Genomic DNA, 115,343 nt, shown 5'->3' with positions numbered 1-115,343 from the left:
GCTACCAGTACGACCACGGCACCGCCTACCACGCCAAGAACGGCACGTGCGTCTACGGTTCGAGCGCGAGCAGCGACTGGGACCAACTCGACTGCCAGACCGGCGCGTTCACCGTCATCGCCCGCTACACCGGCACGCTCAGCTCCGACCGCTGCAAGAGCCTGCGCAATGACGACTGGTCCGAGCACTTCGGCGTCACCGGCCGCACCGACCTCGACGTCACGCTGTGCCTGTCCATGGTCTACCCGGACGACGCGGGGCACGCGGTGCAGAACCAGTGCATGAAGTTCACCGGCACCTACGCCAAGCCCGTGATGCACGCGGTCTCGTGCGCGAAGGCGAACGTCATCGTGACGGGGCGGACGTCGAAGTACAACGACAAGAAGTTCTGCGGCAACGACGCCTGGACGACCTGGAAGCCGAACGACTACCCGGGGCTGGCGTACACAATGTGCTACCGGCAGCGGTGAGTTGCCCTCCCGCCGAGCCGGCCCCGCGTCCCGCCGGTCCTGCCTTACGTGCCGGCGGTCGCGCCTTACGTCCCGCCGGTCGCGCCTTACGCGCGGGCGCCGGGCCGGCTGGGGCGGGCGCGGACGTGCATGCGCTCGCCCTGTCGGCCGAACAGGCTCAGCACCTCCACCGGCCGGCCGTCCGCGGCGCCGAACCAGTGCGGGACACGCGTGTCGAACTCGGCCGCCTCACCGGGCCCGAGGACGAGGTCGTGCTCACCGAGCACCAGCCGCAGCCGGCCGTGCAGCACGTACAGCCACTCGTAGCCCTCGTGCGTCCGCGGGTCGGGCTCGCTGCCGCGGTCCGGCACGATCACCTTGTACGCCTGGAGGGGGCCCGGCGTGCTGGAGAGCGGCACGACGGTGCCGCCGTCCGGCGTCTTCTGCGGGGTGAGCCGCACCCGCGGGTCGCCGACCTCGGGCGCGCCGACCAGGTCGTCGAGCGGGACGCGGTAGGCCGCGGCGAGCGGCAGCAGCAGCTCAAGGCTGGGCCGCCGCTGGCCTGACTCCAGCCGGGACAGGGTGCTCTTGGAGATCCCGGTGGACTCCGACAGCGCGGCGAGGGTCAGATTGCGCCGGGCCCGCAGCCGCCTCAGCCGCGGGCCGACCTCGTCGAGGACGGCACGGTGGGCCGCGGGGGCGCGCTCCCGGTCGGAGCCGGAGCCGGGCTCGGGCTCGGGGCCGGGGCCGGGGGCAGGGGTGGGGATCGGGGCCATGGGGCCATTCCACTGCGGCGTCCCGGAAACGGCAACGTTTGTTGCCGGTGCGCTACGTCACGGGGCACGCTGCCTGGCATGAACCCTGAGCGCGCCCACGAGCCGCAGCACTCCCACCACCAGGCGGGCACGCCCGCCCCCGCCCCCGCCCACACCCCGTCGCACGCCCACACCCACGCCCACTCCCATGACACGGAGATCGACTGGGAGGCGATGGCGGAGCACCTGACCACCGCGGGCGAGGTCGAGATGCCCGCGCTGCGGGCGACGGCCGGCCGGCTGCGCGGGCTGCTCGGCGGGCGGGAGGTGCGCCGGGTGCTGGACGTCGGGAGCGGGCCCGGCGTGATGACCTGCGTCTTCGCCGAGGAGTTCGCGGGCGCCGAGGCGGTCGCCGTCGACGGCTCGCAGCCGCTGCTCGACCGGGCGCTGGCCCGCGCGCAGGCGCTGGGCCTGACGGGGCGGGTCGCGGTGCGCGCGGCGGAGCTGCCCGCGGGCCTGGACGACACGCTCGGCACCGCCGACCTGGTGTGGAGCAGCAAGGCGGTCCACCACCTGGGCGACCAGCAGCAGGCGCTGGACCTGCTCGCGGCCCGGCTGAACCCCGGCGGCGTCCTCGCGGTCGCCGAGGGCGGCCTGCCCGCGCGCTACCTCCCGCGCGACTTCGGCCTGGGCACCCCGGGCCTGCAGTCCCGGCTCGACGCGGTCCAGGAGGAGTGGTTCGCGGCGATGCGCGCCGACCTGCCCGGCAGCGTCCCGGTCGCCGAGGACTGGCCCGCGATGCTGCGCGCTGCGGGGCTCACGTCGGTGACGAGCTTCACCTCGCTGCTGGACCTCCCGGCGCCGCTCGGCGCCGCGCCCCGGGCGTATCTGCAGGCGCAGCTCGGCCGGCTGCGGGAGCGGGCCGCCGAGGCCATGTCCGCCGAGGACGTCGCGACGTTGACGACCCTGACGGACCCGGACTCGCCGCAGGGCATCCTGCACCGCCCGGACGCGTACCTGCTGGCGGCGATCACCGTCCACGTGGGCGTACGCCCGTAGGGCCGGCTACTCCGCGGAGGCGGACACCGGGCGTTTGCGTTCGAGGACGACGAGCGGGCAGTTGAGGGCGGCGGCGATCTTGAGGAGGTTGGCGGGGGTGGCGCTGCGCCAGCCGGACTCGATCTCGCCCATCAACTGCTCGGAGATGCCGATCTGGTCGGCGAGGGCGCGCTTGGTGAGGCCGGCTTTCTCCCGTGCCCAAGTGACCGCCTCGGGCTCCTGGTGGAGCCGGCTGGGGCGGGTGCGTGAGCGGTGGGTCATGACGAAAACGTAGCGCGTAGTCGCGCAGGTAGCAAGTGCTACGCGCGAAGTACGCGAGAGGGAGGCGCGTAGTCACGCGCATATGCGCAGGTGAATGCGTGTGCGAGCGGTCGAATTTCGGGAGGGGACTGGACGGATAATGCGTAGTTGTGCGAAGCTCATCGCATGACTGAGCCTCCGGCACCGCCCGAGGGATTGCTGATCAAGCGGGCCCAAACGGCCCTCCAGATCTCGCAGCGCGAAGCAGCGCGGCGAGCCAGACTGAGCGAGGCCCGCTGGCGCCAACTGGTGTCCGGCTTCCAGCTGGTCCAACGCGCGAAGGTCCCCGTCCGCAGCCCCGACAAGACGCTGGCCCGGATGGCGCGAGCCGTCGGCGTCACCGCCGAGCAGCTGGTGGACGCCGGCCGGGAGGACGCCGCCGCGGCGCTGCTGGAGGTCGAGGCCGAGGAGGCCGAGGTCGAGCGGGCCGCCGCCGCAATGCAGGACGGCGCCGGGCAGAGCCGGGTCGACGAGCGCTGGCAGCTCGTCGAGGCCGTACTCCGGCAGGCCCGCGTCGGCCTGAGCCCCGGCGAGAACGCCCTGCTCGCCGACCGCGTCACGGCGTACGTCTCCCAGCGCGACTGAGGCGGGGCGTAAGGCGTCACGTGAGACGGGACGTGAGTCGAGCCTGACCCGGGGCCGGCCCCGCGGCTGACGCGGGACCACCCCGGGGCCGCCCGGGACCGGCCCGGGCCTGACGCGGGGTCGCCGGCGGGCGGCGGGCTGGTCGACGGCGGCGCCACCGGCTGGCGGCCACGCGCCCTCGCCGCACTGGCCGTTGGCGCGGTGACGCTGGCCCGCCTCGTACGGCAGCAGTCCCGTAGCGCCCAACCGCTGCTGGAGCGCTCGCTGTTCGCCAACCGCGGCTTCGTCGCGGGCCTGGCCTTCGGGGCGTCGTTCTTCGCGACGGTCACCGGCACGATGTACGTCACCGCGCTGTACCGCCAGGAGCAGCTGCAACTGAGCCCGCTGCACGCCGCGTTGACCGCCGCCCCGATGTCGGTCGGCATCATCGCGGCCTCGTTCACCGTACGGCGGCACGTGACCACGCGCGGCCGGACCGTGGTCTCGGCGGGTGTCGCCCTCTTCGGCGCCGGCGTCGCCGCCATGGCGGTGCTGATCGCGGCGTGGCCCGACCCGGTGCCGTGGATCGGCGCGCCGCTCTTCGTCGCCGGCCTCGGTATGGGCTGCTGCTTCGGCGCGGTCTTCGCGGTCGCCCTCGGGGACGTGGCCGAGGCGCAGGCCGGCAGTGCGAGCGGGGTGCTCCCCGCGGGTCCGCAGCGGCGGTTGGGGCAATTTCGTATCGGAGTGAACAACCGCGGCCCGCGTTCCGTACCCCCACACGACATCGGCAGACGTCCGCGCCCCCACCCGCCGCCCGCCGTCGTGCGGCGCACCGCGGGGCGCGGGGCGCGGGCTGCCGAAGCCGCTGCTCCCCCCACATCTAAGGAGCTCTGCCATGGACATCGACAAGCGGATCGATGCCGCACGCCCCTACCTCTTATCGCTCTTCCGGATGGTCGTCGGGCTGCTGTTCGCCTGCCACGGGGCCTCCACCGTGCTCGGGTTGTTCGGCGGGCCCGACGGTGGCCGGCCCGACACCGGCGCCTGGCCCGGATGGTGGGCCGGACTCATCCAACTGGTCTGCGGAATCCTGGTGTTCGTCGGAATCGGCGAGTCCGGCACCCGGGTCGCGGCCGTCCTGGGCTCCGGCTCGATGGCCTACGCCTACTTCACCGTGCACCAGAAGCACGCGCTGTGGCCGATCGAGAACGGCGGTGAGCCGTCGGTGATGTTCTGCTGGAGCCTGCTGCTCATCGCCGCGCTCGGGCCCGGCGCGTGGTCGCTCGGCCGGGTCACCGCCCGCTCCCTGCAAGGCGGTTCGCCCCGGTCCCTGGCCGCGGAGGAGCACGACCGCGGCAAGGACCGGGACCGGGCCCCCGAGCTGACGTAGCGCCGGGAAGTCCCGTGCGGGGACGCCCGGTTCACCCGCCGTGCGTCCCCGCACTCCGGTAGTCGGTGTACGTGTAGGGGTTGTCGAGGATCTTCGTTGCCGGCACGTCCGGGTTCATCCCGCGCTGCCACGCCTCCTCGCCCAGCTCGCCCCGCAGATGCTCCACCGTCGCCTCGACCGTGCGCCGCAGCGCCGCGAGGTCGGTGCCGACCAGCCGGCCGTCGCGCTTGACGATCCGGCCGTCCACCAGCACGGTGTGCACGTCCGCGCGCTGCGCCTGGAAGGCGACATGGCCGTGCGGGTTGAGCAGCGGGAACGACACGGGGGAGTGGTCGTTCTTGAGGAGCACCAGGTCGGCCTTCTTGCCGACCTCCACGCTGCCGAGGTCGGCCTCCCGGCCGAGCGCCCGCGCGCCGCCGCGGGTGGCCCACTCCACGACCTGCTCGGCGCGCAGCGCCGCGTGCGTGACGGTCTCGCCGACCGCGTGCGCCTCCAGGTGCTCGCGCGAGCGGTCGGCGCCGAGCGTGGCGCGCATCGCCGAGAAGAGGTCGCCGCTCCACCACACGGAGGTGTCCATCGACAGCGAGACGGGTATCCCGTACGACCGCAGCGTCCAGCTCGGCGGGTAGCCCTGGCCCGCGCTCTGCTCGCTCTCGGTCGAGACGGAGACGGAGCCGCCGGTCGCGGCGATGCGGTGGTAGGAGTCCGCGGACAGCGACGCGCCGTGCACGTACACCGTCTGCGGGGTCATGAAGCCGTGCTCGTGCATCAGGCGGATGCCGTCGTCGCCGGTGGCGCCCCACACGCCGGCGTGCGTCGTGACGGGCAGGCCGAGCGCGCGGGCCGCCTCGAAGGCGGGCTTCTCCGGGAAGGACGGGTCGCCGGTGACGTCGAAGGCGAGTTGCAGGCCGAGCCGGTCGCCGGCGCTGTCGCGGCGCCGGGCGACGAAGGCGCGGAAGTCGGCGGAGGCGGTCCAGTCGGCGGGCGCGGCCTGGATGTTGCCGTAGGCCAGGACGAAGCGGCCGGGCACCGACAGCAGGGCGTCGGCGGCGGCCTCGGCGTGGTCGGTGGTGCGCAGGCCGTGCGACCAGTCGACGGTGGTCGTCACGCCGGCGTCCAGCGCCTCGACCGCGCCGAGGAGGTTGCCGGCGAAGATGTCCTCGGGGCGGAAGATCCTTCCCCATTCGAGGTAGTACCAGACGAAATACTGGGTGAGCGTCCAGTCGGCGCCGTAGCCGCGCATGGCGGTCTGCCACAGGTGGCGGTGGGTGTCGATCATGCCGGGCATGACGATGCCGCCGGCGGCGTCGATCTCCAGGGTGCCGTCGGGGACGGCGAGGCCGGTTCCGACGGCGGCGATCCGGTCGCCCACGACCAGGACGTCATGGCCGTGCAGGACGCTGCGCGCGGCGTCCACGGTGAGGACGGTTGCGTTGCGGAAGACGGTGGGCCGGCCGCGGTCGCCGGCCGGGGCCGCGGTGACCGCGGCTGCCTGCGGGCCGGGCGCGGTGCCGGGCGGCGTGTCCGTGCCGGTCGCGGCCGGTGCGCCGCCCTGTGTGGTGGGCCCGCTCATCGCCTCACGCTCCTTCGCGTCGCGTTCGCGTACACTCGTCCGCTGTGCGGACACAGCTCCGGTGCGGCTACGATCGCCCCTCCGCGCGCCGCTGTCAACGGTCCGGCGGGCCCGGGGCGCGCGGCCCGGCATCCGGTTCGCCGGCCGTACCGTCCGCCCCGCGGACAGCGGGCGTTACGCTTCGGGTGGGCCGGCCGTGGCAGCGCGCGGCGGCCGACGGGGAGCGCAAGGAGGCCGACTCATGCCGCGTACGGGAACCGGTCCCGACTTCATCGAGGCGCTGGCGCGCGGCCTGGAGGTCATCACCGCCTTCCGCCCCGGCAGCCCGGCGATGTCCCTCACCGAGGTCGCCGCGGCGACGGGCCTGGCCCGCCCCACCGCCCGCCGCATCCTGCTCACCCTGGAGGAGCTGGGTTACGTGCGCGCCGCCGAGCGCGGCTACCGCCTGACCCCGCGGGTGCTCGACCTCGGCGTGGCGTACGTCCAGTCCATGGGCCTGTGGGACGTGGCCCGGCCCCACCTGGAGCGGCTCGTCGAACGCACCGGGGAGTCCTGCTCCATCGCGCAGCTCGACGGCTCCGACATCGTGTACGTGGCGCGGGTGTCCGTACCGAAGATCGTCTCCCTGGCCGTGCACGTCGGTACGCGCTTCCCGGCGCTCGCGACGTCGCTGGGCAAGGTGCAGCTCGCGGCGCTGCCGCCGGACGAGGTCGACGCGGTGCTGGCGGAGCGCACGCGCTCCGGGCTCACCGCCCGCTGGCAGCCGACGCGGGCCGAGCGCGAGGCGGAGCTGCGCGATGTGCGGGCCCGGGGGTGGGCGCTGACCGATGAGCAGTTGACTCTGGGCATCAGGTCGGTGGCTGCGCCGCTGCGGGACGGTACGGGGCGGGTGATCGCCGGCGTGAACGTCAACTGCCACGCGGCGGAGACATCGCTTGAGCTCTTGCTCGACCACCACTTGCCCCTGCTCCTCCAGGCCGCCGGCGACATCAGCGCGGATTTCGCCCGCCTCCACGCAGTCCCCCACGCCCGCGCATAGCTTTTCCGGGGGTTCCCCCCGCCCTGCCCCGTTCCGCCGCCGCCGGACCTTCCCCATCGTCGTGGCTGGTCGCGCAGTTCCCCGCGCCCCTGGTTTGTTGCCCTGTGTCGCAGACGCGGCCTCTTCCCGCCTCGCGGCGGGTGGGTGCGGTTGCGACGGAGGTTGCTTTTCAGGGGCGCGGGGAACTGCGCGACAAGCCACGACGGCGGGAAGGTCCCGGGATCACAGGACGGGGCAGCCCGGAGGGTTGACCTCGGAGGGGCGGGGGCGCAGACTCGGGGCGGACGGGGGTCCGGTAGGCGGACAGGGGAGGGCGAGGGGCGCATGGTGGAGGGGAGCGGCGGGGGCGGAGGCCCGCTGGAAGGGCTTCTGGTCGCGGACTTTTCGCGGGTCCTCGCCGGGCCCTACGCGACAATGCTCCTCGCGGACATGGGCGCCGACGTCATCAAGGTCGAAAGCCCGCAGGGCGACGAGACCCGCGGCTGGAAGCCCCCCGTCCGGGAGGACGTCTCCACCTACTACCTCGGCGTCAACCGCGGCAAGAAATCCCTCGCCCTCGACCTGCGCACCCCCGCGGACGCGGCAACCGCCCGCGAGCTCGCCCACCGCGCCGACGTCCTCATCGAGAACTTCAGGCCCGGCGGCCTGACCAAGTACGGCCTGGACTACGACAGCGTCGCCGCCGCCAACCCCCGCTCCGTCTACGCCTCCATCAGCGGCTTCGGCACCGGCCCCGGCCGCAACGTCCCCGGCTACGACCTCATGGTGCAGGCCATCTCGGGCCTGATGAGCATGACCGGCGACCCGGACGGGCCCCCGTACCGCGCGGGCATCTCGGTCTTCGACGTCATGGCCGGCAACCACGCCGTCATCGGCATCCTCGCCGCCCTGCGGCACCGCGACGCCACCGGCCGCGGCCAGCACGTCGAGGTCAACCTGCTCTCCTCCGCGCTGACCGGCCTGGTCAACCACAGCTCGGCGTACGCGGCCGGCGGCGTCGTCCCGTACCGCATGGGCAACGCGCACCCGAGCGTCTTCCCGTACGAGCCGCTGCCGACCGCCGACCACGACCTCATCGTGGCCGCCGCCAACGACGGCCAGTTCGGGAAGCTGTGCGAGGTGCTGGGCCTGCCCGACGTCCCCGCGGACCCGCGCTTCGCGCACAACGCCGACCGCACCGCGCACCGCGATCAGTTGCGCCCGCTGCTGGTCGAACGGCTCGCCGCCCGCGGGGCGGTGGAGTGGTTCGAGGCGCTGACCGCGGTCGGCGTGCCGTGCGGGCCGATCAACACCGTCGACGGCGGCTTCGCGATGGCCGAACGCTTCGGCCTGGAGCCGATCGTGGAGGTCGGCGAGGGCGCCCGCGCGGTGCCGACGACCCGCAACCCCATCCGCTTCTCGGCCAGTCCGGTCGGCTACCGGCTGCCGCCGCCCGAACTCGACGAGCACGGCGCCGAGTTGCGCGCCTGGCTGAGCAATCCGCCGAGCACGGAGCCGGGCACACCGCCGAGCACACCGCAGGAGACGCCCGATGAGTGAGCAGCCGCCCCGCTACCCCACCGCCCTCGGCGCCTCCTCCCCGCACCGCATCACCCTGCTCGGCCAGGACCTCGCCGACGACGTCATGGGCGAGGTCGGCTTCGGCGAGCTCGCCTTCTGGCTCGCCACCCAGCGCCGCCCGGGCCCGGGCGAGACCCGGGTCTTCGAGGCGGTGCTCGCGGCGCTCGCCGACCACGGCTTCACCCCCACCGCCATCACCGCCCGCCTGACGCTGCTGTCCGCCCCCGACTCCGTCCAGGGAGCCCTCGCCGCGGGGCTGCTCGGCGGCGGCTCCCGCTTCCTCGGCGTCACCGAGGACTGCGGGCGCTTCCTGCACGACGTCCTGGCCGCGCAGGAGGGCCCGCTCCCGGCGGACGACGCCGGCTGGGACGCCCTCGCGCTGCGTATGGTCGAGCGGCAGCGCGCGGCGGGCGCGTACGTCCCCGGGCTCGGCCACCACGTGCACAAGGACGGCGACCCGCGCACCCCGCGCCTGATGGCGATCGCCGCCGAGGAGGGCGTGGCGGGCCCGCACCTGGCGCTGTTCGCCGCGATCGGCCGGGTCCACCCGCGGGTGCTGGGCCGTACGCTGCCGCTCAACGGCGCCGGCGTGTGCGGCGCGGCCCTCGCGGACCTGGGCCTGCCGCTGGAACTGCTGCGCGGCTTCGCCCTCTTGGCCCGCACCGCGGGCCTGATCGGGCAGCTCGCCGAGGAGCTGCGGCACCCGGTCGCCAACGACATCTTCCTGTCGGTGGACCTCAACAACCGCCCCGTGCCGCCCGATCCGTACAACCCGCCGCCCCGCACGGCGCAGCCGGGCACCCCGACCGACCACGAGGAGCGCTGAGATGGCCGAGCTGGTGGCGGTGATCGCGTCCACCCACCATCCGTTCTACTACCGTGCCAGCACCGCCACCGGCGCCGACCGGCCGCCCTTCGCCGACGAGTGGGTGCGCAAGATCGGGGCGTTCCGCGAGACGCTGACCAAGGCCCGCCCCGATGTGCTGGTGATGGTCGGCTCCGACCACTTCCACCAGCTGTGGCTGGACAACATGCCGCAGTTCCTGGTCGGCAAGGCGCCCTTCTACGACGCCAACTGGTACAACGAGGAGCGCGAGTTCGGGCTGCCGCGGATGCTGCTCAAGGGCCACGAGGAGCTCTCCGCGCACATCCTGCGGGCGGGCCTGGACGCCGGGTTCGACCTCGCCTTCTCCAACGAGCTGCGGATCGACCACTCCATCACGTGCCCGATCATCACGCTGCGCCCGCAGGCCGACCTGCCGATCGTCCCCGTCTACACCAACATCTTCGCGCCGCCGCTGCCGCAGCCCCGCCGCTTCGTCCAACTGGGCGCCGCGCTGCGGGAGATCATCGAGTCCTGGCCGTCCGACCAGCGCGTCGCGGTCATCGGCACCGGCCATCTGTCCCTGGAGCTGGGCGGCCCGCGGCAGTTCGGCCCGCACGGGCCCGACCCTGACTTCGACGCCAGGGCCGTGCGCTGGATAGCCGAGGGCGACCTGGCGGGGTGCCTGGCCGAAGTGAGCCTGGAGAGCCTGCACCTGCCGGGCAACGCCACGCACGGCTTCATGGACTTCATGCTGATGATGGGCGTCGCGGGCGAGGGCCGCCGGGCCGACTACGTCGACACGCTGGACCTCTTCCACACCATGGAGGCGTACTTCACCTGGTACCCGAACGGAGAGCCGGTGTGAGCAAGTACCTGCTGAACAAGTTCCTCTACACCGTCGACCGCGACCCCGCCCTCGTCGAGCGCTACCGCGAGGAGCCGGCCGCGACCGTCGCCGCCTGGGAGGCCGAGCACGCCCCGCGGCTGCTCAACTGCGTCACCGCCGAGGCCACCACCTGGCTCGCCTTCGACGACGCCGAGCGCAGCGCGCTCGCGACCCACGACTACCCGGCCCTCTTCGCGCTCGGCGCGCACCCCTTCCTCACCCTCACCCTCTTCATCGCGATGTTCGAGCGCGACCACCCCGAACCGCTCGCGTTCCAGCGCGAGTACGCCGTACGGCTGGCCCACCACACGCTGCCGTACCCCGACATCGCGACCTGACCCGTACGGAACGGGCAACGCCGCGAGGCCCCGCCCGGAAGGAGGGCGGGGCCTCGCGGCGGTGCTGCGGTGGGTCAGTGCAGGATCACCGGGACGGCGTCCTCGGCCTGCTCGGTGTGCCCGGCCTGCCCGGCCTGCGCGGAGTCCGCGGACCGGCCGTCCGAGCTGGACGCGACGCGGACCGTGGTCGGCCGGCCGGCGTTGACGAAGGTCAGCGCGATCAGCGAGGCGACCGCCTCGATGCCGACCGCCCACCAGATGGCGTGGGTGTAGCCGTGGACCAGGCCCTGCGCCTGGGCGAGCTTCGCGGCTGCCGGGGCCGCCGCGTGGTGCGCGGCCAGGTAGGTCGCGGTCGCGGAGGCCGCGATCGTGTTCAGCAGCGCGGTGCCGATCGCCCCGCCCACCTGCTGCGAGGTGTTGACCATCGCCGAGGCGACACCCGCGTCACGCGGCTGCACGCCCGAGGTGGCCAGCGACATCGCCGGCATGAAGGCCGTGCCCATGCCCAGGCCCAGCAGGACCAGGCCCGGCAGGACGACCCCCGGGTAGGACGCGCCGACCGACAGCCGGGTCAGCAGCAGCATCGCGACGGCCGCCAGCGCGAAGCCGGGCGCCATCAGGGCGCGGGCCGGCAGCCGGTTGACCAGCCGGGCGCCGATCTGCGTGGAGCCGACGACGAACGCGGTGACCATCGGCAGGAAGGCGAAGCCGGTCCTGATCGCCGAGTAGCCCTGCACGACCTGCAGGTAGTAGGTCATGAAGAGGAACACGCCGAACATGCCGATGATGGCCAGGCCCAGCGAGGCGTAGACACCGCCGCGGTTGCGGTCGGCGACGACCCGCAGCGGCAGCAGCGGGTGCTTGACGCGGGACTCGACGAACGCGAAGGACGCGAGCAGCACCACCGCGGCGACCAGCAGGCCGATCGTGGAGGCCGCCGCCCAGCCGGCCGTCTCGGCGCGCGTGAAGCCGTAGACCAGCGAGACCAGGCCGAGCGTCGACAGCAGCACGCCGGGGATGTCCAGCGGCGAGCGGTTGCGCCCGCCGGCGGGCTCGCGGATCACGAAGTAGGCGCCGAGCGCGGCGATCACCGCGAAGGGGATGTTGACGAAGAACGTCCAGCGCCAGTCGAGGAACTCGGTCAGGACACCGCCGAGCAGCAGCCCGACCGCACCGCCGCCGCCGGCGATCGCGCCGAAGATGCCGAAGGCCTTGGCGCGCTCCTTGGCGTCGGTGAAGGTCGTCGCGAGCAGCGACAGGGCCGCGGGCGCCAGCAGCGCGCCGAAGACGCCCTGCGCGGCACGCGAGCTGAGCAGCATGGCCTCGTTGCCGGCGGCGCCGCCGATGGCGGAGGCGAGCGCGAAGCCGGTCAGGCCGGTCACGAAGGCCCGCTTGCGTCCCCACAGGTCGGCGATCCGGCCGCCGAAGAGCAGCAGCCCGCCGAAGGCGAGGGCGTACGCGGTGATGACCCACTGCTTGTTCGCGTCGGATATGCCGAGGTCGTGCTGGGCGCTCGGCAGCGCGATGTTCACGATCGTCGCGTCGAGCACGACCATCAGCTGGGCCAGGGAGATGAAGACGAGCGCTTTCCAGCGCCGGGGATCGGGCTGGGCGGCCCTGTCGGGCGTCGTCTTGGACAGCGTTTGAGACATGGGGGTATCCACTTCGGTACGCGGAGGGCGTGAAGATCAGGGGTGACGGGCGCCGGGGCGTCGCGCCCGCGGTGCTGTGCGGCTGATGGTCAGTACGAGGTAGGTAGGGGTGGGGCTTACGGGGTGCGCGTCGTCGCGTCGCCCGCCTTCGGTTCGGTGCCGGCCTGTGCCTTGAGGCCGTCGAGGAAGAGCTGGAGGTGGCGGTGGATGTCGCTGTCGGCGCAGTCCACGCCGGGCAGCGGCCGGGTGAGCCGGGAGATGGCGACCATGAGGTCGGTGCGGGTCACGTCGCCGCGCAGCCGCCCGTCGCGCCGGGCCCGGTCCATCAGCGCGTCGAGCGCGCCCTCCAGCCGTGCCTTCTGCTCGGTCAGCTCCGGCGAGCGCCGCTTGTCACCGCCCACGAGCAGTCCGCACAGGGCGCCGACGTTCTCCTCGACGGCGGTGTGCGCGAAGCGGCTGAGCGCCGCGCACGGGTCCCCGCCGGCCTCGACGACGGCCGCCTCGGCCGCCGCCCGGTCCGCGGTGCGGGTCAGCACGTACAGCAGCACCGCCTGCCCGAGCGCCTGCCGGTCGGCGAAGTGCCGGTAGAGCGTCGCGTTGCCGATGCCGGCCCGGCGGGCGATCTCGTCGAGCGGGGCGTCGTAGCCGTACTCGACGAAGACGTCCCGCGCGGCGGCGACGATACGCTCACGGTTGCGTACCGCGTCCGCCCGCGTACGGTGTGACCGCACGGCCGCCGCCTCGGCAGTTCCCGGCTCGGCTGCCCGTACGGCGGACTCGTTCACTTCTGCCACGGTGGTCACGGCGGTAACTCCTCTCGGCGGCTCGTCCCGGGGCTCGTCGGCGTTGTCGGCGTCTGTCGGCCCTTGGCTTCCGGCAACCGGGGAGGTGCTCCCCGGTTATGCATTCACGTGCATGTAACGGGGAGGGAGTCCCCGGATATTTCAGCCGGTGGTTGTGACCTGCGCCACGCCGTGCGGAACGCCTCCTGCGACGCCTGGTGCCGCGCTCGGCCCGGGCCGTGGAGCGCCGCCGGCGGGCTACGCCCGGGCGTGCAGGGACTCGGCCGCGACCGGGCGGAAGCCTGCCGCGTGGAAGGCGCGGACGGAGCGGGCGTTGCCCGCGGCCTGCTGGGCCCACACCGGGCCCGGCGCGAGGTGCCGGGCGGCGGTGGCCAGCGCCCGGCCGAGACCGCGCCCGCGCGCGTCCTCCTCGACCTCGATCGCCGCCTCCCAGCGGCCCGCGACACCGCGGCCGAGGACGAGGACGCCGCCGTCGGCGGACCAGACGCGTACGTCGTCGCGGTGGGCGAGCGCGCGGGCGACCCGCGGATGGGCCGGGTCGTCGATCTCCCGCAGCGCGAGCGGGGGCGCGCCGGGGAGCGGGGGAGCCACCGACAGCAGGTCGACGGTGTCGGTGCGGCGGCCGGCCCGGTCCAGCAGGGCGGCCAGGAAGCGCGGGTTCATCGCGGCGGCCAGCGGGTCGCTGTCCACCGCGGTGAGCCGGCCGCGCACCCAGTCGTGGTCGAGGTCGGTGAAGATCACCGCGTGCGCGGTGAACGCGATGACCCCGGCGTCGCGGTCGTCCGCCTGCGGCACGAGCGTCGTCCCGCCGTCCGCCGCCGGATACGTGCCGTCCGCCGCGGCTTCCAGAATCCCGCCCAGTGCGCTGCCCATGGCCAGGGAGCGTAGCCCCCTGCCCGCACCAACTCCCCCACGGGTCACGGCGATCCGTCCGGCCGCGGTCCGTCACACCTCAAGGCCCAGTTCCTCCTCGGTCCTGAAGTGCCGCGGCAGCGCCGGGACCGCCGCGACCGCCAGCGCCACGAGCGCCAGCACCGCGCCCGCCGCCCAGCCGAAAGCGGCCACGGAGCCGTGGCCGGCCGCGCGGTGCAGGAAGAGCGTGCCGACCGACACCACCCCGAGCACACCGCCCAGTTGCTCGACGGACTCCAGTACGCCCGAGGCCGCCCCCGCGTCCGCCGGGGCCACATGCTGGAGGGTGACGGCGAACAACGGGCCCATCAGCATGCCCAGTCCGGCGCCGACGACCGCCAACTCCGGGAGCAGCGCCCAGACATGCGTACGGTCCCCGCCGTGGTGCAGCACCCACGCCATCGCGGCGGTGCCCGCGGCGAGCAGGGCGCATCCGGCGGTCACGACATGGCGGCCCAGCCGCGGCGTCAGCGGCTCGGCGAGCACGACCACGCCCACCACCATCCCGGCCACCATCGGCAGTGTGGTCAGCGCCGCGGCGAGCGGGCGCAGCCCCAGGCCGTCCTGCAGGGTGAGCGTCGCGGCGAGCATGAGTCCGCCCATGACCGCCTCCACCAGCAGGCTGAGCAGCAGCCCCGAGCCGAAGGAGCGGTGCCGGAAGAGCCCGGGGTCGACGAGCGTCGTGCCCGGCCGCCGGCCGCGGACGCGCTGGTCGGCGACCAGCAGCCCGAGCACCGGCACCGCCGCCGCGAGCGACAGCGCGCACCACGGCGGCCAGTGCAGCGCCGGGCCCTGCACCAGCGGCAGCACCAGCAGGCCCAGGCCCGCCACGGCCAGCGCGGTGCCGCGCGGGTCCAGCCGCACCGCGCGGGGCGAGCCGCCCGGCGGCAGCAGCGCCGCGCCCGCGGCGAGGGCGGCGAGCGCGACCGGCACATTGAGCAGGAAGACCGGCCGCCAGTCCGCGCCGGGCAGGTCCAGCCGCAGCAGCGCCCCGCCGGTGAGCGGGCCGAGGGCCGCCGCGAGCCCGGCCAGCGCGCCGAACAGGCCCATGACCCGGGCCCGCTCGCCGGGCGCGTACATCAGCTGGAGCAGCGAGGTCGCCTGCGGCACCATCAGCGCCGCCGCCGCGCCCTGCGCGGTCCGCGCGCCGATGAGGACCCCGGGGCCGGGGGCGAGCGCGCAGCCGAGCGAGGCGGCGAGGAAGCCGGCGGTCCCGGCGAGGAAGGCCCTGCGGTAGCCGAGGACGTCACCGAGCCGGCCGCCGGCGAGCAGCAGCACCGCGAAGGGCAGGGAGTAGCCGGCGACGACCCACTGCACGCCGGCGGCGCCGAGGGAGAAGCCGCCCTGGAGGGAGGGCAGCGCGACGTTCACGGCCGAGGTGTCGATCAGGTCCATGGCGACGGCGAGCATCACGACGGCGACGGCGAGCACCCGCCGCCGGGGCGGTACGCGGGCGGGCGGTGGCGCCTGGGCTGTGTGTGCCGCCGGGCTCGGCGGTGCCGGTGGGGTCGGTGGTGTCGGCTTCGCCGGCGGGGGTGCGGGTGCGGCGTCGGGCGGCATGGCCCCTCCTGGGCTGCGGGCGCGTACGGGGACACGTAACGCGAGACTGAACCGTCTAGTCTCGTTCGCTCCAAACTAGACGGAACAGTTCCGTCTCGCAAGCGGGGTACGATGCGGCCATGCCCTCCTCACCGCCCGCCGCCCCCGACCCCGAGCCAGCGCCCGAGCCCGCAGCGGGGCGGCGGCGCAGGTCGGAGGCCAAGCGGGACGCCATCCTGCGGGCCGCGCTCGCCGTCTTCCTGCGGGAGGGCTTCGCCGGGGCCAGCGTCGATGTCGTCGCGGCGACCGCCGGGGTCGGCAAGCAGACCGTCTACGCGCACTTCGGCGACAAGGAGAAGCTCTTCCTCGCCGCGGCCGAGGCGGCCGGCGGGCTGCTGGGCGACACCCCGGACGCCTGGCGCAGCCCGCTGCCCGCGACCGGTGACGCCCGCGCCGACCTCACCGCGGCCGGCGTGCGCATCCTGCGGGCCGTGCTCGCGCCGGACGCGGCGGCGCTGCACCGGATGACGATCGCCGAGCTGCCCCGGCACCCCGAACTCCAGCGCCTGTGGCGGCAGAACGCCCCGCGCCGCACCCTCGACGACCTCGCCGCCTACCTCGCCGGCCGCGACCGTGCCGGTGACCTCGACGTGCCCGAACCGGCCCTGGCCGCCCGGCAGTTCGTGCTGCTGCTCGCCACCGAGGGCCGGGTCAGGACGCTGCACGGCACGCAGGCCCTCCCCGAGGAGGACTACACGCGTATCGCGGCGCAGACAGCCGACCTCATCCTGCGCGCGCACCGCCGCGCGTAGCTCCGCCGCGGGCGGGAAACGCGCAGTGCCGCCGGGTGCGTGCGGGGCACCCGGCGGCACTGGGCCTGTCGGCAGGGGGAACGCGTCAGGCGGTCAGGCGTTCCAGACCTGCAGTTCGGACAACTGGCCGGCCGGCCAGCCGTCGTTGGAGGTGATGGTGACGCGGACGTAGCGGGCCGTGGCGGCCGGGAAGGTGATCGTCACGGTGTTGTTCGCGCCGGGGGTGAAGGCGTAGGAGGCCGACGCCTTCAGGGTGCTGAAGGAGGAGCCGTTCGTGCTGCCGTCGACGGTGAGGGTCTCGTTGCGCGAGCCCCAGTTCGCCGGGAGCTGGAGGACGACCTTGCTGATGCTCGCCGCCGAGCCGAGGTCGACCTGGGCCCACTGCGGGAAGGCGTTGTTGGCGCTCTCCCAGTAGCTGGCCTGGTTGCCGTCGGTCAGGTTGGACGAGGGGTAGACGTCGGTGTGGCTGGACTCGCTGGTCGGCCGGCCGGCCGCCAGGTTGGTGGTGGCGCTGCCCGTGCCGGTGCCGGAAAGGGCCACCGTGGTGGGGCTGTTGGTCGCGTTGCCGGCGATGGTGAGGGTGCCGGAGCGGGCGCCGGCCGCGGTCGGGGCGAACTTCACCGCGACGGTGCAGCTGGCGTTCGCCGCGAGCGAGGAGCCGCAGGTGTTGGTCTGCGAGAAGTCGCCCGAGGTCGTGACCGAGGTGATCGAGGCCGCGGCCGTACCGGTGTTGGTCACCGTCACGTTCTGCGCGCCGCTGGTGGTGCCGGGCGCCTGCGAGGCGAAGGTGAGCGAGGACGGGTCGGTCGCCAGCGTCGCCGAGGACGGGCTGGTGCCGCCGCCGGCCGGGAAGACCTGGAGCGCCGACAACTGCCCGGCCGACCAGCCGGAGTTGGCCGTGATGTTGATCCGGACGTAGCGGGCGGTGGCCGCGTTGAAGGTGATGGTCACCGTGTTGTTGTTGGCGCTCGGGTCGAAGGTGCGCGCCGCGGACGGCGACAGCGTCGCGAAGGAGTTGCCGTCCGTCGAGCCGAGCACGGACAGCGTCTCGCTGCGGGTCGCCCACGCCGTGGACGGCGGCAGCTTCAACGTCACCTTGCCGACGCTTGTGTTCTGGCCGAGGTCGACCTGCACCCACTGCGGGAAGGAGCCGTTGGCGCTCTCCCAGTACGTGCTCGGGTCCGCGTCGGTGACGTTGCCGGGCGCGAAGGTGCCGTTGGTGGAGCTCGCGGTGGCCGGGTGGCCGGCCGCGACGTCGGTGCTGCTGTCGATGCCGGCGCCGCTCAGGCCCACCGTGGTGGGGCTGTTGTTGGCGTTGCTGGTGATCGTCAGGGTGCCGTTGCGGGTGCCGCCGGTGGTCGGCTTGAAGGTCACCGTGACCGTGCAGGACGCGCCGACGGCGAGCGAGGAGCAGGTGTTGGTCTGGGTGAAGTCACCCGTCGCCGCGACCGACGAGACGCTCGCCGCGGTGGTCCCGGAGTTGGTGACGGTCACCGTCTGCGAGGCCGCGCTCGCGCCGACGACCGTGCTCGGGAAGGACAGGCTCGCCGGGTTGGTGTTGAGCACCGGCCCGGGTGCGGTGCCGGTGCCGCTCAGCGAGACGGTGCTGGTGTTGCCGCCCGCGGTGACGGTGAGCGTCCCGGTGCGCTGCCCGGCCGCGGTCGGCTTGAAGGTCACGCTCACGGTGCAGGAGCCGTTCGCCGGCACCGAGTTGCCGCAGGTGTTGGTCTGCGCGAAGTCACCGGTGGTGGACAGCGCGGAGACCGCGGCGGCCGAGCCGGTCGGGTTGGAGACGGTCACGGTCTGCGCGGCGCTGGTCGAACCGGTCGCCACCGAGCCGAAGTTGAGCGCGCCCGGGGTCGTGGTGACGCCGCTGGCCGGGTACGGCGGGAAGTTCGGCGTGGGCCAGCCGCCGCAGAACGGGGTGCCGGTGATGCCGGAGTTGCCGCCGCCGTCGGTGACGGCGAAGTTGCCGCCCTCGCACGAGTAGACGGGCGTGGACGCGCCGACGCCGGTCGCGGTGACGTTGGTGAACTTCGCGGCGCCGCCGGTCTGTTCCTGGAGCGCGAAGGTGCCGGTGCCGGCGATCGTCACGTTGTTGAGGTTGACCCCGCTGACGGTGCCCTCGACCCACTGCACGGCCTCGTAAGGGCTCTGCTGGATCAGCGCGTTGCTGACGTTGATCGGGCCGGTGATGGCGCCCTGGCTGCCGTCGAACCACAGTGCGCCGACGCCGAACTGCCAGTTCGGGTCGAGGCTGCCGGCCCGCACGATGGTGTTGTCGGTGATGTTCGTCGTGCCGACCGGCGTGGAGGTGAAGCGCTGGCCGACGTGGATGCCGCCGCCCTGCGCGAGACCGGTGTCCTGCACCAGGTTGCCGCTGACGGTGTTGTCGTGGCCGCCGTAGATCGCGATGCCGTTGGCGAGGATCTGCGTCTCGACGGTGTTGTGGGAGATCGTGTCGTTGGCGTCGGCGCCGAGCGCGGAGTCCGCCCAGGTGGCGATGCCGTCGTCACCGGTGTTGCGGATCTCGCTGTTGGTGATCGTGGAGTTGGTCACCCCGCCGTGGAAGTTGATGCCGTCGGCGGTGGTGTCGCGGATACGCAGGCCGCTGAGCGTCAGCTTGTCCATCGGGCCGTCCAGCCAGGCGCCGACCTTCATATGGTCGATCCACACGCTGGAGACCGAGGAGTTGCTGAGCGCGCCGCCGATGCCGTTGACCTGGTCGCAGTCGTTGCGGGTGCCGACCTGGCCGAAGATGGCGAAGTTGGACAGGTGGACGTTGCTGCTGACGCCCCTGTTGCCGCCGACCCCGCAGCTGTCGGGCTCGCCGAGGCCGAAGAAGCCGGGGGCGGCGCCGGTCACCGTCGAGTACCACATGCCGGCGCCGGCGACGGTGACGTTGTTGACCGTGATGTGCCCGGGGATCTTGAAGGTGCCCGGCGGGATCCACACCGTGCCGCCGGAACCGGCCGCCGCGATGGCCGCGTTGAAGGCCGCTGTGGAGTCGGCGGCGCCGGTGGCGTCGGCGCCCTTGCTGGTGACCGACACCGAGCCGGACGGCTGCGGGAGGGCGGCGCCGACGTTCTCGAAGTCGGCGAAGTCGATCGTCGTGGTCGTCCCGCCGGAGGGCACCTGGAGGGTGAAGGTGGTGCCCGCGGGATACGTCTGCGGCAGCAGCCGGTGCAGCTCGTCGTAGAAGTGGTGCGGGTTGCTGCCGGGCGAGTTGGTGAACGGGTAGCTGCCGTAGTACCAGCTGTAGGCGTTGGTCAGCGTGAAATCCGGCTGCGCGGCGCCGCCGATCGAGAACGACAGCGGCGCGGTGTAGACCGAGCCGCCCGAGGTGTCCGGGATGCTGTAGCGGAAGTCGATGGAGTTGGTCGCCACCGGCGTGGTGAAGGTGACGTACTTGCCGCTGCCCGACAGCGTGACCGCCTTGCGGTACGACGCCTCGTCGGCGAGCTGGCCCGCGGCCCAACTGGGGCCGATCACCGTGCCGTTGGTGCTGGAGTTCTCCGCCTGGACCTCGACGTACGGCAGGCTCGCGCCGCTGCCGCCGGTCGCGGCGGCGTACGCGGGAGTGGCGCTCAGCGCGAGCATGCCGCCACCGGTGAGCAGGGCGGTGCTGCCGACGACGGCGACCGCGCGCTTCAGGCTCGTGCGGCCGGGGCGGTCCGAGCCGCCCGGCGGGCGCTGCCGCCTTCTGCGACCTGGGGGGATGGGGGGCATGCGGAACATCACGTGCTCCTTTCGACCCGGAGCGGGCTCCGTGTCAGGTGGGGGATGGAGCGTCGACGCAAGGGGCACCGTAATGTCGCGGACACCGGTCCGCAATATCCGCGCTCATCATTGCGAGAAAGTAACTTTCTTGCGCAAGATTCTGCGTTGTATCGGTGATGCGGCCCGGCCCCGCTAACGGGCCGTCTTCTGCTGGCCCTTCATCACATTGCGCATCGCGCCCACCATGGCCGGCTCGAAGCGGGCGACGTCGGAGGCGGCGGTGCGCGGGCCGCCGTGCAGGGCGCCGAGGGTGTCCTCGGAGACGGCGCCTGCCGCGTATCCGGTGAGCGTCAGGCTGAACACCGCGCCGCCGTGCAGGACATGCAGCTCCTCGCGCTGCCGGCTGACGGTCTGCGCGACCGCCTCGTCCCCGAGCCCGGCGACCTCGCGCACCGCGACCGCGGGCGTCAGGGTCTGCGGGTCCAGGCCCGCCTGGTCCTCGAACTCCCGCCGCGGGTCGGTGCGTTTGTGCAGGTCGATCGCGACGGAGACCTGGAAGCGGTCGAGGCTGCCGGTCTGCGGGTCCGGCGCGTAGATCTCCAGCGTGCAGCGCGCCTGGTCCAGCGCCTTGCCGAGCCGGGCCGCGGTGGGCGCGATCACGGCGGTGTCCGTCGCGTGCAGCGCGCTCGTCAGCGGGCCCAGCGTGCCGCCCGCGCACGGGCTGTCACCGAGGACGTAACCGTGCAGGTCGGGGCCGCCGCCGTGCTGCGCGTCCCACAGCCGCAGCCCCGCGCCCCACAGGGCGGACGCCACGACCGCGCCGCCCACCGCCCACACCCACGGCCGCCGGCCCGGTCCGCCGGAGAGGGCGCCGGCGGCGGGATCGGCGATCACCTCGGCGGGCTCCTCGCCCGGCCCGCCCGTCAGTTCCGGTTCCGATATCACGGCCCGCTCCTCGCACCGGCGTCCGCACCGCCCCGACGCGGATCCGGCGGCGCTACGAACGACCGTACGCCGTGGGTCCGTTCGGCGCTGCGGGGCTGCGCGGGCGGTGCGGGGCGGTGCGGGGCTGTGCGGGCTGTGCGGGCTGTGCGGGCTGCGCGGCGGTGCGGGGCTGCGGGCGGTGCGCCGTCACATCTCCTCGTCCTCGCGCCCGGTCAACTTCCGCAGCAGCCGGACCAGTTCGCCGCGCTCGTGCTCGTCCAGCGGGGCGAGCAACTGCTTCTGCAGGTCGGCGAGCAGCGCGTCCAGGTGCGCCAGCCGGCGCCTTCCGCTCTCGGTGATCGTGATGACGTTGCGCCGCCGGTCGGCGGGGTCGGGTGTCCGCTCGACGTGGCCCTCGTCCGCGAGCAGGTTGAGCACCGCGACCATGTCGCTGCGGTAGATCCCGGACCGTCGGCTCAGCTCGGACTGGCTGGCGGGGCCGTACTCCTGGAGCGTGGCGAGCACCGCGTAATGCCACTTGCGCGCCCCGACCGCCGCGAGCCCGTCCCCGATCAGCCGGTCGGCCCGCATGGAGGCCAGGCCCAGCAGGCGGCTGGGCAGGGCGCGCAGCCGGTCGGGGCGGGGGTGGGGGGAGTCGGCGGCCATGGGGGGAGTGTAGCCATTGCGTTAGGGGGACGAACGATATAGCTTCGTTAGTGCGACGAACGTTAGTCGGTCTCATGCTCGTCGGGTGAGCAGCTTTGCCGGGCTCACCCGCGCCTGTACCCCCTTCCCCGGAACGCGAGGTCCCGCCTCCATGCCCACCATCGACGTCCTCGACTCGACGCTCTTCTACGAGGAGCACGGCTCCGCTTCGGCGCCCGGCCCCACGTACGTCCTGCTGCACGGCAACCCCGGCTCCTCCCACACCTGGCGGGAGGTCGCCCCGGCGCTGGACCCGGGCGGGGAGCGGCGGATCGTCGTCCCCGACCTGATCGGCATGGGCCGCTCCGGCAAGCCCGACCTCGCCTACTCCTTCGCCGACCACGCCCGCTACCTGGACGCCTTCTTCGACGCGCTCGGCCTGCGGGACGTCGTCCTGGTGGGCCACGACTGGGGCGGGGTCCTGGCCCTCGACCGGGCCGCCCGGCATCCGGACGGCGTCGCCGGTACCGCCTTCTTCGAGACCTTCGTCAAGCCGCTGAGCAGCGACGAACTGAGCCCGCAGGCCCGTGAGCGCACCCGTATGCTGCGCACCCCCGGGGCCGGCGAGCAGATGATCGCCGGCGACGTCCCGCTGATCCGCACCGCCTACTCCGGCGCGGTCCTGACCCCGCTCACCGGGCCCGCACTCGACGCGTACCTCGCCCCGTACCCGACCGTCGAGAGCCGCCGCCCGCTGCTGGCCTGGGCCCGGCAGTTCCCGCTCGACGGCGAACCGGCCGAGACCGTCGCGCGTATCGAGGCGTTCGGGCCGTGGCTCGCCGCCAGCCCCGACGTGCCCAAGCTCCTGCTGACCTTCACCGGCTCGCCCACCCTGGCCGTGACCCCGCCCGTGGTCGAGTGGTGCGCCGCGCACATCGCCGCCCTGACCGTCACCCCGTGCGGCGCGGCCGGGCACCACGCGACGGAGGACCGGCCGGAGGAGATCGCGGCGGCGGTCCGGGAGTGGGCGGGGGCGAACGGGCTGGGGTGACGGGTCCCGGGACGCGGGGGCTACGGGGGCTACGGGGGCGCATGCCGCCGCTTATGGCGGCCATCGGGGAGCGCAATGGCCGGACCGGAATCGTCGCAGGTGGCGGGCGCTTGGCACATGCGTCGCCCCGGCAGGAGGGGCGGCGCGGCGAACGAGCCCCCAGCACGAGCGAAGGACGGACCTCATGGCTTCCTACGAACTGACCGGCCAGGTGGCACTGGTGACCGGCGCGACCAGCGGCATCGGCGCCGCGACCGCCGCACTGCTCGCCGGCCGCGGCGCGCACGTCCTGGTCGCCGGCCGCGACCCGGCCCGCGGCGAGGCCGTCGTCGCCGGCATCCGGGCGCGCGGCGGCAAGGCCGACTTCCTCCCGGCGGACCTGGGCGAGACCGCGTCGGTACGGCGGTTGGCGCGCGAGGCCGCCGAGGCGGGCGGCGGCCGGGTGGACATCCTGGTCAACAGCGCCGGCGTCTTCCCCTTCGGCCCGACCGCGCAGGCCACCGAGGAGGACGTCGACGCCGTCTACGACCTGAACGTGAAGGCGCCCTTCCACCTGGTGGCCGCCCTCGCCCCGGCGATGGCCGCGCGCGGCACCGGCGCGATCGTCAACGTCAGCACGATGGTCGCCGAATACGGCGTCGCGGGCATGGCGCTCTACGGCTCCAGCAAGGCGGCCCTCAACCTGCTGACGAAGTCCTGGGCGGCGGAGTTCGGCCCGCGCGGCGTCCGCGTCAACGCGATCGAGCCCGGCCCGACCCGGACGGAGGGCACCGCGGCGATGGGCGACGCCCTCGACGCCCTCGCCGCCCAGGCCCCCGCGGGCCGGCCCGCGGCGCCGGAGGAGATCGCGGCGGCGATCGGGTACCTGGTCAGCGAGGCGGCGAGCTTTGTGCAGGGGGCGGTGCTGCCGGTGGACGGGGGGCGGACGGCGGTGTGAGGGGGCGGGTGCCTGGCGCCTGGCGCGGGGCGGGGTGGCGGCCGGGTGGACGCCTGGTGGGGCGCCGCGGTGACGGCGGCTCCGGGGGCCGGGCGGGGGCCTCGGGCAGGGCCGCGGGGGGCCCGGGCGAGGCGCCTCCGGGGCTCGGGCGGGGGCCCGGGCCCCGTGCGGTCGGCGGCCGGCGATGGGTGGCGGGCGGTGAGCGGTGAGGATGAGCGCCGAGGATGAGCGCTGAGGGCTCAGGCGTGCGCTCAGCCGTTCGCCGACCGGTCCAGCGCGGCCACGAAGACGCCGAGGTCGCGGCGGTGCGAGTCGGCCGGCCATACGGCCCAGGTGCGGCGGACCAGGGGGTGGCCGACGAGCGGGGACCAGGTCACGTGCTCGGGGAGCGGCTGCTGCCAGCCGGGCGGTGCGAGGGCGAAGGCGCGGCCGGAGGCGACCGCGGCGAGCTTGACGTCGGCGATGAGGGTCTGGCCCTGTGGGGGTTCGGGCCCGAGGTCCAGGCCGTGGCCGCGCAGCACCGCGGTCAGCTCGTCGTACCAGGCGGGGCTGCCGGAACGGGGGAAGCCCACCCACTCCAGGCCGGCGAGCGCGTCCAGCCGGATGCCGTCGGGGCCGGCGAGTTCCGCCGCGCGCTCCACCGCGACCAGTACGCCCAGCCGCTCCCGTACGACCGGCAGCGCGTCGAACTCCCGCCCCGGGGGCCGCTCCCGCAGGAAGCCGACGTCCAACTCGCCGGCCTGCAAGGCCGCCAGCTGCTCCGCGGTCGACAAGTGCCGGGCCTGTACGCGGGTGTCCGGGTGCGCCGCCGCGAGCTCGGCGACGGCGGGGTCCAGCAGCCCGGCGGGCAGCTCCAGCGGGACGCCCACCCGCAGCGCCCCGCCGCCCGGCCCGGTGTAGCGGCCCATCGACCGCACCGCCTGCTCATACCGAGCCAGCACCGCCCGCGCCTCCCCCAGCAGCGCCGTCCCCGCCTCGGTCGCCCGCACCCCGGTGCTGCCCCGCACCAGCAGCTTCACCCCGAGCTGCCGCTCCAGCCCGCCCACCGTCTGCGACAGCGCGGGCTGGCTCACATGCAGCCGCCGCGCCGCCGCGGACAGCCCGCCCTCCTCCACGACGGCGACGAACGCCCGCAGCTCCCGCAATTCCATCCGCCCATGCCACCACGCCCCCGCGCCACTGTCACGCCGGACCCGCACGTGTTCCGCGCCGTGCGGCACCGATCGCCGGGCGCCCCACACACACGTCGCCGGGCGGTGGGCGTTAGGCGCCGGGCGCCGGCAGCCCCGTACGCGCGTCGCCGGCTTCGAGCCCGAGCGGCGCCGCGCCCCGCCGGACCTCGCCGGATCCGCGGACCCCGGCAGCCTGCGGCCCGGCGTGCGCTGCCCTACGCTCACCTCGCGGCGGAGCCCGCCCTTCGCCGCCCCGCCCCCATGACCCAGCCCGTCACCGCCGAGCACGACGCCCTGCGCGACGAGGGCGAGGCGTACGCGGCTCGGCTCGCGGTGGCCGGCGTCCCCGTACGGCAGCGGCGCGAACCGGGCCTGCCGCACGGCTTCGTCCAGGGCATGGACCTCACCGACCCGGCGGCGGCAGCCGCCCACGAGCGCCTGTTCGCCGATCTGCGCGACCTCGTCCCGCGCGCCCCTGTCCTACCCGCTGGGTAACCTGCACCCCATGCCCGACGCCGACGACGTACGCCGTATCGCGCTCTCCTTCCCCCTCACGACCGAGAAGGAGCTGTGGAACATCCCGACCTTCCACGTCGCGGGCCGGATGTTCGTCACCGTCCCCGACGACGCCACCTCCTTCGCCGTCCGCTGCCCCCGCCACGAGCGCGCCGAACTCATCGCGTCCGAACCGGAGAAGTTCTGGGTCCCCCCGCACGAGGCCCACTCCTCCTGGGTCCGCGCCCGCCTCGCCGCCCTCGACGACCTCACCGAACTCCGCGACATCCTCCTCGACTCCTGGACCCAGACCGCCCCACCGGACACGGTCCGGCCGGCACGGTCCGAGGAGGACTCAGGCGCGTAGGCACGCAGGGACGGCGACGCCCAGGTGGGCGAGGCCATCCTGCGGAGCACTGCGGGCCCACCGGCCGACGGCCAGGGCTCCGGTGGTGCAGGGCGACTTGGTAGGTCACCCCGTCAACCGGAGCCTCATTACTCTACGGGCTTGCTGTACTTTGCAAGTGTGGCCTTGTTGGTCGATGCGTCTTGGAAGACCAGCTCCCACGGTCCCGTATTGACGTCCATCTCTTTACCGAAGCCCACCCACTTTCCGACGATACGGCGCCCGGTGGGCTCGGCAAGCATCTGGATGGCTCCGTGGTATCGGGCGCCCCGGTAGTAGCCGGCCTGGCCAGTTTGCTCTACCCAAGTACCCGTGACGACGTTTCCGTCTACGGTCAAGTCCATGGTCAGCTCTGAATCGGCCGAAGCGGGAATGCTGCGGACCGTAAGTCGATTTCCATGCTGGAGAACAACGACGTAGTGAACTCCGGTAAATTCTCCCTCACGCCCGCTTGAGTAGTACTCGTAGCGGCTTCTCCATACCCCGCTGTAGGTTCCCATTCTGGTCGCGGGCGCCGCACGATCGCCGAGGGGGACCGGCACCCCGCGTGGACCATGAGCAAGATCATGGCCTCCGTGTCCGTCGTCCGAAACGCGCGCCTCGGGAACCGGTACGGCAAACCCCAGTGACTCTATGGGGAGCCCTGTCACTGCTTCCAGCGCGCGGGCGTACAGAGGGCGGGGCCCGGCCGTGCTGCCGCTCTCCCATCGCTGGACCAGCCGCTTGTTCGCGTCGTTGGGCACCCCCGCTCGCTGTCCTGCCTCGCGCAGCGCCCGGGCGAACTCGTCCTGCGACATGAGCAGCCCCATGCGGACCGCTCGCAGCGTGCTGTTCGGCGTTGGTTCGCTCATGCGTCCACCGTAGCTCTCCGGGTGCCGGGAATGACACCGGAATGACGCCCTGTCTGTCGTCGCAGTGTCGCCAGAAGTGTCGTCGCGCAGGGCGTCATTGCGGCGACATAGTTCTCTCGCACTCAGTGTCCACACCGGGCGCATGCGTGACAAGCAGGAGACCCCCGCGACCGTCTGCCCGGTCCGGGGGCGTGGCCAACGCTATGAGGAGCGCTGACAGTGATTCGGACTATCGTCCGGTTGATTCATGCGACGGGGTTACGGCGTCGGCCGCTGGATGTCGGCAGGTACCGTGCCAGGCACGGTGAACTGCCGGCCGGCGAGCGTACGGTGTGCGCGCCTGCGCTCGTTCCTGAGTACGACGTGTCTGCGGGGCGGGCGCGCCGTTCTCCTGTGGTGCGGCCCTTTGTGGCGGGCCTGGGGGTTCAGGGGGAGTCGCGGTGATGCTGCCCGTGCCGAACGCCCCTGCGGGTCCTGATGTGGTCGCCCGTCGGTGGACGCACGACCCGAGGAATGCCCGGCGGGCCCGCGATGACCTGTGGTTCCACTTGCTGAAGTGGGGCATGCCGGACGACGTGACGGACTCCGCGGTTCTGGTCCTTTCCGAGCTATTCGGCAATGCGGTTCGGCATGCGGGAGAGCCGCGGGGGCGTCACATCGAGACGCGGTTCGAGCGCCGCAGGGGCGGTGTGCGGATCGAGGTGCACGATGCCAGCGAGGCCGAGCCCCAACTGCGGCAGGTGTCCGGGTGTGAGGAGTCCGGTCGTGGCCTTGCCCTGGTGGACGTCCTGACGGGTGGCCGTTGGGGAGTCGCCGGTCGTGAGGGCGTGGGCAAGTTGGTGTGGGCGGAGTGCGGTGATGTCGGCGACGGGGCCGAGTTGGTGCACGGTGGGCGGGACGGGCTGGTTCCGTCATGACGACGCACGGCCGTAGGCGGACGCGTCCGCTCACGCTGAACCATGAGCCGGAGGCTGTCACGTGGGCCCGGGAGAAGGCGGGCCTGACCAAGCGGGCACTTGCCGAGTGCGTGGGGATCTCTGAGCAGTTGATGAGCGAGATCGAGTCGGGGTGGCGGAGCGCGACTCCGGCGAACCTTCTCAGGATCGCTGCCGTGCTGAACTGCCCGATCGTCGTTCTGGAACGCAAGCGTTCCAGCGCCCCATAGGCGCCCCCGCCCGCACGACACGAGAGGCACGCAGGAAGGGGCCCTGTGCCGCCGAGGACTAACCCGACTGCACGCCAGCGGCGCCTGGGCGCGGAGTTGCATGCGTTGTGCCAGGAGGCGGGGCTTTCCACACAGGCGGCGGCGGTGCTGCTGGACACCACGCGGACGGTGATCTCCAGCACCGAGGCGGGCCGCCACGGCGTCAGCCCGCAGCGCCTACGACGTATCGCCTGCGCGTACGGGTGCACGGACCCGCCGCTGATCGACGCGCTCCTGGCCATGTGCGGCGACCGCACGCGCGGCTGGTGGGAGGACTTCCGCGGCGACGTGCCCCAGGCATCCCTCGACATCGCCGAGCTGGAATGGCACGCCCGCGGCCTGCGGGTCAGCACGACGACGCACATGCCCGACCAGCTCCAGACTAGGCGGCCCCACCGTGCTCCACGCCCAACTGCGCCACCTGACGACCGCCGCCGAACGCGACAACGTCACGCTCTAGGCCATCCCCTTCACCGCCGGCGCCCACCCCACCCCAGGGCAGACCGTGCTCTACGCCCACGCCTCAGTCGCCCGCCTCGACACCGTCCTGGCAGACCGCACCCCGGCGCCCGACGACGTCCACCACACCCGAGCCCACCTGACCACCTTCCGCCTCCACCTCGACCGCATCCGACACATCGCCCTACCACCCGCAAAAACCCTCGACCTGATACACACCATCGCCTCTCAACTTCCGGCTCGCGATGGGCGGTTCGGCTGAGATCTCAGATTCTGAATGAGACACGGTTCCCCCATCGATCGTCGTATGAGGGGACGCGACGCTCCGGGTGGACACCGCCCACGGCACGAAGTCCGCCGGGCCGACCGTGCCGCCCCACCCCCGCGCAAAAAACCGCAGGCCCCGGCCCGCACGAAGCGGTCCGGGGCCTGCGGTGCGCGGCAGCAGACGGGGAGGTCGTCAGCCGTGGGCGGGAGCGCCTGGCAGGGGGCTCAGTGCTCGACCCACTGCGACCACGGCATGTTCCAGCCGTTGAGCCCGTTGTCGGGCTGGATCGTCTTGTCCGGCGAGTTCACGACGGTGACCACGTCGCCGATGAGCGAGTTGTTGTAGAACCACGCGGCCGGCGTGCTCGGGTCCTTGCCGCCCTTGACGTCGTGCAGGCCGACGCAGCCGTGGCTGGTGTTGATGTGGCCGAAGGTCGAGGCGGGGCGCCAGTAGTTGCCGTGCGCGAAGGTGCCGGAGTCGGACAGCCGCATGCCGTGCGGGACGTCCGGGATGTGGTAGGCGTTGCCCAGGCCCACGGTCTGGGAGTCCATGTCCACGACCGGGTCCTTCTCCTCGATCACCATCTTGCCGTTGTACGTGGTGTGGTCCGCGTCGCCCAGGCTCGCCGGCAGCGTCCGGTAGACCTTGCCGCCGCGGTAGATCGTCAGCATCTTCGTCTTGTTGTCGGCGACGGAGGTCTGCGAGCGGCCGATGGTGAAGGTGACGTCCTTGTACTGCTTGCCGTAGGTCGTCTTGGACATCTTCAGGCCGTCGAGCTGCAGGTGCAGCGTGACCTTCGTGCCCGGCGCCCAGTACGCCTCGGGCCGGAAGTCCAGCCGCTGCGAGCTGAACCAGTGGCCCTCGACGGGCACGTCGGGCTCGGCGGTGACGGTGACCGCGTGCCGTACGTCGGCCTGGTTGGTGACCGGCTTCTTGAAGCGGATCGACACCTCCATGCCGACGCCGTACGTGGCGTTCGCCTCGACGTTGAAGATGCCGTAATTGGCCTGCGCGTCACCGGGGTTGAGCGTGGTGAAGGCCGACTGCGTCGTGGTGGCCTTGCCGTCGGAGTCGGTGGCCGTGGCGGCGACGGTGTACTTGGTGTCGGTGCGCAGGTGGGACTTGGGGGTCCAGCTCGCGCCGTCGGCGGATATGGTGCCGTCGACCGCCGTGCCGTCCTTCGACTTCACCGTGACCGTGGTCAGCTTGCCCTTGGCGGCGGAGACCTTGAGCGCGCCGTCGGTGTCCACATCGGTCGCCCCGTCGGCCGGCGCGACCGTCACCGTCGCCTGCGAGCCGCTCGCCGCGGACGAGCCGCCGCCGGACGAGCCGCCCTTGCCGTCCGACTTGTCGGAGTGCGCGTCGGCGTTACCGCCGCAGGCCGCGGCGCCGAGCAGCACCGCGCCGACCGCGAGCGCCGCCATGCCCCGCCTGACCCGCTTGGCCCGGCGCCCGCGCGCCCCGAACACCCCCTGGACGCCCCGTATGCCCCGGTTCGTCCGGCCGTTGTCGGCGCCGGTTCCCTCCGCCCTGCTGGCGGCGTCGGCCGCCGTCTGCTCCGTGATCACTCGTGTCTCCCCATTTCCGCAAAGGTCGCACTCTAGGAGACCGCATACCCGGTCCGCGGTTGCGGCTGTTGCATGACTGATACGTCACGTTCCTGTGCGCGACCGCACCGGGGTCCGGCCGGGGGCGCTTTTCGCCGTCCCGGCGCCGCCCGGCACCGCCCGGCGCCCGTTCCTTGTCACCAACCAGGCACGTACCCGTGATCCCCGGGACGTATCCGGATGGCCCCCGCAAGGAGCCCCCAGGGGGTCCCCCTCGTCAGGACGTTCGGCGCCGCCCCTTCGTTCCGTAAACGTTGCCGGTTCTCTTGACAGCGCGGAAGGGGGACGGGACTCTCCCTGAGAGCGCTCTCACCTCCACCCAACCCGGCACGCGCCGAGGCCACTTGCGGCCCCGCGCGGCACCGCCCCCCACGCAGGAGAAGGAGTTACGTCCACCATGTCGACAACGGACATGAGAGACATACGTAGTGATCGGGGCAGTACGCGGCAACCCTCGCAGCGGCTGTTCCGGCGGTTCGGCGTCGGGCTGCTGGCCGCCGCCGCGATGGCCGCCGTGACGTTCGCGGGCTCGGGCCCGGCGTCCGCCGCGCCCACCGCCGCCAAGCCGGCCGCCGCCAAGCCCGCAGCCGCGCAGGCCGCCGCCGCGCCGGCCGCTGTCCCCGCCGCACCGGCCGGTTTCACGACCACCTGGAGCGACGACTTCAGCGGCCCCGCCAACACCGGGCTGAACACCGACACCTGGCGCTACGACGCCGGCGCCGGCTGGACGTTCGGCACCGGCGAGATCGAGACCATGACCAACAGCACCGCCAACGTCTTCACCGACGGCAACGGCCACCTGGTGCTGCGGGCCCTGCACACCGGCAGCGACCCGGCCGCGAACTGGACCTCCGGCCGGGTCGAGACGCAGGCCGACGGCTTCGGCGCGCCTCCCGGCGGCGTCGTGCGCATGCAGGCGTCCATCCAGCAGCCGAACGTCAACACCACCAACGGCGCGGGCTACTGGCCGGCGTTCTGGATGCTCGGCGCCCCGCTGCGGGTCGGCGTCACCTGGCCGGGCTCCGGCGAGGTGGACATCCTGGAGGACATCAACGGCCGCAGCTCGCTGTTCGGCACCCTGCACTGCGGTGTCGGCTCCGGCGGCCCCTGCAACGAGACGACCGGCATCGGCAGCGGCGAGCGCGCCTGCTCCGGCTGCCAGACCGGCTACCACACCTACGCGGTGGAGATCGACCGGTCGACGTCGCCCGAGCAGATCCGCTACTACCTCGACGGCGCGAACTACTTCACGATCAACTCCAACCAGGTGGACGCGGCGACCTGGGCGAACGCGGTCGACCACAGCTTCTACATCATCTTCGACCTGGCGATCGGCGGCGGCTTCCCCGCGGCCTTCGGTGGCGGCCCCAACGCCAACACCGTCTCCGGCGGCCAGATGAACATCGACTACGTCGCCGTCTACAACAAGACGCCCGACCACGGCGCGAACATCGCCAAGGGCAAGCCGACCACGTCCTCGTCCAACGAGAGCGCGCAGTTCCCGGCGTCCAACGCCACCGACGGCGACGTGACCACCCGCTGGTCCAGCGGCTTCTCCGACCCGCAATGGCTGCAGGTCGACCTCGGCCAGAACTACAACCTCAACCACGCGACCCTGACCTGGGAGGCGGCGGCGTCGTCCGCCTACCAGCTACAGACGTCCACCAACGGCAGTACCTGGACGACGGTCTACAGCAACAACAACAGCCCGGCCGACATCCAGGACACCAACCTCAACGCGACCGCCAGATACGTCCGGGTCTACTCCACCGCCAGAGCGTCGAGTTACGGCAACTCGCTGTACGAACTCGCGCTGTACGGCAGCCCGACGTCCGGCGGCGGCGACCCGGGCAACCCGCCCGGCCAGGCCACCCTGCTGTCGCAGGGCAGGACGGCGACCGCCTCGTCCAGCGAGAACGACAGCTTCACCGCGCCCATGGCCGTCGACGGCAACACCGGCACCCGCTGGTCCAGCGCCTTCAGCGACCCGCAGTGGCTCCAGGTCGACCTCGGCGCCAGCCACACCATCAGCCAGGTGGTGCTGAACTGGGAGACCGCGGCGGGCAAGTCGTTCCAGATCCAGACCTCGAACGACGGCACCAACTGGACGAACGTCTACTCCACCACGACCGGCACCGGCGGCACCCAGACCCTGAACGTCAGCGGCTCCGGCCGCTACGTCCGGCTCTACGGCACCGCCCGCACCACGCAGTACGGCTACTCGCTGTGGGAGTTCCAGGTCTACGGCACCTGACCCCCGCCCGGCTCCGCGCCGCACGCCGCCACCCTCACCCGAACGGCCGGGCGGGGGTGGCGGCCCGCCGTTCCCTGGGCGAGGGTGGGGCGGGGAGGCCGCCGGGCCTCGCCGGGAAGCCGACGAGCCGAGCCGGAGGGTGATGTGGAGCTCTTTCCCGCGCTGGCGCTGGAGGACTGGCGCGAGACCAAGGAGACGCTGCACCGCTTCGTGCAGGTCGTCGGCAAGATCCGGCTCGCCGCGAGCCCGCGCCGCAACCACTGGTGGAACGTCCCCTTCCACCTGACCGGCCAGGGCATCACGACCCGCCCCATGGGCCCGGTCAACGGCGGCGACGCCTTCTGCGTCGACTTCGACTTCGTCGCCCACCAGCTCGTCGTGCGCACCCTCGCCGGCCGCGCGGTGTCCTTCCCGCTCACCGGCCGCTCCGTCGCCGACTTCTACCGCGACACCCTCACCGCGCTCGCCGCCCTCGGCATCGACGCCGCGCCGCAGCACCCGTACCCGTACGACCTGCCCGACGCGCGCCGGCCCTTCGCCGAGGACCACGAGCACCGGACGTACGACCCGGCGGCGGTCGGGTGCTACTGGCGGGTGCTGAGCCAGGTCAACCTCCTCCTGGAGGCGTACGCCGCCGGTTACGCCGGGAAGACCAGCCCGGTCCACCACTTCTGGCACACCTTCGACATCGCCGTCACCCGCTTCTCCGAGCGCGAGGTCCCGCAGCCCCCCACGGCCGACCCCGTCACCCGGGAGGCGTACTCCCGCGAGGTGATCAGCGCCGGCTTCTGGTTCGGCGACGACACCGTCCCCGCCCCCGCCTTCTACGCCTACGCCGCCCCCGAGCCGCCGGGCCTGGCCGCCCGCCCGCTGCGCCCGCAGACCGCCACCTGGTCGCAGGCCCGCGGCAGCCACATCGCCCTGCTGATGTACGACGACGCCCGCGCCACCGCCGACCCCTGGGCGACCGTCCTGGACTTCTACGACAGCGCCTACCACGCCGGCGCCGAACTCACCGGCTGGGACCACCGCGGCGAATGCCGCGAATGCCCCGGCGGCGTCACCGACCCGGAACTGGCCGCCGCGGCCGGCGGCTGACGGGAGGGCCGACACGAAAAAGGCCCCGCCCGCGCCCATGACGGGCGCAGGCGGGGCCGGGCGGCGCTCAGGCCGCCGGAGCCGGCCGGCTCAGTTGGTGAAGTAGCCGAACACGTCGGCGATCACCGCGGTGGAACCGTAGTTGACGTGGAAGTCGACCTTGCCGTCGATCACCGGCACGGTGACCAGGTTGGCGACGGTCGCGTTCTTCGTCCAGTTGAGGCTGGACGCGCTCGGCCGGGCGCGCCCGTCGGGCCACACCGTCAGCACACTGGTGTTGGTGCCGTTGGTGACGGTCACGTTGAGCACGACCGCCGTGGCGTTCGCGAGCACGTTGCCGTCGTTGAGGTTGAGCGCCAGGTCGGCGGCCGAGGTCAGCGGTGCGGCCTTCGGCGCGCCGATCCCGTACCGGGTGTCGAGCAGCCGGCTGGGACCTGCCGAGTGGAACGACGCACCGGTCGCGTCGGCCGAGTAGTAGCCGGAGACGTCCGCCACGAAGTGCGACGTGCTGCCGAAGTTGTACAGGTCGATCTTGCCGTCGGCGCCGATCGGCACCACGACCTGGTTCGGCCGGGTCTCGCCCTTGACCCAGTTGAGGTTGGACGAGGTCGGCTGGGGCGTGCCGTCCGGGTAGGCGGTCAGGTGGCCGGACGCGGTGGGCGCGGTGACCGTGACGTTCAGCACGACCGCGCTGGCACCGGTGGCCGGCACCCCGCCGGCGCCGGCGATCTGCACCGGCAGCGTCCCGTACGCCTGGACCGGCGTCGTGGTGGGCACCCCGATGTGCGCGCGGGTGTCCAGGATGCGGTTCGGGCCCACCGGGTGGTAGGTGTCACCGGCCGTCGACGTCGAGTAGTAGCCGAAGACGTCGGCGACGAAGTGCACCGTGCCGCCGCTGGCGTTGTACAGCTTGACCTTGCCGTCCGCGCCGACCGGCAGCGTAACCAGGTTCGGGACGGTCTGCCCGGCCACCCAGTTGAGGTTGGAGGAGACCGGCATCGTCGAGCCGTCGGGGTACGCGATCAGGTGGCCCGCGGTGGTCGGGGCGACCGCCGTGGTGTTGAGCACGACCGAGGTGACGGTGGTGCCGGCCGGCGGGTTGACGCCGCCGACGCCGGTGACCTGGACGGTGACCGCGCTGTTGGCCTTGACCGGCGTCGTGGTGGACACCCCGATGTGCGCGCGGGTGTCCAGGATGCGGGCCGGGTTCACCGAGGTGAAGGTGCCCGCCGCGGACGACGGCACCGCCTTGCACAGCGCCGGGATGATGCTGCGGGCCTTCGGGGTGCCGAGGCCTGTGGTGAGGTCGTAGCCGGTGCCGGCGTTGTAACCGGGCGTCGGGCCGTTGGAGTTGGGCACCTCGTTGTCGCCGGTGGTGATGTCGCGGAAGGCCGTCGAGGGCAGCTGGTAGAGCGCCGGGTGCGTCCAGCCCACCGAGCCGTCGGCCGCGCAGGTCAGGTCCTGGTCGGCCTGCGCGATCAGCGCCGCCCACGTCGGGGAGGCGCCGGAGGTGCCGCCGAAGATGGTCCAGTCCTGGGCGCCGTCCGACTCCTGGCCGTACGCGAGCAGATAGCCGGTCTCCGGGTCGGCGAGCGCCGCCACGTCCGGCACCTGCCGGCACTTCTCGCCGGCGGGCGCGGCGCACAGGTTCTGGTAGCCGGGGCCGTTGGCGGCGGCCTGGAAGCCGCTCGCCGCGTCCGTCGTGACGTAGGTGGACACGCCGCCGCCGGTGGCGCGCACGGAGGGGTAGTTGTTCCAGGTGCTCTGGTACGAGCCGCCCGAGCCGGTCATCGTGGTGCCGCCGACGCCCAGCACGTACGGCTGGCTCGCCGGGTCGTCCACGGCCTGCGAGCCGCTGCTGGTCGTGCCGTCGGCGATGCAGTCGGACGAGCCGAAGTCGCCGGAGGCGGCCGTGACGGTCTGGCCCTGCGCCGCGGCCTGCTGGAAGATCACGTTCTCCGCGGCCATGAACGACGGCGGGGTGTCCTGCTCGCAGCCGCCCCAGCTGGTGGACAGCACGCGGGCCCGGTTGTCCGTCACCATCTTCTGGTAGACGTCCAGGATGTTCTGGTACGTGACGTTGCCGGGGTTGCCGTGCGCGTCCGTGATGTCGGGGCCCTGGTAGACGACGAGCGACGCCTGCGGGACGAGCCCGATGAGGTCCTCGATGTCCAGCGCCGACTCGGCGCCGATGCCCAGGTCCGCGTTCGCCGGGACCTTCGCGCCGCCGTCCACCTTCACCGTGCTGACGGCCACATGCGTGCCGTAGCAGGACTGGTAGGCGGCGATGTCCTTGGCGCTGAAGCTCTCCAGCTCGAAGATGCCCACGGTCACGCCGCTGCCGACGTTCGGCTGGTCGGCCATGCCGTACGCGCCGGCGAGCGAGCGGGGGCTCCAGTACTGCTGGGTGTCGTTCCAGCCGATGGAGGCGACGCCGTTCTTGATCCCGCTGCACAGCGCGGGCGTGGTGCCGTTGATATGCGGCGCGACGGCCGTACCGGCGGCCTGCGGGGCGGCGGCGAACGACTTCTTCGTGACCGCCGAGAGGTGCGAGTGCACCGCGGCGGTGGTGGTCAGGCCGGTCACCGCGGTGATGGCGCCGGCCACGTCGCCGCGGACCTCGGGCGCCTCGGTGTTGCTGATGCCCGCGCGGCCCTGCGGGTCGCGGAAGCCCGTGAAGCCGGTGTCGAACGCCTTGCCCGCGGCCCCGACCGTGGTGTGCACCGGCAGCGTCAGCCCGTCGGAGCCGAGCGCGCCCGCGGTCAGGCCCTTGGCCTTGAGCGCGGCGCGCACCTTGGCGACGGTGGCGTCGGTGGCACCGAAGGCCGAGCGGAACTGCCCGGTCTTCAGGTACTGGTGGTAGAGCGGCGAGCCGGGCGTCGAGACGTCGGCGATGAACTTCGTGAGCGCCGCCGGGTCGCGCGGCGAGAGCACCACGCTCAGGTCGAGCGCGGTGCCGGCGGCGGGCGCCGCGGTGCGCACGGCACCGTGCGGCAGCACCGGCGCGCCGCCGATGCGCTGCGGCGCCGGCGTCGTGGCGGTGTCGGCCATGGCCTGCGGGGCGATCGCGGCGACCATCGCCAGCGCGGTGGCGGCGACCACGCCGCCGGGCAGCGCGCGGCGCCGCCGGGACGGCGCGGATGCCGCCGGCCCCTCGGCACGCGACGCTGTGTCGCGGGCGGATATGCCCATGCACGTCTCCTTCATGAACGGACAGCCCGGCCCCGCGCACGGAAAGCCGTCCGCGAGGACTCGGGTACGAAAGGGCTGGCCGTGTGCACACGGCGGCACGGCACAGGCAACCGGCTCCCCGCTCGTCCCTGGACGGCGGCGGCGTGCGTGAATCCCCCCTGGATTCCCCCCTGCGGCGCCGCCCGGGGACCGGAGCACTCATGCTCCGCTCACCGTTCGACTACCGACGGTGTTCTGTGTATCAGCCAGGTCTGACAACGGCCCGGGGAGGGGGGCCGGATATTACCTTTTCTTTAGACGGGGGCCGCCCGGTCGCGGCTGCCGGGTCGCCCGCCGTTCATCCGCCCGACACGGCGCGCGGCGTGATCTACAGTGCTGGAGGCGTCACACACACCGCACACCTACCGAACGGAGAAGGATCCGCCGCCATGTCTGCCGAGACGTTCGAGTTCCAGGTGGAAGCGCGCCAGCTTCTGCAGATGATGATCCACTCGATCTACTCCAACAAGGACGTCTTCCTACGGGAGTTGCTCTCCAACGCCTCCGACGCGCTGGACAAACTGCGCCTTGAGGCGCTGCGCGACGACTCCCTCGGCGCCGACACCTCCGACCTGCACATCGCCATCGAGGCCGACCGCGAGGCCCGTACGCTCACCGTGCGCGACAACGGCATCGGCATGTCGCGCGACGAGGTCGTCCACCTCATCGGCACCATCGCCAAGTCGGGCACCGCCGCCTTCCTGGAGGAGATGCAGCGGGCCGGCGACACCGCGGCCGGCGAGAAGCTCATCGGGCAGTTCGGCGTCGGCTTCTACTCCAGCTTCATGGTCGCCGACGAGGTCACGCTGCTGACCCGGCGGGCCGGTGAGCCGCACGGGACGCGCTGGTCGTCCAGCGGCGAGGGCACGTACACCGTCGAGACGGTCGACGACGCGCCGCAGGGCACCTCGATCGAGCTCAAGCTCAAGCCGGCCGACGCCGAGGACCAGCTGCACGACTACACGCAGAGCTGGAAGATCCGCGAAATCGTCAAGCGCTACTCGGACTTCATCACCTGGCCGATCCGCATGGCCGAGCCGAAGCCGGCGGGGGGCGCGGACGGCGCGGACGGCGGGGACGGCGAGGAGGGCGCGGGCAGTGGCGAGCCGCAGACGCTCAACTCGATGAAGGCGCTGTGGGCCCGGCCGCGCGACGAGGTCGGCGACGCCGAATACCACGAGCTGTACAAGCACATCAGCCACGACTGGGTCGACCCGCTGGAGACCATCCGGCTCCAGGCGGAGGGCACCTTCGAATACCAGGCGCTGCTGTTCATCCCCTCGCACGCCCCGCAGGACCTGTTCATGCAGGGCTACAAGCGCGGCGTCCAGCTGTACGTCAAGCGCGTGTTCATCATGGACGACTGCGAGGAGCTGATGCCGTCCTATCTGCGCTTCGTCAAGGGCGTCGTCGACGCGCAGGACCTCTCGCTCAACGTCTCGCGGGAAATCCTCCAGCAGGACCGGCAGATCCAGCTCATGCACCGCCGGCTCGCCAAGAAGGTGCTCTCCACGGTCAAGGAGATGATGACCGCCGCACCCGACCGGTACGCCACCTTCTGGCGGGAGTTCGGCCGGGTGCTCAAGGAGGGCCTGCTCGGCGACCCGGAGAACCGCGACGCCATCCTCGCCGCGTCCACCTTCGCCACCACCCACGACAAGGACCGGCCGACGACGCTGGCCGACTACGTCGCGCGGATGAAGGAGGGCCAGGAGCACATCTACTACCTGACCGGCGAGTCCCGGCAGGCGGTGGAGAACTCCCCGCACATGGAGGCCTTCCGCGCCAAGGGCATCGAGGTGCTGCTGCTGACCGACCCGGTCGACGAGGTGTGGGTCGACGTCGTCCCCGGCTTCGACGGCAAGCAGCTGCGGTCGGTCGCCAAGGGCGAGGTGGACCTGGCCGGCAGCGGCGAGGACGCCGAACAGGCGGCGGGGGAGCGGGAGAAGCAGCAGGAGGAGTACGCGGGCCTGCTCGGCTGGATGACCGAGCACCTGGGCGACACCGTCAAGGAGGTACGGCTCTCCTCCCGGCTGACGGTGTCGGCCGCGTGCATCGTCTCGGACGCCGACGCGATCACGCCCGCGCTGGAGAACATCTACCGCGCCATGGGCCAGGAGGTCCCGCAGGTCAAGCGGATCCTGGAGGTCAACCCCAAGCACCCGCTGATCGCCGGCCTCAACTCCGCGCACGCCGCCCGGCCCGACGACCCGGCGCTCGGCGAGACCGCCGAACTGGTCCACGCGATGGCCCTGTTGGCGGAGGGCGGCGAACTGCCGGACCCGGCGCGGTTCGTGTCCCTGGTCGCCGACCGCGTGGAGCGCACGCTGCACGCGTGAGCCGTGACGCCGCCGGGGCCGCCGGCGCGGGATGATGCTCGGTATGAGCGCGCCCGACGACACCAGCGGCTCCGGCGGCGGCCTCGCCCACCGCCGGGTCCCGATGACCGGCCGGGACCCGGCGGAGCACGGCCGGGTCTCGTCCCCCCTCGAACTGCTCTTCGACCTCACCTTCGTCGTCGCCGTCGGCACCGCCGCCTCGCAGTTCGCCGAGCTGATCGCCCACGGCTCGTACGGCAGGGCGGTCGTGGCGTTCCTGCTGGCGATGTTCGCGATCGTCGTGGCGTGGATCAGCTTCAGCTGGTTCGCCTCCGCCTTCGGCACCGACGACTGGCTCTACCGCGTCCTGACGATGCTCCAGATGATCGGCGTCGTCGTCCTCGCCCTCGGCCTGCCCGCGATGTTCCACTCCGTGGCCGAGGGCCACCACCTCGAACTGCGGGCGATGGTCATCGGCTACGTCGTGATGCGGGTGGCGATGGTGGCCCAGTGGTGGCGCGCGGCCCGCGAGTCGCCGCCCTTCCACGACGTCGGCATGGCCAGCATCCGCTGGACGGTGACCGCGCAGGTCGGCTGGGTCGTGATCGCCTTCGTACGGCTCCCGGACGCGGCCGTCTTCACCGCCTTCTGCGTGCTCGGCGCCTTCGAGTTGCTGCTGCCCGTGCTGGGCCAGGGCGGCGCGGGCGGCACGCCGTGGCATCCGCACCATGTGGCCGAGCGCTACAGCCTCTTCGCGATCATCACGCTGGGGGAGGGCGTCGTCGGGACCGTCGCGTCGTCCGGCGAACTGCTCGGCGGCGCGGACGGCACGCACTGGACGTGGGACGCGGTGGCCGTCGTCATCGCCGGCGTCGGCCTGACCTTCGGCATGTGGTGGGTGTACTTCGCGGTGCCCTTCGGCGACATCCTCGTCCACCGCCGCGCCCGCGGCTACCTCTTCGGCTACGGCCACATCCCCGTCTACCTCGGCATCGCCGGCGCCGGCGCGGGCCTGCACGTCGCGGGCCTCAGCCTGGAGGAAGAGGCCCATATCGGTACGACCGCGGTCGTCCTCGCCCTGGTCCTCCCGGTGGGCCTGTTCCTCCTGACGGTGTACCTCCTGCACACCCTGCTGCTCTCCGCCCGCGACCCCTTCCACCTGCTGCTGATCCTCCTCACCCTCCTCGTCCTCGTCCTCGCCGCGGGCCTCGCGGCAGCCGGCGCGTCCATCCCCACCTGCCTCCTCGTCCTGACCCTCGCGCCTTTCGTGACGGTGATCGGCTTCGAGACGGTGGGCCACCGGCACCAGCGGCGCATGCTGGCGGAGCTGAAGTCCCACTGAGGGTTGCCGGGGGCTACGGGGGGGGGCGGCTGAAGGCCCGGCGTCGCCGCCGGACCCGGCGAGTCCCGCCGGCCCCCGGTCCCGCGGCCTACGGGTTCCGCCGGCCGCCGGTGGCGCGGGCGTGCTGTTCGCGGGCGACAGCGAGCAGCACCGCGCGCAGCTGCTCCCGGGTCCGGCCGCGAGTCTTCACGGCATGGCAGTTGGGGCACAGCGCGACCATCTGGCTCGGGTGGTCCCGCCCGCCGAGGGCCAGGTCCTCGACGTGGTCGACGTCGAGTATCGGCCGGCCGGCGGCCGTGACGTCGGCGGGCTGCCCCGTGCAGCCGGGGTTCTCGCACCTGCCGTCGCTGCGCAACAGGACGGCCCTGCGGGCGCTGCCCAGGCGCAGGGGGTCGTGCGAGACGGAGGTGCCGCGCCGCCCCCGGCCCTCCGCCTCGCGCCGCTCGACGAGCCGGCAGAGCCGGTCGTACTGCGCCGCCCGCGCCACCTCGGCCAGCGCCGCCGCGTCGCCGTCCGCTTCCGGCTCCGCCTGCCGGGCGTCGTCCGGGGCTGCGTCGTCCGCGACCCCCTCGTCGTACAAACCGACCTCGCGCAGCAGCGGTGCCTCGTCCAGGCTCTCGAAATACCCGGCCAGCAGCGCGTCGACCACCGCGAGGCGCGTCCCGCCCGAGCGGCGCAGCAGGTCGTACGCCGGAGCGACGAGCCCGCCGTCCGGCGCGGAGTCGGCGAACCACTGCCGGAGCGCGGAGTCGCCGTGCGCGCTCGGGACCGTGCCCGCGTGACCGCGCAGCTCCCACAGCCCCGCGCGGTGCAGCGCGGCGACCGGGTAGTCGGGCCGGGCCCGCTCACCGTGCGCGCCGTGCCGCGACAGCAGGCCGCCGAGTACGTCCACCGTCTCCGCCCACGGCACCAGCCGCGGCTCGCCGCGCCGGGCCCGTCCGATCGCCCACAGCAGCGTGATCGGCTGGTGGAGCAGCGGCCGTCCCGAGGCCCGGTTGACCCGCAACCGCCTGATCCGGCCCAGCAGTTCGCCCTGGCCGACGTCCAACCCCTGCTCGTCGACGACCTCGAAGCCGAGCGCCCGGAGCACGGCGACGGCGTGGTCCGCGCCTCCGGAGAAGGCGTTCGGCGTCAACGGCTCCCGCCCGGGGAGGAACCCGTGGGCCACCCCCACGATCGCCTTCGAGTCGTAGAGCCGGCCGCCGTACCGGAGCACGTACCGCCGCGCGGGCCCGAATCCGTACTGCCGCAGGAACGCCTCGCGCCCGAGCGCGTCGCATTCGCCGATCGCCTTGAGGATTTCGGCTGCGCTGATGTCGGCCATCGCCATACCCGAACCCTAGGCGAGGCCACTGACACCGCTGCCTCTCGCGGGCGCGGGCTCAGGGGGCGGTGGTGGCGGTGGCGCCGTCGGTCGGGGTGAGGGACGGGGTCGGGGTCGGCGTCGGCGTCGGCGGGGGGGGGGTCGGGGGGGGGGGGGGGGGGTCGGGGGGGGGGGGGGGGGGGGGGGGGGGGGGCCGGGGGGTGGGGGGGGGGGGGGGGGGGGGGGTGGGGGGGGGCGGGGGGGGGGGGGGCTGGGGGGGGGGGGGGTGGGGGTGGGGGGGGGGGGGGGGGTGGAGGGGGCGGGGGGGGGGGGGGGGGGGGTGGGGGGAGGGGGGGGGGGGGGGTGGGGGGGGGGGGGGGGGGGGGGGGGGGGGGGGTGGTGCGCCGAGGTGTGGGGGTGTCGTGGCGCGGCGTGGTGGAGGGCGACGGCGTGGTGGGGCGCTGGGGGGTGTCGTGGTGGGAGGAGCCGGTCTTGCCGGTCAGGGCGTTGCCGATGGTCGTGCCGTGGCCGTGGCCGCTGATGTTCTCGCCGGCGAGGGCCTCGTACGCGGTGATCCCGCCCATCGTGAGGCCGAAGGCCAGCGCGACGGCGACCACCGGGCGCTTCCAGCCGCGCCGGCGGGCGCGGTACGCGGTGGGCTCGCCGTAGCCGGCGTGGGGCGCGCTCTCGCCGGCGGTCTCGCCGCCGGCCGTCTCGCCGGCGTCCTCGCGGAAGAGCGCCGCCCCGCCCGCGCCCCGCAGCGCAGCCGTACGGTTCACGTCCCGGAACGGCCCCGCAGGGTCCGCGGCCGGCGGCAGCACATCCGTACCGGCCGGGTCCGGGCCGGGCTCCGGTACGGCGGCCTCGTCCAGCCGCGTCCGGCCGGCGTGGTTCACGACCCGCAGCACGCCGGGGCGGGCCTGGACCGCGACCTCCTGGACGCGGCGCCCGGTGCGCCGGAAGACGTGCTGGAGGATCGTGCCCCCGCACGTACCGAGCACGCTCACGACACCCGCGCCGGCGATCGTCCCGTACACCCCGAGGTTCGAGGCGAGCTTCGCGGCGACGACCGCGGCGACCGCGCTCCCGGCGACCTGCGGCACGCTCAGCTCCAGCCTGCCCTCGCGCCTGGAGCTGCCGCCCTTCCCGCCCGGCTGCGTATCAGCGCCGCCGTGACCGTCACCGTGCACCTGGTACGGCGCCCGCGCGTCCGCCGAGCGCCGGTCACCGCCCCATGCCTCGCCCATGCCGGACCCTGCCACCTTTCGTTCCGCCTCCTGTGGGGAGACGGCCGGCCGGAGCCACAAGTTCCGTTTGTCTGCTTTTCGTGAGGTACGCCACGGCGCCGCCGCTCCCGGACTCCGCGTGCCCGCCCGATCGCCCGCGGTGACCGGCCCCGCATCCGCGCACGTCCGCACCTGCGCCGCGTACATGCGGCCCACGCACCCAAGGCGTGGTGGTGCGCGGGCGCGGTCGCGCCGACCATCGGTGGTGAGCACCGCAGAAACATCTGTGAGGAGCACGGCAATCGCCGCGTCGCGCCGGCGCGACACCGGCGCGCGCGAGGTCGCGTGATCCGCCGCCTTTCCGAGGGGCGCTCGCGCGACGTACTTCGGAACTCAGGCGATGGAGGATCGTATGCCGTCAAGAGATCGCATGGATGTGCCGGAACTCATCGGCCGGGCGAAGGAGAGGAAGGAACTCGACGAGGCGTTGCGGAGGGCCCGGCGGGGCGAGGGCCGGGCGGTCTTCGTCGTCGGGGAGGTCGGGATCGGCAAGTCGCGGCTCGTCCGGGAGGCCGCCGCGGCGGCCCGGGACGCCGGTATGCGGGTCCTGCTCGGCCGCGCCAGCCGCACGGGCCCGTCCAGCGCGATGCGCCCGCTCGCCGAGGCCCTGGCCAGCCTCTTCCGCGACGGCAACGGCCCCTCCCCGTCGCAACTGGGCCCGTACCGGGCGGCGTTGGGCGGGCTCGTGCTGGACTTCGGCCACGGCGGGGCGGGACCGGTCCCGGGCCCGGAGGCGTACCCCGGCCCGGAGGGCGCCATGGACGCCGGGCTCCGTACGAGCGCCGGGCTCCGTGCCGGCGCCGGATCAGGTACGGACGCCGGGCTCCGTACCGGCGCCGCAGCAGGTTCCGGCGCCCCGGACACGCCCCCGCGCACGAACGGCACCGAGCCGCCGCACGGCGCGGACACCGCCGGCCGGCCGGACGGGCGCGCCGCCCGCACCACCCCCGCCCCCGGCACGGCTCCCGGCGCCGGCACCGCCCTCAGCGCCGGCACCACCCTCGGCGCCGGCCCCGGCATGAGCACCGGCCTGCCCCTCGCCCCCTCGCCCCTGCTCCTCGCGGAGGCGGTCCTCCGGCTGACCGCAGCCGCCGGCGCCCGGCAGGGCTGCCTGCTCGTCCTGGAGGACCTGCACGACGCCGACGAGCAGACCCTCGCCGTCGTCGAGTACCTCGCCGACAACATCGCCGGCCAGGGCAGCCTGCTGCTCGCCACCATGCGCCACTACCCGGGCCCCGCCTGGGAGTTGGCGCACGCCCTGGCCCGCCGCGACAGCGCCGCCCTGCTGCGGCCCCAGCGCTTCACCCGCGCCGAGACCGCCCTGTTCGCCGGTTCGAGCCTGGGCGTGGGCCCGGCCGGCGTACCCGCGGAGGTGGTGGGCCGATTATGGCGCGACAGCGCCGGAAACCCGCTCGTCGCCGACGAGTTGCTGCACGCCATGACCGGCGCCGGCGTCCTCGTCGTCGAGCCCGGCGGCTGCCGCTTTGACCCCGGCCCGAGCCTGGAGATCCCCTTCGCCGTGGGGCACCGGATCACCCGGCACGTACGCCAACTCGGGCCCGAGATCGACCAGATGCTGCGCACCGCCGCGGTGATCGGCGAGCGCTTCCCGCTGTCGGTGCTGCAACGCGTGCTCGGCGTCAACCAGCGCAAGCTGCTCGACCGGTTGCGCGCGGCCCTGGCGGCCGAACTGCTGGAGGGACGCGGCCCGACCGCCGACTGGTACGGCTTCCGCGACCCCATCACCCGCACCGCGCAGCTCAGCCAGCTCGCCCCCGCGCACCGCACGGCCCTTGCCCGGCGGGCCGCCGACGCGGTGGCGCAGCTGCACCCCGGACTGCCCGACGCCTGGTGCGAGTTCGCCGCCGGACTACGGGCCGCCGCCGAGGAGCCGCTGAGCGCCGCCGCCCTGTACGGCAGGGCCGGCCGCCGGGCCCTGGGCGCCGGGCACGCCGGCGCCGCGGTGGACCTGCTGGAACGCGCCTGGACCCTGCTGGAGCGGGCCGGTACGCCCACCGGCACCGCCGCCGACCCCACGCTGCGCGCGGACCTGCTGGACGCGCTGCTCACCGCGCTCGCCGAGGCCGGCCGGGCCGGCCGCGGCCTGGAGTTCACCGACGTCCCGCAGACCTTCCACGGCGCGGAGGCCGGCCCCGGCCGGGTCGCCGGTCTGCACGTACGGCTCGCCCGGCTCGCGGCAGCCGCGGGGCGCCGCGCCGAGGGGCGCCGCCAGGTGCGGCTGGCGCAGATGGCGCTCGGACCCGGCGTCGCCGACCAGGACGCGGCGGCCGTGGACGCCGTCGCCGCCTGGGTGCTCGCGGACTCCGCCCGCGCGGCGGAGTCGCACGCCACCCGCGCCGTCGCCCGCGCGGGGCGTACGGCCCCGCCCGACATACGCTGCCGTGCGCTGACGGTACGCGGCGCGGTCGCGCTGCGCCGCGGCTCGGCCGAGGCGTCCTACTGGCTGGTCCGCGCCCGGACCGCGGCGCTCGCCCACCGCCTTCCCCAACGCCTGCTGGAGGCAACGTACTTGCTGGCCGAGGACGAGTGGCTGGCCGGCGGTGAGCGCAGCGCGCTGCTCGACGTCGGCCGCCAGGCCGACGGGCTCGGCGCGGCCTTCGTCGGCCATCTGGTGCGCAGCCGGCTCGCCTTGGACCACGCCCTGCGCGGCGAATACCCGGCCGCCGACCGCCTCGCCCGGGACGGGGCGGCGGAGGCGGAGCGGCTGGGGCTGGGAGAGAGCGGGTGCTATCTGCTCGCGGTACGGGCGGTGTGCGCGGGCCACCAGGGGCGGCGGGCCGAACTCGACCGGCTGAAAAAGGAGTTGCTTCGATGTCCGGGTGAATCCGCGCTCACCCGCTCCTTCGTGCTGGGCCTGGCGGAGGTGGTGTGCGCCCTGCTGGAGGAGGACCGCGACCGCGCCGCCGCCCTGATGACCGAGGCGGTCCGCCTCGACGCCGGCACGTCCGCGCCGCACGCGCTGGTGGGGCAGTACGGCCTGTTCCGGCTGCTCACCGCGCTCGACGACACCCCCGCCCACGATCCGCACCGCCACCCGGACGGCCACCCCGCCCGGGACTCCGCCCGGGACCTGGACCGCCACCCTGAGCGTGACCCTGACCGCGACCCTGACCGCGACCCTGACCGCGACCTGGACCGGGGCTCCGGCCGCGACTTCGCCCGCGACTCCGGCCGCCACCTCGACCGCGGCTCCGACCGCGACTCCGCCCCCGGCGCCTCGGCCGGCGCCCCCACCGCGCCCCCGGCCGGCGCGCGGACCGACCCCGCGGGCCGGCCGCTCCCGGCGACCGCCGGCGGGCGGGTACCGCCGCACCTGCGCACCGGGGCGTTCCGGCTGCGGTGGAACGCCTCCTTCGACACGCTCGCCCGCGCGGTCGCGTGGGGACGCCAGGGCCGCGGGGAACAGGCCGCGAGCGCCGTCGCCGAGGCCGGCCGGCTCGCGGAGCCGTATCCGCTCGCCCTCCACCTGGGACTCCGCCTGGTGGCCGAGGCGGCCCGCGCCGACCACTGGGGCGATCCGGTCAACTGGCTCCGCAGGGCCGAGGAGTTCTTCCGCCTCGGCGGGGTGCCGGCGCCGGCCGGTGCCTGCCGGACGATGCTGCGCGGCAGCGGCGTCGTCGTGCCGCACCGCCGCAACGTCGCCCACATCCCGCGCGCCCTGCGCGTACTCGGCGTCACGGAGCGGGAGTTCGAGGTGCTGCAACTGCTCACCGACCGCCCCGACAACCGCAGCATCGCGGCGCAGTTGTTCATCTCCCCCCGCACGGTGGAGAAGCACGTGGCCAGCCTCATCGCCAAGACCGGCCAGCCGGACCGCACGGCGCTGCGCGCGTACGTCGTCGAGGGCGGCGCGGCGGACTGACGGCCCGCCCGTACCGCCGGCGCCCCCCGGCGCGGATCCACGGCGCGGGTCCACGGGGCGTACGGCACCGGCGTGAGGCACCCCGCGGTCGTGTGCCCGGCGGGGTCCGTGCCCCTCACGCGCGGCCGGGACCCGCCGTCCCGTACTCCCCGTCCAGCAGGACCACCGGCGCCGCGTCCTCGGCCCGGCGCGACCAGTGCGGCGAGCCGAGGACGAGGACGTGGTCGGCGACGGTGACGGTCCGCACCACGCGGCACACCGCGGCGGCGACCGTACCGGTGAGCACGGGCACGCCGTGCACGAGCCGGTAGTCGACGCCGGCGAAGCGGTCGCCGACGGCGGCGAAGCGGCTCGCGAGCCACCGCTGCCGCCACGCCAGGACGTTGACGGCGAAGCTGCCGTGACGCAGCACGCCGGCAAGGGTGTTGCTGCTCGACGCGAGCGAGATCAGCAGCAGCGGCGGGTCGAGGGAGACGGAGGTGAGGGCGTTGACCGTGCAGCCGACCGGCTCGGCCGGGCTGCCGCCGGTCACGACCGCCGCCCCCGTGGCCCACCGCCGCATGAGCTGCCGCAACTCCTGCCCGCCCACCGCCCCGGGGACCTCCGCGGCCCCCGGGGCGAGTGCGGTCACTGCGCACCCGCCGTACCCATCAGGGCCGAGCGCGCCACCGCCCGCCGGTTCAGGAGCTCGTCCCGGTCGTCGTCGCCGGCGAGTTCGAGGGCCCGCGTGTAGTCCTCCACGGCCTCGGCCCAGCGCCCGGCGGCCTCGTGGACGTAGCCGCGGTTGTAGAGCAGGTCGCCGTTGTCCGGGTCGGCCTCCAGCGCGGCGGTCAGATCGGCGAGCGCGGCGCCGTGGTCGCCCGCCTCGTGCGCGAGGGCGGCCCGGCTGGCGAGCGCGGGCACGAGCCCGGGGTCGGCGCGCAGCGCCGCGTCGAAGTCCTGCCGGGCGGCGCCCATATCCCCGCGCTCCAGGGCGAGTTCGCCCCGCAGGTGCAGCAGCCGCGGGTCGCCCGGGTGCAGGACCAGGCCCTCCTCGACGTGCGGCTCGGCCGCCGCCGGGTCACCGCCCTCCATGAGCAGGCCCACCAGGTTGACGCGGGCGTCGAGTTGGTCGGGCTCCAGCTCCACCACGTAGCCGAAGTCCGCGAGCGCTCCCTCGACGTCGCCGGCCTCGGCCTTGATGTCCCCCCGGTTGTAGTGGAGTTCGTAGAACGGCGGCGACAGGCTGATCGCGGTGTCGCAGTCGGCCACCGCACCGGCCAGATCGCCCAGCCGCCGCCGGACGTCGGCGCGGTCGAAGTAGTAGTCGGCGTAGTTCGGGTCGAGCTCGATCACCTTGCTGAGATCGGCGAGCGCTTCCTCCAGCCGGCCCATCGCCAGGTAGACCTTGCCGCGGTTGTGCACGAGCACCGACCGGTGCAACCGGTGCTTCTCGCCCGGCAGTTCGCGGTCCAGGTAGGCGATGCCGTCGCTGACCAGGCGGAGCGCCCGCTCGATCCGCCCGGTGCGCATCTCGATGAGCGCGAGCCCGTTCTTCTGGAAGACCGAGTGGAAGGCCCGCTGTTCGGGGTCGGTCAGCAGCGAGGCGATGGCGATGGAGTTGTTGATGTACGCGCGCGCCAGGTGGTGGTCGCGCAACTCCGCCGGGTGGAAACGGGTGTAGAGCATGGCGAGCGCGTACCCGGTGGACAGCTGGAGCTCCGGGAGGTCGTAGCGGGCCCGCAGGTCGATGTAGGTGGGCTCGGCCTCCACGGTCTGCCCGAGCACCACCATCGCCGAACTCGCCCTGGTGCTCAGGTGCCAGAAGCGCTCCATCTGCGTCTCGGGGTCGGTCAGGTCCCGGCCGCGGGTGCCGAAGTCGATGACCGAGTGGTAGAAGCCCATGGCGCCGCAGTGCCGCGCCGCCTCGTAGAGCGCGTCCGCGCCCGCACCGGCCGGGTCGCTGCCCCGCTCCAGGTGGTAGGGGATCGCGCCCAGGCCCAGCGTCAGTTCGTCCCGGGCGAGCAGTTCGGCTGCGCGCCGGTCGTGCAGGGTGGCGCGCAGCGCCGGGTCGGCCTGCTCGTACGCGGCGGTCTCCGCCGGGTCCTGGGACGTACCGTCGGCGGCGACGAAGGCGTGCAGCAGCTCCTCCTGGGTGCGCCCGCCGGCGTCCGTACCCGCGGCGTCCGTACCGCCGGCGTCCGTACCCGCGGCGGGCGGCGTACGGCGGGCGTACCGGCCCAGCGCGGCGGCGAGTTCGTCGACGAGGCCCCCGCCACCACCGGTCGCGACCGTGACGCGTATCCGGTCGGGACGGGCCCGGCGCAGCAGGATGGCCAGGAACTCCTGGTCGGTGTAGTCGGCGTGCTCCACGCGCTCGAAGACCAGCCGCAGCGGCCCACCACCGGCCACCGCGGCGTATTCCGCGAGGAGTTCGACGGCTCCGTGCGCCAACCTGCGGGTGCGGTTGGCCGGATAGATCCGGGTCCGCTCCTCCGGGGCCGCCAGCGACGTCAGCGTCTCCGGCCCGACCCCGATGGCCGGCCGCAACTCCGGTGCGACGGACAGGATTTCGGTGACGTGCCGGTCGGTGATGCCGGGCTGCGCCTTGATGGCGAGCGGAACCACCTCGCGCAGCAGGCTGCCCAGCCCGGTGTAGGGGCCGCGCAGCCCGCGGTGGCAGTCCACGACGAAGGCGGCGCGGTCCGCGGACCCGGTCGCTCCGTTCGCCCCGGCTGCCCCGGCTGCCCCGGCCGACTCGGCGGGCTCGCGCTGCTGTTCGGCGGCCGGAGTCGTACCGGTCCGCCACTCGTGTGCGGTCATTGGGACTCCTCCACGGGTGATGCGGTGGTGGTGGTCAGGGGCGCGGTGCCGGCGGCGGCGCGCTTGCGCTTACGGCCCGCGTAGAGCGGCAGTACGACGATCTCCAGGCTCAGCAGCAGCAGCGAGCCGACCGAGTCCCAGAAGTGCGCGTCCCCCGTCCCCCCGCCGGCCAGCCCCGAGCCCACATGCCGGGCGAACTGCCAGATCAGCGGCGCGGTCCACAGCGAGACGGTCACCAGCATCGCGGTCACCCCGCCGACCGTGACCAGCGCGAACCACGGCGCCACCGCCCGGTCCCTGGGCGCCCAGTCCCCGGTGCGCCAGTCCGACGGCCCCACCCACGGCAGCCGCCGGAACCGCTCGCGCAGGTAGGCGCGGGTCGCGGCGTGCGGATCGGTGCAGCCGAGCGCGTTCGTGATCACGTAATACAGGTCGGTGCGCAGGAACACGTAGAACTGCCAGGCGAGCCGCAGCAGCACGGTGTACGCCACGGCCAGCGCGAGGCGCCCCGGCAGCGCGAGACCGCCGGGCAGGCCGGCGGCGGCGACGAGCACGAGGGCGGAGAAGAGCAGCAGATCGGCGAGCATGCCGGAGAGCATCGGCAGGTAGCGGCGCCGCGGCGGCACCCCGCGCAGCCCGTCCAGCTGGGTCTCCACCACGACGTAGTAGAAGCGCCGCCCGAGGCTCATCCGGGACGCGAGCCCCAGCCGGCGGGCGGCCAGCAGATGGAACCACTCGTGCCACAGCACGGCCGGCGACTGGAACAGCGCCACCCCGACCTGGACGGCGATCAGCGAGGAGGTGAAGAAGACGTTGTGGGCGTGCGGGCGCAGCTCGGCGTGCCGGACCATCTCCACGCCCGCGGCGGCGATCAGCGCCGCGTACAGCAGCCACAGGACGGGCGAGAACGCGATCCGCCCGAGCCGCTGCAGGCGGACCTTCGGCGGCTCGGCCGCCGCCTCCCCGGCCTCCCGCACGAACCCCAGCTCGCGCAGCGTGTCGAGGAAGTCCGCGACGTCCACCGGCTCCCCGAAGGTGCGCGCGTACCAGGCCGCCGCCTCGTCCGCCGTCGCCCCGTCCGCGAGCCGGCGCAGCAGGGCCACACCGTCCTCGGGCAGCAGCGCGTACGACTCGATGTCGGCGCGGCCGACGGTGATGCCGTCGCGCTCCTCGACGAAGGTCAGGGGGTGGAAGCGGACGCGGGCACTGGAGGCGGGGGGAACGGGGGAGGCGGGAGAGGCAGGGGAGGTGGGGGACGCGGGGGACATGGGCCTCCGTCCGTACGGGCTCGGGTCGGGGGGCGGGCGCCCCGGGGGCGGGCCGCCCCTGCGCCGGGTGCGCAGGGGCGGCCCCTGCGACTCAGCAGCAGTCGGTGCAGTACAGCGGGGCGGACGAGGTGAGCTTGATGGAGCCCGACTTGCGCACGGTGATCTTCTTCATGACCTTCACCTCCTCGCGCCGGCGGGTCGGCAGATGCCGGCTGACCGCAAAAGTGGCAGCCGGCGGGGGCGGGAGTCATGGGTGTTCCGCCCCCATACTCGGCCGCGCCCGCCGCGCCCCAACTGGGGCCGCGCCCCCATGTCGCCGGGCGCCGCCGGCTTGGCATCCTGCCCGCCATGAGAGATGACGCGCTTTCCGTCATCGTCAGCGGATCGAGCGCGGCGATGGCCACCACCGGATACCTCTCGTGGCTCCGCCAGGAGATCGACCTGCCGCTACGGGTGCTGCTCACGCACAGCGCCGAGCGGTTCGTACGGCGCGAGGCCGTCGCCTGGTACGCCGACGAGGTCTACGCGAGCGACGCGGCGGACCTCAACCCGACCGAATTCGCCCGCCGTTCCCTCGGCGTCGTCGTCCTGCCCGCCACCGCCCACACCCTCGCCGCGGCGGCCCTGGGCCTGGCCTCCACCCCCGCCCAGACCGCGATCCTGGCCTGCCCGCGGCCGGTCCTCTTCTTCCCGAGCATGAACCAGGTGATGTGGCGCAAGCCGCCCATCCGCCGCCACGTCGCCACCCTGCGCGAGGACGGCCACACCGTGGTCGAGCCCAGGGAGGGCCCGGTCTTCGAGCTGTGGCGGCGGGAGAACGCGATGGGCCTGAAACTGGCGCCACCGGACGAGGCGGCGGAGGTGATCGTGGGGTGGCTCGAAGCGATTCTGGGCGAGGAGGAGGCGCCCGGCGCGGGTGCGCCGGCGCCGGAGGACGCGCTGCTCGGCGGCGAGCTGGCGGAGGCCGGGGCACCCGGCACGGGGTCGCCGGGGGGACAGGGGCTTGCGTGACGGGGCGCCGGGCGCCGGGGGACGGGCCCGTGGACGGGCTGTCCGGCGTGGGCTCGCCGGAGGACGGGCCGTCCGTGCGGCCCGCCGCACCCGCACCTGACTCCGGACCCGGACCCGCGCCCGGACCCGGACCCGCGCCCGGACCCGGACCCGCGCCCGGACCCGGACCCGCGCCCGGACCCGGACCCGCGCCCGGACCCGGACCCGCGCCCGGACCCGGGCCCGGGCCCGGCGTGGAGTCCGCCCCCGGACCGGAGCGGTGCGCCTGCCGAACACGAACCCGTGGGCAGCCCTCAGCCGTGGTCGTAGACGGTCACGGCCACCCCCGCCGCGACGAGCCGCCCGGCGATCAGGGGCTCGACCCGCCCCCACTTCCCGCCGGCCAGCCCGCAGCCGATGCGCGGCATGTGGACGGACGCCCCCAGCTCCGCCGCCCGCGCGGCGACCGTGCCCAGGGCGGTGTCGATCGCGTCATAGCGCACGGGCACGCCCTTGCTGCCGGTACGTATGCCGCGCTGGCCGACCATGTTGGCGACCCACAACCGCTCACCCACCCGGACGACCTGCACGGCCCCCAGCCCGAAGTCGTTCCCCGCCCGCCCCCGATACCACCGGCGAAACGCCGCCTCCGGCTCGGGCCACCGCCGCGAGAGCGCAAGCACAAAGCCCTTGCCCCACCCGCCCCGGTCATTGCAGACGTGCGCGATCACCTTCGGGCCTTTGCCCAGCGGCGTCGTCGCGTCCCCACGTACGTACTCGATCTCCCCCATACCGCCACGTTAGCCCCACCCACTGACAACGACCTCCGAGTTTCCACGCACCCCGGGGCGCACGGGCCCGGCCCCGTACGTACGAGACCCGGGGCGTACGAGCGCCGGGGGCGAACGGCACCTGTGGGGCCGGGGCCGGCCTGGTTGTAGGGCGCGACGCATAGGGCGGCGGCCCAGCACGAGACCCGGGGCGTACGAGCGCCGGGAGCGTACGAGACCGGCGGCCCCGGACCCGGCCCGGTCGTACGGCGCCCGCGGGAGTGCGCAGCCCAGCCCGCGAGCACGGGCCCCCGGGACGTACGAGGCCCGCCACCTCGCCGACCGCGCCGCCCACCCAGCCGCCACGAGGCCAGGCGCGTACAAGGCCCGCTCGCCGTAACCCGCGCCGTGCGAAAACCCGTACGGCCCGCCCGCGCCCCGGCGACACAATGGCCCGCATGTCCACCGCACCCGGCACGGCACCCGGCGACTCCACGGCACCTGGCGCGCCATCCGGCGGCTCCTCCGCACCCGGCGACCCCACCGCACCCCGCACCGGCGCGGACCGTGCCGCCATCGTCGACGGCCTGCTCGCCGCGCTCGACCCGCTCGCGTACCCCGAGCGCATGCGCGCGCTCGCCGCGTGGACCCGGGCCCGGGCCGGTGCGCAACCGGCCGGGCAGGGCAGCGAAGCCCCCGAACTCGACGCGCTCCTCCCCGAGTTGGCATCGCGCGGCCTCCACGGCCGCCGCCTCGCCGCCGTCGCGGCGTCCGTGGCGCGCGACGCCCGCTACCTCGAAGCCCGCCTCGCCGACCCCGACCCCACCGTCCGCGCCCACGCGCTCAAGGCCGCGCTCCACCTCCCCATCAGCGACGCCGCCCTCGAACGGGCCATGGCCGACGACGCCCCCGAGGCCGTACGCCGCCAGGTCGCCGCGACGGTCGTGGCCGGCGGCCGTACCGCACTCGCCGAGCGGCTGATCGCGGTCGTGCGTGCGCAATGGGGCGACACGGAGGCCGCCCGCCTGCTCCCGGGGTGCGGCCCCGCCGTGGTGGAGCGGCTGCTGCCCGCGCTCTTCCCGGCCGTCGTACGCTGGCGGGCGCTCGCCCGCCGCCACCCCGACCTCGTCCTCGACGAGGTAGCGCGCCAACTCGCCGCCCTGCCCGAGCAGTCCAGGACCGCGTGGTGGCAGCGCAACGCCGACATCCTCGAAGCCACCGCCGAGTTGCGCCCCCCTCGCGTCCTCGACCTGCTGGAGCGGCACTGCCCGCCGCATCTTCCGGGCCCGGTGATCGACTGCCTCGGCCCCCTCCTGAGAGCGGCCCCTGGCCGGACGATCGCCCTGGTCACCGCCCCGGAACGGCTCTTCTACCGGCCCGCGTCCACCGTCTCCCGTACCGCGCTGGGCCGCCTCGCGCGCCTCGCCCCGCCCGAACTCCTCGACCTCGGCCGGGCCTGGAGCCGCCACCCGCACGCGCTCGCCCTGCTGCTGCGCGCGCTGCCGCCGTCCCGGCGCGAGGACTTCTACGACGCCGTGACCGCCGGCCTGGACCTCGCGCACACCGCGCTGGCCCCGGCGATCCTGGACGCCCTGCCGCGCCGCCGCGCGCAGGCGGAGGCCCGGCGGATGGCCGCGCAGGCGGCGGAGGCCGGAAAACCGTGGCATATGGTGCTGTCGAGCGTCGCCCACCTGCCGGTGGCCGAGGCGCGCGAGCGCCTCCTCGCGGCCGTCCGCCGCCCGGCCGCGGACGACAGGGCGCTCGCCTACCCGCTGCTGGTGCGCAACGCGGCCCGGTCCGGCGACCCGGCGGCGGTCGCCGTCCTGCTCGCCGACCTGCAACGGCTGCGCAATGAGCAGGACCCGGTACGTTCCGCGGCGCTCGCCGCCCTGGCAGAGGTCCCGCCCCGTCTCCTCGCCCCGCGGCCGGCCCCCGACGCGCCCACCACCCCGCAGACGTCCACGGCCCCCACCGCGCCCACCGACACAAGCCCCGCCCCCGCCCCCGCCCCCGTCCCCGCCCCCGCCCCCGCCCTGCTCCACCACCTCACCACCGACGCGATCGAGGCCCGCGACAGCTCCCCCCGCACCCGCGGCGCGTTGTCCACCCTCGCCCTGGCCACCCTGCGCGAGCACGCCGGCACCGGCGAACACGCCCTCCTCGACTGGGCGTTGACGACCCTCACCCGGCTGTCCGGCCACACCGGCGGCGCCGACCTCGGCTCCCTCGGCACCACCCTGCGCAAGGGGCAGGAGTTCCAGGTCTTCGAGGCGCTGCGCCCGTGGCTGGAGGCGGGCGCGGACAAGGTCGACCACTCCCTGACCTTCGCGCTGGCCCGCGCCCTGGGCCGGCGGGCCCGCCACATGCCCGAGCTCCAGGAACTCCTCTGGCAGGCCGTGCAGTTCGGCAACGACACCACGGTGCGGCAAGCCGTCGACCTCTGGCTCGACGCGCCCGCGACCCGCGACGAACGCGTCGCCCGCCTCCTGGAGTCGGAACCCTCCGCGGCCGTCCTCCATCCCGTCCTCCGCGTCCTGGCCCACCGCCGCACGGACCTCCTCGACCCGGTGCTCGCCGACCCGCCCCCGTACGGCCGCTTCCTCTCCCGGGGCACTCAAGGCACCCGCTGGATGCCGCCCCTGGACGGCGTACGCAACTGGCTCCCCCGCCAACAGCAGGCGGCAGCCCGCCTGTTGTCCCGAGCGGCAGCCGACCCCGCACGCCCCACCCACCAACGCGCCCAGCACATAAGGGCCATGGCCGCCATCCCGGAACTCGGCTTCGACGCGGTCCGCCGCCACCTCGACTCCCCGCACACCGTCCTGGCCGAGGCGGCACTCGGCGCCCTCGCGTGGACGGACCGCCCCGCCGACGCCCTCCCCCTCCTGCTCGCCCACGCGGCGGACGACCGCGCCCGGGTCGCCCTCTACGCGGCGGGCCGGGTGACCGCCCGCCTCGCGCCCTCCCACCTGGAGACGACCCTGCGCGCGGCACTGCTGCCCGCGGCGGACGGCGGACCCGCCCCGGCCGCCAAGGTCACCAGCCGCAAGGAACTGGTACGGCTGACCGCCGCCCGGCTCCCGGTAACGACCGCCGCCCAGATCCTCGCCGAGGCGTACGCCGTCCCCGGCCAGCACCGCGACGTGCAGGCGGCCTGCGTCCCCGTCGCCGCCGGCCTGCTGCCGGCCCCGGCGGCATGGAGCCTGCTCGAAAGCGCCGCGGACGGCCCGCCCGTGGTCCAGGCCGCACTCCTGCGCGTCACGCCGTACGACCTCCCGTCCGCCCAACGCCCGCGCTACGCCCGCCTGGTGGGCGCGGTGACGCAAAGCGCAGACAAGGAGACCGCCGACGCGGCGACATCCCTGCTCGCCCGCTGGTACCCCTGGTATCGGGAATCCGCCCCCCTGCTCCTGACCGCCACGACCGACCTCGCCAACCGCACGTCCTGGCGGGCAGCCGCCGACGGCCTCGTCGCCCTCGCGGCGACCACCGACGGCCCCCTCCTCCAAGCACTGGCCCAACTCACCGCCGCCGAAGCGGAATCCACCGCCCGCCACCTCGACGCCGAGGCCGACCGCGACCGCCCCGCCCGCCGCCGCGTCGACCACCTGGTGTCCCGGCTCTCCACCGCCGTCACGATGCGGCAGGGCGAGGCGTACCCGCACGCGGCCCGCGCCGCCGCCCAACTCCTCCGCGACGCCGAGGACTTCCTCCCCTCGGCGATCCACCTCACCACCACCGCCCTCGACCTGGACGCCCCCGCCTCCCGACTCCTCCCCGCCCTCGACGCCTTGGCGGCCGACCTCACCGATCTCCCCGCCCTGGCCGCCACCACCGCGGCCCGCCTGCGCAGCCGCCTGTCCACCGCCGCCCGACCAGGCGACCCCCACACCCTCCTCCTGGCCACCGACCGCCTCACCGCCACCCCCACCTACCCCGCCGCCCTCCTCGCCCTCGCCCTCACCGAAGCCCTCGGCACCCGCACCACCTGGCCCCCCGAATGGCGCACCCCCCTGCGCACCCTCCGCCGCCACCCCCACCCCGACATCCGCGCAGCCGCCCTCACCCTCGCAACAGCCCCCGAATAACCGGCCCTTGACCCGTCCCATCGGATCCCGAAGGCAGAAGACGCCGCGGCCGTGGCCGGATTTCGGCGACCTCGCCGCGGCCGGCACATAGAGTCGTCGGCCACAGAAGGCACGCCCGGGGGGAGCACGCGCATGGCGGAGGCCGGACGGCCCTATCCGGTGGCGGAGTTGCTGGCCGCGGTGCGGTCCGAGATCGCCGCCGAGCGACGCGGCGACGGCAAGGACGCGGAGAAGGTCGCCCTCGGCGGCGGGCGTCGGGTGTCCTCCGGCGGCGGGCGCACGGAGTACGTGTTCACGTGCCGTACGTGGAATCCGGCGCTGGACGGTGCGCCCGTCCTGGCCCGCCCGTCGAGGTCGCGCGGCCCCTGGTCACCGGCCGAGGCGTCCCGCATGCCCGACGGCACCGTCCGGCTGCTGGTCGAGGGGCCCGGGTGGGAGGGCGCGGTGACCAACGCCCAACTGCGCAGGGACGACGCCGAGAGTTGGGCGGTCATGGCCCAGCGGCTCGAAGCCGTCGGCACCGGGAGCAGCACCGTACGGCCGGCCAGTGCCGGCTGGGTCCTCGGGAAGGACGTGCCCCGCACCGCCCGCGACCCCGACCCCGGCCGCTGGGTGGCCGGTTGGTCCGGCCTGCGGCTCAACCCGCGCCAGAGGCAGGCGATCGAGCAGGCCCTCGCGAGCCAGGTGCTCTTCCTGTGGGGACCGCCGGGCACGGGCAAGACGGACGTCGTCGGCCACATCGTCGAGGGCAGCGTGCGGCAGGGCCTCACCGTCCTCTTCCTCGCCCCGACGAAGGTCGCCGTCGACCAGGCGCTGGAGCGCGTCTGCGACCTCCTGCACGCCGAACCCGGCTTCGCCGACGGCCTCGTCCAGCGCGCCGGCGACATCGAACTGCCCTCCCTCGCCGAGCGCTACGGCGACCGCGTCGACACCGCCCGTATCACCGCCAGGATCTCGGCCCGGCTGGACGCCGACCTCACCGACGCGACAACCGCCCTGTCCCGCACCCGCACCCTCGTCGCCCACCACGACGAAGCCGCCGCCCTCGACCGTCAACTCACCGACGCCCGCGCGGTCCGCGCCGCGCACGTCCAGGCGGCCAAGGACGCCGAGAGCGAGCAGGTGCGCGCCGAAGCCGAAGCCGCCGCCCTCCGCTTGAAGATCCACGAACTCGGCGCCCCCAAGGGCATGTTCGCCAAACGCAAGGCCGAACGGCTCGCCCAGCTCCACGAAGACCTCGCCCGCTCCGACACCGCCGCAGCCACCGCCCGCCGAGCCGCCGCTGACAGCACGCAGAGCGCCCGCCGGTCCGCCGACACCCTCGACGACCTCAAACGCCGGCTCACCGCCGCCCGGAGCCGGCTCGCCGGCGTCCCGCCCCGCCCCGAACTCGCCGCGCGCGCGACCCGCCTCCAGGGACGTGTCGACGCCCTCGACAAGCAGCGCCGCCAGATCCAGGACACCGTACGGGCCAAGTGCCGCGTCATGGGCGCCACCGTCACCAAGGCCGTCCAGTCCCGCAAACTCCTCGACCGCGTCGACGTGGTGGTCGTCGACGAGGCCGGCATGGTCAGCCTCCCCGCCGCCTGGCTGGTCGCCGGACTCGCCGCCAAACGCCTGGTCGTCGCCGGCGACTTCCGCCAACTCCCCGCCGTCGTCAAGGGTGACACCGACCCCGCGGCCACCGACGCCGAACGCGCCCACGCACGGCGCTGGACCGCGCAGGACCCCTTCCACGCCGCCGGCCTCGTCGACCCGGCCGGTCAAGTGCGCCCCGCCGCCCACCTCGTGGCCCTCGACACGCAGTACCGCATGCGCGCCCCGATCTGCGACCTGGTCAACACCGTCGCCTACCCCGACGCCCGCCTCACCACCGGCCGGCCCGACCGCAGCAGCATCCCCTTCAACGGCCTGATCGACGCGCCCGTCCTGCTCGTCGACACCTCCGCGCAGCGCATCCCCGGCCGCGACCACCGCACCAACACCGTCAACGAGGCCGTCATCCACGAGATCGTGCGCGGACTGCAGTTCGAAGGCGTGCTGCCCGGCCGCAAATGGGCGCCCGACGACATCGCGCCCGGCGAGCGCGCCACCGACCGCCTCGGCGTGATCGCCCCCTACCGCGACCAGGTCCGCGCGCTCAAGGGCAGCCTCAGCTACCGCTTCGGCCAGGACTACGACCTCCTGGTCGACACCATCCACCGCTTCCAGGGCAGCCAGCGCCCGGTCGTCGTCCTGGACACCGTCGCGGGCGCCGGCCGGAGCCCCGGCTACTTCTACCAGGGCACCGGCCTGGACTCGCAGACCTGCCGGCTGCTCAACGTCGCGCTGAGCCGCGCCCAGGACCACCTCGTCGTCGTCGCCGACGTCGACCACCTCGGACGCCACCTGGCCCCGCACAGCGAGGCCCGGCGCATGCTCGACCACCTGCGGGCACACGCCCAGACCCTCTCCGCGGACCAGCTGGTCCCCACCCGCGACGCCGCCCAACTCCGCGACCTGAGCGACGAGGAGCTGGCCCGCCCCGCCTTCTTCCCGGCCGACGAGGTCCACCGCGCCGTCGAGTGGGACATCGCCCACGCCCGCACCAGCGTCGAGATCTACTGCGCCTTCCTCGACCCCCGGCCGGTACGTACGTGGTCCGCGCGGCTCGCGGCCCGTACCGCCGCGGGCGTGCGGGTGGTCGTCCACACCCGACCGCCCGAGGAGCAGCGCGACACCGCCGCGGCGGCGGCGCACCAGCAGCGCATCGACGAACTCCGGTCAGCCGGCTGCGAGGTGGACTTCCGCGAGCGCATGCACGAGAAGGTGCTCATCCTCGACGCTGCGGTCCTGTGGCACGGCTCGCTGAACCTCCTGGCCAACTCCGGCCCGACCGACCTGATGATGCGCTTCACCGACCCCGCGTCCTGCGCGCGCGTCGGCCGCGTCATGGACCGTGCCCGCAAGGACCGCGCCGCCTGGAACCCGCGCAACACCGCCGCCGCGCCGCAGCCGCCGGCCGGCGAGGGCGTCCGCCCCGGCGCGGTCGTCGGCGGACGCCTCTACCTCGATGTGCCCTTCGCGGAGAAGGACGAGGCCAAGCGCACCCTCAAGGCCCGCTGGGACAGCCGGAACTCCCTCTGGCATGTGGACGCCGCACTCGTCACGCGCGAGCAGGCCGCCCGCTGGCTGCCCTGACGGCCACCGGCACCGGGCCGGAGGTCACTCCCCGGCGGCGATGCAGAACGGGTGCCCCTCGGGATCGGTGAGCACCACCCACTTGCCCTCCCCGGGCTGGAACTCCGGCTTGGCCGCGCCCAGTTCGAGCAGCTCCTTCGTGGCGCCCTCGATGTCCGCGACGGTGAGGTCGAGATGCGTGTGCGCGGGGCCGCCGGGCCAGGCCGGCGGGTGGTAGCCGGTGACGCGCTGGAAGGAGATCTGCGCCGGGCCGCCGTCGCCGATGGTGGCGAAGTCCGGGTCGCTGTACGTGATTTCCCAGCCGGTGACCTTTCGGTAGAAGTCGGCGAGCGCCGTCGGCTCGGCGCAGTCGATGACGACGGTGCTGAATTTCGCAGGGGCGGACATGGCGAAGTCCTCTTCATATAGGAGTAGATGGCGGCGCGCGCCGGCTCGGCGCACACGACGTGCCCGCGCCCGTACCGGCGGCAACACCCGCCGTACGGGTCCGGCGCAACGGGGAACAGCCTGCGCCCCGACCCACCGCACCGTCTTGAACATCCTTGCGGGCAGCGGCGGGGCAGCGGTAGGGCAGGGCAGTGGAGGACAGGGCGGGGCAGCGGCATTGTCAGACCCACGGCGTACCGTTCGGGGCGTGCTCTCGGCCACCGTCCTCGCCGCCCGCCCCGACTTCACCGTCACCGCCGTGACGTGCCGGGACGAGCATCCGCGCTGGTCGCCGGCCGAGGCGCGCGCGGACCACCGGATGGTGCTCGTACGGCGGGGCCGCTTCCGCAGGCGCGCGGCCGGCGCGGACGCGGACGTCGACCGGACGCTGGCGTATGTCGGAGTGCCCGGCGAGGAGGAGCAGTTCGCCCACCCCGCCGGCGGCGACACATGCACGTCCCTCAGCCTCACGCCCGCACTCTGGCGCACCCTGGCCGGCGACCCGACCCGCGCACCCGCCGCCCCGAGCGTGTACGTCGACGCCCGCCTCGACCTCGCCCACCGCCGGCTCCTGGCCACCGCCACCGGCGGCGACATCGACTACGCCCTGACCGAGGAACTGCTCGCCCTGCTCGCCACCGCCATACGCCGAGCCGTCCCCGGCCCCCTCCCGCCGTCCACCCGAACCCCCGCCCGGGACAGGGCACTTGTCGACCGAGCCCGCCAGGCCATCGCCGCAGGCCACCCGGCCGCCGACGGGCTGCTCCCGCTCGCGGCGGCGCTCGGCGTCTCCCCCTACCGCCTGAGCCGGTGCTTCAGCCGCGAGTTGGGCCTGCCGCTGACCCGCTACCGCAACCGCGTCCGCATCGGCCGCGCCCTCGACCGCCTGGAGCAGGGCGAGTCGAGCCTCGGCGCCCTCGCCGCGGACCTCGGCTTCGCCGACCAGGCCCACCTCACCCGGACCATGCGCGCGTACCTGGGCCGTACGCCCACAGCCCTGCGCCGCCTGCTCGCCCCGCACCCGGCAGACGGGTCGCGCCCCGAAGGCGAGTTCACGGCGCCGCCCCCACCCCCGCCATGACCGCCCGCGCCAGCGACACCCGGGAGCGCACGGCGAGCTTGCGGTAGGCGCGGGTGAGTGCCGCCTCCACCGTCTTGACGCTGACCGCGAGCCGCGCGGCGATCTCCCGGTTGCTTGCGCCCTGCGCGACGAGCAGTGCCACCCGCCGCTCCGTGACCGACAGCGCGTCGAGCCCGGCCGGTGCGGCAGGCGCGGGGAGGTCGAGGCGGGCCAGCGCGGCGGCGGTGGCGGCACTCCAGGGCCGGGCCCCGGCCCGCGCGAAGAGCCGAGCCGCCTCCGCCAGGGCGCCCCGGGCCTGCGCCGCGTCGCCCCGCCGTAAGTGCAGCCGCCCCAGGGCGAGATACGTCCGGGCCTCCTCCAGCCGGTAGGGCAGCCCCGCCAACCGCCCAGCGGCCTCCACCAGTTGAGCCGCCGCCCGGGCCGGCTCACCGCGCGCCTCGGTGACGAGCGCGGCCGGCCGCTCCAGTACGGCCAGCAGGCCGCGCCGCCCCAGCCGGGCCGCCATCGCCCGCGTCCGCGCGAGGAGTTCGGCCGCCTCGTCCACGCAGCCGGCCTCGACCAGGGCCTCCGCGAGATCCGGCTGCCAGCGGCGTACCGCGGGATCGCCCTGGCCCTGCCCGGTCTCCAGCAGCCGCACCCGCTGCAAGGCGTGCACGGCCGCCGCCGACTCCCCCCGCAGCAGCCGCACATGGCCCTCCGCGTGCAGCGCCCGCGGCAGGAACAGCTGGTCGTCGTCGTCCTCGCTGTGCCGCCGCGCCCGTTCCGCCGCCGCCAGCGCCCGGTCGGCGCCGCCCCCGGCCGCCTCGGCGAGCGCGACGGCGTACCAAGCGGGCCCCTGGCTGAGCCCCGCCTGCTCGGTGACCCGCAGCGCCTGGTGGGCGAGGTCGAGGGCCGCCTCGCACCGGCCGCGCAGGATCTCGACCTGCGCGAGCCCCGACAGGCACTGGCACAGGCTCTCGGCCGACCCGCGGTAGCGCACCGTGTAGGCCAGCGCCCGCAGTTCGGTCCTGGCGTCGTCGAGCCGGTCGTGCAGCAGGTGGCGGCGGTGCTTGAGGAAGACCGGCCCGTTGTGGTCGAACAGGACGCGCGGGTCCTGCGGCGCGGCCAGCGCCCGGGCCAGGGTGCGCTCGGCGCCGGGCCGGCCGAGGTAGAACTCCAGGGCCGACTGCTGGGTGAGCGCGAGGAGTTCGGTCCGCCGGTCGCCGGCCCGCCGCGCCAGGACGGCCGAGCGTGCCGCATGGGTCAGCGCCGCGACCGCCGAACCCTCCACGACCCAGGCCCGCCAGCTCAGCCGGTAGTGCAGCCGGGCCAGCAACTCCGGTTCGCCGCGGGCGTCGTGCAGCGCCTGCGGGAAGACGTCCGCGACCTCGGCCATGGCCTGCCCGCAGGAGTCGAGCAGCACGATCCACGCGCGCACCCGGTCCGCCGGCCGGACCGATTCGCCCAGCACCTCGTGCGCGAGGCCGCGCGCCAGCGGGTAGTCGCCGGCGGCGACGGCGTCCTCGGCGGCGGTCAGCCGCCGGTCGGCGTCGGCCGCATGGTGCTCCAACGGGGTGCGTTCGGCTGCCAGTCGGCCGAGCCGGGCGGCGAGCGCGGGCGCGCCGCGCCGCCGGGCCGTCGCGGCGGCGGAGGTCAGCACGGCGGCGGTCTCCGCGTCCCGGCCCGGCGCCAACGAGGCCAGGTGATGGGCCCGTTCGACGGGATCGCCGGCGGCTTCCGCGAGCGCGGCATGCGCATCGCGCCGCGCCTGGTCGTCGGCGTCCTCGTAGACGACCCGCGGCATGAGCGGCTGCGTGAAACGTACGGCCCCGGTCGGCGAGGGGGCGACGAGCCCCCACCGGACGGCCGCACCGACATCATCCGCCGCGCTGTCGCACCCGGCCCGCCGCAGCAGCGCGACGGTGGGCCGTACCGCGGCACTCGCGACCAGCAGCGTACGGCGGGCCCGCGGCCCCAACGGGTCGAGCCGGGCGAGCAGTTGGCGTCGCAGCGCGGCCGGTACCGGCAGCGGCCCCGACGGATCGCGCCCGCAGGCCCGGTGCTGCTCGGCGAGCGCCTGGGCCAACTCCACGGCCACATAAGGGTTTCCGCCGCAGGCCGCGTGCAACCGCGCCAGCACCGGTCGCGGCCACGCGTACCCGTCCAGCATCGCGCCGAGCTCCCGCCCGGTCATCGCCGGTACGGCCAACTCACGTACCGGCGTGGGCCACACCGCCTCGCCGCCGCCATCCGCCGGGTCGTACGGAGTGCGCAAGGTCGCGATCACGCACAGCCGCAGCCGCGTCGCGCGCCGGGCCACGAACGCCAGCGCCTGCGCGCTCGGGCGGTCCAGCCACTGGACGTCGTCGAGGACGAGCAGCACGGGGGAGCGGTCGCACAGCGCGGTGAGCGTCTTGAGCACGGCCATCCGCAGCGCGAGGACGTCGCCGTACGCGGTCCGGCTCTCGCCCGGGGAGCGGTGCAACGCCGCACGCAGCAGGGACCGTTCGCGTACGGACAGCGCGGCGAAGTCGTCGTCGCCCACTGCGGAGAGCAGGTCGATCAGCCCGAGGAACGGCAGGTGCCGCTCGCCCTCGGCGGGCGCGCACCGCAGCACCAGGCTGCCCGGCCGTCCGGCGGCCAACGCGGCGGCGAGGGTGGAGCGGCCGATGCCGGGCTCGCCGGTGAGCAGCACGCTCTCGCCGGCGTCCAGCGCGGCCGTGGCGGTCGCGAGCAGCAAGCCCCGGCCGCTGAGCGGGGCGTCCGTACCGGCCGGTTCCGTCCGTCTGGCCATGCACCTGCCAAACCTAGAGGTGCCTCCAGTGTCGGAACCCCCGCCCCCCGGGTCAATCCCGCCTCACCCGCACACGGATGAGCGGCGGGCGAGCGAGGGGCAGGCGGCGTACGAGCACCGGGCGAGCACCGGGCGAGCACCGGGCGAGCCCCTGCCAGAGGAGCCCGCCCGCCGCCGTCACCGCCCAACTGCCCCCAGCCCACTACCCGTCGATACGGTGCGTGCTCCAGAACGACGTGAGGTCCACCGATGTCGCCGCCTGCGCCGCGGCCTTGAACTCCGCGGTCGTGGACACCCCGTACCAGTGCGACTGCGCGTACGTCCGCAGCAAATTCGTCATCGCGCTGTCCCCGATGAGCCGCCGCAGGTCGTGCAGCGCGCACTTCCCGTACCCGTACACCACCGTGGAGTAGCGCGACGAGTGCGCGTCCCAGTACGCCATCGAGTTGGTGATCTTCTCGCTCGACGACGCCCACGACACGCTGTTCCAGCAGTTCGTCCCCGAGCTGCCGAGCGCGAGATCCGTCGAGTAGTCCGCGAACGCCTCGTCCAGCCAGGGGTTGTTGTACTCGTCGTCGCCGACGATCCCGTACCACCACTGGTGCGCCAGCTCGTGCGTCAGCGCGGTGGTGCTCACCAAGTCCAGGACGAAGCCCGGGTATTCCATCCCGCCGAACCAGAAGTTGTTGTCCAGCACGGCGTCCACCTCGCCGTACGGGTAGGCCGCGAACCGCCCGGCGTGCGCGTCGATCGCCGAGATGGAGGTGTTGAGCATGGACTGCGCGCTGCTCGCGCTGATCCCGCTGACCGCGTAGACGTTGACCTTCACCCCGGCCGGCGAGGTGCCCGAGACCTTGCTGAAGGCGCCCGCCGCCCACGCGAAGTCCCGCACCTTGGTGGCGGTTGCCGTGGTGACGGTACGGCCCGAGGCACCGGGGGTGTCCACCGACGTGCCGGTGGCGGGCACTTGGAGGCCCGAGGGATGGTCCAGTACGACATGGAAGTCGGCGGCCAGCGAGTAGAAGGACTCGCCGTTGTTGGTGTACGGGTCCAGGTGCCAGCCGGCCACGTCCCGGATCGCCAGCAGCGGCAGCGCGTTGCCGATGAAGCTGAACGCCCCGTCCCGCCCGAACCGGTCGGCTCCGCTCGGCACCACGATCTTCAGGTCGAACCCGACGGTGCCGGACTGCCCTTGGGCCAGCGGCGCGGGCAGCGCGATGTCCAGCGCCGTGCAGCCGACCGTCAGCGCGCCCGCGGTGCCGCCGGTCACGTTGGTCACGGTGATCGGCGTACTCGGGCAGGAGCCGTGGTAGTTGTCCCACAGCCGCAGGTAGACATCGTTGAGCGGCGAGGCCGAGGCGTTGGTGAAGGTCACGCTCTCGTGCCCGGTCCAGGTGGCACCGCTCGCGTCACTGCTGAGGCTCACGGTGTACGCGGGCGAGGCCGGCGTCCGCGTGGAGTCCGCGGGCGGCGGCGTGGTGGGCGGCGGAGTCGTCGGTGGCGGAGTGGTGCCGCCCCCCGACGTGTTGAGGGCGACGTCGTCGATGACGAAGCTGGTCTGCAGCCCGGAGTCCTCACTCCCGCTGAACGCCAGGCTCACGCTCTGCCCGATGAACGCCGACACGTCGAACGTCCGCTGCACATACCCCGCACCGGCGTTGAGGTTCGAGTACGTCGCCAGCGTGCTGCCACCGAGCTTCGCGGTGAGCTTGTCGTACGCGGTGGAGGTCGTCGTCTCGGCGGTGTCGATGTGCAGCCACAACGTCAACGACGCGGCGGAGCACCCCGCGGGTATCGCCACCGTCTGGCTGAGCGTGTCGGTGTGCGTCGTCCCGTACCCGTCCAGCCACGCGAACCCGCCCCCGGAGTGCGCACTCTGCCCACCCCCGCTCGTGATCACCCCACTTGACGCGACCCACGGCGAAGTCCCGTCCTCGAACCCCCCGTTCCCCACCACCTGCCCCGGCACACACGCCGCCCCCGCCACCCCACCCACGGCCCCCGCCGCCCCGGCCACCCCAACCCCCACCGCACCCACCAACCCGGCCACACCCACACCGGCCACCAACGAGAGCAGTCGCTTCCTCATCAACCCATCGCCCCTCTCACCCCTAGACACACCCCGACCCCAAACCCCGGCCGCCCGCCGAGCCTGAACGCCCGAACTCCCCACCGGTAAGTCCCGACGGGAGCTCTAGGGTTTTCCCTATGCCTCTGCTGTGCGCTGCCTGAGGGCCGTACGCGGTCCCGGTCCCGGAAGCCGTCCGAAACGGTCCGGGACGATTCGGAACGGTCAGCCGAGCCTGAAGAAGATCGTGTCCTGCGTGTACCAGTCGACGTTCTTCGTGGCGTCCACCCACTCCTCGTGCTCGAAGTCGAGCTTCTCGATCAACTCGCCGATGTCGTACCGGAAGTCGGGAGCCATGTCGTCCAGGACGGCGCGATAGGCGTCGGCGGCCGGCTTCGCCTTCGCGAGCGGCAGATGGCCGATGGCGGGGTAGCCGTCCACGGAGTAGGGGACGAACGGGAAGTCGTCGGGCAGGCCGCCGAAGAGGTAGCCGTGCGGCAGCAGTTCGGACGGCACGCCGAGCCGGCGCATCTCGTCGTCGACCAGCCCGAAGAACGTCGACGGCTTCGAGTAGGTGCCCAGGTGCGACGGGTCGGACGCGTTGTGGTTGATGATGTGCTGCAAGGCGGTGTGGTAGGCGTTGCCGGCGTACATCGCGTCCGAGTCGGGCCGCCCGGCGATGAGTTGGTCGAGCGCGTCGGGAATGGACAGCCCCCAGTCGACGCCCTCCCGGTCGAGCTCCTCCTGATCGGCCTCGGCGTCCGCCCGTATCCCCCGAAGCCGCCGCTCCTGGTCCGCCGTGAGATTCCCGGCACCGCCGAGATAAGCCAGGACGTGGGCCTTGTCCGCGGTGGAGTACGCGATGTTGTGACTCATGATCACGATTCTGCCAGCGGCGACTCGATCCGCTGGCCCCGCGACTCCTGCGCGGCATGCGATGTGTACGCTGCGCAATGGATCATGTGCAAGGAGTGTGCAGTCCTGGTCGGTTGCCGTGCCCGCCCGGCACGCCCCGACCCCGTCTGCGGTGAAGGAGCCGGAGCAGCAGTGAACCCGTACAGCACCCCTGTCCCGTCGCGGCCTTGGTGGAAAACCACGCCCGCCGCGCTCGGCATGTTGGCCCTGGTGGCGCTGCTCAGCGCATTCAGCCTGGCCCTCGGCTTCCTCGTGATGGTCGCGGCCATGGTGCTGGTCTGGGTACTGCCGCCGTGGCGCTGGTTCGCCAGGCTGGGATCGATGTTCGGGGCCCTCGTACTCCTGACGATCGGGGCGGGGCTCGGCGGCCGGCTCGACGACGGCGGCGCGAGCAAGGCCGACGCCAAGCCGCACACCGCGACCGGCCCGCGCGCCGACGTCGCGGCGTCGCCGGCGGCTGCCGAGCCTGTCGTGGCCGCCGACTTCACGGGCGGGCAGTTGGACAAGGCCGAGACGCAGGCCCGTTCCACCGGGTACGCCACCAAGCACCATGACGCGAGCGACGAAGCGCGCTCCATCTTCACCCGCGCCGGGTGGACGGTGTGCTTCCAGAAGAGCGACGAGGCTGCGAAGACCATCGACTTCGCGGCCGTCAAGACCGACGAGCCGTGTCCCGACAGGGACGGCGGACCGCTGCCGTGGCCGACCATGCCCGACGTCGTGAGCGACACCTACAACGTGGCGGTCAAGGACCTCAAGCAGAGCGGTATCGACCTCGGCCGCGTCACACTCGACGACGTCTACCTCGACATCGACACCCCGAGCGCGGAAAGCGCCGCCGAGGACGGTGACGAGTGGCGGGTATGCTTCCAGTCCCCCGACCGGGGGAGCAGGATCACCTCCACCACCCCGGTCATCCTCGACCTCGGAAAGTGGACCAAGTCGGACACCGTTCACCACTGCCCGACGACAAAGGACGCAACTTACAAGTCGCCGGCCGGCGATCCGGACCACGGCCGCGGCCACGCCGCCTCCGGCGACAACTCCCCACCGCCGGGCCGTTCGACAAGCGACTCCGGTGAGTCCTCCTCTTCCTCCGGCGGGGGCAACCACACCACCGTGCACCCGGGCGCGTACTGCTCCCCTCACGGAGCGACGGGCTTCACGGACAGGGGCACCCGCATGGTGTGCGGCCCCGGCTCCGACGGCCGAAACCGCTGGCACTCCTGATCCGGCCCCACCCGCGACGCCGCCGCACCCGGGCGATCCGCCTCGCGCGCTCTCACGCCGCGAACGATTCCGTTTTGGTGTACGCATGCCAAAGCGCTCCATGAGCGCTACCAGGGGCTGCCGAGCTGAATCCGGCTACGCGGTCTTCACGTCGTGCCGCCGCGACCTTACATTCGGTAATGGTTGAGTGTCGTGGATGAGCCGCGGCACCCTCGGAGGCAAGGTGCGGCCGACAGGACCGTACGAACGCCTCCGGCCGTCCTTGCCCGTCAGGGGGCGGGATGGCGTCACGGGCAGGACAGCGCAGAACGTATGAAGAGGCCGTTCGCACGGCCGTCTCAGCCTTCGGCGCCCTGGCGACACCGAAGCTGAAGGGCCATGGGTGGAAGGAGGACCAGCTTCGGGGCCCCTTGGAGACCCTGATCCGAACTGCCGGCGAAAGCCTGGGACTCAGCATCACCCTGGTCGGCGAGGTGCCCCTCGTGGATCTGCGGGCCCGTCTCGACTACGCGGTGTCGGTGGACGGCGCGCTTGTCGGGTACATCGAGCTCAAGCGACCCGGCTGCGGCGCGGATCCGGCACTCTTCACGGGAGAGAACGCCGCGCAGTGGCAGAAACTGCAACTGCTCCCCAACGTCATGTACTGCGACGGCGACGAATTCGCGCTGTATCGCAGCGGCCGGGCAGTCGGCGAAACAGCGAGGATGAAGGGCTCGGTTCTTTCGGCCGGGGCGCGCCTGGCGCCGGCTGACGGGGCCCTGGCTCGCCTTCTGCACGACTTCCTCTGCTGGCAACCGCAGCCCCCACGCAGCACTGCTCAATTGGTCCGCTCGGTGGCCAAGCTCTGCCGTCTGCTGTGCGACGAGGTGGCGGAAGCCATAGCCCTGGAGAAGGCGGGCCGTCGGCGTCGCATCTTCCTTGAGATCGCCGAAGAGTGGCGCCGTCTTTTGTTCCCCGAGACGACCGAGGAGGAGTTTGTCGAGCAGTTCGGGCAGACCGTGGTGTTCGCATTGCTGCTGGCCAGGGTCGAGGGCATCGTCTTCGAAGGCGAGTCGGTGCACGGCATCGCTCTGAAGCTCGGCAAAAGGCACTCACTTATGGGCAAGGCCCTCGACGTCCTCACGGAGGAGTCCGTGGCGGCCGGGCTGTCCACCACGCTCGACACCCTTTTGCGGGTCGTCGGAGCCGTCGACTGGAGTCGGCTCGACGACGGATCAGGGGATTCCTACCTGCTCCTTTACGAGGATTTTCTGCAGATCTACGATCGTGATCTTCGTATGCGGACCGGCTCGTACTACACACCGCACGGCATCGTCGATGCGATGGTCCGGCTGACCGAGGTCATCCTGGGCCGGTGTTTCGGCATCCACTCCGGGTTCGCGTCGCCCGAGGTGGTCGTCGTCGATCCGGCCATGGGGACAGGCACTTTCCTGCTGTCCGTGCTGAAACGGGCCGCCACGACGATTTCCGAGGAAGAAGGTCCTGGGGCTGTCGGGCCTCAGCTGCGGCAGATGGTCGGACAGCGCCTCATCGGCTTCGAGCGGCAGATCGGCCCGTACGCGGTGGCCGACCTGCGCATGCACGCTCTTTTGAAGGAATACCGGTCGGCTGCACCGAAGGAGGGACTGCGCCTCCTCGTCGCGGACACCCTCGACGACCCGAGGGCTGAATTCAACTGGATCCCTCACACCTATCGGCCGTTGGCGGAGTCCCGGCGGCAGGCCAACAAGATCAAGAGGGACGAGCGCGTCATGGTGGTGATCGGCAATCCACCGCACGACGCGGTCTCCCGCGGCGCCGGCAAGTGGATCGAGACAGGCGATCCCAATGTCGGAGAGCCTGCTCCTCTTGATGCGTTCCGTCTGGCGGGCAACGGGACCTACGAGTCGAAGATGACCAATCTCTACGTCTACTTCTGGCGTTGGGGAACGTGGAAGGTCTTCGACGCACACGAGGACGCTCCGTTCGGTGTGGTGGCGTACATCACGCCCAAGGCATGGCTCAAGGGGCAGGCATTTGCCGGAATGCGCCGCTATCTGCGTCAGTCGGCAGACGAGGGTTGGATCATCGACCTGTCCCCGGAAGGCCAGAGGCCGGACGTTGCGACCCGTCTGTTCCCGGACGTCGCCCAGGAACTGTGTATCGCTGTCTTCGTACGTCGCCGTGACGGCCACAGCGAGGATTCGGCGACCGTCCACTATGTGCAAGTCCACGGTCACCGTGACGAGAAGACCCGGCGACTTCTGACCGTGACCCTCCAGGATCCGCAGTGGCAGAACTGCGCGACCGGGCCGACGGATCCCTTCCTGCCTGCGGGCAGCGACCTCTGGGAGAGCACCCCGCAACTCAAGGATCTGATGCCGTGGTCCTCCCGCGGTGTCACACCCGGTCGTGTCTGGGTGTATGCGCCGGACAAGGCAACGCTCCGGGAAAGGTGGCGCCTCTTCCTCGCAGCCAACGGCGACGAACGCAAGGCGCTGTTGGGCGAGGCACGGGACCGCACGGTGGACAGCGTCGTGGCGCCTCTCCCCGGGACGACCGGCTACGACGCGACTCCGCTGCGGAGAGAGCAGCGGGAACAGCCGGAGCCCGTCGAGGTGGGGTACCGATCGTTCGACCGGCAGTGGATCATCCCCGACCACAGGCTCATGGTGGTCGGCCGCCCGGACCTGTGGGCCGTACGGGGTCCGGACCAGATCTTCACTGTGGAGCAGAATGCCCACGCGGTGGAGAACGGCCCCGCGCTTGTGTTCAGTGCCTTCATCCCGGACATGCACTACTTCAACGGGCGCAGCGGGTGTGTCCGGCCGCTGTATCGCGACAGCCGGGGAGAGACACCGAATCTCGCCCCGGGCCTGCTCGACCTGCTTTCGCAGCGCCTGGCCATGGTGATCACGGCCGAGGACTTTCTGGCCTACGTGGCGGCTGTGGTCTCTCACCCTGCCTACACGCTCCGTTTCCTCGACGATCTCAGGGACCCCGGAGTCCGAGTGCCTCTCACCGGGGACGCCGATCTGTGGAGGGAGGCGGTCCGGATCGGTCGCCGTGTCCTGTGGCTCCACAGCTACGGCACCAGGTACGCGGATCCTGCTGAAGGCCGAGCCGATGGACCCCCTCGCCTCCGGTCGAACCGCCCTCAGTGCATCGAGGAGATCCCCGACTCCGTCGAGGACATGCCGGACGTGCTGCGCTACGAACAGCACACAGAACGCCTGTGGGTCGGGTCGGGATGCATCGCTCCCGTGCCGCAGTCGACTCGGAGCTACCAAGTCTCCGGCATGAACGTATTGGACAAGTGGTTCAGCTACCGCCGGCGGAAACCCGGTGGCAAGCGCCGCTTGGACTTGGACGGTGTCGTGGCCCGGAGTTGGTCTCCCGGCTGGACCACTCGACTTCTCGACCTGTTGAACGTTCTGGGTCTCCTTGTGCAGGAGGAGCCTCGGCAGAAAGAGCTTCTCGACGCCATCGGCGACAGCCCGCTCGTATCCGTGCGGGAACTGGAGGAGACCGGAATCCTCCCCGTGCCGAACCATGCACGACGACCCGTCGGACGCCGGTCTCCCGCCGAGGGAGATCTCCCCCAGGACGTGGCCCGGAGGCCCGCGCGACGGCAGAGGGGTTAGGTCGTCCCTGGACTGCGTGCAGCCTTGGAACCACTGAGAGACGATGATCCGACGGGATCGGTGGTGATGCGCTGGTGTGCCGGATCGGGGACGGCGGCATGGGCCAGGTGTTCCTCGGTGAATCCCCGGCGGGCCACCAGGCCGCGGTGAAGGTCATCAAACCGTCGATCCTCGACGAGGACACCTGTGTGCGCTTCCGGAGTGAAGTGGAGAGCCTGCGCACCGTTTACGGGCGGTTCGTGGCGGCCTTCGTTGGGGCCGATGCGGACGCGGACCCGCCCTGGCTCGCCGTGGAGTACGTCAACGGGCCGGACCTGCGCAGCTTCGTCGCCGACCACGGCCCGCTGCCGCTCGTCGAGACCGCGAGCCTCGGGGCGCTGTCGGCGGAAGGACTCGGCACCGTCCACGACGCAGGGCAGTGCGGGCGGTTGGCGTCCACATTCCTCGTGGGGGAGGGGCGAGTCGCAGAAGATGCAGACGAAGTCGCCCTCGCGCACGATGTTGACCTCCATGCAGCCCAGGCAGCGGCGGAACACCACCTCGTGGGTGAAGCCTTCGGGGTGCGTGATTCCTGCTCGGTCGAGGGCCGCGGCGACGGCCGGCCATGAGCGGGCGTCCGGGCAGTAGCCGGTCGACTGGTTGCTGACGTCGGCGATCGCCCACCGGCCGGCAGGCTGGAAGAAGCTCATCTCGCCCGCGCCGAGAACCGGGGCTCCGCCGGCGCACGCCACGTGCTCGCTCCTGCGTACGGATCACCTCCTCGCCGGCTCGCGGAGCGGCGAGCCGGCCGCCGCGGTTGTCCACAGCCCTGTGGAGAAGGCGTGCACCCGGCGCCGCGTCCGGCAACGCACGGGTCCCGTGCGGCGCGAGTTCACCCGATCAGCCACCACCGCGGACTCTACGCGCGTATAGTCATGAACCTGCCACCGGCGCCAAGTCCGGTGCCGGTGTGCGTCAGCGCGCGCTGTTGTCCGACCAACCGCCCCGCCCCCGCCACCCCGGAGGTTCTCGTGGTCCAGTCGCCCGTCCCCCCGCGGCCGTTAACGCGCCGCACGCTCGCCGTCGCCGGCGGCCTGCTCACCACCGCGGCCCTGCTCACCGCCGCGCCGACCGCGCACGCCGCCGCCCCCGGCGCGGGCAGCGGCATCACCCATCCCGACCAGGACTGGATGGGCTCCACCGTCGCCGCCCACGAGGGCCGTTCCGCGGCCGGCGACCCCATCACCCTCACGCCCAACGTGACGCAGACCAAGGGCTTCGACGTGAGCCACTGGCAGGGCGGCATCAACTGGGCCACCCAGTACGGCAAGGGCGCCCGCTTCGTCTACATCAAGGCGACCGAGAGCACCGACTACCGAGACCCGAACTTCAACGCCAACTACACCGGCTCCTACAACGCCGGCTTCATCCGCGGCGCTTACCACTTCGCCACCCCCAACACCTCGACCGCCAAAGCCCAGGCCGACTACTTCGTCGCCCACGGCGGCGGCTGGTCCAAGGACGGCAAGACGCTGCCGCCCATGCTGGACATCGAGTACAACCCGTACGGCGCCACGTGCTACGGCAAGAGCCAGGCGGACATGCGTACTTGGATCACCAACTTCCTCAACGAGGTGCACACCAAGACCAGTCGGTGGGCCACGATCTACACGACCACCGACTGGTGGACCACCTGCACCGGCAACTCCGCCGCCTACTCCAGCAAGGACCCGCTGTTCATCGCCCGCTACAACTCCACGGTGGGAACCCTCCCGGCTGGCTGGGGCTTCTATACCTTCTGGCAGTTCGCCGACTCCGGCACCTTCCCCGGCGACCAGGACAGGTTCAACGGCCCCCTCAGCGGCCTGAAGAACCTCGCCAACAACACCTGAGCCTCCGCCTGACGCCCGGCGTACCGCCCGCGGGCCCGCGGCCGTGCGGGTACGGCCATGCGGCAAGTCACGTGAGGCACATGGAAGAGGGACCTGGAGCGTTCGCGGGTCCCTCTTCTGTTGCCTACCGAAGTCGGACGCCGGGAGAGACGGTCGACGGCTTCCGGGCCGGCGGGAAGCGGGTCTCCCCGCGCTCCCTGAAGGTGGCGGCGGACCGGCGTGCACCTCACCCGCGCCGTTCCCGCCGCCCGCCCGGCCGCAGCCTACAGGTGCCCCAGCGGCGGTGGCGGGTGCGGGAGAGGATGGGCGCCCTCGGGGCGCAGTCCGTCGAAGACGACCATCAGGTAGCGGCGCCAGAGTTCCGGGTACGCCTGGCGGAGGGGGCCGGCCGCGTACGCGGGCGCGCACATCAGCAGGACGACGTCGGCGCCGGTGATGTCAGGCCGTACGGCGCCCTGTTCGCGCGCTCGGGTGACCAGGGCGTCGACGGCGCGGACCATCCGCTCACGTGCCTGATCGACCCCCGCCGGGTCCTGGATGTCCGCCGTGCCGCCGGCGAACATGGCCGAGAGGTCGAGCTGTTGCTGCTGTTCGGCACCCAGGGTCAGGAAGTCCAGCAGTGCCGTGCCGGGATCGGACCCGGCGAGGAGGGACTCGGCGGACTCGGTGAGCTGGTCGAGGCGGGCCACCGCGATCGCGGTGAGCAGATGGTCCTTGCTGGGGAAGTGGTTGAAGACCGTCCCCTTCCCCACCTTCGCGCGCCGGGCGATGTCCGCGATGGAGGCGTCGACGCCGCGTTCGGCGAACTCCGCGGCGGCGGCGGCGAGCAGCAGTTCGCGGTTGCGTGCCGCGTCGGCCCGCAGGGGACGCCGCGGGCCTGAACTTTCTGGCGGGGTCATGCGGTTCGCTCGCTCCTCGGTATCGGCTCTTCAGTCCTGGCTCTTCAATCCCGGCTCTTCGGCGTCGGTTTCTCGGCCCGGCGCCGGCGCCTCCTCGCGGCCCGAGCCTCACCACTCGGTATCCGGCAGCAGTAAGTTGACCGCGCGGTCGAGTTCTCGTACCGTCCACCCCCAGAATAACCTGACCGCTCGGTCGGGTTAATCCGGGTGCTTCGGGAGGACACGACATGACGCGTACGATGCGGGCCCTGGTGGCCCCGGGCTACGGACCGCCCGAAACCTACGTGGTGACCGAGGTGCCGGTTCCGCGGCCCGGCCCCGGGCAGCTGCGGATCAAGGTGGCGGCGGCTGCGCTGAACGCCGCTGACCTGGTGCTTCCCGGCGGCGACTACCGCGCGATGGTCGAGGTGGACTTCCCGCACGTCCCCGGGAACGACTTCGCCGGCACGGTGACCGACGTCGGCCCGGACGTGTCCGGCTACACCGCCGGGGACGAGGTCTTCGGGTTCGCGCTGCCGCGGGTGCTGCGCCCCATGGCGGGTGCGGCGCGACCGTCACTGGGGACGGGGGCACTCGCGGAGTACGTGGTCGTCGAGGCCGACACGCCGCTCGTCGCCCACCGACCGGCCGCGCTGCCGGTCGACCAGGCGGCGGCGCTGCCCGTCGTCGGGACGACGGCCCGTGCGCTGATGGCGACCGGGGCGTTCGGCGCGGACGAGACGGTGCTGGTGGTCGGGGCGACGGGCGGGGTGGGCACCACCGTGCTGCCGCTGCTGGCCGCCGCGGGCACGCGGGTGACCGCCACGGCGACGGCGGCCGACGCCACCCTCGTACGGCAACTGGGCGCGGCCGAGGTGGTCGACTACCGCACCCAGGACGTCACCGCACAGACGCTTCGGCGGCACCCCGGAGGCGTCGACGCGGTCCTGAACCTGTCCCTGCCCGGCACCGAACTCCCCGCCCTCGCCGCCGCGTTGCGCCCCGGCGGCCGGCTGCTGACCATCACACCCCCGCCACCGGACGCCGAGTCCCTGGGACGCTCGGACGTGACGGGCAGCATGGTGCTGGACGTGGAGGGCCGCTACGGCGGCATGCCGGAGCTGGCAGCCGACGCGGTCGCCGGCACCCTGAGGGCCACGATCAGCCGCCGCTTCCGCCTGACCGACGCGGCCCTCGCCTGCGTGGCCTTCGCGCGCGAGCACACAACGGGGAAGATCCTTGTGACGATGGACACTTGAGCCGCACGACGGGCCCGACGCGTCTGCGCCACCTGCGCCTGGGACCTGCGGTACTTCGGCGAGTGCGGATGCCAGGACGGCTTCTGCCAGAGCATCCGCACAGCTGATTCCCCGAAGGGGCAGCCGTACGGTGAGGGTCACCGTACTGTGGCGCTCCAGCCGGACCGCGGCATGCTGAATCTGGACGGTCGTGCGCGGGCGGATCATGTACGTCGAGGTACTCGACCGGCCGCCGATGGTTCGCCGGGAGGCGGAAGGGTGACCGCGGACGGGCGATGCCTCAGCGCGAGTCGTCCGAGGGCTCCTGTTGTCGGGCGAGCAAGAGCCAGCGGCGGGTCCGGTTGATCTCGGTGACCACGACCGTGATGTCGGCGCCGGTCCGCACGACGTCCGACACCGCTTTCGGAGGAGGCGATGCGAGGTCTTGCCGGTGGACCAGGCCCTCGATCCCGGCCGAGAGGCGGACGAAGGCGCCGAACGGGACCAGCTTGGTCACCTTGCCGCGCAGTACCTGCCCCACCGTGACGCTGTCGGCGAACTCCTGGAAGGGGTCGGGCTGCATCGCCCGCAGGGAGAGTCTGGCCTCCAGGTTCCACGTGTCGGGCTGGAGGAACTCGCACCTCACCCGCTGCCCGACCTGGACGACGTCGGATGCCTTGTCGAAGCGCTGCCAGGAGAGTTCGGGGTAGGTGAGGAAGCCGACGCCGGGGAAGAGCGGGTGTGCCGGGCCCTCGTCCAGGGCCACGAAGACTCCGAACGGCTCGATCGCCGCAACGGTGCCGGACAGCGTCTCGCCGGGGGTCAGCGATGCGAGGAAGGCCCGCAGTTCCGGGTGCTCAGGTATTCCGTCCATGCGGCTCGTCCTTCAGCTTCACGCCGACCTCTCCCGTACGGAAGGCTGCTGTCCTGGCCCGCAGTTTACGGGGGGGCGACGGGCCCGGGCTGTTTCGAGCGGGCGAGCGGGTGTGCATACGCTCCTGGGCGCCGGGGAGGCGCGGGGCATGGGGCTGTTCGGCGGGACCGGGGCCGGCCGGCGGGGGTTTCCGCCGGAGTTGGTCGACGAAGCCAGGGCCCAATCCGGGGGCCGGGTCTACGAGATCGGCGCAGCAGCCCGGTGCGAGGAGGGCGGCTGCCTCGTTCAGACGGCTCGGGCGACGGGGTTGCCCTGGATGTTGTGGTCGGCGCAGGGCCATGTGCCGGCGGCGAGTGGGGCGAGCGGCGTCCGGACGAGGTGGAGTTCCTTGTCGAGGGTGAGGGCGACCATGCCGTGGGCGAGGATAAGGACGCGGCTGGTGATGCCGGTGCCGGGGAGTTTTGCGAGTCGGTGGACGTTCAGGTCGGCGTCGACGGCTGTCAGTTGGTCGTTGCGCCAGTAGACGGTGGTGCCTTCCCGGTCCACTGCGGCGGGTGCGGTGTAGTAGCCGGGCAGGTCCGGGCCGCTGGTCAGGGTGCCGTCCGGTTCCAGTCGCCGGAATTTCGAGCGAGAGGGCAGCCGGTTCTCCATCTCGACGATGGAGGTCGCACCGTCGGTGCCGACCGTGAGTGCTCCGTGGCTCGGCCAGTCGGCGACACGGCGGCCCTCGGGGGTCAGCCGGGCTGTCTCGAAGGCTCCGTAGCCCTGGACACCGATGAGGAAGCAGCGGTCCCGGTCGATCGCCTTGTGCCCGTCGGGCGCCCATGGCGTCGCGGCCGATATCTTTCCCGTACGTAGATCGAGAAGGAACGTCCGGGCGAGCCCACTTCCGCGGTCCATGAACGAAGCGGCCACAGAGCTACCGCTGATCATCAGCGGCTCGTTGTATGCGACCGTGACCTCCCCCGGCGTCCACGCCGGTTTCTGCCGTACCTGCCGGCCAGAGCCCTCCGTGACCTCTCCTATCCCGGGATAGGAGAGGTCACCGAGGTGGATCGGTGTCGACCACACAGGGGTGCCGTCTTCACGGTGGCGGGAGACTCGTGGTTCACGCCTCGGCCCGTTCCCACACAGAAGCCGGCTTGCGGCGGTCCACAGGATGCAGAAGCCGTCGGGCACGAGGGCGAAGGTGCCGATGTCCTCCCCGGGCCGGCTGGGCGGGACCACGGAGTTGACGGTGCGGCCGTTCGCGTCGACTTCTTCCAGAACGCTCCAGCCGGCCTCAGGGCGGGACACCCAGACGGTTCCGCGGCCGGTCGCCCGCGCCCAGGGGTGACCGGTTCCAGCGAACGAGCGCTGCCACTCCACACGTCCGGTCCGGTCGACGGCGGTGAGGACGGTCTCCAGAGGGTTCGATCCGTAACTGACGGCGAAGAGCAGGCCGGCCGGGTCATCAGCCATGACATTCCACCCCTGGCCAGGCAGGGCGACGTGCAGGGGGGCACTCATGGCGTGCATCCTGCCTGGCGGCCCCCGGCATTGCCACCATGGCTGCCGGGCACGAGGGTGTGCTTCTGACGCTCCCGCACTCCCGTGACGTCGCTCTCGTCCCCCTCGCGAGCGGAACAGGAGCGGAGCCGCCCGACGCCGGCACCTTGCCCTCAGCGCGGGCAGCGCACCGACTGGCCCGCTGCGCCCCTCGCGGGCATGCACGGCCAGTACCGCACCCTCGCTGGCGGCAACGGCGAGGTGCTGCGCTTTCGGACGAGTTCCCTCGCTGCCCGCCCGAGAGGATTCGTATCGGGCGATGGACACGTCGGACGTCCTGCCCGGGCAGCTCTCACGGCACGGCTCCACCAACCGGCCCGAGACCGTCCCACGGGAGGACGCGCTCGAAGCCCGCTGCCGGATGAGCCCGGGCTCGCTTGTCGCCGCGCTGCTCAGAGCAGAGAAAGACCAGTGCGAAGCTGGAGGAGGAAGGCCCCGCCCAAGATTCTCCCGAGGTCTCCGCAAACGCCACGAGGGGCGGGCTTCCGAATCGGAAGGCCGTCCCTCACCTGCGTGTTCACCAGTCGGGGTGGCGGGATTTGAACCCACGGCCTCTTCGTCCCGAACGCCGACGAACCCGGGTCGCTGCCTGGGCGTTTGGCATTACCGCAGGTCAGAGGGTTGGGCCGGGTGGGCCTGGGGTGGTATCGCGGGGGCTCGGGGAGCCGTTCGGCTCCCATATGGCTCCCAGAGATCCGGGTTCTGATCTGGGTGGTTGGGGGACCGTTGGCTTCGGTTGCTCAGCTCATCGGAGTCTCGCGGCCGTCCACGCGTGCGAGGACGGCCTCGGCCAGGAAGCGGAACTCCCGGAAGCAGGTCTGGACGTATTTCTGCGTACTTCCCAAGGCTCCGTCTGCCGGCCTGAGGTCGAACATGGGCTTGCGGGCGTCGTGGGCCAGTGGCATGAGGCTCCGGTAGTTCCGCAACGTCGCGATCTCGTACGTGCGGTCGCTGGACGAGGCCGTCTCCTGGCCCAGTACAGCCGTGCCGAAGACCCAGGGGATGCGTTCCAGCCAGCGTGCATAGGCCTTGACGGGGCGGTCGAGGCGCATCTCGGGCTGCATGATCACGTAGCCGAGGGGCCGCATCACGGCGTTGGGCGCGGAGATGTTGTCCGGGACGCGAGGCAGGATGAGTTGCTGCCAGTCCCGCCGCCAGTTCCGCAGGGTCGGGCCGAGGTTGCGCAGACCCTTGAGCGAGAAGAGGTCGGCGGCCAGCGGCATGAGCACTGCGTCCGCGGCGAGCAGTGACGCGCGGTTGATCGCCCCGAGGTTGGGCCCGATGTCGATGAGGACGATGTCGGCGTCCACCTCTCCGGCAGCGCTCTGGATGATGCGGTGGAAGGCGGTCGTCGTCCGGATGGCTGCGAGGTCGCCGGCGTAGGTCTTGAACCACTCGTTGGAGAGTTTGTCCTCGAAGCGGCTGAGTTCGAGGCTGCCCGGGAGCAGCCAGAGCCCCGGTGCCACGGCGGCGGGGTGGACGGGCCGGATGTCTCCGGTGCCCTCCAGGATCGGGCGGACGGCGTCGGCGATGGTCTGGCCCGGTCCTACTCGTCCGGTGGCTGGCAGCGCGCGGTGTTTGACCCCCTGCTCGATGAGTTCGGAGGAGTCCTCCCACAGTTCCTCGAGTTCGGTTTCGTCGAGGCACATGGCCGTGAGATTCGACTGGGGGTCGAGGTCCACTGCGAGCACGCGAAGGCCGAGCCGCTGGAACATGTGAGCAAGGTGGTATGCCAGGGTGGTCTTGCCGACGCCGCCCTTGTTGTTGAAGAGCGCGATGGATGTCATGTCGCCACCCGCAGGGTGACGGACCACGAGGATTCGTCGACCTGGAATTCAGGTGGGGGGTTTCCGTTGCGTTCCAGCGCGGCCCGGACCCGACCGATGCCCCGGCCGAACCGGTTGACGTAGCCGAGTGACTTCATGGCGGCGGCCAGGGACGGGTTCCGGTAGTCGTTGACCCGGTCGAAATTGTCGCTTCGCACCTGCCCGTAGGGCCCGCCCGGGTTGGTGACCTCGATCCTGTCGTCGAACCATGCGATGCGGGCCGGCGCGTAGGAGGTTTCGTAGTTGCGGTGCATGAGCGCGTTCATGCAGACCTCCCGTAGTGCCTCGAACGGATACTCGGGATGTTGCTCCTCGCGGAACCCCTTCTCCACCAGTCGGGTCCGGAGATGCCCGCGCAGGACGGGCTCCAGCCGTGCGGCGGTATCGATGATGTTCTGCCGCAGTTCCTGGTCGTCGGCGATAGGTGCGTCCAGGTCGATGCCCTGGTAGCGAACGAATTGCACGTACGCTCCTGGGATGAAGGCGCTGGGGTCGAAACCCGCGACCAGGAGCCCGAGAACGGTCGGAACCGGGCGATCCACCGAACGGGTCAGGTGGAGCGAGGCCAATTGCTGGGGCAGCGGCCGCCCGTTCTCCTCGATGACGTCCGGGTCGACCACGGATGGGAGGTAGGTGCTGCGGAAGACCTCCAGGTCGAGGTCGTCGAGGGTGCTCGCAGGCACCAGCCGGGTGTCGTAGGGGCCGTCCGCCGCTCGTCTGCGTTCGGTCAGCACCCGTTCGTCGTCTCGCGTCGCCCGTCGTGTCGTGGGGCCTGGACGCACCCAGACCACGCCCTCGAAGCGAACAGGCGGCGTTCCCGACGCCTCCACCCGGATGTGCACCACGGGCTTGCCCCGGTAGACGGCCGCCTGAACGGTGAACGAGGGACGGTCGAGGATCCGGCCGTCGTCCCGGAGGTCGGTCAGTGCGAGGAGCGCCTGGTCACTGATGTCGACACCTTCGACAGGCTCGCCCTTGTCGTCGACACCGACGAGGATGTCGCCGCCCCCATGTCCCGCGAGGTCGTTGGCCATGGCGCACACCGCGTTGCCGATCGCGTCACCGCGTTTGCCGGCGCGCTTCGCCGTGCTTTTGAACTCGAGCCACGGTGTCTCGCGGGTACCCAGGGATTGGGCCAGATCTTGGGTGCTCACGGTGTTCATTCTTCATCATGGCTCGTCGTCGGTATCGGATCCGTTGCCGCAGCACCCAAGAAGTTGTGCGTGCGCGCCTCCTCGTCGGTATCGGGCGTCCGGCATCAAAGCTTCGTGCGGATCGGGTCCAGCTCCTCAGCGCAGGTCTTCCACCAGTAGGTCGAGGGTGGCCTCTTCGTGGAGGGCGATGCCCAGCGCCTCCATGGTGGGTCCGAGGGAGGAATCCCAGTGCGCGTCGACGGGCAGGTCCGAGAGCGGGAGCTGCGGGATGCCCATCGCTTGGGCGCGCGCGGCGAGCCGCTCGTAGTCCTCGGCCTGGAAGCGCCACGGGGCCGCGTCGTAACGGTGGATGACGCGGTTGGCGAGGGCGATGCCGGGCCAGTCGAAGTCGCCGTGGTAGGCGAAGCGGCAACCTGTGGCGGTGAGGGCGTCGAGCAGCGTGGTGACGGCCGTGGAGGCGCTTCCCGAGGTGCAGACGAGAGGCTGCGTGCACGCCGCGTCCGCGGCTGCTTCCAGCACTCTGGGGTTCTCGCAGATACGGATGAGTGTGCCGGGCGGCATGGCCAACTCCATGGAGTGCAGGTCGCGGAGTGTCAGGTGCGTCTCGGTGTGGTGGTCCGCCCGGTCCCGTAGGGCGTGCTCGCGCCAGCCGGTGCCTTTGGGGCGCAGTCCGTAGACGATGACGGTGCTGGAGATCTCGTCCGGTGTGACGCCGGCCAACCGCCAGAGGGCTCGCCGGCCCGCAGCGTCCGCGGGGAGTTCGGTGCCGTGGGCGAGCGCCACACCACGCTGGACGAGCCGGGAGAGCCAGGTACCGTCGTCCAGTCCGTGCGCCGACCCCGTCGCCTCGGTCGCGACCTCGCCCCTGCCGCGTACGGCTCCTCTCCCCGGGCCGAGAAGCAGGACGAGGACGTGGAGAGCCTGGTGGAGGCTGCGGATCGCGGTGTCGGGACTCACTCCGCGCGGTACGCCCGCCCGCCGGAGCCCGTCGTACCACTGGTGCGCCCACGCCTCGCCGGCCAGCGGCGAAGCGCTCAGCGCGTCGGACAGGGCAGACCAGACCTGATCGCGGCGTGCGTCGGCGTCCGCACGCGCCGCCCGCCGGTCGGTCAGGGGCGGTCCGAGAGCTTGGACGACGGCCACCAGGCCGGCTCCGGCGGCCGAAGCGCGAAGGCGGGTGTCGAGCTCGGCGAGCCGTATGGTGGCCTCCGCGCCGGTGAGGGTCCTGCCCAGGAGCTGCGACAGGGCCGTCCGCTCGGGGACATCGAGACCGGTCAGCCTGAGCGTGCCGGTCGCCTGAAGGCCGTTGCGCTCCAGGCGGGCGCGCAGGGCGGTCCACAGCCGCTGGAGACCTGGCCCGGTGAGCCAGGCACGCGTCTCGGCGGGCATCGTGTTCATACCGACACCAGCCGCCGGTTCCGCCCGTTCCACGTGTAGTGGAGCGTGGCCACACCGCGGACGTGGGGGTCGCGCAGGCACTCGTAAATGTGCAGGGAGGGGACGTCGGCCCAGTTGCCCATGAGGCGTTCGCTGGTCAGGACGAAGTCCAGGTCGAGGTCGACGAGGATGCGTCCCAGCCGTGCGTGGGTCGGCTCGTCCACCTTGGCGAAGGCGTCGTCGAGCAGGATCAGCCGCGGCGCGTGCGGGGCGGATTCGCCGAGGGTGGTGAAGTGCGAGGCGGCCGCGGCGAACAGGACGAGGTAGGAGAGCACCCGCTGCTCTCCCTGGCTCAGGCCGGTACGGCCGGTCAGCGGGCGCCTGCGGCCCGGGCGGGCGTCCTCGACGACGAAGGCGTGGAAGCGGAACCAGCCCCGGTAGTCGAGCGCGGTCCGCAGATGTGCGGCGTAGCCGGCTGCCGGGTCGGCCCTGCGGGCCTCCTCGATCCGGCGTTGTAGCACCTCCCGCAGCTGTTCCGTCTGCTCGCGGGTGCGCAGGCCCGAGGGGCTGCGCAGCAACTCCACGGCGGCGCGCACATCGGCATCCACGTCCTCGTGCAGCTTCCACTGCAGCTCGACTCCGAGACCGTGCGATGTCCGGACCGTCCTGAGCGTGTCGTTGAGGGCGGCGACGAGACCGGCGGCCGCGATGACCTGCGCGGACAGGTGGTCGCCGAGTTCGCCGGTGAGGAAACGCTGGAACACCTCGCTTTCGCGCTCGGTCAGCCGGCCGCGGGCCTCGGCTGCCTGCTCGCCGATCCGCAGCCCGACGACGGCGACGTCGTGCGAGCCGTGGTCGTCGAGGAGCCGGCAGACCTTGATGCCGTCCTTTTCGAGCAGTTGCGCGTCGAAGCCGCCGGCCAGCGCGTCGCGCAGGGTGGTGTAGCGGTTCATGAGGATGCTGTCCGACACGTCCCGGGTGCGCCGCGCCAGCCCTGCGCTCACGGCCTCCGCGAGTTGCCTCAGCAGCCGGACCCTGGCCCGTACGTCCGTTTCGGGCAGGTCGGTTTCTCCGAGTGGGAGCGCGGTGGCCTCCAGTCCGGCCCCCCTCGTCACTTCAGCGCGCCCGAGCGCTCCGCGCAACGCGCTCCCCGCAGTGACAACTGCCAACTCCTGGCGCGCCAGGTCGTCCCGGAGCCGCTTCTCGTTCTCCTCCGCCCGCACCCGCACATCCCGCGCGCGCTCTGCGGCGTCCTGTGCGGCGGGCAGGGCCCGGGAAGCCGCCTTGATCCGCGACGTGACGGCTTCCTCGCGGGCCAGGATCTCGCTCTCGGACGCGCCGACCGTCTCCTCCAGCGTCGCCAGGCGGGCACGGGCGGGACGCAGTTCGTCCATCCGGGACCGGTAGTCCGCCTCGGCGCCGAGGCGGTCCTCACGCGCGCTGCTGTAGGTCGCCCGGGCGGTCTGCCCCTCGCCGAGCGACGCGGACGCACGGTGGACGGTCCTGGCCAGCCGTCCGAGCGCGCTGAGCACCACGGTGAGGGCGGTGGCGGTACGGGCCAGGGCCTCGGTGTCGGTCGGCAGGTCGTTCGCGGTGGCCGCGGCCTCGGCCACCGTACGGGCTCTCACCGCGGCGGTGCGCGCGTCGTCCGCCTTGCGTGCAGCCGCCGACACCTTTCCGGTCAACTCCCGTGCCGCGGCGTCCTTTGCGGCGGCCTCCGCCCACGCGTCGTAGAGCCGCCGGGATGGCGGGAAGCGCCGCAGGGCGCGGTCGAGGGCCGCGCGGCGGCGGTCGACACCCTCCAGTTGTTCCTGGACGTCGGAAAGCCGGCCGCTCACCTCGGCAATCCGGGCGTCCAGCTCGGCGAGCTGCCGCCGCCGCGTCTCGGCACGCACGGCCGCCCCCACGAACTCGGCGGCAGGCTTTTCGCTGCGTCCGCTGAGCACACCCAGACGCCAACTGCCGTCCCAGTGCACGGCGCTTCCGGCACGAGAGTCATTGCCGGGTGCCAGGGAGACCGACGACAGCACGCGCGCGATCCGCTCGACGGCGACGCCGGTGCCGCTCGCGTCCACCGGACGCAGGACTGTCGCGAGGCTCGGGCCCTCGACCGCCGCAGCGTGGGGTTCGAGGAGGGTGTCCAGCGTGCGGGCGTCGAAAACGGCCCCGTCCGCGGTGACCCACGCGTCCAGCAGCCCGCTCGCCTGGAGTGCGGCTTCGAGGTGGGCCTGCTGGGTGTCGGAGAGCCCGTCCGCGAAGTCGACCAGCCGGTAGAAGGGCGCCCCCGTCCCCTCCTGCCGCGCGGCGCGGCGATGCGGTGGGGGCGGGGGAGTGGGGTCGGGCAGCCGTTCCCATTGGCGCCGCTGCTCGGCCAGGTTGTTGAGCGTGGCGCGCGATTGCCGAGCCTCGACGGCGAGGCGGTCGCGCTCACCGGAAAGCCGGCCGGCGTACGGGGTGAGGGTTGTGTGGGCGGCCTCGGCGGCCTGGGCGTCGATCTCCGCAGGCAAGGTCCGATCCGCGAATGCGGCGTCGGGATCCGGGTCGAGCGCGGTCAGGGCCAGGATCTCGTCCAGGGCGGGGCAGTCGGGTCCGAGTGCGGTGCCCAGCCGCTCCGCCCACCCCGCGACCTCCTCCCGGTATGTGCTGCTCTCCGCCTCCACGTGCGTGCGGGCCGCCTCCTGCCGTGCAGCGGTCTCCTGGAGGTCCTGCTCGTGGCGCTCCCGCTCCGCGTCCGCGCCGGCTGCTTCGGTGCGTGCCTTGCGGGCCTCGGCGAAGAGCCGCTGGACCTCGGCGACCGCGCGCGAGCGGTGGGCGGCGACGATCCTGCCCGCCTCCAGCTGCTGGTGCCATGCGTCCAGCGCAGCCGCCGTCGCGACGGTGTCGATGGCGGCGACACGTGCGTGGCGCATGGAGTGGTGCCCGCCGTCGGGGTCGGTCACCTCGACGGTGCGCGGTCCGTCGAGCTCGGTCTGCCGCGGTGAGACGGCCTCACCGAGGTGGGCGGCGGGCAGTCCGGCCTTCTCGGCGTCCGACAGCAGTTCCCGGTGGTCGGAGGCGATGTCCTTCAGACGGTCCGCCGACTGCCGGAGCTCGCCGGCCAGTCGCTCCGCGGCGCCCTGTTCGGCCCGGTGGGTTGACACCAGGGCCGAGTACGACGTCACGGCCGCGGTGTGCAGTGCCCGGACGGTCGTGCGGCGCTCCGACAGCTCCTGCACGCTGCGGTAGCCGTCGCTGCTCTGCAACGCGGCGAGCTCGTCCTGGGCAGCCTCCTGTTCCTCCGAGATGCCCGTCACCTGTTGCACGGCCAGCCTTTCCGCCTCCCGCAGCGCGCTGACCTCCTTGGCCGCGTCCCCGGCCTTTCTGCGCCATTCCGCGAGCACGTCCAGCTCGCCGAGCACCCTTTGGGAGGCCCTGCGCAGGACGCCGGACAGATATCCGCGGTAGTCGTCGAGGAAGGTGCGCAGCGCCGCGTCCGTCCTTTCGAGCCTGCCCAGCTCGCTCCGGACGGCGTCGAGGTCATGCAGGTTGCGGGCGACCTTCTCCACGACCTCGTCGTCCAACCCGGGCAGTGTCTCGCTCAGCAGGGTGACGAGTCCGCCGGATTCGATGCGGTCGCCCACAGTCGGCCGGCGCAGCCGGTGGAGGAGCTGGGTGAGGTTGCGGAAGCGGGTCGTATCGGTGATCCCGAACAGGTCGCGGGCGACCCGGGCACGGTGCTCGACCGCCCGTTCCGTCACATTCCCGGTGCCGACGTACTCCTTCAGCTTCTCCAGCGGCAAGGGCCGGCCCGCTTCCACCAGATGCAGGTTCTCGCCCACCCGGAGCGGCGTGACGAAGAAGGCCGGGACGGCCTTGCCGGTGGACTTCGATGCCCGGATCGCCGCACCCAGGGTCAGGAACTCCTCCTCACCTCCGGTCTCGTCCGCCGGCCTGCGGAACTCGACCCAGAGGTACCCCATGCGGTTGGTCTGCTCGACGCCGTCCAGCATCAGCCAGACGAGCGTGGTGCGGCCCGTGCCGGTCGCGTCGAGCGCACGGGCGTCGCCGTCGAGCAGGTAGGGCAGCAGCATCTCCAGTGCCTTGGACTTGCCCGCGCCGTTCTTGCCGCGCAGCAGCAACCTGCCGTCGCCGAAGGCGAAATCCTGCTCGTCGTACTGCCACACGTTGCGGATGCCGGCCCGGTGCAGCCGGAACCGGCGTGCGGCGGTCGCCGGAGCCCGGCGCGGGGCGGGGACCGTGGGGAGGTCGGCGGTCATGAAAGAGGCTCCTGCCGTTCGTCGGTGGCGGCTGCCGCTCGCTGGGCGGGCCGCAGGGTGACCTGGGCGGCGTACCTGGCGGCGGCGGCCAGGAGCACCAGGCCGCTGCCGGAAGCCCGCGCACCGGACACGTCGGTCACCGGCCGGCCCTCGGGCACGGCATCGTCGTAGCCGTCGGGGAGGCCGGCGCCTTGGGACCGCAGCACGCCGTCACGAGCCAGGAGCCGCATCCGGACGAGCAGGTCCACCACCGCCGCACCCAGGGCCTGCGGGTCGTCCACGAGTTCGCGTTTCCAGTTGCTGCGCCGCCCGTACGAAGCGACGACTTCCACCAGGATCTCGTCGATCAGCCCGTCGGGGATCGCTACGCCGATGACGAGGCGGCCACCGGTCGCGGGATGACCGGGCCGGTCGGGACGCAGCCTCTCGACGAGTTCACCCAGCGCGAGCAGGGCGGCCTGCGCGACCGTTCCGCTCCCGGGGAAGTCCAGGTCCGACAGTTCGTCCTCCGGGTCCACCAGGGCGGCGCCCTCGGCCCGGATCTCCGTCTCCAAGCCCAGCAGTTCGGAGAACGCCTGGGCCTCACGGCGCTGCCGGGTACGCAGCCAGTCGCGTTCGGCGTCGGTCAGCTCGTCGAGATGGACGACGGGGGTCTCCACGAGCATGCGCCGCACGTACGTGCGCGGCCCGCCGAAGCCCGGGTCGGCCGCCCGTCGTACGAGGTCGGCCCCGCTCGCGCTCTGCGTGAGCGGGCCGGCGACCACCGCTCGGGCCCTCTCCCGGTCGACCGAGATCAATGCCTCGCCGCCGTCCTCCTGCTCGACGGCCCCGACGCTCCCCTCCGTCTCAGCGAGCACTCCCCAGACGACCAACTGCCGGAGGGCTGCGCTCAACGTACGTTTGCCGGTGGCCCTGCCGGCGTCCTCCCACTCCATGCCGGCGTCGGCCGCCGCCGCCTTGATATCGGCGACGAGCTGGGACAGCAGCATCTGCTCGGGTGCCGTCACCAGCACCGACAGGGCGAGGGCCAGGCAGGCGTAGGTGCGCGGGGTGAAGGGAACGCCGCTGGACCGCTGCAACCGGTGCCCCGCACCCCGCCCCAGGCCCGCCTTGAACAGCCGGGCGTAGGAGGTGTCGACGAGCAGCCAGTACCCGAGCACTTGCTGGAAACGCTGTGCGAGCCAGTCGGCGTGGCGGCGGATGAGGGGGAAGAGGTCGGCGTGGGGACCGTCCGCGGTCACCAGCGGATGGGCGAGCAACAGCCGTCCCGCGCTGCGGCGCTCGGCCGCGAGGGCCACATCGTGAGCTGAGGGGAGGGTCATGAGGCGCTTGCCCGCGTCTCGACGGAAGCACCGTCGGCGACGCCCACCACCGACAACTCCAGGCCGTCGAGTGTGAGGTCGCCGTCGGCCGAGTGCAGCAGGGTGTCGAAGCCGTCCACCCGGCGAACGGTGAGACGGATCCCCAGCTCCGCGTCCTCGCTGCTGGCGCCGTCCACCGCGAAGCCGCGGTCCTGTCCCGGGCCCTCCGCGGCGCTGTTCCCGGCCCGGCGTATCCGGGCGTTGCCCAGGGCCGTGGCCAGCAGCTCCAGCAGCAGCGACAGAGCGGCCGAGGTCAGCCGCAGCTGTGCGAAGCGACCGGAAGCACTCCGCAACTCCTCCGCGGCGGCACGTCTGGCCTCTGCTTGGGAGCGGGCGGCCTCCGCCAGCCTCTGCTTCTGCGCCGAGTGGTCCTCCACCGCCGAGGCCCTGCCCCGCTGCGCGCGCGACCCCCGCTCCCGGAGGGCCACCGGCACCTCGACGACCGGGCCCGTCCACCAGCTCGTGTACGCGGGCACCCCCTCGTCGGCCGTCGGCGGGATCCCCAGGTGCCGGGCACCGTACAGACCGAAGGCGGCGACCGCGATGTCGTGCGCGTCCTCCGGAGCAGCTTCGTCGAACCAGCGGGCCAGCCGCAACAGGTCCTTCCGCCGCGACATCTCGCCCGAGGCGGAGCGCAGCATCCGCTTGGCATTGGCGAGCAACGACTGCAGCGCACGCAACGTGGCGTCGCGGAGCTGATCGACCTGGCTCCCTCGCCCCTCCATGTCGGTGAACCAGCCCCGCAGTCCCTCCCAGTCCGCCGTCTCACGGCCGCGGCTGCGCTGGACTCGGGTCGCGGACTCCCCGCCCGCGCCGGCCGGGACGCCCGAGAGCCCCTGGCTGTGGGCGTCGAGCTGCTTCAGCAGGCCGGGAAGGTGCGGCCACAGCCGGTCCAGCGCCGCCGCGATCCGTGGCGCACGGAAGGACACGTCCTCGGTGATGGCCTCGACGTAGTCGAGCAGCAGCTCCTTGAAGCCCTGGTATTCGGCGGTGTCCAGGTCGTACCGGGCCAGCACCTGGCCCAGGTAGGCGTAGAAGTCCCTTATGGAGTCGGCGAACTCCGCGAACTGTACGAAAAGGGTGCTGACGCGTTCCAGCGCGTCCTGCGGCTCTGCGCCGCCCGGCCGGACCACTGACTCGACGAGATCCCGCAGCCCGCGTTCGACGAGCGCCAGCAGTTCGCTGCTGACCTCACGCGCCGCGTCCGCACTGGCGAGAACCTCGTCGGCGTCCCGCTGGATGCGCTCGCCCAGCTTCGAGAGCTGGTAGCGGGACCGCGCCCGCTGGTACTCGGTGATGCTGGACGCTTTGACCGTGTGCGTACTCGGAAGGAGATTGCCCCACCTGACCAGCTGATCCAGCCGTGTGGCGAGCGTGTCGGCGTCCAGCGCCGCCCCTGGCCCGTCGGCAGCGGCGAGCCTCTCCCGTACGTCCGGTACGGCCAGGTCGGCCAGCAGGGTCCCGCAGAAGACCCGCATGATCGCCATGTACTCAAGCCGCTCGGGCGCGCTCAGATAGGCGTACGCCGTCAACCGCTGCCACACCCCGTCGCGTTCGGCTCGTACCGTAGGGGCCTCTTGTGACGGTTCCTCCATGCGGACGAGGCTACGCACCACCAGTGACACGGGCAGGCGCTTCGACCGAAATCCCCGCGCTTCCTGCTCGTGCGACGGGGGGTTGCCCAGGCGTCTCCGCTCCGCGGCCCGTCGGCCCAGCGGCAGTCTTCCCTCCGCTGGATGTCTTCGGCTGCGCCCTGACCAATTGAGAAGGTCAATGGCGGCGTCGGCGATCTGCTCGGTCACGCGTTCCACGTGCGACCGCGAGAGTGCCCGACGCCATGTCGGGCGGTGGACCTCGGCGTGGTCGGCGTCGACGAGGCTCATCGAGGTCGTCACGTCACCACGGATGAGACTCACACCGCGGTGGGAGGGGCCCGCTCAGCCCAAGCTCCAGCAGGACTTGCTGGGCCAGTTCGAAGGGCCGGTTGCGGGGGCCGTGGGAGACGGAGGGGGCCGAGCCGGGATTTGGCTGTGAGGCGAGGGCCTTGGGGCCGACCAAGCCGGTGAGACGGTGGTGCTTCCAGAGGGGTGAGGTCCCCTTGGCATCGACCACGATGAGGTCGGGCCGTCGCCAGACGACCAGAGCCCAAGCGCTGCCGGTGGAGCCGGCCCAGGCTCCGACCAGGGGAGCGTCTTCGGCAGCGCCGACTGCCTGGAGTGCGACCAGCGCCGGGTTTGTGAAGCTGCCGGGGATGTGAAGCAGAAGCGGCCCGTCACGGTGGGCCTCGCGGCCCTTCTCGGTGAGGGACCACATCGCGTCGGCGAGCGGATCGTCCTGGACGATGTCCGACGCGACGTCGAGTACGGCCGCCTCGGTGACGGACGGGCCGGAGCCTCTGTCGAGCAGCCTCGTGTATTCCGCGACGTACGCGCCATCCATAGCGGAAAGCAGATGGCGTAGGGCACGTGAGGCTTCGTTGAAGGCCGCGGTCTCAGGGGTGGTCTCGTAGCGTGGGGCATGGCTTCTGAGCACGGCGAGGGCGACCGCTGCGAGGCTGCCGACCTGGGGTTCGAACGTCTCCGGGACACCGGCCTGGTGATCGGACGGGGCCAGCGCAAGGACAGCGCGGGAGAGCAGGGGGACCCAGCCCGTGTGCCGGGGAGGCCAGGCGCCCGCCGCGATGATCCACAGCGTCAGCCGGACGACGAGCAGGCTGTCCACCGGGCCCCGCCTGGGGCCGGGGGCTACGGTGCTTTCCTTCTCACGGCTCCACTGGGGAGCGGGAGGCACCATGCGTTCCACTACGCGCCGGTACCTGCGGCGTACCTCCTCGTCGGCCTTCCGGAGATCGGGCAGCGTGGTGGCGGTCACCTCGGCGTCGGCCATCACCGGGTCGTGATCCGCTGCCACGCTCTCCGCGTCGTCTCCTTCGAGGGCGGCTTCGATGTCGTTCGTGGCCTCATCGTCCCAGGAGACGGACAGGAGGTCCTGGAGGGGAGCGCCGACATCCGGGGGCAGTCCTACGGCGAAGCGCAGGAGCGCGTTCCCGACGCGTCCGGCGCATTCGTCCAGATAGCGCTCCCAGCCGTCCCCGGCGCTGCTCAGCGACGATGTCACAGGCGCGCCACTACGGCTGCTCGCCGAGGCTGCTGCCGGACCCGGCCCCAGCACCGCACGGAGCGCTTCCAAGTCACTGAGGAACCGCTCAGCGAGCAGCGGGTCCGTGAACAGCTCCAGGGGCTGCGTTGTGGGGGCGTGCGGCCGCCTGGAGGCCACTCGGTGCAGCACTGCTTCGGGGTCGACGACGAACACGATGTTGCCGAACGTCGGTACGCCCCCGCCGTCGACGACGACCAGGCGCACACGGCTGCCCGCGTCCGCTGCAGCGGTCACTGTCAGTGTGTCCTGGCCTGGTGGGATTTCGGTGATGCGCTCCCAGGTCTCCGGCGGCGCGGCGACCGGGGAAATCTCCAGGTGTGCGGCGTCGAGGAGGGGACGGGCCAGGCTGATCTCCAGGCCGTCCGGTACGCGCAGGGCACCCAGCAGCAGCGGAACGGTGCGGACCGGGGGACGGGGGAGCCGTGCGGCCGAGCGCAGCCGGGAGACGGGCTCGTCGGTGCCGTCCGGAAGGAGCGTGGTGGGGACCGGGCTGATGAGGCCGAGTTCGCAGTTGCCGCCCTCGGCCTGGGAGAGGAGCAGGGCGGCGGCGGAGATGTTCGGGCTGCCGGTCAGGGCCCACCGCTGCCCGCCGGAGGTCCACTCGATGAGCTTTCCGTGCCGGTACCGCTCGCCGTTGTCGCTGATGATGTGGCCGTCGTACTCCTTCACCAGGTCGGCGATCGACGGTCCGTCGAGATCGGTGAGCCCGGGCTGGTAGGCAAGGGTGAACCGGCCGGGACGAAAGCGCTTTAGCAATCTCCGGAGCGCCTTTGACCGCCGGTCGTGGAAGGGCGCGAAGACGGCCAGTTCGTCAACGGGCCCGTGCGGCAGCTGATCGACGATGGGTGTGCGAAGACTGCTGACCAGGCGGACCTGGGGTTCCGCAGGTTCCCTGTCGCGATGGAGTCGGTCCAACAGCGCTGCCACCCGTCCCAGCGCGTCCGGCACGCCGGCGGAGAACCGTACTCTCTCCGGCAGGCCACGAAGCCATGCCGCCAGGTCCGGCACCGCGGCGGGGCTCTGTTCGCCGTCCACCCGCAGAACGGTCCACAGCTCGGAGTTGGCCTGCCAGCCGGCCAGCGTGGTGTTACCCGAGCCGAGAGCGACGGTGGCGTGATCCGGTCCGGCGAGGACCATCAACTTGGGGTGGAAGGCGGCACCGTGAGCGTATGCATGACCGGGGAGGTAGCTGCGGCCGGCCCGCCGGACGGACCGGGCGTCTGCGCGAGCCATGGGGACGTCTCCCACCACCGTCACGAGCGCGCCGGTTGCCTGGGTGACGCCGAGGGCGACATCCTCGAAGAATCCGAGATCGGCTGTGAAACTCAGGAAGAGGGCTTCTCGCAGGGGTTGTCCGCCCTCCTGCTCTTTCTCAAGGATGAGCGTCAGCGGTGAGGCGAAGGCGTTCGGTCCCCTCACTGATTTCGGTGTTGGAACGTTCTCAGCCAAGGAGAGCCCTCCCCCTGTCAGTTACCGACCAACTACCGCCGTCGTAGCGCAGTACACCGCAGGTGGCCAGAACGGTTCCGAGCTGGTCCAGCCGCAGGCCGACGTCGCCGCGCCCCTCCTGGCTCGTCCTGTACAGCAGCCCGCCGCGCTCGTGCAGTCGGGTCGGCAGCCACAAGGTGCCGTCGGGGCGCCGGCGGGCTTTGGCGCGCGCGATCCGCTGCGACCGCGCCACCAGGTCATGGGTGATCCGGCGGGCAAAGTCGTGCAGCTTCATGGGCCGGGCTTCGTCAAGCCTCCGCTGCGTCCACTCCGGTCCGAGTTCGACTCCGCGCCGGCCGAGGAACGCGTCACGGACCCTGCCGGAGAGTTCGTCGACCCGGCGTGCACCGACGGCGAGCACTCGTAGTTCGGTGAGGGGCAAGGGACTGTCTTTGGTTTTCCGCAGTTCGTCCTCGGCGGGCAGCGGGGCACCGGTCATGCTCTGCGTTGCGGGGAGTGCGGACAGGAAGGCGTCCACCGTGGTGTCCGGTAGTTCCGCAGCGAAGCGGTCAGCCACTTCCTCGATCGGCAGCAGTCCGTCGACCTGCGCGACGAGCCAGGACCACAGGCGGCGCCACGCGCCGACCGAGTAGTTGCGCAGCACCACTCCTCGCCAGGCGGCGGCCGTGTCGATGCCGCTCGTCACGGAATCCGAAGTGAGGAAGTCACCGAAGGCGAGCACAGGTCCGATGTCACGGGTGAAACGCCGGATCCGCTCGGGATGTTCGGTGACCACTCGAGCCAGAAGCTGGATCGTCTGCCGTCGCGTCGTCGAGCGGGAGCCCGTTTCCGCCGGCTCAGCGGGCTCGCACATCACCTTCGCGAGCCACTCACCGTCAGCACGCTCACCGCCCGCGCATACGCACAGCCGGTCGCCGAAAGACGTCAGGCTGTCCACCGGCAGCGTGTCCGCGCGGGCCAACTCCAGCAGCCCGTCCAGCCCCGTACGTACCGCGGCCGTTTCCAGCCGCGGTCCGGGAGCTGGCATGGGCCCGGGAGCGAGGATGCCGAGTGCGATCTCGGAGCCGTTGTACGGTCCCCAGAACCCCCACCGGCTACCGACGTAACCGTCCTTGCCGGGGGCCTCGGCCTCGGACATGGTGAGCGTCCCGGCGTGCAGCCGCCGAGCCAGGGCGTCCGTCCCGTGAGCCCGCGGCAGCCATTCCAGAGTCTGCGGATGGTGCGCGAACGATACGGCGGCCAATGCCACTTCGGCGCGGCGCAGCAACGACTGGGCCTCGGGGACCGTCAGGTCCTCGGCGTCGGCTTGTGCCGCGATCAGTCCGTGCAGCGCGTAGTAGCGCCCGTGCGGTGTCACCGTGGTCACCCCGGGGACCAGGTGATCGGCCATGGCCATTACATGCCGCTCCACCGAAAGCGGATACCGGCCGGCGGCTACGTCCAGTCCCGGAAGGCTCCACTCCGGACCGTCCACCAGCCCCGGGGCATGGCCGTCCCCGATGACGGAGACCGTGCCTTCATCCATTTACGCCGCACCACCCCGCCCAACGCCATCTCCGGGTCACCAGGCCGTCATTTTGGTACATCTGCACGGGGAGTTGGGTCGTTTCGGACGCGATTCATGCGGCCGAGATGAGTTGGCTGGGGGTTCGGTGAGTGTGGTAACCCCCCTTATCAAGCAACGGCCGAACCCCGCGCTCGAGATTGGCGTATCGTCTTGCGGGTCGGCGGGAGACTGCTGGAGGCGGCCTGCGTGCGACAAGGGTAGGGCGACTGTCGCCGGCGGCTGAGGCGAAGAGGTAGAGCGAAGGAGGGCGCGCCATGGTCACTGAGCTGCCGGAGCCGTCGCTCCGTCCCACGCCGCCTCTGCCACTCCTGGTCTCGATGACCGACATCGCCGCTTTCGCCCATGTGAAGCGCCCGGTCGTGTCCACCTGGCGCCGGCGCCATCCGGACTTCCCCGCCGCCGTGTCCGAGAGCTCGGGGCGGCCGCTGTTCGACGGCGCCCAGGTGGCCGAGTGGCTGATCGCCTCCGGTCTCGGCAACGCAGCCCCGGCGGAGCTCCGGTCAGAGCTGGCCCTCTTCGGCATCATCGCCCTGCGCGAGCGCTTCACGGCGTGGCAGCTCGTCGAGACGGTCGGCAGCCTGCTGTGCCTGCGCCGTCTCGACGACCGGCCGCTCATTGACCCCGAGACCGAAGCGGGCGACGCGGACCTCTGGGCCGGCGTCCTCCGCCGGGCCGAACGTATCGACGTCGAGGACGAGTACGTCCTCCGCGAGCTGCGGACCATCAACGCCGAGGCGACTCCCGCCGATGGCGCTGCTCTCGCCCACCTCGCCGAGGAACTGGTCGAGGCCGCCTACAGCGAGCACGGCGCGTACGAGTGGCTGCTCGCCGCCCGTTCCCGGCTCGGGCTCGACATCCTCACCGCCGACTCGGTCACCCCGGAACTTCGGAACCTCCTCGGCCGGCTCACCGACCTGCGCGCTCGCCTCGGGGAAGGCGCGCGTGTCACCCTCGCCGACCCGAACGCCCGTGCCGGCGACCTGCTCGCCGCCGTCATCGCCGATTCCGAGGAACGCGACCTCCTCACCGTCCTCGCGGCAGACCCCGACGACCGGCTCACTCGCATCACCCGCCGGCGTCTGCTGCTGGCGGGCGTCGAAGAACTCAACCTCGACGTGCAGACCGGCACCGATCTGGAGGAGCGCTTCGCCGACCCGGACCTCGTCGTCACCCAGCTCCCCTACCGCCCCGGTGAGGACCGCTCGGTGATCGCCGCCCTGACCGAGCTGGAGCGGGTCGCGTACCTCCTGCGGCCCGGCTGCACGGCCGTCGTCCTCGGGCCGGCCGACGCGCTCGTCGACGAGCTGAAGAGCACCGAGGCCGCACAACTGCGCACCGCTCTGCTGCGGGAGAACATCGTCGAGTCGGTCATCGCGCTCCCCGGCGGCGTCCTGCCGTTCCGCCCCGGCTACCGACCCGCTCTGTGGACGCTCACCCGCGGCCCCGTCCATCAGGCGGTCGGCAAGGTTCTCCTCGCCGACATCCGCGCCGAGCCGCTCACTCCTCATGTCAGCACGCGGCTCGCCGAGGACGTACTCCTCTGGCGTGCCGAGGGACTGCGCCGCGACGGCCACGACCCCAGGTACGGCCGCGTCGTCCCCGTCGCCGACTTGGATCGGGCCTTCCGCGGCCCGCTCACCCCGCCCGCGCCGCCGCTGCCCGTCTTCTGGTCCACGGAGGTCGCCGAACGCCCCGCCCTCATCGCCGAGGCCGAGGCACGCCTGGAGCGCGCGACCGCCGAGGCCCGCGCGTACGAGAAGCAGCGCGGCCCCTACCGCGGCCCCGTCCTGCGCCGGGGCGACGCTCTTCCACCGCGCACCACTCTCGGCAGACTCATCGCGGCCCACAGGGTGACCCGGCTCCCCGGCCACCGCGTCGACCCCGCCCACCTCGTCCCCGACGGCCACCACACCGTCCTCGGCCCCGGGGAGGTCACCGGCGAGCGGCCCGTCGGGGGCCGCCGCATCGACCGCCTGGTGCTGGCCACGGAGTACGAGCGAGCGGCGCTCACCGAGCCGGGTGACATCGTGTACACCCTCGCCCCTCGCCTCGGGCTGTACGTCGACCACGACGGCTTCTCCGTCGTCGCCTTCCCCGCCCGCATCCTCCGCCTCAACCGCGAAACCGCCCGCCCGCTCACCCCCCGGGTGCTGGCCGCCCTGCTCGGCGCTGCCCGTGGCACCGCCCGCAGCCCCGGCGCCGTACGCGCAGCCCGGCGCATTGAGGACTATCAGCTCCCCGACCTCGATCCGGACGAAGTGCTGCGCTTCGACGCGCTGCTGGCCGAGGCCGAGCGCCGGGAACAGTTGCTGCGCGCACAGGCCGACGCGCTGGCGGAGGCCCGCCGGCTGACGATAGCGGGCTTGGCCGACGGCACCTTGACCGTCGGCTCGGCCCCCACCCACGTGACTACGTAACGCGATCACTGACTCGGAACCGAACTCGGAAGAAGGAACGATGCCCCCGCGCAAGCGCGCCGCCGCCGGACAGGGCGAACTGCCCGGCGTCTCCAGCACCAAGGAGATCCAGGACATCCTGTGGAAAGCCGCGGACAAGCTCCGCGGTTCGATGGACGCCGCTCAGTACAAGGAGTTCGTACTCGGCCTGGTCTTCCTGAAGTACGTCTCGGACGCCTTCGCCGAACGCCGGGAGGAGCTGGCCGCCGACCCGGAGCTCGCTCAGATCCCCGAGCATCGCCGGGCGGCCTTCCTTGAGGACAAGGACGAGTACACCGAGAAGAACGTCTTCTGGGTGCCCGCGACGGCCCGCTGGGACCACATTGCCGGCAACGCGGCCAGCGCGGAAGGCGGCGTCGGCAGCCTCCTGGACACGGCGATGGACGAGGTGATGAAGGCCAACAAGGCCCTCACCGGCGTCCTCCCGAAGATCTTCAACCGCGACAACGTCGACCAGCAGCGCCTCAAGGAACTGGTCGACCTCATCAGTGACGCCCGCTTCACCGGCCACGGCGACCGCCCCGCCCAGGATGTGCTGGGCGAGGTCTACGAGTACTTCCTTGAGCGCTTCGCCCGCGCCGAGGGCAAGCGCGCCGGCGAGTTCTACACCCCGGCGAGCGTCGTCCGCCTCATCGTGGAGGTCCTGGAGCCGTACGAGGGCCGCGTCTACGACCCCGCGTGCGGCTCGGGCGGCATGTTCGTCCAGAGCGGCAAGTTCGTCGCCCGCCGCCGCGGCCAGGACCACACGCACGACCTCGCGATCTACGGCCAGGAGGCCAACGAGCGCACGTGGCGGCTGGCGAAGATGAACCTGGCCATCCACGGGATGGACCCCAAGGGCGTCGGCGACCGATGGGCCGACACCTTCGCGGACGACAAGCTGCCCGACCTGCAGGCCGACTTCGTGATGGCGAATCCGCCGTTCAACATGTCGGACTGGGCGAGAAAGTCCGACGACCGGCGGTGGCGATACGGGGTGCCGCCGCAGTCCAACGCGAACTATGCATGGCTCCAGCACATCGTGAGCAAGCTCGGGGACCGGGGGAGCGCCGGCGTCGTGCTCTCGAACGGCTCCATGTCCTCGAAGCAGAGCGGTGAGGGCGAGATCCGGGCGGCGATGGTCGAGGCGGACTTGGTGGCGTGCATGGTCGCGCTGCCGGGCAACCTCTTCCGGACGACGGCGATCCCGGCGTGTCTGTGGTTCCTGACGAAGGACAAATCACCGCAGGGCGCGAAGGCGTTGGAGGACCGACGCAGCCGGGTCCTCTTCATCGACGCGCGGGCGCTGGGCACGATGGTTGATCGTACGGAGCGCGTCCTGACGGAGGAGGACCTGGCGAAAGTCGCCGACACGTATCACGCGTGGCGTGGCACGAAGTCGGCGCGTGAGAAGGGCCTTTCGTACGAGGACGTGCCCGGTTTCTGCTACAGCGCGACGCTGGAGGAAATCGCGAAGCACGACTTCGTCCTGACGCCGGGCCGGTACGTGGGCGCGGCGGTCGAGGAGGAGGACCCGGACGCGGAGCCGGTGGGTGAGCGTATCGCCCGGCTGACGAAGGAACTTTTCGCGCAGTTGGACGAGTCCGCCCGGCTGGACGCGGTGGTACGGGAGCAGTTGGGGAGGGTCGATGGCTAGGACTATCACAACCACAGGTGGTCGAGAGGCCACCACCGGCGTCATTCCCGGGCGCTGGGCTCTCAGCGTTGGAGACCCAAAGACGCCCACGGCGCCCGGGTTTCGATGGGTCAAGCTGTCAGACCTCGCAAGGCTGGAGAGCGGGCATACGCCGAGTCGCAGGAAGCCGGAATATTGGGGCGGGGACGTTCCGTGGCTCGGTATCAAGGATGCAACGGCGAACCACGGGCGCACGCTCACATCGACATTTCAGTACGTAACTGACGAAGGTATTGCCAATTCCTCCGCGCGCGTGCTTCCGGAGGGAACGGTCTGCCTTTCCCGGACCGCTTCCGTTGGCTACGTGGTCACGATGGGCGTGCCCATGGCGACGAGCCAGGATTTCGTCAACTGGGTGTGCGGCGACGAAATTTCTTCCAGGTACCTGAACTACATTCTCCTCTCGGAGCAGGATTCGGTGCGGCGTTTTGCGCACGGGACGACCCACCAGACCGTTTACTTCCCTGAAGCGAAGGCATTTCACGTTTGCGTCCCTGAGCGTGAAGAGCAGGACGCTATCGTGGGCGTCCTCGGGGCGCTGGACGACAAGATCGCGGTCAACGAGCGCATTTCTTCGGGTGCCGACGAACTCCTGCGCTCTCTGCATCGGCAAGAAGTTGCACGTGGTTTGGTGAGTAGTTGCCGCCTTGATCAACTTGCGAGCGTGGTGGTGGGGGGGACCCCCAGCAGGGGAAAGCCCGAGTTTTGGGAGGCTGGAACAATCAATTGGATCAACTCGGGGAAAGCGAACGAAATCCGGATTATTGAGCCGAGTGAGCGCATCGCTGAACTTGGACTAAAAGGTAGCTCCGTGAAAGTCATGCCGCCGCATACTGTGATTATCGGCATCACCGGGGCAACCATGGGTCGCATCTCTCGGCTCGAGATTCCTGCGGGTGGCAGTCAGAATGTCGCAGGTGTCTGGGCCGAATCCAGAGAACTCAACGACTGGCTTTTCTGCGAGGTCCGAAGTCGTGCTACGGATCTGACGAAGCACGGTACTGGTGGGGCGCAGCAGCACATCAACAGGCGAGTTGTGGCACACCTAGAAGTTGCAACACCGACGCCCGAACGACTCAACGCCTGGGCTTCCGAGGCTTCTCCACTGTTTGAGCTGATCGGCCACAGCCTGAGGGAATCCCGCACCCTCGCCGCCCTTCGGGACACCCTCCTCCCCCAACTCATGTCCGGCAAGCTCCGCGTCCGGGACGCCGAGCGCATCGTGGAGGACGCGGTATGACGACCAGCCCGCCCGGCAAGGGCGAAGGCGACGCCCCCCGAGTCGGGCACCAGGCAAAGACCCCGCCCGCCCCCAAAACAGACGGCAAGCTCACGGAAGCCGCCTGGGAGGGGTACGCCCTCGAAGACCTCGCGGAGCTCGCCTGGGACACCGTCTCCGGCAAGGACATCGCCCCCGGCGTGGAGCGCCACGGCCACCGTACGGCCTGGCACGACCTCGTCCTCCACGACGAACTCGCCGTGGCCGTCGCCCGGCTCAACCCGGACCTCACGTCCTCCGCCATAGACGAGGCGCTGCGGATCGCCACCGACCCCGCCTCCGGCGATGCCTATGCGGAGAACCGCCAGGCGCACGCGCACCTCACCACCGGAATCCGGCTCGCGTACACCGACGAGTTCGGGGCCGAGCAGACGCCCACCGTGCGGCTCGTCGACTTCAACAACCCGATCGCCAACACCTACCTCGCTGCCAACCAGGTCACCCTGCGGGACAGCGAGGGCCGGCACCGCCGGTTCGACCTCGTCCTGTACGTCAACGGACTGCCTCTCGCCGTCGCGGAGTTGAAAAGCGCCGCCGACGAGAAGGCAACGCTCAAGGACGCGCACGCCCAGCTCCAGACGTACCTTGCCGAGTTCCCGCTGGCCTTCCGCTACAACGTCCTGTGCCTGCTCTCGGACGGGATCACCGCCAAGTACGGCACCATCTTCACGTCGTACGAGCACTACGCGCCCTGGAACGTCGACGACGACGGAGTCCGCGTCGACACCGACGCGCCCGAGTACGATGGCCTGGAAGCCCTGAGCATCGCCGTGCACGGGCTGTTCAACCAGCCGCGCTTCCTCTCCCTCACTCGCAACTTCGTCAACTTCACCCCGCCCAAGCCCGGCGAACCGCTCTCCGGGAAGCGCATCGCCAAGCCGCACCAGTACTTCGCCGTCACGAAGGCCGTTGAGAAGATCGTCGAGGCCTCCCGTAGCAACGGGCAGGCCGGCGTGGTCTGGCACACGCAGGGCGCGGGCAAGTCCGAGGAGATGGTGGAGACTTCGTCCCTGGTCTCCCGCCACCCCGCCCTGAACAACCCCACCATCGTCGTCGTCACCGACCGCAACGACCTGGACGACCAGCTCTACGACACCTTCCAGGACAGCCGTATCCTCCTCGGCCAGGACCCCCTCCAGGTCACCACCCGCGAGCAGCTCCGCAGCGAGTTGAGCGCCCGCACGGTCGGCGGGATCGTCTTCACCACGCTCCAGAAGTTCGGCCTCAGCCAGGAGGAGAAGCAGGCCGGGACCGCGCACCCACTGCTGTCCGACCGCCGCAACATCCTGGTCATCGTCGACGAGGCGCACCGCTCGCACTATGACAGCCTCGACGGCTACGCCCGCCATCTGCGCGACGCGCTCCCGTACGCCACGCTCATCGCCTTCACCGGCACCCCGATCTCCCGGGCGGACGCCGACACCCGCGCGGTGTTCGGCGAATACATCGACGTCTACGACCTGAAACGGGCCGTGGACGACGAGGCGACCGTTCGCGTTTTCCACGAACCGCGCGTCATAGACGTGTCACTGCCCCCGGGCGTCGACCCGGACACGATCGACGAGCAGGCCAATGCGCTCACCGAGGGCATGGACGACGCCGAGCGCCGCCGGGCGGTGCAGTACGCCGCCACCATGAACACCGTCTACGGCGCACCCGACCGGATAGCGACACTCGCGGACGACCTGATCGCCCACTGGGAGCAGCGCCGCGCGCTGATGGAGCCGGACATCGGCTGCCACGGCAAGGCGATGGTCGTGTGCGCCACTCGGGAGATCTGCGTCAAGGTCTTCGACGCGCTGGCCGAGCGGCGGCCGGACTGGGCGAGCGACAAGGTCGACGAGGGCGTCATGAAGATCGTCTTCCACGGCGAGCGCACCGACCCCGAGCACCTGCGCAAGCACGCCCTGCGCAAGTCCGAGCAGAAGACGGTCCAGGGGCGGGCGAGGAACCCCGACGATCCACTCGAACTGCTCATCGTGCACTCGATGCTGCTCACCGGCTATGACGCCCCGCCCATCCACACCCTCTACATGGACCGCCCCATGCAGGGCGCCAACCTGATGCAGGCACTCGCCCGCGTCAACCGCCGCTTCCGCGCCAAGCAGGACGGCCTGCTCGTCGGCTACGCCCCCCTCACGGACAACCTCAAGAAGGCGCTGCACGACTACTCCGACCAGGACCGGGAGGACAAGACCCTCGGCGCCGACATCGACCGGGCGATCACCGAGGTCAAGAACGAACTCGCGGCCCTGCGCGGCATGCTGGCCGGCGTCCCGTGGCGGGAAGCACTCGCGGACACCTCGCACCCCCGCCCCCGCCTCCGTGCCCTCGGCCTCGCGACCGAGTACCTGCGCAGCCCGCACACCCCCGGCAACAGGGTCGAGCCCGGCGAAGTTCCGCTGTCCACCCGTTTCAAGGACCGTGCAGCCCGCCTGGACCGCTTCTACCGCGTCTGCGCGATGAGCAAGGAGATCGCCGAGCGCTGCGAGGACCTGGAGGACTGGCGGGCCGACGTCGCCTTCTTCAGCGAGGTGCGCGCCTGGATGGTGAAGAAGGACGCCGCCGACCGCGAAGCGGCCGGTCAGCCGCTGACGGCCGAGGTCCGCCGCTACCTCGAAGCGCTCGCTGCCTCCGTCGTCGACGCCGACGACATCACCGACCTCTACGAAGAGGCCGGCATCGGCCGGCTGGACATCACCCGCCTCAACGACGCCGCCCTGCACAAGCTGGAGAACTCCGAGACCCCGCACCTCGTCGCGGAAGCGCTCCGCCGGCTCATCGAGCAGAAGATGCGCGAGGTGACCAAGCACAACGTCGTCCGCCACGAGAGCTTCTCCGAGCGCCTCGACGCCCTCATGAAGCGCTATATGCTCCAGCAGCTCACCAGCGCCCAGGTCATCGCCGAACTCGCCGCGATGGCACGGGAGGTGTCCGAGGAGGCCCGCCGCGGCGAGCGCTTCGACCCGCCACTGAACCACGCGGAGCTGGCCTTCTACGACGCGGTCGCTCACCGCGACATGGCCGAGCTGATGGCGGGCGGCGACGAGACGCTGGCCGCGATCGCCCGCGCACTGGTCGCCGACATCCGCAAGAACCTGTCGGTGGACTGGCTGTCCCGCGAGCCGGTCCGGGCCAAGCTCCGCACCCGTATCCGGCGGGTGCTCGCGATGTTCGACTACCCGCCGGAGGAGGAGCGCGAGGCCGTCGACCTGGTCCTCAAGCAGATGGAGACCTTCGCGGCCCAGTGGGCGCCGGGCGCGAAAGGGGCCTGAACAGGCCGTACGACCGGGGCAGACGACCGGTCGTACGGCCCGCTCTGCTGACTATGATCTGTTGATAACCCCAGTTATCACTTGATGAAAGGTGTGCTCGGGTCACTTCTCCCTATGGTTCCGGCCATGACGAAGAACCCCGAAGTTCCCGAGCCCCCTGCTCCCGACGACCCGCCGACGCTCTCCCGCCTCGTCCGAGACCGCCTGGCTGCCTCCACCCTCGCCGCGCCGGTCAAGACCTTGCTGCTCGACGTCCTCGGCGCCCCGGAACCCTCCGATGACGCCCCCTCGAGCACCCCTGCCGAGCGCGTCTACCTCGAATCCGTCGCCGTCACCGGCTTTCGCGGCATCGGCCGCAGGGCCAAGCTCCCTCTCGCGCCCAAGCCGGGAGTGACACTCGTCGTCGGGCGCAACGGCTCGGGCAAGTCCAGCTTTGCCGACGGGATCGAGACCGCGCTCACCGGGACGAGCGCCCGGTGGGACGGCCGCAGCGCTGTATGGCGGGACAACTGGCGCAACCTGCACCACGACGGAGACCCACGCGTCGAGGCCAAGGTGCGCGTGGCCGGCGACGACCGGCCGAGCACCATCACCTGCGCCTGGCCCTCCGACGACGTGTCGAAGCCTGAGACAACGTTCAAGCGCCCCGGCCACGGCACCGGCAGCATTGCCGCCGTCGGCTGGGAGCGCCCGCTGGCCGACTACCGGCCCTTCCTGCCGTACTCCGACCTCGACCGGATGATCAGCGGCAAGCCCAGCGAGATGTACGACACGGTCGCCCGCATCCTCGGCCTCGGCAGGCTCACCGCCGCCGCCGACCTCCTCAAGGCGCAGGAGAAGGCGCTGGCCGCCCCCGGCAAGGCCGCAGCCGATGAACTCCCGAGCCTGGTCGCCGCGTTGGACGACTCCGGCGACCCGCGTGCGACCACCGCACTGGCCGCCCTCACCGGCCCCGGCGCCCCTGACCTGGAGGCGCTGACCGCGCTCGTGGACGGCCTGCCCGCAGCCGACGACGCCCACCTGCGCCGGCTGCGTACCGCCGCCGCGCTCAACGGCCCCGACCTGGCACGCGTCGGCACCGCGGTGGACCGCCTCCGCGAGGCGCTGGCCGTACTGGACGACGTACGGGCGACGGGCGCCGAAGACGCCCACCAACAGGCGGAGTTGCTGGCCAAGGCGCTGGACCACGCCCGCCGCCACCGCGACGACCCGACCTGCCCCGTCTGCGGGTCCGACCGGCCGCTCGACGACGAGTGGGCCGAGCAGGCCGCCGCCCGGATCGACGCCCTCCGGCACGAGGCATCCGCCGCCGAGAAAGCGCGGCAGGGCCTGCGGGACGCCGAGCACGCCGTACGCGACCTCATCGCGCCCGCCCCCGAGCAGCTGCCAGCCGCGCTGGCCGACCCGTGGGCACGGTGGGCGGCCTGCCGCCGTATCACCGGTGCCGAACAGCTCGCGGCCGCGGCCGAAGACGCCGCCGTCGTCCTCGCGGACGCCTGCGACGCCGTACGGAAGGAGGCGGCGCGCGAGCTGGCGGCGCTGGATGAGGCCTGGCGTGGCTGCGTGGTCCGCCTTGCAGGCTGGCTCGGCCACGCCCGGGACGCGGCCGCCGCTGAGCCGCGGCTGCGGGAGATCAGGGCTGCGATCAAGTGGCTAAGGGCGGCAGCAGGTGAGCTGCGACAGGAGCGGCTGCGGCCTTTCGCCGACCACTCCCAGCGGATCTGGGAGGAGCTCCGGCAGCAGAGCGACGTCGAGTTGGGCGACGTACGCCTCACCGGCAGCGACAAGGCGTCCGTGCGGAAGCTCGTCATGGACGTCACCGTCGACGGCGAACCGGCGTCCGCGCTCGGCGTGATGAGCCAGGGGGAGCTGCACTCCCTCGCCCTGGCCCTGTTCCTGCCACGGGCGGCAGCCGCCGAGAGCCCGTTCGGCTTCGTCGTCATCGACGACCCTGTGCAGTCGATGGACCCGGCGAAGGTCCATGGGCTCGCCAAGGTCCTCCACAGTCTGGGCAAGATCCGGCAGGTGGTGGTCTTCACGCATGACACCCGGCTCCAGCAGGCTTTCACCGACCAGGAACTCCCGGTGACCGTCCTCGCGGTCGAGCGGGCTGCGCGGTCCGCTGTACGGGTCGAGCCGGTGACCGACCCGATCCACCAGGCGCTGAACGATGCACGGGCCCTGGCCTGCACGCCCGGCCTCCCGCCGGCCGCCATGACCCACGTGCTCCCCGGCATCTGCCGCACCGTGCTGGAGCGGGCGTTCACCGAGGCCGCCTGGGTGCGGCTGCATCGCGCCGGGACTCCGGAGCCCGAGGCCGAGCAGGCGGTACGCGGCGCCACGGGATTGAGGGCCATCGCCGCGCTGGGCCTGTTCGGGGACGCCTCCCGTACCGATGACGTCTACATGGAGGTGCGGCGGCGCTGCGGGGGCGGGCGGGCCGTGGAGGTCCTCAGCAAGTGCCAGGCGGGGTCCCACCCTGGCGGTACCACCATGCCCGACCCGAAGGGCTTCATCAGGGCCGTCGAGGCGATCGCCCTGGTCGTACGCACTCCGGAGGAGGGGACGCAGCGGTGAACGCCCACATCGCCCAATTCCTCGCCACCGCTGACCAGCTCATCACCGCCGGGCCGCCCACTACGACGTCCTTCCGCCACCGTGGCGCCGCCTTCGCTCTGCGCGCCGCCCTGGAGAGCGCCGTCGACACCGCCCTGGATGCCTCGCCCCACGCTCTCGCCCCGCGTACCCCCACCCGCGTCAAACTCCTGTGCTTGCGCGGCTCGACGGACGCGGAGACCGCCCGCCGTGCCAGGGCGGTGTGGGTGCTGCTCTGCCTCGGCTGCCACTACCACCAGTACGACTTGGGACCCACACGTGAGGAAGTGCGGGCCTGGCAGGCCGAAGTCACCGCTGTTATCGCCCTGTTGTGCGGGCCATTCGCAGGAGGCCAATAACCCGGCCTACCGATTCCGCGTTGCTGTTGCAGGCCTGACGCGGGCCACGCTTCCCCTCGGCACCACACCGCCGGCAGGCCCGGCACCCGAAGACTCGGAGGTCCAGCCATGACCATCATGGGTACCCATACTCTCGTCCTCGCTGCCGCCACACTGTCCGCCGCCTGCGCGCTGAGTGCCTGCGAAACCCACGACGGCACCCACGGGGCCCAAGGACGCCCCCGCCGCCCCGCCGGCTGGCACCGTCAGCGCGTCGAAGAACACCGGGCGGGCAAGTCGCAGAGCTGGAAGGAGGCGTGCGTGTTCGCCAAGGCGGCCAAGAGCGTCCAGATCGAGTTGACCCCGATGGAGACCTCAGGCGACGGCTGGTACCGCACGGCGATCTTCGCTGGCAGCGTGCAGTAGATCCGGCCGCGATGTCTCCTGCAGACCCTGCGCCGAACCGCGCCAAGGTCGTCGCGGGGGGGGGCCTTTTCGCAGACGATCAGTCTGCAGCGGTCCGCATCTGCTATTTCATTCGCAGGACGGGTGACTTGAGGAGATGAGTGTGGACAACGAGATACAGCTGATCAGCGACGGCGACGGACTGGCGGTTATCGGGGATCCGACGGCGGTCGAACGTTTCCTCGTCTCCGAAGGGCTTACGTCGTCCAAGGACCTCGGGCTGCCGCGGCTGCGCTCGGCGCTCGGTGGCGCGGCCGAAGCAGCGAAGCTGGCTTCCGAACTCTCCGCTGAATCGGGGCGATGGGTGAAGCTGACGAAGGACTCTGCCGAGCTCATCGACAAGTACGGACTACGGAAGAACGCCAAGACGGGCGTCCTGACAGGTGTGGTGAAGGGGAAGAAGGGGCAGATCAGGGACTTCGTAGAGTTCGCGAAGGGACCGGGCACGGGTTTCACCAACCCAGGGCTCCTGTCCGGCGCCGCCGGGATCATGGCACAGCTCGCGATGGAGCAGGTCATGGACGATATCACCGACTATCTGGCCACCATCAACGCGAAGATCGACGATGTGATCCGCGCTCAGAAGGACGCCGCACTGGCGCAAATGATCGGCGTGGATCTGATGATCGAGGAAGCGATGGCCGTCCGGGGAGCGGTGGATCGGGTCTCGGCGGTCACCTGGTCGAAAGTGCAGGCCGCGCCGGCAACAATCGCATCGACGCAGGCCTACGCGCTACGTCAACTCGACGCCCTTGCTGAGAAGATGGAGCGCAGCGCAAAGATCGGTGACCTCGCCAAGGTCGCGAAGGACATCGAGGCCAGGGCCCAGGAGTGGCTGGCCGTACTCGCCCGCTGCTTCCAACTGCAGGACGCGCTCGCTGTACTGGAACTCGACCGAGTACTGAACTCCACTCCGGACGAGCTCGATCGGCATCGCCTCGGCCTCCGGGCCGCCCGGCAGAACCGGCTGGAGCTCATATCCCGGGGCACCGAGCGTCTGGTGACCCGTATGAAGGCGGCTGCCGAAACGGCCAATGCGAAGGTGCTGCTACACCCGAGCGCCTCGCCGGTCGTGGTGCGATCGAGCAACTACGTTGAGACCAGGGTCGTGGATTTCCACCAGTGCCTCGGTATCGAGCGCGGCAGGCGGGAACTGGAGGCACGACTCTGGGGAGAAGCGGTCGCGGAGGTCCGGGACAAGGCGATCGAGAAGACCTCGCAGGGGGCCGACGCCGCCCGTGCCCTCCGCGACCAAACTCTGAACCGGGCCGGTTTGGTGGCGGAGAGCCTCTCCAACGGGATCAGCGAACGAGTGCGCCGCCTCCGCGGGGACAGCGAGGAGGGTAAACCCTGACGGCCCTCCCCACGCTCCTCAAGGACGCGGCCCCTCCAAGGTCCGCCGCCGGCGGCCCGTAGAGCAGGATGCCCGACCTTATGGGAACAGTCTGCGGCTGCGACAGCCGTTACGCACCGGCCGTGCCGTGTTCGAGGTACTGCGTCTCGCCGCTTGCCCGCGCGGCGAACGCGGCGTGGATGCGGCGGGCGAGGCGAGGGATCAGCACTGTGTCGAGTTCGTCCTGAGCGTGGAAGGCGTAGGCGTCGATCTCCACGCCGTCCGGGCGGATCGCTGTCTGGCCGTTCTTCCCGAGGGTGCCGCCGTCGAAGACGAAGAGGAGCTTGTCGCCCTCGGAGGGGTGGGGCGCCCAGTCGGCGACGAGGAGGCGTCCGATGGGAGTGGCGAGACCCAGCTCTTCCTTCAGCTCGCGGGCAGCGCCTTCCCTCGGTGTTTCTCCGGGGTGGAGGTAGCCGCCGGGGATTTCCCAGCCCGGCTTGTAGGTGGGGTGAACGAGGAGCACGCGGCCCGCCTCGTCGAAGAGCAGCACGCCTGCTGCGGTGAGGGGCCGGGCCACCGGTTCTTGGGGCTCGCTCATGCGGACGACTGTAGTGGCTGGGGTGGAGCGGCCGATGTACTCGATGGGGCGTGCGTGGCCCGCCGTTTGCTTGCTGGCCGTCAGCAGTCCGGGCAGTCGGGCATGTCCGGTGGACGGGGGAAGGTGCGGTGGCCGTGCAGCCAGTCGGTGAGCCATTCGGCGAGGGTGAACCTCTCGGGGAAGAGGCGGTGGCGTTCGCAGCAGGCGTGGGGGTCCCAGCCCCACATCCGGCCGTCGGGGGTGCTGAGGTCGATGTGCCACCAGATCGCGCACCCGTGGGTCATGAGGGGGAGGACGTGGTTCGGGTAGAGGTCCAACCGCTCATCGGGGGCGGACCACTCGCCGTAGATGCTGAGCAGCGACTCCTGGTCGCTGAACCATCGGCCGGAGTCGGTGAGGGAGACGATGCCGTCCGTGCCGAAGCCGCCGTTGGCGACCTCGCAGTACAGCCGACGCAGCAGTGGGGGGATCGGGTACCCGGCGGCGGCTTCCAGTTCGTCCGCGGCCTCGACCGGGGCAGGCGGCGGCAGTCTCTGCTCCTCGGCGTAGCGGCGGACCCTCTCCACGATCTCGGCCTCGCTCAAAGCGGTCATGCCCAGCACCCTCGCACGGGGCACTGACATCGGCTTTTCGTGCGTTCCGTGCCGGTGTCGCGAAGCGCAGGTGGGGTGGCCAGCCCGCAGCGTGATCGCTCCGCTACCGTCCACGGGGAGTGGCGCCGGGCAGCGCGGGGAATGGCCCCACGTATGCACGATGACATGGTCGAGTGGGCCTCGCGGCTTGCACAGGCCGAGCTTTTCGCCTCGTTGCCTCGGCGGTGGGTGCACTCGCAGGGTGTCGCGGCTCGGGCCTCCGCGCTCACATGCGTGGTGGGCCGGGATTCTGGCCTGCTTCGCGCGGCTGCCGTCCTGCATGACGTCGGCTATGCGCCGCGGCTGGCCATCGACGCCGAGGGGGCCGTGGTCGGGGCGCAGCGACCACAGCAGGCCGGCGATGACGGCGGGTTGGTCGCGGAAGCGGCCGTGGTCGTCGGCCTGGGTGAGCAGGCCGAAGAAGGTCCGCTCGGCCGACAGGGACACCGCGGCCAGGGACTCCGAGGCGAAGGCTTCGGGCTTGATGGTGCGTATCCGTGCCACGCCTCAGCACCCCGCCTTCGGGGCGGGCAGCGGTGAGGGGGATGCGAGCACGGCGGGCGGGGCCGTACGCTGGTTCACAGAAGTTCCTCTCCTGGCGGGCTTCGGGGCGGCAACCCCGGGGCCGTATGCCGGTCGTGGTCGTTCAGGGATGGGCGGTCTTCGAGGGTTCTGCTTCAGCCCCCGGCGTGTCAGCGCCGGGGGCTTTGTGGTGTGCGGTTGGTCGGTGGGCAGGGTGTGGGGGATGGTAGGACAATACCAGATCTCTGCCGCTCGCAGCAACTACTTGCAATCGGCAGAACGGCGTGTATCCTAGTAGCCTCCCTGCGGATTGCAGTGAGGTACTACGAACGGAAGGAGTCGTGGGTGGGTGACAACGAGGAGGACCTGCCAGGCCCGAGCATCAACCAGCTCGCCGGCGAGGAGAACGTCGCGGTGCGCATCAAGCTCGAACGGGACTCCCGCGGCTGGAGCACCAACGCCCTGTCCGACCGCCTCAACGCCGCCGGCTACGAGATGAACCCCTCCGCCGTGTGGCGGATCGAGAACGGCCAGCGCCGGGTCACAGTCGATGACGCCCTCGGCTTCGCCGAGGTCTTCGGCATCTCGCTGGCCAACCTCGTCGGCCCCCCGAGGCTCGCCGCTCACGCCCGCGCGATGGAGCTGGTCGAGGACATCAGACGCGCCTACCGCGCCTCCCACATGGCCAACCTCGCCGCCGCCCAGGCCCGCGACGCTCTCGACGCCTACCTCGACGAACACCCCGACGTCCGCGAGGAAGCCGAAGCCGCCGCGTCCCTCGCCGTTGCTGAAGAACTCACCGGCCTGCCCCAGCCGTACCAACTGCGCAACCGCCCCAGCCCCAACCGGAAGGACACCGAATAGCCCCGCCTGCAAGCCCCCGCACCGCACCGCCCATCCTTGAGCACCACACCGGCGAGCCCACGGAGTTGCCGCTCCCCACGCCGCCAGAAGAGGACACCCCGTGCGTCACACCGCCATGTCCGCGACCCCTCCTGCCCGCCCAAAGGAGGCGATCGCCCATGCCTGAACGCCCCCACCGCGAGGCCCCGGTGCCCCGGCTCTACCGCCCCGAGGACATAGCCGACGTCCTCGGCTGCTCCGCCTGGTGGGTCCAGGATCGTGCCCGCCGGCGCCTCATCCCCTTCACACGGGTCGGCCGCGCGTACCGCTTCACCGCTGAGCACCTCGCCGAGATCATCCGCCTCAACGAGGAGCGCCCGACACCGATGCCGACGCCCGACGTGGCCGCTCCAAGGCCGGTTCCCCGGCCATCCGCGTCCAGGGCTGCCCATCCCATCCAGGTGGAACGCCTTCGCGCGCGTTCTCCCCGTCGGCTACGCCGCGACCAGTTCGATACGGCCGCGTAGAGCGACACTGGAGAGGAGGACCCATGGGTTTCGCGGAGAAGCGGGGAAGCTACTGGCGCGGCCGGTTCAAGACCGCACCGGGCAAGCACGGCACCGTCGTCGACGCGGCAGGTGCGGTGGTCAAGTTCCCGACCAAGCGGGAGGCGAAGCGGGCCGCGGACGAGGCCGAGTTCGCGTTCCGGCGCGGCAAGTGGCGCGATCCGGGACTCGGCCAGGAGACGTTCGGCGAGTACGCCAGCCGGTGGTATGCCGCCCAGGACCTTGCCGCATCGACCATGCGGAGCTACCGGCGTCACATCGAGGAGCACCTGCTCCCGGACTTCGAGGACAAGGCACTCGGCGGCATCTTGCGGACCGACGTCGCGCTGTGGGAGAAGAAGGAGAAGGCGCGGTATGCCGCCACCAGCGTGAAGACCTGGCGGGCGGTGCTCCACCTCATCCTGGCCGACGCCGTCGACGAAGGCCTCATCGAGGCCAACCCGGCCACGACACGGCGCGGACGGGGCAAACGCGCCGGCCGCTCCCGCAACCGCGGACCGGAGAAGGCCATCACCGATCCGCTCGGCGCCCTGCTCATCGCCGAGCGGGCCGCTCTCCTGTCCGGGCGCGACGACGAGTTCGTCGCCGTGATCCTCATGGCCTTCACCGGCATGCGCTGGGGTGAAGTCGTCGGCCTGGAGACCGGCTTCGTACGCCCCGGTGCCGTCCGCGTCGAGTGGCAGCTGTATCAGCTCGACAACGGTGAAATGGTGCGCTGCCCGCCCAAGGACGACAGCTACCGCACCATCGACCTGCCGCCCTGGCTGACAGCCCTGCTGGCCGACCACATCGCCCGGACCAAGCCGACCCCGTGCTCCTGTCATGACAAGACGTACGTCTTCCGAGGCCAGCGGCGGCACGCACCGGAGGCCACCACGGCGCGAAGCTCGTCGACGTCGCCCGACGGGCCGGCACCTCCGCCGGCACCGTGTCCAACGTCCTCAACCACCCGGACCGGGTCACCGAGACCACCCGTATCCGCGTGGAGAAGACCATCGCCGACCTTGGCTTCGTACGTGGCGGCACCATCGTCGGGCACACCCCGCACTGGCGCCGCAGCAGCTTCGCCACATGGCTGTTCGCGCCGGCCGTCTCGGGACGGTACCCGGCGAGGGGCGGGTCCCGCCTGTGCCGCTCGTCGGCGAGCCCTGGCCGGGCATCCCGGTGCGGGGCCGCAACTCCCAGGGCCGATCCGACGCTTGCTGGGCCCCGATTGCCAAGGGGCTCACCCCGCACGGCCTGCGCCACACCCACCGCACGGTGATGGAGGACCTGGGCACGGAGAAGGTCCTCATGGACGACCGCATGGGCCACTTCGACGGCTCGGTCTCGGCGCGGTAAGCCCACGTCACCCCGGGCATGCGCCAGCGGCTGCGGGCCGGGCTTACCGCGCAATGGGAGGCGGCGCTCGACGCGCGGCTGAGCATGCATGCGACCTCACCGGTCGACACGCTCGACAGGCTCCTGCGTGCGCGGGCGGAGAGCCGGTAGGCGCGGGAGCGCCGGAGACGGCCGGTGCCACCGAAGGACGCATCTTCGGTGGCACCGCTCCTGCCGGGTACCGTCGAGGCCCAATCGGCTGCAACGCCACCCTCGGGATAGCGTGTTTCGGTGACAGAGCTGGAATTCGTGGGCCGGACTTTCGTGAACTTCCGGGACCATGTCTTCCCCGAGGACAGCACCCACGGCTTTCGGTGGGTCGACCTGAAGTCCTTCCGCTTTCGGCAAGGCAGCCCAGACGGGGAACTGCTTGAAGCCGTCATCGCCCACGAACAGTTCCGCGATGAGTACGCGGGCGGCGGCGTCGACCCGGACGGCACCCGCCACGGCCCCTACTGGCTTCGCTCGGTCAGCCCGACGGGTACCAGTCAGTCAGTTGCGACAGGGTCACGCAGACGCTGCGGCGCTGGGTGTGTCAGCACGGCGAGCTTCCGGACTCGCTGCGAGACGGACTCGATACGGCCCTGTTCACTGTGGTGAACTGGGCCAGCCGGCTTTACCGCCTCCGCGATCTTGGTAGCACGTGCTTCCATGATTGGGGTGGAGTGCACCTCGACTTCCACGAGTTCATCGCCATCGACGATGAGCGGCAGTCGCTGACTCTCCTCGTCGTGGCCGACGACTGATCAACGTGGACCCCGCCGCTTGAACATCACGATCAAGGTACGGTTCCCTTCGGGTCGCCGGCACCCGGGATGCGTCGACTGGGGGTCGCGCGGACCAGGGCCCGGCGCGGGCGATGCGGCGGCCGTTCTCGCGCAAGCTGTCGGGGGCGGGCGCAGGGGCGGAGATCGGCGGGCAGGCCCCGGGCGGCGGGGGACGGGCGGCGGGGCGACGGACGCCATTGCGCGGTTGAGCGGCAGCGTGCGGTGGTCGGTTTCGGTGTGGGGGCGGTAGGCCGCGGCCGGGCTGCTCGACGCGGAGGACCCGGATACCGCGATCAACGGGCGCGCTCCCGCATGTCCGTTCGCCAACCTGACCTCGACGTTGCAGACCGCGTCCATCTCCTCGCCGGCCCGGCAGGAAGTACGCCACGAACCTGTCCGGCCGGACGCGTTGCCAAGGACGTCCGACTTGTCGCGCAACCCATCGGCTGGGCCCAGGGAACCGTCCAGGGGCGGGCGGGATCAGCAGCACAGCCGCACACGCCCGCGAGAAGGCTCCGGCAGCCTTCCTGGCCTCCTCGCCGTGAAATGGGCCTGAGGCCGGCAGAAGGGCGCACAACCGGTTTTCTGGCACGACCCGGTGGAGGTCGGCGGGGGCTTGCGGGGCTTGGAGGTCGAACTGCCTAAATGCCGGCGGCACAGGAACCCTTGTGCGCCGGACTCCGAAAGGCATCCCGTCATGACTCTCAAAGGCACCGCGCTGACCGCCCTTGGCACAGTCACTGCACCACTCCTGGGGAACGGACCGTACGTACTGGCCGCGCTGGCGCTCAGCGTCCTGCTCGCTGTGGCTCGCGACGTCGTCCGGTGCCGAAACCATCAGACGCAACAGGCCCGGGATCGAATCGCCAACCGGATCCTGGAACGGCTCGGACAGGATGACCCGCAACGAGCGATGGAGCTCTACGCCCGGTTGCCGCCTCTCTATGATCCCTTCGTCCGAGCCGGCACCCCGCCCAAGGAACCAACTCTCTCGGGCGATGCGACAGCAAGTGGGGCGCGCCGAACGGAGTGACCTCGTGTCGGGTTTCACGACGGTTGCCCTGCAGGTTGTGATCGGCGCAGGACCACGGGCCTGTGGCGAGCGGGGCGAGTGGCGTCCGTATGAGGTGCAGGTCCGCGTCGAGAGTAAGGGCGACCATGCCCTCGTCGAGGATAAGGACATGGTTGGAGATGCCGGTGCCGGGAGTTCGGCAAGCCGATGGGCGTTCGGGGCAGCGCTCAGGCGCCTACGGCTGGGAGCCGGTGAAGACGGCGAGGTAGCGGAACTCCCCCTGAGGGCCGCCCTGCAGGGAGTACGGCTGCCAGCTGAGGGTGTAGGAGCCGCGTAGGTTTCGCGTGTTGTCTGGGTAGTCGCCGCCGCCCCAGAGCAGTTGGTTCGGGAGGGTGCGGCCCTGGTGGATACGGAAGTCGCGGTCCCGGGTGCTTTCCCGCCTCGGTGGCATCCACAGGCTGGCTTCGTTGGTGATGAGGAGGGCCAGGCCGTTCTGGTCGGGGCGGGTGCCGAAGCGCTCCAAGCGGGCGATGTCGGAGATGAAGCCCAGGCGGGCCAGGTCGGTGGCGGCGTGGGACTTCAGCGCGTACTCCTCCGGGGGGTGCCCGGCCGTTCCGGTCCACTGTGTCGTGAAGTACTTGAACTCGATGGCCGTGCGGGCCGTGGGGCCGATGCACAGCAGGTCGAGATATTCAGCGCCGGTGGCGTCCGGAGCGTTCTGGCGGACCTCCAGCCTGGACTGAGCCTTGGGGGCCAGCTCCCACAGCACGCGCGCGAAGCTGTGTTGCAGGTCCCGCTCAGAGTGGAAGACCGGGCGGGTCTTCTGGAGCCGGGCCATGACCTCCGGCAGCGAGACTTCGCCGGCGATGAGAGGTCCGGACGTCGGCACGGCCTCCGAGCCCTGTTCCGCTGATCTTTCCTGCA

The 115,343-nt window shown here is 72.3% G+C and carries 79 protein-coding genes and 7 pseudogenes (2 of these 86 running past the window's edge); 47 read left to right on the top strand and 39 right to left on the bottom strand.

Annotation, left to right across the window (positions count from 1 at the left end; genetic code table 11):
- Positions 1-470: the 3' end of an LppU/SCO3897 family protein gene (locus tag HCN08_RS14300; protein ID WP_167983416.1), read on the top strand. Its footprint begins 1,282 nt before the window's first position; 470 of the gene's 1,752 nt are visible here — the last part of the coding sequence; its start codon lies beyond the left edge, outside the window; it ends in the stop codon at positions 468-470.
- An 86-nt stretch (positions 471-556) separates the two neighbouring features.
- Here the strand turns inward: HCN08_RS14300 and HCN08_RS14295 are convergent, their stop codons facing one another.
- Complete coding sequence (locus tag HCN08_RS14295; protein WP_167983415.1) at positions 557-1,225, bottom strand: helix-turn-helix domain-containing protein; 669 nt, start codon at positions 1,223-1,225, stop codon at positions 557-559.
- A gap of 78 nt (positions 1,226-1,303) precedes the next feature.
- Here HCN08_RS14295 and HCN08_RS14290 point away from each other — a divergent pair, with 78 nt between their 5' ends.
- A complete protein-coding gene (locus tag HCN08_RS14290) occupies positions 1,304-2,263 on the top strand; it encodes a class I SAM-dependent methyltransferase (protein WP_167983414.1) in 960 nt (319 codons plus the stop codon).
- A gap of 6 nt (positions 2,264-2,269) precedes the next feature.
- Here HCN08_RS14290 and HCN08_RS14285 read toward each other — a convergent pair whose 3' ends face one another.
- The gene (locus tag HCN08_RS14285; RefSeq protein WP_167983413.1) at positions 2,270-2,524 is read right to left on the bottom strand and encodes a helix-turn-helix domain-containing protein; all 255 of its coding nucleotides are present in this window, start codon (positions 2,522-2,524) and stop codon (positions 2,270-2,272) included.
- Positions 2,525-2,689: 165 nt separating this feature from the next.
- Between HCN08_RS14285 and HCN08_RS14280 the strand changes: the two genes are divergently transcribed.
- From HCN08_RS14280 to HCN08_RS14270, 3 genes and pseudogenes are all read left to right on the top strand, one after another.
- Positions 2,690-3,148: a hypothetical protein gene (locus HCN08_RS14280; protein ID WP_167983412.1), complete on the top strand. Its 459-nt coding sequence runs from the start codon at positions 2,690-2,692 to the stop codon at positions 3,146-3,148.
- 66 nt (positions 3,149-3,214) lie between these two features.
- Positions 3,215-3,814, top strand: a pseudogene (locus HCN08_RS36925) (MFS transporter); the annotation flags it as partial.
- Between the two features lie 208 nt (positions 3,815-4,022).
- Positions 4,023-4,517, top strand: a complete 495-nt coding sequence (locus HCN08_RS14270; protein ID WP_167983411.1) for a DoxX family protein — start codon at positions 4,023-4,025, stop codon at positions 4,515-4,517.
- A gap of 31 nt (positions 4,518-4,548) precedes the next feature.
- On the opposite strand, the gene HCN08_RS14265 is transcribed toward HCN08_RS14270, so the two are convergent.
- Positions 4,549-6,090 carry an amidohydrolase family protein gene (locus HCN08_RS14265; RefSeq protein WP_167983410.1) on the bottom strand — a complete coding sequence of 514 codons (1,542 nt, stop codon included), beginning with the start codon at positions 6,088-6,090 and terminating at the stop codon, positions 4,549-4,551.
- Positions 6,091-6,331: 241 nt separating this feature from the next.
- Between HCN08_RS14265 and HCN08_RS14260 the strand changes: the two genes are divergently transcribed.
- From HCN08_RS14260 to HCN08_RS14240, 5 genes are all read left to right on the top strand, one after another.
- Complete coding sequence (locus HCN08_RS14260) at positions 6,332-7,129, top strand: IclR family transcriptional regulator domain-containing protein (RefSeq protein ID WP_167983409.1); 798 nt, start codon at positions 6,332-6,334, stop codon at positions 7,127-7,129.
- A 324-nt stretch (positions 7,130-7,453) separates the two neighbouring features.
- On the top strand, positions 7,454-8,668 hold the full coding sequence (locus tag HCN08_RS14255; RefSeq protein ID WP_167983408.1) for a CaiB/BaiF CoA transferase family protein: 1,215 nt from the start codon (positions 7,454-7,456) through the stop codon (positions 8,666-8,668).
- Complete coding sequence (locus tag HCN08_RS14250) at positions 8,661-9,515, top strand: citryl-CoA lyase (RefSeq protein ID WP_167983407.1); 855 nt, start codon at positions 8,661-8,663, stop codon at positions 9,513-9,515. The genes HCN08_RS14255 and HCN08_RS14250 overlap by 8 nt, the downstream gene beginning before the upstream one ends.
- A 1-nt stretch (position 9,516) precedes the next feature.
- Positions 9,517-10,380 (top strand): DODA-type extradiol aromatic ring-opening family dioxygenase, encoded by an 864-nt coding sequence (locus HCN08_RS14245; protein WP_167983406.1) that lies wholly within the window; start codon positions 9,517-9,519, stop codon positions 10,378-10,380.
- The gene (locus tag HCN08_RS14240) at positions 10,377-10,739 is read left to right on the top strand and encodes a hypothetical protein (RefSeq protein WP_167983405.1); all 363 of its coding nucleotides are present in this window, start codon (positions 10,377-10,379) and stop codon (positions 10,737-10,739) included. Before HCN08_RS14245 ends, HCN08_RS14240 begins: the two co-directional genes overlap by 4 nt.
- 74 nt (positions 10,740-10,813) lie before the next feature.
- Here HCN08_RS14240 and HCN08_RS14235 read toward each other — a convergent pair whose 3' ends face one another.
- From HCN08_RS14235 to HCN08_RS14220, 4 genes are all read right to left on the bottom strand, one after another.
- Positions 10,814-12,391, bottom strand: a complete 1,578-nt coding sequence (locus HCN08_RS14235; protein WP_167983404.1) for an MFS transporter — start codon at positions 12,389-12,391, stop codon at positions 10,814-10,816.
- Between the two features lie 116 nt (positions 12,392-12,507).
- Positions 12,508-13,194 carry a TetR/AcrR family transcriptional regulator gene (locus HCN08_RS14230; protein WP_167983403.1) on the bottom strand — a complete coding sequence of 229 codons (687 nt, stop codon included), beginning with the start codon at positions 13,192-13,194 and terminating at the stop codon, positions 12,508-12,510.
- A gap of 237 nt (positions 13,195-13,431) precedes the next feature.
- Entirely contained in the window at positions 13,432-14,067 is a 636-nt protein-coding gene (locus HCN08_RS14225) for a GNAT family N-acetyltransferase (RefSeq protein WP_167983402.1), read from the bottom strand.
- 72 nt (positions 14,068-14,139) lie between these two features.
- The gene (locus HCN08_RS14220) at positions 14,140-15,537 is read right to left on the bottom strand and encodes an MFS transporter (RefSeq protein WP_167983401.1); all 1,398 of its coding nucleotides are present in this window, start codon (positions 15,535-15,537) and stop codon (positions 14,140-14,142) included.
- Between the two features lie 248 nt (positions 15,538-15,785).
- Here HCN08_RS14220 and HCN08_RS14215 point away from each other — a divergent pair, with 248 nt between their 5' ends.
- The gene (locus HCN08_RS14215) at positions 15,786-16,457 is read left to right on the top strand and encodes a TetR/AcrR family transcriptional regulator (protein ID WP_167983400.1); all 672 of its coding nucleotides are present in this window, start codon (positions 15,786-15,788) and stop codon (positions 16,455-16,457) included.
- 93 nt (positions 16,458-16,550) lie between these two features.
- Here HCN08_RS14215 and HCN08_RS14210 read toward each other — a convergent pair whose 3' ends face one another.
- From HCN08_RS14210 to HCN08_RS14200, 3 genes are all read right to left on the bottom strand, one after another.
- A complete protein-coding gene (locus HCN08_RS14210) occupies positions 16,551-20,195 on the bottom strand; it encodes a choice-of-anchor D domain-containing protein (RefSeq protein ID WP_240970083.1) in 3,645 nt (1,214 codons plus the stop codon).
- A 174-nt stretch (positions 20,196-20,369) separates the two neighbouring features.
- On the bottom strand, positions 20,370-21,122 hold the full coding sequence (locus HCN08_RS14205; protein ID WP_167983399.1) for a hypothetical protein: 753 nt from the start codon (positions 21,120-21,122) through the stop codon (positions 20,370-20,372).
- A 186-nt stretch (positions 21,123-21,308) separates the two neighbouring features.
- Positions 21,309-21,767 (bottom strand): MarR family winged helix-turn-helix transcriptional regulator, encoded by a 459-nt coding sequence (locus HCN08_RS14200; protein WP_167983398.1) that lies wholly within the window; start codon positions 21,765-21,767, stop codon positions 21,309-21,311.
- A gap of 151 nt (positions 21,768-21,918) precedes the next feature.
- Here HCN08_RS14200 and HCN08_RS14195 point away from each other — a divergent pair, with 151 nt between their 5' ends.
- Together HCN08_RS14195 and HCN08_RS14190 are read left to right on the top strand one after the other, a co-directional pair.
- Entirely contained in the window at positions 21,919-22,797 is an 879-nt protein-coding gene (locus tag HCN08_RS14195) for a haloalkane dehalogenase (RefSeq protein ID WP_167983397.1), read from the top strand.
- A 184-nt stretch (positions 22,798-22,981) separates the two neighbouring features.
- Entirely contained in the window at positions 22,982-23,734 is a 753-nt protein-coding gene (locus tag HCN08_RS14190) for an SDR family NAD(P)-dependent oxidoreductase (RefSeq protein ID WP_206318774.1), read from the top strand.
- A 251-nt stretch (positions 23,735-23,985) separates the two neighbouring features.
- Here HCN08_RS14190 and HCN08_RS14185 read toward each other — a convergent pair whose 3' ends face one another.
- Positions 23,986-24,885, bottom strand: a complete 900-nt coding sequence (locus tag HCN08_RS14185) for a LysR family transcriptional regulator (RefSeq protein ID WP_167983396.1) — start codon at positions 24,883-24,885, stop codon at positions 23,986-23,988.
- Between HCN08_RS14185 and HCN08_RS14180 the strand changes: the two genes are divergently transcribed.
- Positions 24,808-25,401 (top strand): alpha/beta hydrolase fold domain-containing protein, encoded by a 594-nt coding sequence (locus tag HCN08_RS14180; RefSeq protein ID WP_167983395.1) that lies wholly within the window; start codon positions 24,808-24,810, stop codon positions 25,399-25,401. The two genes, HCN08_RS14185 and HCN08_RS14180, sit on opposite strands and share 78 nt — an antisense overlap.
- Positions 25,402-25,411: 10 nt before the next feature.
- The gene (locus HCN08_RS14175; protein WP_167983394.1) at positions 25,412-25,768 is read left to right on the top strand and encodes an MmcQ/YjbR family DNA-binding protein; all 357 of its coding nucleotides are present in this window, start codon (positions 25,412-25,414) and stop codon (positions 25,766-25,768) included.
- Between the two features lie 128 nt (positions 25,769-25,896).
- Here HCN08_RS14175 and HCN08_RS14170 read toward each other — a convergent pair whose 3' ends face one another.
- Positions 25,897-26,658: a helix-turn-helix domain-containing protein gene (locus HCN08_RS14170; RefSeq protein WP_167983393.1), complete on the bottom strand. Its 762-nt coding sequence runs from the start codon at positions 26,656-26,658 to the stop codon at positions 25,897-25,899.
- A gap of 443 nt (positions 26,659-27,101) precedes the next feature.
- Between HCN08_RS14170 and HCN08_RS14165 the strand changes: the two genes are divergently transcribed.
- From HCN08_RS14165 to HCN08_RS36555, 3 genes and pseudogenes are all read left to right on the top strand, one after another.
- Complete coding sequence (locus HCN08_RS14165; protein WP_240970094.1) at positions 27,102-27,575, top strand: ATP-binding protein; 474 nt, start codon at positions 27,102-27,104, stop codon at positions 27,573-27,575.
- Positions 27,572-27,823 carry a helix-turn-helix domain-containing protein gene (locus tag HCN08_RS14160; protein ID WP_167983391.1) on the top strand — a complete coding sequence of 84 codons (252 nt, stop codon included), beginning with the start codon at positions 27,572-27,574 and terminating at the stop codon, positions 27,821-27,823. The genes HCN08_RS14165 and HCN08_RS14160 overlap by 4 nt, the downstream gene beginning before the upstream one ends.
- A 45-nt stretch (positions 27,824-27,868) precedes the next feature.
- Positions 27,869-28,036: pseudogene (locus HCN08_RS36555) on the top strand (helix-turn-helix domain-containing protein); the annotation flags it as partial.
- A gap of 777 nt (positions 28,037-28,813) precedes the next feature.
- Here HCN08_RS36555 and HCN08_RS14150 read toward each other — a convergent pair.
- On the bottom strand, positions 28,814-30,157 hold the full coding sequence (locus tag HCN08_RS14150) for a L,D-transpeptidase (RefSeq protein WP_407648766.1): 1,344 nt from the start codon (positions 30,155-30,157) through the stop codon (positions 28,814-28,816).
- A gap of 451 nt (positions 30,158-30,608) precedes the next feature.
- Here HCN08_RS14150 and HCN08_RS14145 point away from each other — a divergent pair, with 451 nt between their 5' ends.
- Both HCN08_RS14145 and HCN08_RS14140 read left to right on the top strand, forming a co-directional pair.
- A complete protein-coding gene (locus tag HCN08_RS14145) occupies positions 30,609-32,450 on the top strand; it encodes a discoidin domain-containing protein (RefSeq protein WP_206318773.1) in 1,842 nt (613 codons plus the stop codon).
- Positions 32,451-32,594: 144 nt separating this feature from the next.
- The gene (locus tag HCN08_RS14140) at positions 32,595-33,548 is read left to right on the top strand and encodes a DUF5996 family protein (RefSeq protein ID WP_167983390.1); all 954 of its coding nucleotides are present in this window, start codon (positions 32,595-32,597) and stop codon (positions 33,546-33,548) included.
- Between the two features lie 90 nt (positions 33,549-33,638).
- Here HCN08_RS14140 and HCN08_RS14135 read toward each other — a convergent pair whose 3' ends face one another.
- Positions 33,639-36,740: a S53 family peptidase gene (locus tag HCN08_RS14135; RefSeq protein WP_167983389.1), complete on the bottom strand. Its 3,102-nt coding sequence runs from the start codon at positions 36,738-36,740 to the stop codon at positions 33,639-33,641.
- A gap of 428 nt (positions 36,741-37,168) precedes the next feature.
- On the opposite strand from HCN08_RS14135, the gene htpG reads away from it, so the two are divergent.
- Both htpG and HCN08_RS14125 read left to right on the top strand, forming a co-directional pair.
- A complete protein-coding gene (htpG, locus tag HCN08_RS14130) occupies positions 37,169-39,118 on the top strand; it encodes a molecular chaperone HtpG (protein WP_167983388.1) in 1,950 nt (649 codons plus the stop codon).
- 43 nt (positions 39,119-39,161) lie between these two features.
- Complete coding sequence (locus tag HCN08_RS14125) at positions 39,162-40,439, top strand: low temperature requirement protein A (RefSeq protein ID WP_240970081.1); 1,278 nt, start codon at positions 39,162-39,164, stop codon at positions 40,437-40,439.
- Between the two features lie 88 nt (positions 40,440-40,527).
- On the opposite strand, the gene HCN08_RS14120 is transcribed toward HCN08_RS14125, so the two are convergent.
- Positions 40,528-41,769, bottom strand: coding sequence for an HNH endonuclease signature motif containing protein (locus HCN08_RS14120; protein WP_167983387.1), 1,242 nt, complete (start codon positions 41,767-41,769; stop codon positions 40,528-40,530).
- A 390-nt stretch (positions 41,770-42,159) separates the two neighbouring features.
- Between HCN08_RS14120 and HCN08_RS14105 the strand changes: the two genes are divergently transcribed.
- From HCN08_RS14105 to HCN08_RS14095, 3 genes are all read left to right on the top strand, one after another.
- Positions 42,160-42,411, top strand: coding sequence for a hypothetical protein (locus HCN08_RS14105; RefSeq protein WP_167983386.1), 252 nt, complete (start codon positions 42,160-42,162; stop codon positions 42,409-42,411).
- A gap of 309 nt (positions 42,412-42,720) precedes the next feature.
- Positions 42,721-42,918: a hypothetical protein gene (locus HCN08_RS14100; RefSeq protein WP_167983385.1), complete on the top strand. Its 198-nt coding sequence runs from the start codon at positions 42,721-42,723 to the stop codon at positions 42,916-42,918.
- Between the two features lie 480 nt (positions 42,919-43,398).
- Positions 43,399-46,911, top strand: a complete 3,513-nt coding sequence (locus HCN08_RS14095; protein WP_167983384.1) for a helix-turn-helix transcriptional regulator — start codon at positions 43,399-43,401, stop codon at positions 46,909-46,911.
- A 115-nt stretch (positions 46,912-47,026) separates the two neighbouring features.
- Here the strand turns inward: HCN08_RS14095 and HCN08_RS14090 are convergent, their stop codons facing one another.
- The 3 genes from HCN08_RS14090 to HCN08_RS14080 are packed head-to-tail and all read right to left on the bottom strand — an operon-like array spanning position 47,027 to position 50,981.
- The gene (locus HCN08_RS14090; protein ID WP_167983383.1) at positions 47,027-47,542 is read right to left on the bottom strand and encodes a flavin reductase family protein; all 516 of its coding nucleotides are present in this window, start codon (positions 47,540-47,542) and stop codon (positions 47,027-47,029) included.
- Entirely contained in the window at positions 47,539-49,713 is a 2,175-nt protein-coding gene (locus tag HCN08_RS14085) for a tetratricopeptide repeat protein (protein ID WP_167983382.1), read from the bottom strand. Before HCN08_RS14085 ends, HCN08_RS14090 begins: the two co-directional genes overlap by 4 nt.
- Positions 49,710-50,981 carry a PqqD family protein gene (locus tag HCN08_RS14080; protein ID WP_167983381.1) on the bottom strand — a complete coding sequence of 424 codons (1,272 nt, stop codon included), beginning with the start codon at positions 50,979-50,981 and terminating at the stop codon, positions 49,710-49,712. Before HCN08_RS14080 ends, HCN08_RS14085 begins: the two co-directional genes overlap by 4 nt.
- 348 nt (positions 50,982-51,329) lie before the next feature.
- Here HCN08_RS14080 and HCN08_RS14075 point away from each other — a divergent pair, with 348 nt between their 5' ends.
- Positions 51,330-51,992, top strand: coding sequence for a flavoprotein (locus HCN08_RS14075; RefSeq protein WP_167983380.1), 663 nt, complete (start codon positions 51,330-51,332; stop codon positions 51,990-51,992).
- Between the two features lie 293 nt (positions 51,993-52,285).
- Here HCN08_RS14075 and HCN08_RS14070 read toward each other — a convergent pair whose 3' ends face one another.
- The gene (locus tag HCN08_RS14070) at positions 52,286-52,762 is read right to left on the bottom strand and encodes a macro domain-containing protein (RefSeq protein WP_167983379.1); all 477 of its coding nucleotides are present in this window, start codon (positions 52,760-52,762) and stop codon (positions 52,286-52,288) included.
- 437 nt (positions 52,763-53,199) lie between these two features.
- Between HCN08_RS14070 and HCN08_RS36150 the strand changes: the two genes are divergently transcribed.
- Positions 53,200-56,829: a hypothetical protein gene (locus HCN08_RS36150; protein ID WP_265738206.1), complete on the top strand. Its 3,630-nt coding sequence runs from the start codon at positions 53,200-53,202 to the stop codon at positions 56,827-56,829.
- 132 nt (positions 56,830-56,961) lie between these two features.
- Positions 56,962-60,009, top strand: a complete 3,048-nt coding sequence (locus tag HCN08_RS14060) for an AAA domain-containing protein (RefSeq protein ID WP_167983378.1) — start codon at positions 56,962-56,964, stop codon at positions 60,007-60,009.
- A 24-nt stretch (positions 60,010-60,033) separates the two neighbouring features.
- Here the strand turns inward: HCN08_RS14060 and HCN08_RS14055 are convergent, their stop codons facing one another.
- Complete coding sequence (locus HCN08_RS14055) at positions 60,034-60,396, bottom strand: VOC family protein (protein WP_167983377.1); 363 nt, start codon at positions 60,394-60,396, stop codon at positions 60,034-60,036.
- Between the two features lie 247 nt (positions 60,397-60,643).
- Here HCN08_RS14055 and HCN08_RS14050 point away from each other — a divergent pair, with 247 nt between their 5' ends.
- Positions 60,644-61,516: an AraC family transcriptional regulator gene (locus HCN08_RS14050; protein ID WP_322974438.1), complete on the top strand. Its 873-nt coding sequence runs from the start codon at positions 60,644-60,646 to the stop codon at positions 61,514-61,516.
- On the opposite strand, the gene HCN08_RS14045 is transcribed toward HCN08_RS14050, so the two are convergent.
- The 3 genes from HCN08_RS14045 to HCN08_RS14035 all read right to left on the bottom strand — a co-directional run bounded on the left by HCN08_RS14045 (position 61,488) and on the right by HCN08_RS14035 (position 67,233).
- Positions 61,488-64,289, bottom strand: coding sequence for a helix-turn-helix transcriptional regulator (locus HCN08_RS14045; protein ID WP_167983375.1), 2,802 nt, complete (start codon positions 64,287-64,289; stop codon positions 61,488-61,490). The genes HCN08_RS14050 and HCN08_RS14045 overlap by 29 nt on opposite strands.
- Positions 64,290-64,491: 202 nt before the next feature.
- Positions 64,492-66,378: a M1 family aminopeptidase gene (locus HCN08_RS14040; RefSeq protein ID WP_167983374.1), complete on the bottom strand. Its 1,887-nt coding sequence runs from the start codon at positions 66,376-66,378 to the stop codon at positions 64,492-64,494.
- A gap of 204 nt (positions 66,379-66,582) precedes the next feature.
- Positions 66,583-67,233 (bottom strand): DUF7691 family protein, encoded by a 651-nt coding sequence (locus tag HCN08_RS14035; protein WP_167983373.1) that lies wholly within the window; start codon positions 67,231-67,233, stop codon positions 66,583-66,585.
- A gap of 249 nt (positions 67,234-67,482) precedes the next feature.
- On the opposite strand from HCN08_RS14035, the gene HCN08_RS14030 reads away from it, so the two are divergent.
- From HCN08_RS14030 to HCN08_RS14020, 3 genes and pseudogenes are all read left to right on the top strand, one after another.
- Positions 67,483-68,502 carry a PASTA domain-containing protein gene (locus HCN08_RS14030; protein WP_322974436.1) on the top strand — a complete coding sequence of 340 codons (1,020 nt, stop codon included), beginning with the start codon at positions 67,483-67,485 and terminating at the stop codon, positions 68,500-68,502.
- A 410-nt stretch (positions 68,503-68,912) separates the two neighbouring features.
- A complete protein-coding gene (locus tag HCN08_RS14025) occupies positions 68,913-72,125 on the top strand; it encodes a type ISP restriction/modification enzyme (protein WP_167983371.1) in 3,213 nt (1,070 codons plus the stop codon).
- Between the two features lie 98 nt (positions 72,126-72,223).
- Positions 72,224-72,478, top strand: a pseudogene (locus HCN08_RS14020) (serine/threonine-protein kinase); the annotation flags it as partial.
- Positions 72,479-72,574: 96 nt separating this feature from the next.
- On the opposite strand, the pseudogene HCN08_RS35315 reads toward HCN08_RS14020, so the two are convergent.
- Positions 72,575-72,871, bottom strand: a pseudogene (locus tag HCN08_RS35315) (hypothetical protein); the annotation flags it as partial.
- Between the two features lie 264 nt (positions 72,872-73,135).
- On the opposite strand from HCN08_RS35315, the gene HCN08_RS14015 reads away from it, so the two are divergent.
- Entirely contained in the window at positions 73,136-73,996 is an 861-nt protein-coding gene (locus tag HCN08_RS14015; RefSeq protein WP_322974435.1) for a GH25 family lysozyme, read from the top strand.
- Positions 73,997-74,259: 263 nt separating this feature from the next.
- On the opposite strand, the gene HCN08_RS14010 is transcribed toward HCN08_RS14015, so the two are convergent.
- Complete coding sequence (locus HCN08_RS14010; protein WP_167983369.1) at positions 74,260-74,895, bottom strand: TetR/AcrR family transcriptional regulator; 636 nt, start codon at positions 74,893-74,895, stop codon at positions 74,260-74,262.
- Positions 74,896-75,122: 227 nt separating this feature from the next.
- Here HCN08_RS14010 and HCN08_RS14005 point away from each other — a divergent pair, with 227 nt between their 5' ends.
- Complete coding sequence (locus HCN08_RS14005; protein WP_240970079.1) at positions 75,123-76,133, top strand: NADP-dependent oxidoreductase; 1,011 nt, start codon at positions 75,123-75,125, stop codon at positions 76,131-76,133.
- 280 nt (positions 76,134-76,413) lie between these two features.
- Here HCN08_RS14005 and HCN08_RS14000 read toward each other — a convergent pair whose 3' ends face one another.
- The 10 genes from HCN08_RS14000 to HCN08_RS13955 form a co-directional block, all read right to left on the bottom strand.
- Positions 76,414-76,986 carry a S1 RNA-binding domain-containing protein gene (locus HCN08_RS14000; RefSeq protein ID WP_167983368.1) on the bottom strand — a complete coding sequence of 191 codons (573 nt, stop codon included), beginning with the start codon at positions 76,984-76,986 and terminating at the stop codon, positions 76,414-76,416.
- Between the two features lie 285 nt (positions 76,987-77,271).
- Complete coding sequence (locus HCN08_RS13995) at positions 77,272-78,447, bottom strand: hypothetical protein (RefSeq protein WP_167983367.1); 1,176 nt, start codon at positions 78,445-78,447, stop codon at positions 77,272-77,274.
- 827 nt (positions 78,448-79,274) lie between these two features.
- Positions 79,275-80,321 carry a ParA family protein gene (locus HCN08_RS13990; protein WP_167983366.1) on the bottom strand — a complete coding sequence of 349 codons (1,047 nt, stop codon included), beginning with the start codon at positions 80,319-80,321 and terminating at the stop codon, positions 79,275-79,277.
- Positions 80,318-81,523 carry an ATP-binding protein gene (locus HCN08_RS13985; protein ID WP_167983365.1) on the bottom strand — a complete coding sequence of 402 codons (1,206 nt, stop codon included), beginning with the start codon at positions 81,521-81,523 and terminating at the stop codon, positions 80,318-80,320. Before HCN08_RS13985 ends, HCN08_RS13990 begins: the two co-directional genes overlap by 4 nt.
- A gap of 126 nt (positions 81,524-81,649) precedes the next feature.
- A complete protein-coding gene (locus tag HCN08_RS13980) occupies positions 81,650-82,912 on the bottom strand; it encodes a TIGR02679 family protein (RefSeq protein WP_167983364.1) in 1,263 nt (420 codons plus the stop codon).
- Positions 82,909-87,147: a TIGR02680 family protein gene (locus HCN08_RS13975; protein ID WP_167983363.1), complete on the bottom strand. Its 4,239-nt coding sequence runs from the start codon at positions 87,145-87,147 to the stop codon at positions 82,909-82,911. The genes HCN08_RS13980 and HCN08_RS13975 overlap by 4 nt, the downstream gene beginning before the upstream one ends.
- Entirely contained in the window at positions 87,144-88,469 is a 1,326-nt protein-coding gene (locus HCN08_RS13970) for a TIGR02678 family protein (protein ID WP_167983362.1), read from the bottom strand. The genes HCN08_RS13975 and HCN08_RS13970 overlap by 4 nt, the downstream gene beginning before the upstream one ends.
- Positions 88,466-90,103 (bottom strand): TIGR02677 family protein, encoded by a 1,638-nt coding sequence (locus HCN08_RS13965; RefSeq protein WP_167983361.1) that lies wholly within the window; start codon positions 90,101-90,103, stop codon positions 88,466-88,468. Before HCN08_RS13965 ends, HCN08_RS13970 begins: the two co-directional genes overlap by 4 nt.
- 301 nt (positions 90,104-90,404) lie before the next feature.
- Positions 90,405-93,116, bottom strand: coding sequence for a hypothetical protein (locus tag HCN08_RS13960; protein WP_167983360.1), 2,712 nt, complete (start codon positions 93,114-93,116; stop codon positions 90,405-90,407).
- Complete coding sequence (locus tag HCN08_RS13955; protein WP_167983359.1) at positions 93,109-94,641, bottom strand: hypothetical protein; 1,533 nt, start codon at positions 94,639-94,641, stop codon at positions 93,109-93,111. Before HCN08_RS13955 ends, HCN08_RS13960 begins: the two co-directional genes overlap by 8 nt.
- A 296-nt stretch (positions 94,642-94,937) precedes the next feature.
- On the opposite strand from HCN08_RS13955, the gene HCN08_RS13950 reads away from it, so the two are divergent.
- The 8 genes from HCN08_RS13950 to HCN08_RS13915 all read left to right on the top strand — a co-directional run bounded on the left by HCN08_RS13950 (position 94,938) and on the right by HCN08_RS13915 (position 108,120).
- On the top strand, positions 94,938-97,100 hold the full coding sequence (locus HCN08_RS13950; protein ID WP_206318772.1) for a hypothetical protein: 2,163 nt from the start codon (positions 94,938-94,940) through the stop codon (positions 97,098-97,100).
- A gap of 40 nt (positions 97,101-97,140) precedes the next feature.
- The gene (locus HCN08_RS13945; RefSeq protein ID WP_167983358.1) at positions 97,141-98,775 is read left to right on the top strand and encodes a class I SAM-dependent DNA methyltransferase; all 1,635 of its coding nucleotides are present in this window, start codon (positions 97,141-97,143) and stop codon (positions 98,773-98,775) included.
- The gene (locus HCN08_RS13940; RefSeq protein WP_167983357.1) at positions 98,768-100,054 is read left to right on the top strand and encodes a restriction endonuclease subunit S; all 1,287 of its coding nucleotides are present in this window, start codon (positions 98,768-98,770) and stop codon (positions 100,052-100,054) included. The genes HCN08_RS13945 and HCN08_RS13940 overlap by 8 nt, the downstream gene beginning before the upstream one ends.
- Complete coding sequence (locus tag HCN08_RS13935; protein WP_167983356.1) at positions 100,051-103,368, top strand: type I restriction endonuclease subunit R; 3,318 nt, start codon at positions 100,051-100,053, stop codon at positions 103,366-103,368. The genes HCN08_RS13940 and HCN08_RS13935 overlap by 4 nt, the downstream gene beginning before the upstream one ends.
- A gap of 126 nt (positions 103,369-103,494) precedes the next feature.
- Positions 103,495-105,945 carry an AAA family ATPase gene (locus HCN08_RS13930; RefSeq protein ID WP_240970078.1) on the top strand — a complete coding sequence of 817 codons (2,451 nt, stop codon included), beginning with the start codon at positions 103,495-103,497 and terminating at the stop codon, positions 105,943-105,945.
- On the top strand, positions 105,942-106,322 hold the full coding sequence (locus tag HCN08_RS13925) for a hypothetical protein (protein WP_167983354.1): 381 nt from the start codon (positions 105,942-105,944) through the stop codon (positions 106,320-106,322). The genes HCN08_RS13930 and HCN08_RS13925 overlap by 4 nt, the downstream gene beginning before the upstream one ends.
- Positions 106,323-106,430: 108 nt before the next feature.
- Positions 106,431-106,727 carry a hypothetical protein gene (locus HCN08_RS13920; protein WP_167983353.1) on the top strand — a complete coding sequence of 99 codons (297 nt, stop codon included), beginning with the start codon at positions 106,431-106,433 and terminating at the stop codon, positions 106,725-106,727.
- Between the two features lie 142 nt (positions 106,728-106,869).
- Entirely contained in the window at positions 106,870-108,120 is a 1,251-nt protein-coding gene (locus tag HCN08_RS13915) for a hypothetical protein (protein WP_167983352.1), read from the top strand.
- 109 nt (positions 108,121-108,229) lie between these two features.
- Here HCN08_RS13915 and HCN08_RS13910 read toward each other — a convergent pair whose 3' ends face one another.
- Both HCN08_RS13910 and HCN08_RS13905 read right to left on the bottom strand, forming a co-directional pair.
- The gene (locus HCN08_RS13910) at positions 108,230-108,697 is read right to left on the bottom strand and encodes an NUDIX domain-containing protein (protein WP_167983351.1); all 468 of its coding nucleotides are present in this window, start codon (positions 108,695-108,697) and stop codon (positions 108,230-108,232) included.
- A gap of 80 nt (positions 108,698-108,777) precedes the next feature.
- Positions 108,778-109,290 (bottom strand): hypothetical protein, encoded by a 513-nt coding sequence (locus HCN08_RS13905; protein ID WP_167983350.1) that lies wholly within the window; start codon positions 109,288-109,290, stop codon positions 108,778-108,780.
- 141 nt (positions 109,291-109,431) lie between these two features.
- Between HCN08_RS13905 and HCN08_RS35310 the strand changes: the two are divergent.
- Positions 109,432-109,575 (top strand): annotated as a pseudogene (locus HCN08_RS35310) (phosphohydrolase); the annotation flags it as partial.
- 62 nt (positions 109,576-109,637) lie between these two features.
- Here the strand turns inward: HCN08_RS35310 and HCN08_RS36550 are convergent.
- Positions 109,638-109,833, bottom strand: a pseudogene (locus HCN08_RS36550) (hypothetical protein); the annotation flags it as partial.
- A gap of 363 nt (positions 109,834-110,196) precedes the next feature.
- Here HCN08_RS36550 and HCN08_RS13895 point away from each other — a divergent pair.
- The 4 genes and pseudogenes from HCN08_RS13895 to HCN08_RS13880 all read left to right on the top strand — a co-directional run bounded on the left by HCN08_RS13895 (position 110,197) and on the right by HCN08_RS13880 (position 113,240).
- On the top strand, positions 110,197-110,715 hold the full coding sequence (locus HCN08_RS13895; RefSeq protein ID WP_322974433.1) for a helix-turn-helix domain-containing protein: 519 nt from the start codon (positions 110,197-110,199) through the stop codon (positions 110,713-110,715).
- 158 nt (positions 110,716-110,873) lie between these two features.
- Positions 110,874-111,221, top strand: a complete 348-nt coding sequence (locus HCN08_RS13890) for a helix-turn-helix domain-containing protein (RefSeq protein ID WP_167983348.1) — start codon at positions 110,874-110,876, stop codon at positions 111,219-111,221.
- Between the two features lie 23 nt (positions 111,222-111,244).
- Positions 111,245-112,751: pseudogene (locus HCN08_RS13885) on the top strand (tyrosine-type recombinase/integrase).
- A 120-nt stretch (positions 112,752-112,871) separates the two neighbouring features.
- The gene (locus tag HCN08_RS13880) at positions 112,872-113,240 is read left to right on the top strand and encodes a hypothetical protein (protein ID WP_167983347.1); all 369 of its coding nucleotides are present in this window, start codon (positions 112,872-112,874) and stop codon (positions 113,238-113,240) included.
- 1,414 nt (positions 113,241-114,654) lie between these two features.
- Here the strand turns inward: HCN08_RS13880 and HCN08_RS13875 are convergent.
- On the bottom strand, positions 114,655-115,343 hold the 3' portion of the coding sequence (locus HCN08_RS13875; RefSeq protein WP_240970077.1) for a hypothetical protein. The gene runs 1 nt beyond the window's last position; the window shows 689 of its 690 coding nt (coding positions 2-690); its start codon straddles the right edge of the window (only 2 of its three bases are visible, at positions 115,342-115,343); its stop codon occupies positions 114,655-114,657.

Source organism: Actinacidiphila epipremni (assembly GCF_012034175.1).
Classification (GTDB): domain Bacteria; phylum Actinomycetota; class Actinomycetes; order Streptomycetales; family Streptomycetaceae; genus Actinacidiphila; species Actinacidiphila epipremni.
Note: the sequence above shows the minus strand (reverse complement) of the source record. Positions and strands in the feature narration are given on the sequence as shown.

What these genes read in the sequence shown, in the direction of transcription:
- HCN08_RS14295 (WP_167983415.1), bottom strand. Translation starts at nt 1,225, where the DNA reads ATGGCCCCGATCCCCACCCCTGCCCCCGGCCCCGGCCCCGAGCCCGAG.
- HCN08_RS14290 (WP_167983414.1), top strand. Translation starts at nt 1,304, where the DNA reads ATGAACCCTGAGCGCGCCCACGAGCCGCAGCACTCCCACCACCAGGCG.
- HCN08_RS14285 (WP_167983413.1), bottom strand. Translation starts at nt 2,524, where the DNA reads ATGACCCACCGCTCACGCACCCGCCCCAGCCGGCTCCACCAGGAGCCC.
- HCN08_RS14280 (WP_167983412.1), top strand. Translation starts at nt 2,690, where the DNA reads ATGACTGAGCCTCCGGCACCGCCCGAGGGATTGCTGATCAAGCGGGCC.
- HCN08_RS14270 (WP_167983411.1), top strand. Translation starts at nt 4,023, where the DNA reads ATGGACATCGACAAGCGGATCGATGCCGCACGCCCCTACCTCTTATCG.
- HCN08_RS14265 (WP_167983410.1), bottom strand. Translation starts at nt 6,090, where the DNA reads ATGAGCGGGCCCACCACACAGGGCGGCGCACCGGCCGCGACCGGCACG.
- HCN08_RS14260 (WP_167983409.1), top strand. Translation starts at nt 6,332, where the DNA reads ATGCCGCGTACGGGAACCGGTCCCGACTTCATCGAGGCGCTGGCGCGC.
- HCN08_RS14255 (WP_167983408.1), top strand. Translation starts at nt 7,454, where the DNA reads ATGGTGGAGGGGAGCGGCGGGGGCGGAGGCCCGCTGGAAGGGCTTCTG.
- HCN08_RS14250 (WP_167983407.1), top strand. Translation starts at nt 8,661, where the DNA reads ATGAGTGAGCAGCCGCCCCGCTACCCCACCGCCCTCGGCGCCTCCTCC.
- HCN08_RS14245 (WP_167983406.1), top strand. Translation starts at nt 9,517, where the DNA reads ATGGCCGAGCTGGTGGCGGTGATCGCGTCCACCCACCATCCGTTCTAC.
- HCN08_RS14235 (WP_167983404.1), bottom strand. Translation starts at nt 12,391, where the DNA reads ATGTCTCAAACGCTGTCCAAGACGACGCCCGACAGGGCCGCCCAGCCC.
- HCN08_RS14225 (WP_167983402.1), bottom strand. Translation starts at nt 14,067, where the DNA reads ATGGGCAGCGCACTGGGCGGGATTCTGGAAGCCGCGGCGGACGGCACG.
- HCN08_RS14215 (WP_167983400.1), top strand. Translation starts at nt 15,786, where the DNA reads ATGCCCTCCTCACCGCCCGCCGCCCCCGACCCCGAGCCAGCGCCCGAG.
- HCN08_RS14210 (WP_240970083.1), bottom strand. Translation starts at nt 20,195, where the DNA reads ATGTTCCGCATGCCCCCCATCCCCCCAGGTCGCAGAAGGCGGCAGCGC.
- HCN08_RS14200 (WP_167983398.1), bottom strand. Translation starts at nt 21,767, where the DNA reads ATGGCCGCCGACTCCCCCCACCCCCGCCCCGACCGGCTGCGCGCCCTG.
- HCN08_RS14195 (WP_167983397.1), top strand. Translation starts at nt 21,919, where the DNA reads ATGCCCACCATCGACGTCCTCGACTCGACGCTCTTCTACGAGGAGCAC.
- HCN08_RS14190 (WP_206318774.1), top strand. Translation starts at nt 22,982, where the DNA reads ATGGCTTCCTACGAACTGACCGGCCAGGTGGCACTGGTGACCGGCGCG.
- HCN08_RS14180 (WP_167983395.1), top strand. Translation starts at nt 24,808, where the DNA reads ATGCAGCCGCCGCGCCGCCGCGGACAGCCCGCCCTCCTCCACGACGGC.
- HCN08_RS14185 (WP_167983396.1), bottom strand. Translation starts at nt 24,885, where the DNA reads ATGGAATTGCGGGAGCTGCGGGCGTTCGTCGCCGTCGTGGAGGAGGGC.
- HCN08_RS14175 (WP_167983394.1), top strand. Translation starts at nt 25,412, where the DNA reads ATGCCCGACGCCGACGACGTACGCCGTATCGCGCTCTCCTTCCCCCTC.
- HCN08_RS14170 (WP_167983393.1), bottom strand. Translation starts at nt 26,658, where the DNA reads ATGAGCGAACCAACGCCGAACAGCACGCTGCGAGCGGTCCGCATGGGG.
- HCN08_RS14165 (WP_240970094.1), top strand. Translation starts at nt 27,102, where the DNA reads ATGCTGCCCGTGCCGAACGCCCCTGCGGGTCCTGATGTGGTCGCCCGT.
- HCN08_RS14160 (WP_167983391.1), top strand. Translation starts at nt 27,572, where the DNA reads ATGACGACGCACGGCCGTAGGCGGACGCGTCCGCTCACGCTGAACCAT.
- HCN08_RS14145 (WP_206318773.1), top strand. Translation starts at nt 30,609, where the DNA reads ATGAGAGACATACGTAGTGATCGGGGCAGTACGCGGCAACCCTCGCAG.
- HCN08_RS14135 (WP_167983389.1), bottom strand. Translation starts at nt 36,740, where the DNA reads ATGGGCATATCCGCCCGCGACACAGCGTCGCGTGCCGAGGGGCCGGCG.
- htpG (WP_167983388.1), top strand. Translation starts at nt 37,169, where the DNA reads ATGTCTGCCGAGACGTTCGAGTTCCAGGTGGAAGCGCGCCAGCTTCTG.
- HCN08_RS14125 (WP_240970081.1), top strand. Translation starts at nt 39,162, where the DNA reads ATGAGCGCGCCCGACGACACCAGCGGCTCCGGCGGCGGCCTCGCCCAC.
- HCN08_RS14120 (WP_167983387.1), bottom strand. Translation starts at nt 41,769, where the DNA reads ATGGCGATGGCCGACATCAGCGCAGCCGAAATCCTCAAGGCGATCGGC.
- HCN08_RS14095 (WP_167983384.1), top strand. Translation starts at nt 43,399, where the DNA reads ATGGATGTGCCGGAACTCATCGGCCGGGCGAAGGAGAGGAAGGAACTC.
- HCN08_RS14085 (WP_167983382.1), bottom strand. Translation starts at nt 49,713, where the DNA reads ATGACCGCACACGAGTGGCGGACCGGTACGACTCCGGCCGCCGAACAG.
- HCN08_RS14080 (WP_167983381.1), bottom strand. Translation starts at nt 50,981, where the DNA reads ATGTCCCCCGCGTCCCCCACCTCCCCTGCCTCTCCCGCCTCCCCCGTT.
- HCN08_RS14075 (WP_167983380.1), top strand. Translation starts at nt 51,330, where the DNA reads ATGAGAGATGACGCGCTTTCCGTCATCGTCAGCGGATCGAGCGCGGCG.
- HCN08_RS14070 (WP_167983379.1), bottom strand. Translation starts at nt 52,762, where the DNA reads ATGGGGGAGATCGAGTACGTACGTGGGGACGCGACGACGCCGCTGGGC.
- HCN08_RS36150 (WP_265738206.1), top strand. Translation starts at nt 53,200, where the DNA reads ATGTCCACCGCACCCGGCACGGCACCCGGCGACTCCACGGCACCTGGC.
- HCN08_RS14060 (WP_167983378.1), top strand. Translation starts at nt 56,962, where the DNA reads ATGGCGGAGGCCGGACGGCCCTATCCGGTGGCGGAGTTGCTGGCCGCG.
- HCN08_RS14055 (WP_167983377.1), bottom strand. Translation starts at nt 60,396, where the DNA reads ATGTCCGCCCCTGCGAAATTCAGCACCGTCGTCATCGACTGCGCCGAG.
- HCN08_RS14045 (WP_167983375.1), bottom strand. Translation starts at nt 64,289, where the DNA reads ATGGCCAGACGGACGGAACCGGCCGGTACGGACGCCCCGCTCAGCGGC.
- HCN08_RS14040 (WP_167983374.1), bottom strand. Translation starts at nt 66,378, where the DNA reads ATGAGGAAGCGACTGCTCTCGTTGGTGGCCGGTGTGGGTGTGGCCGGG.
- HCN08_RS14035 (WP_167983373.1), bottom strand. Translation starts at nt 67,233, where the DNA reads ATGAGTCACAACATCGCGTACTCCACCGCGGACAAGGCCCACGTCCTG.
- HCN08_RS14010 (WP_167983369.1), bottom strand. Translation starts at nt 74,895, where the DNA reads ATGACCCCGCCAGAAAGTTCAGGCCCGCGGCGTCCCCTGCGGGCCGAC.
- HCN08_RS14005 (WP_240970079.1), top strand. Translation starts at nt 75,123, where the DNA reads ATGACGCGTACGATGCGGGCCCTGGTGGCCCCGGGCTACGGACCGCCC.
- HCN08_RS14000 (WP_167983368.1), bottom strand. Translation starts at nt 76,986, where the DNA reads ATGGACGGAATACCTGAGCACCCGGAACTGCGGGCCTTCCTCGCATCG.
- HCN08_RS13995 (WP_167983367.1), bottom strand. Translation starts at nt 78,447, where the DNA reads ATGGCTGATGACCCGGCCGGCCTGCTCTTCGCCGTCAGTTACGGATCG.
- HCN08_RS13990 (WP_167983366.1), bottom strand. Translation starts at nt 80,321, where the DNA reads ATGACATCCATCGCGCTCTTCAACAACAAGGGCGGCGTCGGCAAGACC.
- HCN08_RS13985 (WP_167983365.1), bottom strand. Translation starts at nt 81,523, where the DNA reads ATGAACACCGTGAGCACCCAAGATCTGGCCCAATCCCTGGGTACCCGC.
- HCN08_RS13980 (WP_167983364.1), bottom strand. Translation starts at nt 82,912, where the DNA reads ATGAACACGATGCCCGCCGAGACGCGTGCCTGGCTCACCGGGCCAGGT.
- HCN08_RS13975 (WP_167983363.1), bottom strand. Translation starts at nt 87,147, where the DNA reads ATGACCGCCGACCTCCCCACGGTCCCCGCCCCGCGCCGGGCTCCGGCG.
- HCN08_RS13970 (WP_167983362.1), bottom strand. Translation starts at nt 88,469, where the DNA reads ATGACCCTCCCCTCAGCTCACGATGTGGCCCTCGCGGCCGAGCGCCGC.
- HCN08_RS13965 (WP_167983361.1), bottom strand. Translation starts at nt 90,103, where the DNA reads ATGGAGGAACCGTCACAAGAGGCCCCTACGGTACGAGCCGAACGCGAC.
- HCN08_RS13955 (WP_167983359.1), bottom strand. Translation starts at nt 94,641, where the DNA reads ATGGATGAAGGCACGGTCTCCGTCATCGGGGACGGCCATGCCCCGGGG.
- HCN08_RS13950 (WP_206318772.1), top strand. Translation starts at nt 94,938, where the DNA reads ATGGTCACTGAGCTGCCGGAGCCGTCGCTCCGTCCCACGCCGCCTCTG.
- HCN08_RS13945 (WP_167983358.1), top strand. Translation starts at nt 97,141, where the DNA reads ATGCCCCCGCGCAAGCGCGCCGCCGCCGGACAGGGCGAACTGCCCGGC.
- HCN08_RS13940 (WP_167983357.1), top strand. Translation starts at nt 98,768, where the DNA reads ATGGCTAGGACTATCACAACCACAGGTGGTCGAGAGGCCACCACCGGC.
- HCN08_RS13935 (WP_167983356.1), top strand. Translation starts at nt 100,051, where the DNA reads ATGACGACCAGCCCGCCCGGCAAGGGCGAAGGCGACGCCCCCCGAGTC.
- HCN08_RS13930 (WP_240970078.1), top strand. Translation starts at nt 103,495, where the DNA reads ATGACGAAGAACCCCGAAGTTCCCGAGCCCCCTGCTCCCGACGACCCG.
- HCN08_RS13920 (WP_167983353.1), top strand. Translation starts at nt 106,431, where the DNA reads ATGACCATCATGGGTACCCATACTCTCGTCCTCGCTGCCGCCACACTG.
- HCN08_RS13910 (WP_167983351.1), bottom strand. Translation starts at nt 108,697, where the DNA reads ATGAGCGAGCCCCAAGAACCGGTGGCCCGGCCCCTCACCGCAGCAGGC.
- HCN08_RS13905 (WP_167983350.1), bottom strand. Translation starts at nt 109,290, where the DNA reads ATGACCGCTTTGAGCGAGGCCGAGATCGTGGAGAGGGTCCGCCGCTAC.
- HCN08_RS13890 (WP_167983348.1), top strand. Translation starts at nt 110,874, where the DNA reads ATGCCTGAACGCCCCCACCGCGAGGCCCCGGTGCCCCGGCTCTACCGC.